Origin of the sequence: Streptomyces sp. NPDC047853 (genome assembly GCF_043204535.1) — a bacterium.
Lineage (GTDB): Bacteria > Actinomycetota > Actinomycetes > Streptomycetales > Streptomycetaceae > Streptomyces.
The window spans coordinates 298684-413421 of record NZ_JBIDCI010000002.1; the positions used below are offsets into that span (position 1 = coordinate 298684).

Consider the following 114738-nt stretch of genomic DNA (forward strand, 5'->3'; position numbering starts at 1 on the left):
GACGCCGGCACGCACGGCTGGCGCCAGGTCGCCGTGGAGATCTACGGCGGCCCGCTGATGAACTCCTGGCTGGACCGGGACCTGGGGCTGGCCGGCCGGCTGACCCTGCGCGACGGCTCCACGCGCCTGGTGAACGTGGACCGCCCGCTGCTGCGCGTCCCGCAGCTCGCCATCCACATGGACCGCAACGTGACGGCGGAGGGCCTCAAGCTCGACAAGCAGCGCCACCTCCAACCCGTCTGGGGCCTCGGCGACAGCGTCCGCGACGGCGACCTGATCGCCTTCCTGGAGGAGGAGGCGGGACTGGACCGCGGGCAGGTCACCGGCTGGGACCTGATGACCCACTCCGTGGAGCCCCCGGCGTACCTGGGGCGCGACCGGGACCTGGTGGCCGGCCCCCGCATGGACAACCTCCTCTCCGTGCACGCCGGAGTGGCGGCCCTGGCCTCGGTCGCGTCCGCCGGCACCGACCTGCCGTACATCCCCGTCCTCGCCGCCTTCGACCACGAGGAGACCGGCTCCCAGTCGGACACGGGGGCGGACGGCCCGCTGCTCGGCAGCGTGCTGGAGCGCTCGGTGTTCGCGCGCGGCGGCTCGTACGAGGACCGGGCCCGCGCCTTCGCCGGCACGGTCTGCCTCTCCTCCGACACCGGCCACGCCGTCCACCCCAACTACGCCGAGCGGCACGACCCGACGCACCACCCGCGCGTCAACGGCGGCCCCATCCTCAAGGTGAACGTCAACAACCGCTACGCCACCGACGGTTCGGGCCGCGCGGTGTTCGCCGCGGCCTGCGAGAAGGCGGACGTCCCCTTCCAGACCTTCGTCTCCAACAACTCCATGCCGTGCGGCACGACCATCGGCCCGATCACCGCGGCCCGGCACGGCATCAGCACCGTCGACATCGGCGCGGCCATCCTCTCGATGCACAGCGCCCGGGAGTTGTGCGGCGCCGACGACCCGTACCTGCTGGCGAACGCGCTGGTGGCCTTCCTGCGGCCGTAGTCCCGCCACCCGGCCGCGGCGTGGAACGACACGCCGCGGCATGGGGGTTGACAGCCGGGGTACCCGAACGGAACCGGATCGACCGGAAACCCGGAGCCGACCGGATCTACAGGGAGGCAATACTCATGGGCCTCGGCGGGTGCATCATCCTCATCGCCGTGGGAGCCATCCTCACGTTCGCGACCGACTGGGACATGCAGGGCGTCAACCTCGACCTGGTCGGTGTGATCTTCATGATCGTCGGCCTGATCGGTGTCGCGACGTTCAGCAGCATCGCCCGACGCCGCCGCGTCATGATGCCGCCCACGACCCCGGTCGTCGAGGAAAGGCCCCACATGCGCGACGGCTACAACAACGGCTACGGCGCCTGACACGGGCGTACCGGGCGTACCGGGTCGTCCCGGCCGACCGGCCGAGCGGGTGACGGGCGGAGGCGGGTGGTCGGACCGGTGGAGCCCCTCGGGGCCCCCGCCCCGCCCGCGGCACTCGGCCTGTCGGCCTACCGGCGGCGTTCGGCGACGCCCCGCGGGGAAGCGATCACGGCATGAGATTCCTCGTGTACGACCGGCTCCTCGGCTTCGGTGACGACTACTGGATCGAGGACGACAACGGCAACAAGGTGTACCTCGTCGACGGCAAGGCGATGCGTCTGCGGGACACCTGGGAGCTGAAGGACACCCAGGGGCGGGTGCTCGTCGACATCCACCAGAAGATGTTCGCCCTGCGCGACACGATGGTGATCGAACGGGGCGACGAGCCGCTGGCCCGGATCAAGCGCAAGCGGCTGTCCCTGCTGCGCAACCACTACCGGGTCTCCCTCGCCGACGGCACCGAGCTGGACGTCAGCGGCAGGATCCTCGACCGGGAGTTCGCCATCGAGTACGACGGCGAACTGCTGGCCGTCGTCTCCCGGCGGTGGCTGACCCTGCGCGACACCTACGGCGTGGACGTCGTACGGGACGACGCGGACCCGGCCCTGCTGATCGCGCTGACGGTGTGCGTCATCCACCTCGCGGAGAAGGAACGCGAGAAGGACGACGGGGCGGACCGGACGGACGGGGCGGACGGCTGACTGGGCGGACGGCGGACGGCGGACGGGGGCCGACGACCGACGGGCGGCGCGGCCGACCGTCACGGGTGCGACGGATGCGACGGACCCGTGGACGCGTGCGCCGGTCCCGTCACCGGCGCGGCGCCGGCAGCCCCAGCATCCGGTCCTTCAGGGCCGGGAACTGCTCCCGGGTCCGTGCCACCTTCGCCGGGTCGAACTCCACCGTGAGGACCTCCTCGTCCGCTCCGGCCCGCGCCAGCACCTCGCCCCAGGGGTCGACCACGATCGAGTGACCGGCCTGCGGAACTCCGGCATGCGTCCCGGCCGTTCCGCAGGCGAGGACGAACGCCTGGTTCTCCACCGCCCGTGCCTGCGCCAGGAGCGTCCAGTGGGACCGGCGGCGCTCCGGCCAGCCCGCCGGGACCACCAGGGTCTCCGCCCCGGCGTCGACGAGACCGCGGAACAGCTCGGGGAAACGGAGGTCGTAGCAGGTCGCCACACCGAGGGTCGTCTCCGGCAGACGGACCGTCACCAGCTCGTCGCCCGCTCCCATCAGCACGGCCTCGCCCTTGTCGAAGCCGAACCGGTGGATCTTGCGGTAGGCGGCGGCCAGGTCGCCGGAGGGGGAGAGGACGAGAGAGGTGTTGTAGAGGTGCCCGTCAGGGCCGCGCTCGGGCACGGAGCCCGCGTGCAGCCACACGCCCGCGTCACTCGCCGCCTTCGCCATCGCCTCGTACGTCGGCCCCTGGAGCGGCTCGGCCTCCGCGTCGAACGCCTCGAAGGCGAAGGCACCCGTGGTCCACAGCTCCGGCAGGACCACGAGATCGGCGCCCGCCTGCTCCCGCACCAGCGCCGCCGTCCGCCGACGGCGCGCTTCCACCGATTCGTCCTCGTTCACGGCGATTTGGATCAAAGAGGCGCGCACACTACCACCGTCCTGGCATTCGAGCCGTCCACTCGGGCCTACGATCGTCACACGAAAGCACTGCCGGGGTGCCGCACAGCAGCGTAACTTAGCGATCCAAGACGCCCGCCGACCGCAGCCACCTCCCACTGGCACCGCCGCCGCAAACCGCCCGTGTACCGACCGCCGAGGGGTCCCGTTCCGTGAGTCTGCATCCCACCCTCCAGCCCTACGCCGACGCCTGGACTCACTCCATCGAGGCAATATCCGAGCTGGTCCAGCCCCTCGTGGAGGCAGAGTGGAACCGCCGCACCCCCTGCCCGGGGTGGTCGGTGCGCGACATCGTCTCGCACGTCCTCGGCCTGGACTCGGAGATGCTGGGCGACCCGCGGCCCATCCACACGCTCCCGCGCGACCTCTTCCACGTCACCAACGACCACCAGCGCTACATGGAGATGCAGGTCGACGTCCGCCGCCACCACACGGCGCCGGAGATGACGTCCGAGCTGGAGTACATGGTCATCCGGCGCAACCGCCAGCTGCGGAACGAGTCGCGGGACCCCGGCACGAAGGTGCGCGGACCGCTCGGCACCGAGCTGACCCTGGAGGAGGCGATGCGCCGGCACGCCTTCGACGTGTGGGCGCACGAACAGGACCTGCGCACGGCCCTCGGCCGTCCCGGCAACCTCGACTCCCCCGGCGCGCACGTCGCCCGTGACGTGCTGCTCGCCGAGCTGCCGGCCGTCGTCGCCGAGCGCGCGGACGCGCCCCGCAGTTCCGCCGTCGTCTTCGACGTGCACGGCCCGGTGGAGTTCCTGCGTACGATCCGCGTCGACATCCAGGGCCGCGGCAGCCTGGAGACGGCCCCGGCCCTGGGGCCCGCCGCCACCCTCACCCTCGACTGGGAGACCTACGTCCGTCTGGCGTGCGGTCGCGTGACCCCGGAGGGGGCGGCGGACCGCATCAAGACGGAGGGCGACCCGGACCTGGCGGCGGCCATCCTGCGGAACTTCGTGGTGACGCAGTAGCACGGAGCGGACGCCCGGCCCGGGGGCAGCGGCCCCCGGCCCGCCGCCCGCCGTCAGGTGCCTACACCGGCACGTGCACCGTCTCCACCCGGCTCGCGACCAGGCGCTCCCGCTCCCTGCGCGCCGCCCGCCTCCGCAGCCGCATGATCTGCGTGACACCGAGCGCCTGGAGCACGAAGACCGAGGAGAACGCGACCCGGTAGTCGTCCCCGGTGGCGTCCAGCAGCACGCCGATCGCGAACAACGTGGTCATCGACGCCACGAAGCCGCCCATGTTCGTGATCCCGGACGCCGTCCCCTGCCGCTCCGGCGGGTTGGCCGGTCGCGCGAAGTCGAAGCCGATCATCGACGCCGGGCCGCACGCCCCGAGGACCGCGCACAACACGACGAGCAGCCACATCGGCGCCCGGTCGGCCGGGTAGGCGAGCGTCGCCGCCCACAGGAGGGCCGTCGCGCCCACCGTGCCGAGCGCCAGCGGCAGCCGCGCCGCGTGGTGCCGGGCGATGATCTGGCCGTAGACCAGGCCGACCGCCATGTTGGACAGCACCACGAGGGTGAGCAGCTCGCCCGCCGTGCCCCGGGACAGCCCCTGCGCCTCGACCAGGAACGGCATCCCCCACAGCAGCAGGAACACCATCGCCGGGAACTGGGTGGTGAAGTGCACCCACAGGCCGAGCCGCGTGCCCGGCTCCCGCCAGGAGGTGGCGATCTGCCGCCGCACGTACGCGGCGCCCTGGTGCGGCAGCGGCTGCGGCTCGTGCCCCTCCGGGTGGTCCTTGAGGAAGAGCAGCAGCAGGACGAACACGACCACGCCCGCCAGCGCGCTGCCCGCGAACGCCGCCGTCCACCCGATGCCGTGCAGCAGCCGGGCGAGGACGAGGGTGGAGACCAGGTTGCCCGCCATGCCGACCAGCCCGGCGAGCTGGGCGACCATCGGCCCGCGCCGGACCGGGAACCAGCGCGTGCCCAGCCGCAGCACACTGATGAACGTCATCGCGTCCCCGCAGCCGAGCAGCGCCCGGGAGGCGAGCGCCATGCCGTACGACGGCGAGAAGGCGAAGCCGAGCTGCCCCACCGTGAACAGCACCACGCCGATGCCCAGCACCTTCTTCGTGCCGAGCCGGTCGACGAGCAGGCCGACGGGTATCTGCATCCCGGCGTAGACCAGCAGCTGGAGGATGGAGAAGGTGGACAGGGCCGAGGCGTTGACGTGGAAGCGGTCGGCGGCGTCGAGGCCGGCCACGCCCAGGGAGGTGCGGAAGATGACGGCGACGAAGTAGACGGAGACGCCGACGCCCCACACGGCGATCGCGTGCCGGCCGCCCGGAGGATCGCCCGGCAGCGCCGACGAGCCGCTCATCGGACCTCACCCCGGGCCAGGTGCGAGAACCAGCCCACGTGCCGGTGGACCACGCCGACGGCCGCCTCCGCGTCCCCGGAGCGCAGCGCCTCCAGGATCTCCTCGTGCTCGGAGAGGGTCTTGGCGATCCGGTCGGGATGGGAGTGCATCACGGCGACGCCCATGCGCAGCTGACGGTCCCGGAGCTGGTCGTAGAGGCGGTTGAGGATCTCGTTGCCGCCGCTGCGGACGATCTCCGCGTGGAAGCAGCGGTCCGAGACGGCGGCGGCGGTGAAGTCACCGGCGGCGGCCTCCTCCCGCTGCCGGGCGAGCAGGCCCTCCAGCCGCTCCACGAGACCGGGCGGCGCGGGCACCGCCTTCCTCGCCGCGTGCTCCTCGACCAGCAGCCGGGTCTCCACCACGTCCGCGATCTCCTGCGCGGAGACCGGCAGCACCATGGCGCCCTTCTTCGGGTAGAGCCGCAGCAGCCCCTCGACCTCCAGCCGGAGCAGCGCCTCGCGCACCGGCGTGCGGGAGACGCCCACCGCTTCGGCGAGCTCTCCCTCGGTGAGCAGGGTCCCGCCCTCGTAGCGGCGCTCCAGGACACCTTGCTTGACATGGGTGTAGACGCGGTCCGCCGCGGGGGGCCGCTTCACTGCCGTGGTCATGCCGACAGGATAGATACAACAGGGACACAAGAGGGGGAGGGTCCACGATGCGGACGCGCGACCACCCGTGCGGGGGCACCCGGCCCTCTCTCCCTGCCGCCGTGCAACCATCCGTGCTATTCACGAGTCGCACAGACGCGACCGAAGCCGGAACGACCACAACTCGGGCGCGTCTCAGGGGATTTCAGACAATCGGGGTAATTGACTTGATAAACGACATGAAGCGCGCCCGCCTCCGCAGAGCCACCGCCGTCGCCGTGACCGGCGGTGCCGTGCTCGCGGCCGGAGTCCTGTCCGTCGCGCCCGCACAGGCGGCCCCCACGCACCCCGGGGACTACCGGGCGGTCGGCAAGGGCCTCGTCGCGCGGCACCTCACGGCCAACGCCAAGGCCGCACCCGCCGTGCCCTCGATCGTGGCCAAGGGCGGCTACGCGATGAACAACGCGAACGGGGCGTCGCTCTACACCAAGGCCGCGGACACCAAGCGCTCCACCGGCTCCACGACGAAGATCATGACCGCCAAGGTCGTGCTCTCGCAGCCCAAGCTGAACCTGGACGCCAAGGTCACGGTCCAGATGGCGTACAGCGACTACATCGTGTCGAAGAACGCCTCCTCGGCCCGCCTGATCGTCGGCGACAAGGTGACCGTCCGCCAGCTGCTGTACGGGCTGATGCTGCCGTCCGGCTGCGACGCCGCGTACGCGCTGGCCGACAAGTTCGGCACCGGCAGCACCCGGGCCGCCCGGGTGAAGTCGTTCATCGGCAAGATGAACTCCACCGCCAAGAGCCTCGGCCTGAAGAACACCCACTTCGACTCGTTCGACGGCATCGGCAACGGCAAGAACTACTCCACGCCGCGCGACCTGACGAAACTCGCGAGCAGCGCGATGAAGAGCTCCACCTTCCGCACGATCGTGAAGACCAAGAAGTACACGGCGAAGACGGTCACCAAGTCGGGCGGCACCCGCACGATGGCGCCCTGGACCAACACCAACACGCTGCTGGGCAGTTACAGCGGCGCGATCGGTGTGAAGACCGGGTCCGGCCCGGAGGCCAAGTACTGCCTGGTCTTCGCCGCCACCCGGAAGGGCAAGACCGTGATCGGCACGGTGCTGACCTCCTCGTCGTCCGCGCAGCGCGCCACGGACGCCACGAAGCTCATGAACTACGGCTTCGCCAAGCTGGGCTGACCCCCGCCACCCCTCGCACCGGAAACGGGCCCGCCGCTGTCGCGGCGGGCCCGTTCGCGGTCGTGTCTACGCCCAGGTGAGCAGGCGCTTGGGCTGCTCCAGGACCGCCGCCACGTCGGCGAGGACCTTGGAGCCCAGCTCGCCGTCGACCAGGCGGTGGTCGAAGCTCAGCGCCAGGGTCGTCACCTGACGCGGCTTCACCTTGCCCTTGTGCACCCACGGCTGGAGCTTGATCGCGCCGACCGCGAGGATCGCGGACTCGCCGGGGTTGAGGATCGGCGTGCCGGTGTCGACGCCGAAGACGCCGACGTTGGTGATGGTCACCGTGCCGCCCTGCATGGCGGCCGGGGAGGTCTTGCCCTCCCTCGCCGTCGACACCAGCTCGCCCAGGGCGCCCGCCAGCTGCGGCAGCGTCTTGGCGTGGGCGTCCTTGATGTTCGGCACGATCAGGCCGCGCGGGGTCGCGGCGGCGATGCCCAGGTTCACGTAGTGCTTGACCACGATCTCCTGCGCCGCCTCGTCCCAGGACGCGTTGACGTCCGGATTGCGCTTGATCGCGACCAGCAGTGCCTTGGCGATCAGCAGGAGCGGGTTCACCCGCAGGCCCGCGAACTCCTTGTCCTGCTTCAGCTCCTCGACCAGCTTCATCGTGCGCGTCACGTCGACCGTCACGAACTCGGTCACGTGCGGCGCGGTGAAGGCCGAACCGACCATCGCCGCCGCCGTCGCCTTGCGGACGCCCTTGACCGGGACGCGGGTCTCGCGCGCCGTGTCGTACGACGCCGCCGCCGGGGCCGGTGCGGGAGCCGCGGGGGCGGTGGCGGCGGGGGCCACCGGGGCCGCCTCGGGTGCGGGGGCCGGTGCCACCGCCGCGTGCACGTCCTCGCGGGTGATGACGCCGTCCGGGCCGGTCGGGGTGACCGTGGCCAGGTCGACGCCGAGGTCCTTGGCGAGCTTGCGCACCGGGGGCTTGGCGAGCGGACGGTCCCGGGTGACCGGGGCGGCCGGCCCGTGCCCGTTCATCTCCGTCTGGATCGCGGCGGACGCCGGTGACGCCGCCGGGGCCTGGGCGCCCTTGCGGGGGCGGCGGCGGGTCGCGGAGGTGGACACCCCGTACCCGACCAGGACGGGCTGGCGGCCCTCCGGCTTCTTCTCCTCGGCCGGCGCATCGGCCGGGGCGGCGGCCGGGGCCGGCGCGGCCGCGGTGTCCTCGACGGGGGCCTGCGCCGGCTCCCCGGCGTCCGCCGCGTCGCCGACGGCCACCGCGATGATCGAGGTGCCCACGTCCACCGTGGTGCCCTCGGGGAAGTGCAGCGCGCGGACCACGCCGTCGTAGGGGATGGGCAGCTCGACGGCGGCCTTCGCCGTCTCGACCTCGCACACCACCTGGCCGTCGGTGACCGTGTCACCGGGCTGGACGTACCACTTGAGGATCTCCGCCTCGGTGAGCCCCTCGCCCACGTCGGGCATCTTGAACTCGCGTACGGACCCTGCAGTCATCGTCGTCACGACCCTCTCCTCAGTACGCCAGCGAGCGGTCGACGGCATCCAGCACCCGGTCCAGGTCGGGCAGGTAGTCCTCCTCGATGCGCGCCGGCGGGTACGGCGCGTGGTACCCGCCGACCCTCAGCACCGGGGCCTCCAGGTGGTAGAAGCAGCGCTCCGTGATCCGGGCCGCGATCTCCGCGCCAGAGCCCAGGAACACCGGCGCCTCGTGCACCACGACCAGGCGGCGGGTCTTCTCCACCGACGCCTGGATCGCGTCGAAGTCGACCGGCGAGATGGACCGCAGGTCCACCACCTCCAGCGAACGCCCCTCCTCGGCCGCGGCGTCCGCGGCCTCCTGGCAGAGCTTCACCATCGGGCCGTACGCGGCCAGCGTGAGGTCGGTGCCCTCGCGCACCACGCGCGCGGCGTGCAGCGGGCCGGGGATGGCCTCGGGGTCGACCTCGGCCTTGTCCCAGTAGCGCCGCTTGGGCTCGAAGTAGATCACCGGGTCGTCGCTCTGGATGGCCTGCTGCATCATCCAGTACGCGTCCGCCGCATTCGACGGGGAGACCACCTTGAGGCCCGCCACGTGCGCGAACAGCGCCTCGGGGGACTCCGAGTGGTGCTCGACCGCGCCGATGCCGCCGCCGTAGGGGATGCGGATGACGACCGGCATCTTGACCTTGCCCAGCGAGCGGGCGTGCATCTTCGCCAGCTGGGTGACGATCTGGTCGTAGGCCGGGAAGACGAAGCCGTCGAACTGGATCTCCACCACCGGGCGGTACCCGCGCAGGGCCAGGCCGATGGCGGTGCCGACGATGCCGGACTCGGCCAGCGGGGTGTCGATGACCCGGTCCTCGCCGAAGTCCTTCTGGAGGCCGTCGGTGACCCGGAAGACGCCGCCGAGCTTGCCGACGTCCTCGCCCATGATCAGGACCTTGGGGTCCGACTCCAGCGCGCGGCGCAGCGACTCGTTGATCGCCTTGGCCAGCGCCATCTTTTCCGTCGCCATGTCAGACCCCCTCGGCCTCTGCGAACGACGCCTGGTAGGCGGCGAACTGGGCTCGCTCCTCGTCGACGAGCGCGTGCCCGTCCGCGTACACGTTCTCGAAGATGGCGAACCGGTCCGGGTCCGGCATGGCACGGACCACTTCGCGCACTCGCTTGCCCAACGCCTCGCTCTCCGCCTCCAGTTCCCCGAAGAATCCCTCGTCCGTGTGGTGTGCGGCCTCCAGGAAGCGGCGCAGGCGCAGGATCGGGTCCTTCGCCTCCCAGGCGGCCCGCTCGTCGTCGTGCCGGTAGCGGGAGGGGTCGTCGGAGGTGGTGTGGGCGCCCATGCGGTACGTGTACGCCTCGATCAGCGCCGGGCCCTCGCCGCGCCGCGCCCGCTCCAGGGCCCAGCGGGTGACCGCGAGGACGGCCAGCGCGTCGTTGCCGTCGACGCGGACGCCGGGGAAACCGAAGCCCTGGGCGCGCTGGTAGAGCGGCACCCGGGTCTGCTTCTCGTTGGACTCGGAGATGGCCCACTGGTTGTTCTGGCAGAAGAACACCACGGGTGCGTTGTAGACGGCGGCGAAGTTGAACGCCTCGCTCACGTCGCCCTGGCTGGAGGCGCCGTCGCCGAAGTAGGCGATCACGGCGGAGTCCGCGCCGTCCTTGGTGATGCCCATCGCGTAGCCCGTGGCGTGCAGCGCCTGTGAGCCGATGACGATGGTGTAGAGGTGGAAGTTGTTGCTGTTGGGGTCCCAGCCGCCGTTGTTCACGCCGCGGAACATCCCGAGGAGGTTGGTCGGGTCCACACCGCGGCACCAGGCGACGCCGTGCTCGCGGTAGGTCGGGAAGACGTAGTCGTCCTCCCGGGTGGCCCGGCCGGAGCCGATCTGGGCGGCCTCCTGCCCGAGCAGCGAGGCCCACAGACCCAGCTCGCCCTGACGCTGCAGGGCGGTGGCCTCGGCGTCGAAGCGCCGGGTGAGCACCATGTCGCGGTACAGACCGCGCAGCTCGTCCGGGGTGATGTCGGCGACGTACTGGGCGTACTCCGCGTAGGCGGCCGTCTCGACCCGTTCGCCCTCGGGCGTCAGCAGCTGCACCAGCTCCGTCGCGGGGCCCTTGGTGGCAGCGGTGCGGGTGGTGCGCTTGGCGCCGGTGGTGCCGGCCTTCGCGGCTGCTGCGCCGGCCTTGGTGCCGGTGGTACCGGTCGCCTTGCTTCCGGCGCTGCGTCGCGGCTTGCGCGCGGCAGTGCTCTCGGTCACGTGTGCTCCTCCGTCGGTCCGGCCCCCGGGTTCGCCGGAAGCCAGTGCGGCTCACCTGCGGCCCGGCGGACGCACGAGGGTGGGTGCGGCCCGGTCGGGAACAGGCGTGACAGGTGCCCCGGCGAGCGCCCTGCGAACTGCACGTTACCCAGTGCTCCACATTTCTGTGAAACCCCTCCTGACCTGCGTTTTTACTCGGATTTCCAAGTAAATCGGCGAAGTGCGGGAGTTCTCCTGGTCACAGCCTCGCAGGGGGCCGGAACAACGGCACGTTATCCCGGCCACCCCGGGCACGGGAAGAGTCGGTGTGTGACACTGACCGCGTGCGCGAAGACGGAAAAATCCGGGTATTCCTCCTCGACGACCACGAGGTCGTGCGCCGGGGGGTGCACGACCTGCTCGCGGGCGAGGCCGACATCGAGGTGGTCGGCGAGGCCGGTACGGCGGCCGACGCGCTGGCCCGGGTCCCGGCCACCCGTCCGGACGTGGCCGTCCTGGACGTCCGGCTGCCCGACGGCAGCGGCGTGGAGGTGTGCCGCGAGATCCGCTCCCGGGACGAGTCCGTCCGGTGCCTCATGCTGACCTCGTTCGCCGACGACGAGGCCCTCTTCGACGCGATCATGGCGGGTGCCTCCGGCTACGTCCTGAAGGACATCCGGGGCGCCGAGCTGCTGGCCGCCGTACGGGAGGTGGCCGCGGGCAAGTCCCTGCTCGACCCCGCGGCCACGGCGCGCGTGCTGGAGCGGCTCCGCGACGGCGGCACGCGGGCCGACGACCGGCTCGCCCGCCTCACCGAACAGGAGCGGCGCATCCTGGAGCTGATCGGGGAGGGACTGACCAACCGCGCGATCGGCGAGCGGCTGCACCTGGCCGAGAAGACGGTCAAGAACTACGTGTCCAGCCTGCTGGCCAAACTCGGGATGCAGCGGCGTTCCCAGGCGGCCGCCTTCGTGGCCCGGCTGCAGGCCGAGAACCGCTGAGGCGCGCGGACCGCCGCACCACGCCGCCGGCACCCCCGCCCGGGAGGTCCGGGACCTGCGTCCCCCCGTGCCGGGGCGGGCGCCCCCTGTCCCCGTCCCCCCGTCGCTCCCGCACAGTGGGGCCATGCCCCCCGACGCACAGCTCGCCGACGCACAGCTCACCGTCGGCCCGCTCGGCCGCACCGGACGCCGCCGAGCGGGCACGGTCCGGGCCGGAGCCGCCGCACCCGGGCGACGTCCCGCGAAACGCCACGCGCGCGTGGAGCCCGTCTCCGGGCCGCACGCGCGCGTGGGGTGGGTACCGCGTCAGCTCTTCGTCACTCGCCCGCCGGGTCACCGCCGCCCGGCTCGCCGGTCGCTCCGCCGTCGGTGCCGCCGGTCGGGTCCCCGGTGGGGTCGCCCGTCGGGTCGCCGGTCGGGTCGGTGGTCGGGTCGTCCGTCGGCGTCGTCGGGTCCGTCGTCGGGTCGCCCGTGGGGTCACCGGTCGGGTCCTGCGTGACGCTCTGCGACGGCGTGTACGACGGCGTGTACGAGGGCGTGTAGCCCCCGTCGCCCGTGCCGCCCCCGCCGTTGCCCTGCTCGGTGCCCGGGTCGGTGGTCTCCTGCGTCTCCTCGTCGCTGGGTGACGAGGAGGCCGACTCCTTGCCGGTGCTCTGCGAGGTGGTCGCCGAGGGGCTCTTGTCCGTCTCGCCGCCGCCCTTGCCGCCGTCGTCGTTGTTGAGGGCCAGCGCGACGCCCGCGGCGATGGCGATCACCGCGAGGACGGCCAGTATCCACAGCTTGCCGCGGCCGCTGCCCTTGTTGCCGCGTCCCTCGAAGCCGCCGTCGTCGCCCCCGCCGTAGCCGTTCGGCAGGATCGGCTGGGGGATCTGCTGGGTGCCGGAGGCGCCGTGGTCGGGGTGCGGCAGCACCGAGGTGCCCGCGAGACCGGCCGCCGCGATGTGCCGGCCGTCGTGCGCGGTGACCGGGCCGGTGTTCCAGGTGCCGGTGTGGCCGCCCTGCTCGTACAGCATCTGCAGCCCGTACTGGACCAGGCCGCGCATCTCCTCGGCGGTCTGGAAGCGGTCGTCGGGCTCCTTGGCCAGCGAGCGCATCACCAGGCCGTCCAGCTCCGGCGGAGTGGCGTCGGAGACCTCGGACGGGGGCGTCGGGATGTCCTGGACGTGCTGGTAGACCACCGAGAGCGGGGTCTCGCCGGTGAACGGCGGACGCAGCGCGAGGAGTTCGTAGAGCAGGCAGCCCGTCGCGTACAGGTCGGAGCGGTGGTCGACGGCCTTGCCGAGGGCCTGCTCCGGGGAGAGGTACTGCGGGGTGCCCATGACCATGCCGGTCTGCGTCATCGTCGTGGACGCGCCGTGCAGGGCGCGGGCGATGCCGAAGTCCATCACCTTCACCGCGCCGTTGTGCGTGATGATCACGTTGGCCGGCTTGATGTCGCGGTGGACGATGCCGTGCTGGTGCGAGTAGGCGAGCGCCTCCAGGACACCGGAGACGATGATCAGGGCCTGCTCGGGGCCGGGCGCCTCGGCGTTGAGGAGGAGGTCGCGGATGGTGCGCCCCTCGACGATCTCCATCACGATGTACGGCACGGACTGACCGCCGACGAAGTCCTCGCCGGAGTCGTACACGGCCACGATGGCGTGGTGGTTGAGTCCGGCCACCGACTGGGCCTCACGCGTGAAGCGCGCCTTGGAGACCGGGTCCTCGGCGAGGTCGGCGCGCAGCAGTTTGACGGCCACGGTGCGTCCGAGGCGGACGTCCTCGGCGGCGAACACCTCGGCCATGCCGCCCCGCCCGAGCCTGCGGGTCAGCCGGTACCGGCCGTCGCCGACCAGGCCGCCGTTGCCCCAGGTCTCCGGCGCGTCAGCCATACCGCCGCCATTCGCCTCGGGTTCGGACGGGCCCTGGGCGCGCTGCTGCTGTGCCATCAGTCCTCGCCGTCGTTTCTGCCCGCGGTGCGCGCGGTGTTGTTACGGTCTCCGTCGGCCACGCTACAGCCTCCGCGGTGGCCTCCGGTCCGAGATGGGCGCCGGGACCGGCATCGAGACGGACCGGTCATGAAACCCTGGTTCCGTACTGTCGTGCAAATTCCGTGTACCGGCAGTACGCCGGCTGTAACGCTTCCGCGACGCTTCTTTCGCGTACGGTCACGGAACGGGCACCGCGCTTGACGTGTCAGTGCCCTGGGGCAGACTTGGCCGGGAATAGCACTTTCGATCACGAGCGTGCGTGCCGCGGCCGACGGCGCCGACGCCTATGGGGGACGCAGACAATGAGCCAGGACGCCGGACAGGGCCGGTACGCGGGGCGGGCGCTAGCCGGCGGCCGCTACCAGCTGCGCGACTTGCTCGGCGAGGGCGGCATGGCCTCGGTGCACCTGGCGTACGACTCGGTCCTGGACCGTCAGGTCGCGATCAAGACACTCCACACCGAGCTGGGCCGGGAGCAGGCCTTCCGGGAGCGCTTCCGCCGCGAGGCCCAGGCAGTGGCCAAGCTCACGCACACCAACATCGTCTCCGTCTTCGACACCGGCGAGGACGACCTGGGCGGTCTGACGACGCCGTACATCGTCATGGAGTACGTCGAGGGCCGCCCGCTCGGCTCGGTGCTCGACGAGGACGTCCGGCAGCAGGGCGCGATGCCCGCCGACAAGGCGCTGAAGATCACCGCCGACGTGCTGGCGGCGCTGGAGATCAGCCACGAGATGGGCCTGGTCCACCGCGACATCAAGCCGGGCAACGTGATGATGACCAAGCGCGGCGTGGTCAAGGTGATGGACTTCGGCATCGCCCGCGCCATGCAGTCCGGCGTCACCTCGATGACGCAGACCGGCATGGTCGTCGGCACCCCGCAGTACCTCTCGCCGGAACAGGCCCTCGGCCGCGGCGTGGACGCCCGCTCCGACCTGTACTCGGTCGGCATCATGCTCTTCCAACTGGTCACCGGCCGCCTGCCGTTCGACGCCGACTCGCCGCTGGCCATCGCCTACGCGCACGTGCAGGAGGAGCCGGTCGCTCCTTCGTCGGTCAACCGCGCCCTGCCGCCGGCCGTGGACGCGCTGGTGTCCCGCGCACTGAAGAAGAACCCCAACGAGCGCTTCCCCAGCGCCGTGGCCATGCGGGACGAGTGCCTGCGCGTCGCGGCCTCCTTCCAGGCGGCCCCGCCGAGCATCGTGCCGGGCTCGCCCGCGTCGAGCGGCGCGGGCGTCGGCTCCGCGGTGTTCCCGCCGGTCGACCAGAGCGGACCGGTACCCACGGGTCCCGTCCAGACGCCGTACCAGCCGACGCCGGCCCCGGGCCCGTACGGCACCCCGGCGCCCGCCGCGCACGCGCCCGCGTACGGCTACCCCCAGCAGAGCGGCTACCAGACGCCGGCCGCCTCGCCGTACGCGCCGCAGCAGCACCAGGGCGCGTCCACGCCGCCGCCGTACAACCTCACGCCCTCCGCCCCGGCCTCCGGCTCCCCGGGCGGCGGCAAGAGCAACAAGATGGTGGTCATCGGCTCGATCGCGGTCGCCGTCCTGGTGGTCGGCGGTCTGATCGGCGCGCTGACGATGAACGGCGGCGGCGGGGACGACCCCAAGGGCGGTGACACCACCGCCAGCGCCTCCGCGTCGGACACGCAGGCGGCGGGCTACCGCGGGCCGGACAAGACGAAGACGATCGAGAAGGACGAGTGCACCGAGCCCCAGGAGTCGTACAACGACCCCGAGAAGATCCAGGTGCCCGACTTCACCTTCAAGTACATCGGTTCGGTCAAGGAGTGCTTCCAGGCCGCCGGCTGGACGATGGAGGTCGTCGAGGTCGACGAGAACACCTACGGTGAGGGCTCGATCCGGGACCAGTTCCCGACGCCCGGCACGGACGTCGACGAGGACGACATGCCGAAGATCCAGCTCAAGGTCTCGACGGGCAACCCGCCGTCGGCCTGATCCCCCTCAGCGACAGGACGAAGGGCCCGGCGGCAGGTGCCGCCGGGCCCTTCGTCACATCGGTGGGTGGGCTTCCTACAGGTAGGGACCGCCGGAGCGGCCGCCCGGGTGGGGCGGCTCCTCGCCGTCCTGGCCGACGCCCGGCGGCAGTGCGCGGCGCATCTGCTCGAGCTGGGCGCGCGCGGCCATCTGCTGGGCGAACAGGGTGGTCTGGATGCCGTGGAACAGGCCCTCCAGCCAGCCGACCAGCTGCGCCTGGGCGATCCGCAGTTCGGCGTCGGTGGGGGTCGTGTCCTCCGTGAAGGGCAGGGAGAGCCGCTCCAGCTCCTCGACCAGCTCCGGCGCCAGACCGTCCTCCAGCTCCTTCACCGAGCTGGCGTGGATCTCCTTGAGCCGGGCCCGGCTCGCCTCGTCCAGGGGCGCGACGCGTACCTCTTCCAGCAACTGCTTGATCATGCTGCCGATCCGCATGACCTTCGCAGGCTGCTCCACCTGCTCGGTCACCGGGATCTCGCGGGGTTCGTCGTCCCCGCCGCCGCTGCTGAGCGCCATACCGTCCTGGCCGACGACCAGGATCTGGGGGTTCTCCGGCGACCTGTCGTTCCTCGGCATCTCCATGGCGCCATTGTCGCGCACGCGTCCGCCTCGGACGGGCGGTGCCCCCGGGGAAGCGCGGCCCGACACGATCGGCGGCACCCGATATGCCAGTATGACGGCGGGGTGTGAGGCTTGTTCCGTCGATTTCCGCCACTGGTTCTCACCGGGAGGGGGTCACGGACGTGACTCCATGGCTGCGCACCCTGCGAACGACGGGGCTGGTGGGGGTTGTGGGGGTGGGCGCGCTGCTGTCGCCGTTCGGCACAGGGGTGACCTACGGGTCGGAGGTGACGTACGGGTCGGAGGTGGCGTACGGCACGGGGGTGGCGTACGGGTCGGGTCTTGCGGCGGTGGGGACTGCCGGGGTGGTGAAGACGACGGGGGTGGTGACCAGCGCGGTCACAGAGAGGCCCGAACCGGCGGACAGGGCCGCCGTGGGCCCTTCTCCCTCCGTGTCCGCTCCCGCTTCGGGGGCGGGGTCCGGGGGGGACGGTTCCGGCGGGCAGGGGGGGCACGAGCATCCCAGCAACCATGACGGCCCCGGGCGACCCGGGGACCACGACGGACGGGGCGGCTCCGGGGACGACGACGGCCGGGACGCCCCGGGGGCGCGTCCCGGCTCCCCCTCCGCGGAGGAGCCCGGCTCGTCCGGTCGGCCGCCGTCCGGCCCGGCGGGGAGTGCGGCGCGCGGCTCCGGGTCGCCCTCCCCCTCCTCCTCGGCGTCCGGTACCCCGACGGCCGGCCCGGACCCCTCCCGCGCCGGGAGCCGGCCGGGCGAGGGGCGCCGGCGTCCCGGGCGGCCCGCCGACCGGGAGCCCGAGCACGGACGGGTGGACGAGGTGTCCGACCACACCGTGGACGGCGACGGCCTGGACGCCTCCGGGGATCCGGCCGGCGCCCTGCCGCCCGGGAAGGCCACCGCGGTGCCGTCCGCCTCTCCGTCCCGGGGCCGGACCGGCACCGACCAGGCCACCGAGCCCGCGCTGCGGGTCCTGCCTCTGGGCAGCGGCCTGGTCCTCGTCGGCCTCGGCCTGGCCCTGGGGCTCGTCGGGCTGCGCCTGCGCCGCGGATAGACGGCGTCACCGCCGACGCCGCCCCCGGAACCGGCCGCGACGGTGACGCCACCCGGCGCGGGGGCACCGGGCCCGCGTCCCTCGGCGCGGCCCGCCACCGTCGGGACGTGGGCCCCTTTGCACGGGCGCGTGGACCCGCCCCCCTCGGGCAGGAGCCTCCCGGCGCGCGGGCCCCGCCCCACCGTCGCGTGACCCACGTCCCCTCGCCTCACCGGAGCGTGACCCCCGCCCTCTCGGACCGGGGACCGCGCCGGCCCGGCCAGGGCGGGGAGCGAGCCCGCCGCTACGACGAGGTGACCAGCAGCACCTTCCCGATGTGTCCGCTCTCCTCCACGATCCGGTGGGCGGCGGCGGCCTCGCTCATCGGGAGTTCGCGGTCGACGACCGGGCTGACGTGCCCCCCGTCCAGCAGCGGCCAGACATGCTCGCGCACGGCCGCCACGATCGCCGTCTTCTCCTCCAGCGGCCGGGCGCGCAGCGAGGTCGCGCTGACGGCGGCGCGCTTGGCGAGGAGGGTGCCGATGTCCAGCTCGCCCTTCCGGCCGCCCTGCATGCCGATGATCGCGAGCCGGCCGTTGACGGCGAGGGCCCGCACGTTGCGGTCCAGGTACTTGGCGCCCATGTTGTCGAGGATGACGTCGGCGCCCGCGCCGCCCGTGGCCTCCTTCACCTCGGCGACGAAGTCCTGCTCCCGGTAGTTGATCAGGATGTCGGCGCCCAGTTCGGCGCAGCGCTCCAGCTTCTCCGCGGTGCCCGCCGTCACGGCGACCCTGGCGCCGACGGCCTTGGCGAGCTGGATGGCCATGGTGCCGATGCCGCTGGAGCCGCCGTGCACGAGCAGCGTCTCGCCGGGGCGGAGGTGGGAGACCATGAAGACGTTCGACCAGACGGTGCAGACCACCTCGGGCAGGGCCGCGGCCCGCTTGAGGTCGATGCCCTTGGGGACCGGCAGGAGCTGGCCGGCCGGGACGGCGACCTTCTCGGCGTAGCCGCCGCCCGCGAGCAGCGCGCACACCTCGTCGCCGACGGACCAGTCGGACACCCCGGTCCCGACGGCCGCGACCCGCCCGGAGCACTCCAGGCCGGGGTGGGGGGAGGCGCCGGGCGGGGGATCGTAGAAGCCCTGGCGCTGCATGATGTCGGCGCGGTTGACGGCGCTGGCCGTCACCTCGACCAGGACCTCGCCCACGCCGGGCACCGGGTCGGGGGCCTCGGCCCACACCAGCGCCTCGGGGCCTCCGGGTTCGGAAATCGTGATCGCATGCATGGGGGCGACGCTACTCCTGTGCCCCCGGGCGGAGGCGTTCACCTCGGTCCACAGGCGCAAGGTCCTCGGACTTTCGGACCGTCCGTGGGGAAATCCTGTGCGCGACCGATGAGTTTGCGCGATGGTAAAGGTCTCCCCATGGACAACCCAAGAAAGTACTGCCAAGGGCACGTGGCCAGGAGCACACCGCCGCGACCGCCCGACCGAGAAGGCGGAAGGACCCCCCAGCATGAGCACGCAGACGTCCGGACTAGCGATCGAGACCGCGGGGCTGGTGAAGACGTTCGGTGAGACCCGCGCCGTGGACGGGGTGGACCTGGCGGTGCCCGCCGGCACGGTCTACGGCGTACTCGGACCGAACGGCGCGGGCAAGACCACCACGGTGAAGATGCTCGCCACCCTGCTGCGGCCGGACAGCGGCCAGGCCCACGTCTTCGGCCGCGACGTCGTCCGCGAGGCCGACGAGGTACGCAGCCGGGTGAGCCTCACCGGGCAGTACGCCTCCGTGGACGAGGACCTCACCGGCACCGAGAACCTGACCCTGCTGGGCCGGCTCCTCGGTCACGGCAAGAAGGCGTCGCTGGAGCGGAGCGAGCAGCTGCTGGCGGCGTTCGGACTGACGGACGCCGCGGCGAAGCAGGTCAAGCACTACTCCGGTGGCATGCGGCGGCGTATCGACATCGCCGCCTCCATCCTCAACACCCCGGATCTGCTCTTTCTCGACGAGCCGACGACCGGCCTCGACCCGCGCAGCCGCAACCAGGTGTGGGACATCGTGCGCGCGGTCGTCGCCCAGGGCACGACCGTGCTGCTGACCACGCAGTATCTCGACGAGGCCGACCAGCTGGCGTCCCGGATCGCCGTCATCGACAAGGGCCGGGTGATCGCCGAGGGCACCAAGGGCGAGCTGAAGGCGTCCGTCGGCGCCGGCTCCGTCCACCTGCGGCTGCGGAACGCGGAACAGCGGCCCGAGGCCGAGCGGCTGCTGCGCGACCTCCTGACCGCCGAGATCCAGCTGGAGCCGGATCCGGTGGCGCTGACCGCCCGCCTGGCGACGGCGGCGAGCGACGCCGCCGCCGACCTGGCCGCCAAGGCGCTCGGCGAGCTGGTCCGGCAGGGCATCACCGTGGACAACTTCTCCCTGGGACAGCCCAGCCTCGACGAGGTCTTCCTGGCGCTGACCGGGCGCGACACCGGCCAGAACACCGGCAACGGCACCGACGACACCACCGGCACCGGCCCTGACACGAAGGACGAGGTGGCGGCATGAGCACGGCCACGAGCACCGAGACCAAGGAACTCTCCACGGTCAGCACCGAGTCGCTGGCGGCCCTGCTGGTCGCCAAGGAGCGGCCGCCACGGCCCAGCGCGCTCTCCACGTCCGTGACGTTCGGCTGGCGCGCGATGCTCAAGATCAAGCACGTGCCGGAGCAGCTCTTCGACGTCACCGCGTTCCCGATCATGAACCTGCTGATGTTCACGTACCTCTTCGGCGGTGCGCTGGCGGGTTCGCCCAGCGAGTACATCCAGTTCGTGCTGCCGGGCATCCTCGTGATGTCGGTCGTGATGATCACGATGTACACCGGGGTCTCGGTGAACATCGACATCGAGAAGGGCGTCTTCGACCGCTTCCGCTCGCTGCCCATCTGGCGGCCCTCGGCGATGGTCGGCTATCTGCTCGGTGACATGCTGCGCTACACCATCGCGTCGGTCGTCATGCTCGCCATGGGCCTGCTGCTCGGCTACCGGCCGGACGGCGGGTTCCTGGGGGTGGTCGCCGGGATCGCGCTGCTGCTGGTGTTCTCGTTCGCCTTCTCGTGGATCTGGACGATGTTCGGGCTCATGATGCGCTCCGAGAAGTCGGTGATGAGCGTCAGCATGATGGTGATCTTCCCGCTCACCTTCCTGTCCAACGTCTTCGTCGACCCGAAGACCATGCCGGGCTGGCTGCAGGCGTTCGTCAACAACAGCCCGATCACCCACCTGGCGTCCGCGGTGCGGGGCCTGATGGCCGGTGAGTGGCCCGGCGCCGAGATCGCCTGGACGCTGGGCTGGGCGGGTGTGCTCCTGCTGGTCTTCGGTCCCGTCACGATGCGGCTCTACAACCGCAAGTAGTCCCTCGCGTACGCGCCCGCTGCCCCGTCAGTCGCGGGGCAGCGGGCGGGCGTCGGGCGCCACATGGGTGGCCGGCGTCGCCCGCACGATCGTGATCAGACGGTCGGCCAACTCCAGTCCGCCGACGGCCGGGTCGTCGTAGCCCAGCACCCGGTGTCCGCGCACGACGCTCACCACCAGGTCGTCCGTCTCGCGCGGGCTCCGGCCCACCTCGGCCTTTATGACCGGCCGCTCGACCAGGTCGAGTCCGCTGCCCTGGCTGATGAGGTCCTCCATGACCATGCCGGCGGCCGGGCTGAGCACGGAGAGCCCGAGCAGGCGGCCCGCGGCGCTGGCGCTGGTGATCACGGCGTCGGCGCCGGACTGCTTCAGCAGCGGCGCGTTCTCCTCCTCGCGGACCGCGACGACGATCTTCGCGCCCCGGTTGAGCTGCCGGGCCGTCAGCGTCACCAGTACGGCCGTGTCGTCCCGCTGGGTGGCGATGATGATCTGCTTCGCCCGGTACACCTCGGCGCGGTTCAGCACGTCACTGCGGGTCGCGTCCCCTATCACCCCCGCGTAGCCGTGGGCCGTCGCGGCCTCGATGGCCTTGCCGCTCGGGTCGACCACCACGACCTGCTCCTTGCGCAGACCGGTCGCGCAGACGGTCTGGATCGCCGACCGCCCCTTGGTGCCGAAACCGACGACGACGGTGTGATCGCGCAAGGTGGACCTCCAGCGGTTCAGGCGCCACTCCTCCCGAGTGCGCTCGGTGAGGGCTTCCAGGGTGGTGCCGACCAGAATGATCAGGAACATCACACGCAGCGGCGTGATGACGAAGATGTTGGTCAGCCGGGCCGCGTCACTGACGGGCGTGATGTCGCCGTACCCGGTCGTGGAGAGGGTGACGGTGGCGTAGTAGAAGGCGTCGAGGAGATCGACGGAGCCGTCGGAGTTGTCGTTGTAGCCGTCCGCGTCGGCGTAGACGATGAACGCCGTCGCCAGGAGGACCACGAGGGCCAGGGACAGCCTCTTGCCGACCTGGCGGATGGGGTGCTCCACCAGCTTTCGCGGGAGTTTCACCCGATGGGTCACGAGATGCTCGTCCGCCTGGCGGGCGATCGCGTCCTGGCCCGGAAGTTTCACGTGAAACACACTCCGATTCCGCCGGTGGTCCAGGGCAGGTCGAGCAACTCGGTCTCCTGCCCCGGCCGCGCACCGCCCGGAGGTACGACGGCCAAGGCGTCGGCGGCGGCGATGCCGCGCAGCATGGCCGGTCCGTTGTAGCGCAGCGGCACGGCGCCGTCGCCCCGCAGGACGACGGGGACGAGCCGGGTGTCGTGGGGATGCCCGTGCACCGCGTCCCGCAGGGGCAGCGCGTACGGCTCCGGTGCCGGGCGGGCGGCGAGGGTGCGCAGCAGCGGCTCGGCGAGGGTGAGCAGCCCGGAGATCGCGGCGAGGGGGTTGCCGGGGAGGCCGACGAGGTGCTGCTGCTCCTTGGTCCGGGCCAGCAGCATCGGGTGGCCGGGGCGCACCTTGACGCCGTCCACGAGCAGTTCGGCACCGATCCGGCCCAGGACCGGGTGGACGTGGTCGACGGGGCCCGCCGCGGTGCCGCCGGTCGTGACGATCAGGTCGGCGTCGGAGGCCGTGACGGTGCGGTACAGGTCCTCGGCGTCGTCGCCGATCCGGCGGACCGTGCGGACCTCGGCACCCAGGGCGCGCAGCCAGGGGGGCAGCATCGGTCCGAGCGCGTCCCGGATGAGGCCGTCGTGCGGCAGTCCCCCGGTGAGCAGCTCGTCACCGAGGACCAGGACGTCGACGCGGGGACGGGGGACCGCGGTGAGCGTGTCGTAGCCGGCGGCCGCCGCGAGACCGAGCACCGCCGGGGTCACCAGGGTGCCGACGGGCAGGAGCTGGTCGCCGCTGCGGCACTCCTGACCCCGTGGGCGGATGTCCTGGCCCTGGGCGACGTCGCGGGTGGCCCCCAGCCGGTCCCTGCCGTCGGTGCGGCCGTGTTCGGTGCGCAGGACGGCGGTGGTGTCCTGCGGGACGCGGGCGCCGGTGGCGATGCGGACGGCCTCGCCGTCGGTGAGGCGCGCGGGCTCCGCGTGCCCGGCCAGCACGCCCTCGCCGCGTACCGTCCAGGGGCCCGGTCCGGCGACGGCCCAGCCGTCCATCGCCGAGGTGTCGAAGGAGGGCAGGTCGGTGAGGGCTGCCAGGGGCGCGGCCAGGGTCAGCCCGAGGGCCGCGTCCAGGGGCGCGGAGACCGGGGCCCGGTGGGCGGCGCGCACGGCGGCGCGGGCGGCGCGTTCGGCGGCTGCGCGGGCTTCGGGCCAGGGTGTCGCGCCGTGGTCGGGGACCGGCGGTGAGTGCGGGGTGCCGTGCTGCGGGGTGCCGTGGTGCGCGGCGGGTGTGGGCGCCGCGGGGTCGGGGGCGCCGTGCGAGGGGCCGGGGGCGCCGTGCGGAGGGCCGGGCTTCTCCTTCACGAGGGCGAGCGCCTCCTCCACGTCGAGGTCTTCCGCTTCCTCGTCCGCCCGCGTGCCGGGGGAGGCCATCAGGCGTCCGGCCGGGTGTCGGGGGTGGCGTCGGCCGCCACGTCGGGGCGTCCCGCGGCGGGGGCGGACGCGGAGGCGGCCTCCTCGGCCCAGCGCTCGGCGAGGGCCGTCGCCCTGCGGACGGCCTCGGCGACGGCCTCGGGGCTCCCTCCGGCCCGCCCGGCCGCGTAACCGACCAGGAAGGTGGTCAGCGGGGCCGCGGGCCTGGCCACACCGTGGGCGGCGTCCCGGGCGAGGTCGAGCAGGAGGCCGGTGTCGACGTCGAGATCGATGCCCAACTCGTCCTTGGCTGCGGAGATCCATTCATCCAACACGTGACCATGCTCCCTGATGCGTGCCCTTGCGGTGGCGATGTCGTCCCAGGTGTCGCAGTCGAAGGACGCGACGGCGTCCGGAACGCGGATGAGGCGGAGGGCGCCGGTCAGACGACGCAGCGGCAGCCCGGCGAGATCCGCCCCGCCCGCGGTGAGCGCGGCCAGTTCGCGGCGCAGCGCCTGCGCACGGTAGGCGGCGACGAGGGGCTGGTCGCGGCCGTCGGCGTCGGTGAGCAGCACACCGTCGGCGTCGCCCGCGGTGAGCGCCGACAGCAGGTGCCCGACGGTGGACCCGGCGAGGAAGGGCAGGTCGGCGGAGAGCACCAGGACGTGCTCCGCCGAGGTGTGGCGCAGACCCGCGGCCAGGGCGGCGAGCGGTCCGCCACCGGGCGGCTCCTCGCGGGCCCAGGTCACCGGGCGGGCGGTGGGCCGTATTCCGGCGACGACGACGGTGGTCCGCGCTCCGGCGCAGGCGGCGAGCACGCGGTCGAGCAGCGCGCGTCCGCCCACGCGCAGGCCCGGCTTGTCCGCGCCGCCGAGCCGGCGGGCGGCCCCTCCGGCGAGCACGACGGCGTCGTACCCGGCGGACGCCGGGCCCGGCGCGGGTGCGGTGCCGGCGCCGGGTTCACCGGTGGGCTCGTACGCGGTCACCCCCTGAGTATGCGGCCCTGTCCGATCACAGGGAACGCGGGGGAGCCCGCACGATCAGAGAGTGCGCGTCGGCACCGCTGTCACAGGGTGCGCAGCAGCACCGCCGGCTGTTCCACGCAGTCCGCTACGTACCGCAGGAAACCGCCCGCCGTGCCACCGTCGCACACCCGGTGATCGAAGGTCAGGGACAGCTGGACGACCTGACGCACCGCCAACTCCCCCTCGTACACCCATGGCTTGGGGACGATGCGACCGACGCCGAGCATCGCCGCCTCGGGGTGGTTGAGGATCGGTGTGGACCCGTCGACGCCGAACACGCCGTAGTTGTTCAACGTGAAGGTGCCACCGGTCACCTCACCGGGCGTCAGCCGGCCCGCCCGGGCCGACTCGGTCAGCCGGGCGAACTCCGCGGTGAGCGCCTCGGCGTCCCGCGCGTGGGCGTCCCGGACGACCGGCACGACCAGCCCCCGGTCCGTCTGGGCGGCGAAACCGAGGTGGACCTGGTCGAGTTGGACGATCTCCCGGGCCTCCGTGTCGACCGTGGAGTTCAGCTCGGGGAAGCGGGCCAGCGCGGCCGTGCAGATCCTGGCGAGCAGGGCGACGAGGGAGATCCTCGGCCCGCCGCCGGCGTTCATCGCGGTGCGCGCCCGCATCAGCTCGGTCGCGTCGGCGTCCACCCAGCAGGTCGCGTCCGGGATCTCACGCCGGCTGCGGGAGAGCTTGTCGGCGACGGCGCCGCGGACGCCCTTGAGGGGGGTGCGGATCCCGCCGGACCGCGCCGCCGAGGAGGCGGAGGACGCGCCGGACACACCGGCGGCCGGGGTCCGTACCGCACCTGCCGTGAGCGCCCCGTCCGCCGGGACCGCCGTACGGCTCCCCTGCGCGGCGGCGGCGCGCAGCGCGTACTCCACGTCCGCGCGCAGGATCAGCCCGTCGGGGCCGGAGCCGGTCAGCTCGCGCAGGTCCAGGTCGTGCTGCCGGGCCAGCCTGCGCACCAGCGGCGAGATGACGGGGACCGGGCCCTCCGGCGCGGGATCCGCCCCGCGGTCCCGGCCGTTCATCCGTGCACCCGCCGCGAGGGTCGCCGGCCGGTCCGGCCGGACCCGGCGCCGACGGGCGGGCGCCTCGGAGGTGCCGTATCCGACGAGGACGTTGCCCGAGCCCTCGCTCCTGGGCTCCCCGGTCCCCGGCTCCCCGGTCCTCGGTCCCCCGGGGCCCGCGGAACCTCCTCGCGCCGGCTCCGCCGCCTCACCGCCGCCGTCCGCGTCAGGCGCCGGGCGGGCGGCGGCGCTCTCGCCCACCGCCACCGTCAGCAGCGGTGCCCCGACGGGCAGCTCCGCGCCCTCCTCGCCGAAGCGGGCGGTGACCACGCCGCCGTAGGGGCAGGGCACCTCGACCATCGCCTTGGCCGTCTCGACCTCGACGACCGGCTGGTCGACGGCGACGACTTCGCCGACCTCCACCAGCCAGCGCACGATCTCCGCCTCGGTGAGCCCCTCACCGAGGTCGGGGAGCTTGAACTCCAGCACCTGTGCCATCAGCTTTCGGCCTCCCACTGCAGGCGCCCCACGGCGTCCAGGATCCGGTCCACACCGGGCAGGTGGTGACGCTCCAGCATCGGCGGCGGATACGGGATGTCGAACCCGGCCACACGCAGCACCGGCGCCTCCAGGTGGTGGAAGCAGCGCTCCGTGACCCGGGCCGCGATCTCCCCGCCCGGGCCCCCGAAGGCACCCGACTCGTGGACGACGACCGCGCGTCCCGTCCGCCGCACCGAAGCGCACACCGTCTCGTCGTCGAACGGCACCAGGGAGCGCAGATCGACGACTTCGAGGTCCCAGCCCTCGGCCCGGGCCGCCTCGGCCGCCTCCATGCAGGCGACCAGCGACGGTCCGTACGTGATGAGTGTGGCGCTCCGACCGGGGCGCCGCACCACCGCGCGGCCCACCGGCTCAACGGATGCCGGCTCCTCCGGGTTCCAGGCGGCCTTCGACCAGTACAGGCGCTTGGGTTCGAGGAAGACCACCGGGTCGTCGGAGGCGATGGACGCGCGCAGCAGCCCGTAGGCGTCGACGACGGTCGCCGGCGTCACGACATGGAGCCCCGGAGTCGCCATGTAGTACGCCTCGGACGAGTCGCTGTGGTGCTCGACGCCGCCGATGCCGCCGCCGTAGGGGACGCGGATGGTCAGCGGCAGGGGCATCTTCCCGCGGGTGCGGTTGCGCATCTTGGTGACATGGCTGACGACCTGCTCGAACGCCGGGTAGGCGAAGGCGTCGAACTGCATCTCCACGACCGGGCGCAGCCCGTACATCGCCATGCCGACCGCCGTGCCGAGGATGCCGGCCTCGGCGAGCGGGGTGTCCGTGCAGCGGTCCTCGCCGAACTCCGCGGCCAGTCCGTCGGTGACCCGGAAGACACCACCGAGGGCGCCCACGTCCTCGCCCAGGACGTGCACGCCCGGATCGGCGGCCATGGCGTCGCGCAGCGCGCGCGTGAGGGCCTGCGCCATGGTGGCCGGCCTGGCGGCGACCGTGGTCATCGGTGTCCCCCTTCGGACGCCCCGGACTCGGCCTCCGCCGCCAGCTCGGCGCGCAACAGGTCGCGCTGCTCGCGCAGCTGCGGGGTGGGCTCGGCGTAGACGTGGGCGAACAGGTCCATCGGGTCCAGCCGCGGGTCCTGGTTCATGCGGGCGCGCAGGTCGGCGGCCATGGTCTCGGCGGCCTCGCGGGCGGCCCCGATGCCGTCCTCGTCGAGCAGGCCGCGCTCGGTCAGCTCCCGCTGGAGCAGCTCGATCGGGTCGTGCCGACGCCAGGCCTCGACCTCGGCTTCCCCCCGGTAACGCGTCGCGTCGTCGGCGTTGGTGTGCGCCTCGACGCGGTACGTCACCGCCTCCACCAGGGTCGGGCCGCCGCCCTCACGCGCGTGGCGTACGGCGTCGGTGAGCACCTCGTGCACGGCGGCCGCGTCGTTGCCGTCGACCAGGCGGCCGGGCATCCCGTAGCCGACGGCCTTGTGGGCCAGCGACGGGGCCGCGGTCTGCTTGGCGAGCGGGACGGAGATCGCGAAGCCGTTGTTCTGCACGAGGAAGACGACCGGGGCCTGCCAGACGGCGGCGAAGTTCAGCGCCTCGTGGAAGTCGCCCTCGCTGGTGCCGCCGTCGCCGACCATGGCCAGCGCGACCACGTCGTCGCCCTTGAGGCGGGCGGCGTGGGCCAGACCCACGGCGTGCGGCAGCTGGGTGGCGAGCGGCGTGGACAGCGGGGCGACCCGGTGCTCGTAGGGGTCGTAGCCGGTGTGCCAGTCACCGCGCAGCAGGGTGAGCGCCTCGACGGGGTCGACGCCGCGGGAGACGACGGCGAGCGTGTCGCGGTAGCTGGGGAAGAGCCAGTCCCGCTCGTCGAGGGCCAGCGCGGCGGCGACCTCGCAGGCCTCCTGGCCGGTGCTGGACGGGTAGACGGCCAGTCGGCCCTGTTTGGTCAGTGCCGTCGCCTGCGCGTTGTACCGCCGGCCGCTGACCAGCCGGGCGTACAGCGTGCGCAGCAGCTCGGGGTCGGCCTGTCCGGCGGCCTTGGTGCCGAGGACGCGGTACGGCTCCGCGTCGGGCAGCAGCGGCGCGGGGTCGGTACGGGGCTGCCAGGCGGGCGGCGGTGTGGGCCGGTAAGCGCCCCGCTGCTCCATGACCGTCATGACGGCACCTCCTCGTGGGAGCGGCTTCGGGCTCGCCACGGGTGTGACGGGCCTCACCTACCGATTGTTCGGTCGCCGGCACATTTTGGCTACAGGCGGCCCCAGGCTGTGGACAAACGGTTCTCCACAACCTGAGATGGACGCAGGACGTCCATGGCGGGAAGGCGGGGACACGTGGCATCTGAACAAATGGCCGATCGCCCGCGGGACGCCGAGGACCCGGACGGCGCCGGGGCCCCGCCGCCCGCCCGTCCGCTGGACGCCATCGACCAGGACATCCTGCGCATGCTCCAGGCGGACGGGCGCGCCTCGATACGCTCGGTCGCCGAGCGGGTGCACGTCTCGCGCGCCAACGCCTACGCCCGCATCAACCGGCTCGTCGAGGACGGTGTCATCCGCGGTTTCGGCGCCCGCGTCGACCACGAGCGGGCGGGGCACGGCACCTCGGCCTACATCACCCTGAAGATCGTCCAGAACTCCTGGCGCACCGTCCGCGCCCAGCTGCGGCAGCTCCCCGGGGCCTCCCACATCGCCCTGGTGGGTGGTGATTTCGACGTCCTACTCCTGGTGCACACGCCCGACAACCGGGCCCTGCGCGAGCTGGTGCTCACCCGGCTCCAAGCCATCCCGGAGGTGCTCAGCACCCGCACCCTGCTGGTCTTCGAGACCGAGGACCTGGAACCGCAGAGCTGACCGCCGGGCCGGGAAGGCCGCCGGCGACCGGACCACGGCACGCCAGAACGCGGCACGCCGGACCACGGCACGCCGGACCACGGCACGCCGGAACGCCTCACCGGACCGCCGCCCGCCCGGCTCAGGAAGCCTTGCGCAGGCCCCCGAAGACCAGGCGCGCCACCGCGTCGACCACCTCGCGTTCCCGTGCGCCGCCCCGGCCGCCGGGGCCCTCGGGGCGGTACCACTCCACGATCGAGTTGATCATGCCGAAGACCAGACGGGTCGCGAGCCGCACCTCCACGTCCGCGCGCACGTCCCCCTCGGCCGCCGCCGCCTTCAGCAGGTCGGCGACCCGGTGGTCGAACTCGCGCCGCCGCTCCAGCGCCCACCGCTCGGTGTCCGTGTTGCCGCGCACCCGCAGCAGCAGGGTCACGTAGGGCAGCTCGGCCATGAGCACCTCGACCATGCGGCGCACGACGTACTCCAGCCGCTCGGCGGCGGACCCCACGCACGCGTGCTCCTCGCCGAGGATGGCGAAGAGCTCGTCCAGGGCCCGGCTCACGGCCCGGCGCAGCAGCTCCTCCTTGCCCGTGACGTGGTGGTAGATCGACGACTTGGAGATGCCGGCCGCCTTGGACAGGTGCTCCATGGAGGTGCCGTCGTAGCCGCGCTCGATGAAGACCTGCACGGCCACGGACAGGAGGGTCTCGGGCGTGTACGTGTCGCGCTTGGCGGTGGTCATGAGGGGGTGTCCTCCCCTGCGTCGGCCAGATGCGCCTGGCGGTTGAGCGCGCGGGACGGGGCGTAGCGCCCGGTGGGCTCGCGCAGGTGCAGCTCGCCGAGCAGGTCGTGCACCCACCACGGGCCGAGCCGGCGGCCCCACTCGACCGGCCCCAGCGGATAGTTCACCCCGAGGCGCATGGCCGTGTCGACGTCCTCGGCGGAGGCGACGCCCCGGGCGACCGCGTCGTGCGCCAGGTCGACGATCCGGGCCACCGCGCGGGCCACGATCATGCCGGGGACGTCACCGATGACGCTGACCTGCTTGCCGAGCGCCTGGAAGAGGCCGGTGGCCTCGGCCAGGGTGCGGGGCGAGGCGGTGCCGGAGGGGGCCAGGGCGATGCGCGTGGCCCGCCGGTAGTCGAGGGCGAGGTCGAAGTGGACGACGTCGCCCAGCTCGGTGGAGGTCTGCCCTCCGGTGAGGTGCAGCCGTCCGCCGCCGGGGAGCGTGAGCGCCCCGGCCCCGGCGAGCGGCGCGAACGGCCGGTCGTCGCCGGTCTCCTCGCGGACCTCGATGCCCGCCTCGCGGATCAGCTCGACCAGGTCGGCGGCGGGCCCCAGATCGCCCTCGGCGGTCACGTACGCGGGCCGGTCGGCGGGCTCGGCGGTGTGCGGCGCGGGCCGCCCGGCCCCGTCCCGGTAGTCGTACCAGCCCTGCCCGCTCTTGCGGCCGAGCCGGCCCGACTCGACCAGGCGGCGCTGGGCCAGCGAGGGCGTGAACCGCACGTCCTGGAAGAACGCCTCCCACACGGAACGCGTGACGGACTCGTTGACGTCCTGCCCGATGAGGTCGGTCAGCTCGAAGGCGCCCATCCTGAAGCCGCCCGACTCCCGCAGCACCGCGTCGACGGTGGCGGGGTCGGCGGCCCGCTCCTCGTACACCGCGAGGGTCTCCGCGTAGAAGGGCCGGGCGATGCGGTTGACGACGAAGCCCGGGGTGTCGGCGCAGGCGACCGGGGTCTTGCCCCAGGCGCGGGCCGTCTCGTACGCGCGCGTGGCCGACACCGCGTCGGTCGCGAAGCCGGAGACCACCTCGACCAGCGGCAGCAGCGGCGCCGGGTTGAAGAAGTGCAGGCCGACGAAGCGGCCCGGGACGCGGAGCGCGCCGCCGATGGCGGTGACGGACAGGGAGGAGGTGTTGGTGGCGAGCAGGCAGTCCTCGCCGACGACCTCCTCCAGGGCGCGGAACAGTTCCTGCTTGACGTCCAGCCGCTCCAGGACCGCCTCGACGACCAGCGCGCAGTCGGCGAGGTCGGCGAGCCGCTCGGCGGGCTCCAGCCGGGCGCGGGCCGCGTCCCGCTCGGCGCCCGTGAGCCGCTCCTTCTCGACGAGCCGGTCGAGCCGGGCGCCGATCGCGTCGGCCGCTTCCCGGGCCCGCCCGGCGACGGCGTCGTACAGCCGTACGGGGTGGCCCGCGACCAGCGCCACCTGGGCGATGCCCTGGCCCATGGTGCCGGTGCCGACGACGGCCACGGGGCTGCTGAGGTCGAGTGCTGTCATGTGCGCGATCCTCCCGCACGGGGTTTTCCACAGATGCGGCGGTCCCCCTTGTCCCGACCGATCGTTCGGTTACTCTAGCCGTGTCCGCCTGTTTCTGCCCAGGTTTCCCCCAGGTCACGACTCGACGGAGAGCTCGTGAGACGAGGAGTTGGTCCCGCATGGCCGCCGAACTCACCGCGCACCAGCTGATCGACCGGCACCGGCCGACCCTGGACCAGGCGCTGGAGACGATCCGCACGCGCGCGTACTGGTCCCCCCACCCCGAGCACCCCAAGGCCTACGGGGAGAACGGCAGCCTGGACATGGCCGCGGGCAAGGCCGCCTTCGACGCCCTGCTCGGCACCCGCCTCGACCTCGACCAGCCCGGCACCGACGACTGGGTGGGCGGCGAGGTCTCCCCGTACGGGATCGAGCTGGGCGTGACGTACCCGCACGCGGACGTCGACGTGCTGCTGCCCGCCATGCGGGCCGGGCAGAAGGCGTGGCGGGACGCCGGCGCGGAGCTGCGCGCGATGGTCTGCCTGGAGATCCTCAAGCGGATCGCCGACCGGACGATGGAGTTCGCGCAGGCCGTCATGCACACCTCGGGGCAGGCCTTCATGATGGCCTTCCAGGCGGGCGGCCCGCATGCGCAGGACCGCGGCCTGGAGGCGGTGGCGTACGCGTACGTGGAGCAGGTCCGCACCCCCGACACCGCGGAGTGGACGAAGCCGCAGGGCAAGCGCGACCCGCTGGCGCTGACCAAGCAGTTCACGCCGGTGCCGCGCGGCATCGGCCTGGTCATCGGCTGCAACACCTTCCCCACGTGGAACGGCTATCCGGGCCTGTTCGCCTCCCTCGCCACCGGTAACGCGGTGCTGGTCAAGCCCCACCCGCGCGCGGTGCTGCCGCTCGCGCTGACCGTGCAGGCCGCCCGCGCGGTCCTCGCCGAGGCCGGTTTCGACCCGAACCTGGTCGCGCTGGCCGGCGAGCGTCCCGGCGAGGGCATCGCCAAGACCCTGGCGACCCGCCCCGAGATCCGGATCATCGACTACACCGGCTCCACCTCCTTCGGCGACTGGCTGGAGGCCAACGCCCGCCAGGCCCAGGTCTTCACGGAGAAGGCCGGGGTCAACGCGGTGGTCCTGGAGTCGACCGACGACTACCAGGGCATGCTGTCCAACCTGGCCTTCTCCCTGTCCCTGTACAGCGGCCAGATGTGCACCACCCCGCAGAACCTGCTCATCCCCCGCGACGGCATCCGCACCGACCAGGGCGCGAAGTCCTACGACGAGGTGACCGCCGACCTCGCGCGGGCGGTCGACGGACTCCTCGGCGACGACACCCGCGCGGGCGCCCTGCTCGGCGCGATCGTCAACCCGGACGTCAAGGCCCGCCTGGAGGCCGCCGCCGGCCTCGGCGAGGTCGCCCTGGCCTCCCGCGAGGTGACCCACCCGGAGTTCCCGGATGCGACCGTGCGCACCCCGGTGATCGTCAAGCTGGACGGGGCCAAGCCGGAGGACGAGGCCGCCTACACCAGCGAGTGCTTCGGCCCCGTCTCCTTCGCCGTCGCCGTCGACTCCGCCGGCCACGCCGTGGAGCTGCTGCGGCACAGCATCCGGGAGAAGGGCGCGATGACGGTGGGCGCGTACACGACCGACCCGGAGGTCGAGGAGGCGGTGCGCGAGGTCTGCCTGGAGGAGGCGGCCCAGCTCTCCCTCAACCTCACCGGCGGGGTGTACGTCAACCAGACGGCGGCCTTCTCCGACTTCCACGGCTCGGGCGGCAACCCGGCGGCCAACGCGGCCCTGTGCGACGGCGCGTTCGTCGCGAACCGCTTCCGGGTGGTCGAGGTGCGCCGGGAGGCCTAGGCCCCGCCCCGGGACCGCCTCTCAGGAGGCCCGGACCGCGCCCCCGGTCGCGCTCCAGTGGTACAGCGTCATGGCCACGCTGGTCGCGAGGTTGTAGCTGGAGACCTGGGGGCGCATCGGCAGCGCCACCAGGTGGTCGGCACGCGAGCGCAGCTCGGGCGAGAGCCCGCTGCGCTCGGAGCCGAACGCCAGCAGCGCGTCGTCCGGCAGCTCCAGCCCGCGGATGTCCTCGCCCTCCGGGTCCAGCGCGAACACCGGGCCCGGCGGCAGCCGAGCGACCTCCAGCCGCTCCACCGCGGTCGCGAAGTGCAGCCCCGCCCCGCCGCGCACCACCGTGGGATGCCACGGGTCGAGCGTGCCGGTGGTGACGACACCGGTCGCCCCGAAGCCGGCGGCCAGCCGGATCACCGCCCCCGCGTTGCCGAGGTTGCGGGGCTGGTCGAGGACGACGACGGGCGCGGCACGGGGCAGGTGCCCCAGCGCCCGCAGATGGGCCTCCCGCGCGGGCCGTACGGCCAGGGCGGCCACCGCGGTGGGGTGCGGGCGCGGGACGAGGGAGGCGTAGGTCTCCCGCGGCACCTCGGCCAGCAGAGCGTCCAGGGCCTCCCGTACGTCCGGAGCCAGCTCGTCGGCGAGGGCCAGGGCGCCCGCGCGGTCGCCGGTGACGGCCACCGGGACCTCGGCGCCGAAACGCAGCGCGTGCTTGAGGGCGTGGAAGCCGTCCAGCAGCACGCACGCACCGGCGTGCCGGCGCCAGGCGCCCGGCAGGTCGGAGTCGGTCATGCCCCGAAGCCTACGTGCGCCTGCCCGGCGTCCCTCTTGTCCCCGGCCGCGGCCTGCGCGCCGTCCCCGGTGTCCGGTCCGCCCGACCCGTCCCGGGGGCCGGGCACCGCCGCCGCGCCCTCGACACCGCCTCCGTGCCCGGCCCGTGCCCGGTCCGCCGGCCGGCCCGTCAGCCGGTCCCGCACCCGCACCACCAGGGCCCCCGCACGGCGCAGGAACGAGGTCGGCAGGAAGACCGCGTCGGCGGCGATCATCGCCAGCGAGAAGAACGGCAGCCCCAGCGCCACGGCGATCACCGCGTGCTCCGTCATCATGGCGGCCAGCAGCACGTTCTTGACCCGCCGGTTGAACAGTGTGAACGGGAAGGCGACCTGCACGGCGACCGTGCCGTAGGTGATGAGCATGACCATCGTGCCGTTGGCGGTCAGCGCGTCGGAGAGCGCGGGCCACGGCGAGAAGTAGTCCAGGTGCAGCGGGTAGTAGGCAGCGGTACCGTCCTGCCAGCGCGAACCCTGGATCTTGTACCAGCCCGCGGTCGCGTAGATCAGGCAGGCCTCGGCCATGATCACCACCAGCGCGCCGTTGTGCACGATGTTGGTGATCACGTCCAGCAGCTGACGCGGTTCGCCGCTCCCGCCGAGGCGCCCCACGGCCCACCACAGGCCCTGCGCGACCCAGACCGCCCACAGCAGCGCCGGGACGAACCAGTCGCCGTCCAGTCCGCCCGCCAGCGTCACCGTGAGCAGCACGAACCCGAACACGCACCACAGCGCCGGACCGGCCCGGTCGACGACACGCTCTCCGCGCGCGCGGGCCTCGTCCTCCCGCCGCACCCGGCGCGCGTCCAGCGACCACACCTGGGCGCAGCGCGTGAGGACCAGGTAGATGCTCATCAGGTGCAGGACGTTGTCGCCGCCGTCCCCCATGAAGACGCTGCGGTTCTGCAGCGAGAGCACGCCGACCATGAAGAGGACGGACATGGTCCGGGTACGCCACCCCAGCAGGAGCAGCACACTGCTCAGCACGGCCAGCGCGTAGACGATCTCGAACCAGGCCCGCCCGTCGGACCACATCAGCGCCGTGAAGGCGCCGTTGTCGGCGATCAGCTGCTCGGCGAGGTCGTGGGTCCAGGGGCTGCCGGGCCCGTACAGCTCGTCGCGGTGCGGAAGCTCGCGCAGCAGGAAGAGCAGCCAGGTGGCGCTGAACCCGATGCGGATCACGGCGGTCTGGTAGGGACCGAGGGCGGCGCCGGTGACGCGGGCGATACCGCGGGAGACCGAGAGGGTGAGGCCGTTCACGCGGCTTCCCCTTCCTTCTCACGGGTGGACGCCGGCCACCAGGGCAGCTCGCGGTACGTCGCCCGGTCGGAGACCTTCTCGCCGCTCCAGGAGGGCGGCTTCACGTTCGTGGTCCGGGAACGGTACTGGACGCGCTCGACGACACCGCCCGGTTCGGCGGCCTCGGCGCGGTCCAGGCGCAGCACCGCGATGCGCCGCAGATAGGTCTCGGACAGCGTGCCCCGCAGGCCCACCGGGCGGTTGTCGGAGTCGTGGCTCGCGACGAAGAAGTCCCAGGCCCGGCGGAGTTCGTTCTGCTGGGTGTGGCTCGGCAGCGGGTTGCCGTCGATGGCCCGGCCGTCCTCGGCGGACAGGTCGTACCAGCCGGTCGTGCGCAGGGAGCCGTCCGCCTCGCTCACCTCGGCGCGGACCTGGACGGAGACGTTCTGCTGGAGCGGGTTGGGCGCGAAGAGCTTCCAGTTCTGTTCGAACTCCGGGAAGATCCACTCGTCGACCGCGGCACCGTGCTGCTTGGTGAGCGTGTTCGACGGGGCCACGTGCAGGAAGACCAGGCCTATGTGCGCGCAGACGGCGGCCGCGACGACCGCGAGGGCCACCACGGCCCCGACCTGGTAGCGCGGGGAGAGCGCGGCGACACCGGTACGGGGCTCCACGGCCTCCCCGAGAGGCCCGGCCCCGACCCCGACCTCGCCCTCGCCCCCGGTCTCGGACCGGGCGGGCTCGCGCGACTGTGGTGCGACGAGGGCGACGTCGACCATGTGACGCTCCGGCGCCACCTGGTGGACCTGGGCCACCTCCGGCCGGGCGGGATCGCGTGGCTGTCCGGGCTCGTCCGACGTCTCCGGCGTCTCCGGCCGTATGGGTTGGCCGGACCCGTCCGAGCCCTCCGGTCCGGGTGGACCCGATCCCTCGCGCTCCGGGGGCCCCGAGCGCTCCCGCTCGGCCCGGCCCTCCCGCTCGTCACGCCCCTGCCGGGCGTCCGAGCCTGTGTCGTACGCGTCCATCCCGCCCCGTTCCGGTCCCGATCCGTCGTTCCGCTCCCGTCCAGCCCCACCGGGCACGCGGGCGCCCCTCGTGCGGCTGCTCGGCAGCGTTCGAACGGGAACGGTACTCAGGACCGTCCGCCCGCACAGCCCCCGGCGGACCGACGGCGCCGTGGCCGTCACCACATCCACCGTCCGGAACCGGCGTGCGCCGACGCGCCCGCGGTGACGCGGGGACGGACCGGACGGACCGCCGCACGGTCCTAGAGGACGTGCCCCGGCTCGCCCTTGCCGTCCACCACGGGCCGGCCGGCCGCGGCCCACACCTGCATGCCGCCGTCGACGTTCACCGCGTCGACGCCCTGCTGGGTCAGGTACATGGTGACCTGGGCCGAACGTCCGCCGGACCGGCAGATCACGTGGACCCGCCCGTCCTGCGGCGCGGCCTCGGTCAGCTCACCGTACCGGGCCACGAACTCGCTGAGGGGAATGTGCAGCGCCCCGGCGGCGTGACCCGCCTGCCACTCGTCGTCCTCGCGGACGTCCAGCAGGAAGTCGCCGTCCTTGAGGTCCGTGACCTCGACCGTGGGCACACCAGCTCCGAAACTCATGCCCCAGACGCTACCGGAGCCACCGCCCCGGCTCAGTCCTGCCCGCGCGCCGCCGCCAGCTCCGACTCCCGCTCCCGCACCTGGGTCGCCAACTGCTCGGCGATCTCCTCCAGCAGACGGTCGGGATCGTCCGGGGCCAGCCGGAGCATGGCGCCGATCGCGCTCTCCTCCAGCTCCTTCGCGAGCAGCGTGAGCATCTCCTTGCGCCGGTCGAGCCATTCGAGACGGGCGTACAGCTCCTCGCCTCGGCTCGGGCGCCGCTCGGGCACCGGACCGGCGGCCCACTCCTCGGCCAGCTCCCGCAGCTGGGCCTCGTCTCCGCGGGCGTAGGCGGCGTTGACCCGGGTGATGAACTCCTCACGCCGGACCCGCTCGTCCTCCTCCTGCGCCAGGTCGGGGTGGGCCTTGCGGGCCAGCTCGCGGTAGAGCCTGCGGGCCTCCTCGCCGGGCCGCACCCGCTGCGGCGGCCGTACCGCCTGGTCGGTGAGCATCGCCGCGGCCTCGGGGAACAGCCCGTCCCCGTCCATCCAGCCGTTCAGCAGCTCCTCGACCCCGGGGATCGGCAGCAGCGCGGCCCGTGCCTCGTCGGCCCGGCGCCGGTCCTCGGCGTCGCCGGTGCGCGCGGCCCGGGCCTCCAGGATCTGCGCCTCCAGCTCCTCGAGCCGGGCGTACACCGGGCCGAGCCGCTGTTCGTGCAGCCGCGAGAAGTTCTCGACCTCCACACGGAAGGTCTCCAGCGCGATCTCGTACTCGATGAGTGCCTGCTCGGCGGCCCGTACGGCCTGTTCCAGCCGTTCCTCGGGACGCGGCGCACCCCCCTGCTCGGGCTCAGCTTCCGGCGTCGTCACCCGTCCAGCCTAGGCCACGATCCGCCCGCCCCCTCTTGTCCGCGCGGCGGACCGTCGACACCCCGGGGCCGTCCTCACACCCCCCGCTCCGCCGCGACCCGGCCCGCCCGCACCGCGGCGACCAGCTCGGCGTGATCGGCCTCGGTGCGGTCGGCGTAGGCGACGGCGAAGGCGGCGACCGCCTCGTCCAGTTCGTCGTTCTTCCCGCAGTAGCCGGCGATGAGCCACGGGTCGGCGCTGTGCGCGTGGGCGCGGGCCAGCAGGGCCCCGGTCATCCGCCCGTAGTCGTCCATCTGGTCGGCGGCCAGCGCCGTGGCGTCCACGCTGCCCTTGCGGTTGCGGAACTGGCGCACCTGGTACGGCAGCCCGTCGGCCGAGGTCCAACCGAGCAGATTGTCGCTGACCACCTGCATACGCTTCTGCCCCATGACCACCCGGCGCCCCTCGTGCGCCACCTCGGGGACCTCGAAGCCCGCGGTCGCCAGGTGCGGCAGCAGCGCGGAGGGCCGGGCCTCCTTGACCTGGAGCACGAGCGGCTCGCCGCGATGGTCCAGGAGCAGCACGACGTAGGACCGCGTGCCCACGCTGCCGGTCCCCACCACCCGGAAGGCGACGTCCTGCACCGCGTAGCGGGCCAGCAGCGGAAGCCGGTCCTCCGACAGGGTCGTCAGATACTGTTCCAGGGAGGCCGCGACCGCCGCCGCCTCCTGGTCCGTGACCCGGCGCAGCACCGGCGGAGCGTCCACGAAGCGCCGCCCGCCGTCCTCGGTGGGCTCGGTCGACCTGGCGGCGAAGCGCCCGCTGGTGTTGGCCCGCGCCTTCTCCGAGACCCGCTCCAGGGTGCCGAGCAGGTCGTGGGCGTCGGTGTGGGAGACCAGTTCCTCGTCCGCGATCGCGTTCCAGGCGTCCAGCGCCGGGAGCTTGGCCAGCAGCCGCATGGTGCGCCGGTAGGCGCCGGCCGTGTCGTGGGCGGCCTTGCGGCAGGTGTCCTCGTCGGCGCCGGCCTCCCGGCCCGCGAGGACGACGGAGGCGGCGAGCCGCTTGAGGTCCCACTCCCAGGGGCCGAAGACGGTCTCGTCGAAGTCGTTCAGGTCGATGACCAGGTCACCGCGGGCGTCACCGTAGAGACCGAAGTTGGCTGCGTGCGCGTCGCCGCAGATCTGGGCGCAGATCCCGGTCGTCGGCGTGCGCGCCAGGTCGTACGCCATCAGCCCGGCCGACCCGCGCAGGAAGGCGAACGGCGTGGCCGTCATCCGTCCCGCCCGCAGCGGGATCAGCCCGGGTATCCGGCCGCGGTTGGACTCCTCGACCGCGCTCACCGCGTCCGGCCGGGAACCGTCCAGGTCGAGGGCGGCGTGCGCGGAGCGCGGGACGCGCGTGCGCAGCGCCTTGCCCTCGGCCTTCGGCGAGCCACCGCGGGGCCACTCCGCGAACCCCGGCACGACCGGCAACCGCCCGCCCCCTTCCGCGCCCGCGGGCACCCCCGCGTCCGTACGCGCCCCCGGCTTCGCATCCGTCATCCCGGCCGCCTCCCCGTTCCCCTCGCACACGACCCGAGCCGCGCTCGGGCCTCGCTCGCCCACACCGGCCCGCCGTCGTCCACCGGCGTCACCGCGCCCCGACCGTACCCCCGGTCCATCCGCCCGTACACGGCCCCGCGCGACCACCCCACAACATTCCCGCACGAGCCCTTCCGACGACCCGGGCGCGCCCGCTCCTGCACCACCCGCGCACGCCCCGCCGACACCCACGCGCGGTTCCGTCCCACCACCCCGCAACACTCCCGGCACGAGCCCCTGACCACCCGCGTGAACTCCAGCGCACACGCCCTCCCATCACCCCTCCGAACGCCCGCGCACCACCCCGCGCACCACCCCTCCGGCGCCCTCCTCCGAACGCCCGCGCACACCCCTCCCCCCACCCTCCACCACCCGCGCATAACGCCAGGCAAAGGGTGGAACAGAGGGTGCCCGTGCCCTCACCGTCGCGCCTACGGTTGCCAGCGATCACCCCGGGGCGCGCCCTCCGCAGAACAGCAGCCTGCCCCGCACCGGAGGGCGCGCTCCCGTCCCCGACGTCCCGGATGCCGTACGCCCCGTCCGCCTCCCCCAGGGACCACCCCCACCGAGGAGACCGAGGAACCGCCATGACCTCCGACACGCCCGCCACCCCCGCCGGCCCCGCCCCGGACACCGCCGGCCCCGCCCCCGACGCCGACCGCGGCGTCAGCCGCAAGACGCTCCTGCGGGCCGCCGTCGCCGCCGGCGCCGCCGTCCCGCTGCTCGCCACCGGCTCCCTCGCGCTCGCCCGGGACGCCGCCCGCTCCTCCACCGGCCGGACGCTGCCGCCGACCCCCTACTGCGACGACGGCGACGACCCCACGCCGGACCAGATGGAGGGCCCCTACTTCAAACCGAACTCCCCGCTCCGCACCGACCTGGTGACTCCCGGCACCGCCGGCACCCGACTGGCCGTCAGCGGCTACGTGTTCGGCCGGAACTGCGTCCCCCTGCCCGGCGTCCTCGTCGACTTCTGGCAGGCCGACAACGCCGGCGCCTACGACATGGCCGGATACGCCTTCCGCGGCCACCAGTTCACCGACGCGGCGGGCCGGTTCACCCTCCGGACGATCGTCCCCGGCCTCTACCCGGGCCGCACCCGGCACCTCCACGTCAAGGCGCAGGCCCCCGGTGAACCCGTTCTGACCACCCAGCTGTACTTCCCCGGCGAGCCCCGCAACGGCACGGACGCCCTCTTCGACCCGGCCCTGCTGATGAACGTCCGCAGTGTCGGCGGCGGCAGGGAGGCCACGTTCGACTTCGTGCTGGACGTGGACGGCGCCCCCGGCCCGGACCCCACCGACCCGCCGACCGACCCGCCGGGCGGCACCTGGGCGGCCGGCCGCCCGTACGCCGCCGGCGACCGCGTCACCCACGGCGGCCGCTCCTACCGCTGCCTCCAGGCGCACACCTCGATGGCGGGATGGGAACCGCCCCACGTGCCCGCCCTGTGGCGCCCGGAGAGCTGAGACCTTCCTCACAGCACCACGGCGCACCGGACGAGGACGCACGGGACGAAGACGCACCCGGAAGCGGACACGCGAAAGCCCCCCAGGTCCGAGACCTGGGGGGCTTTCGACTGGTGCGCGAGGGGGGAGTTGAACCCCCACGCCCTTGCGGGCACTGGAACCTGAATCCAGCGCGTCTGCCTATTCCGCCACCCGCGCATTGGGTGTGTCCTCGGGGCCTTTCCTTGCGGTCCGGCGCCTTCCGACACGAGAACATTAGCACGCTGGAAGGGGTGGATTCACATCCCTTTCCAGGCGGGAGGCACCGGGGGACCGGGGCGCCCGCCCTCCTTCGGGCACTCGTCCCGACTCCTGGCCGTTCACGTATCAACCTCGTACCGGTCCGGGCCGTCTCCCCGGGAGCCGGTAGGGGTCCGCGGTCAGGTGCGGGACACTGGTCTGCGGCCGCCCCTACGATCCTGGGCATGAGTACCCGCGGGAGCGCGTCCCGTGGGGCCCCGGGAGTTCGAAGGGGACCTTCGGCGGGAACTCCGAGAGGCGTCGACACCCGTCGACCGGGCCGACAGGGGGAACCAGCCGATCGACCGGCGCGTGGATACGATCAGTAAGCAGTACCAGGTGGACAGTGCGCGGGTGAGCGGTACACATCCGGGCAGGACACAGGGCGGCAGTACGCAAGGCAGCAGTGCGCACGGCAGTGGACAGGACGGCAGCGACGGAGGAGGTGCCCCATGGGAGTCCTGAAGAAGTTCGAGCAGCGTCTCGAAGGTCTGGTCAACGGCACCTTCGCGAAGGTCTTCAAGTCCGAGGTGCAGCCCGTGGAGATCGCGGGAGCGCTCCAGCGCGAATGCGACAACAACGCGACCATCTGGAACCGCGACCGCACCGTCGTACCCAATGACTTCATCGTGGAGCTGAGCACGCCCGACTTCGAGCGCCTCAGCCCCTACTCCGGCCAGCTGGGCGACGAGCTCGCCGGCATGGTCCGGGACTACGCGAAGCAGCAGCGCTACACCTTCATGGGACCGATCAAGGTCCACCTGGAGAAGGCCGACGACCTGGACACCGGTCTGTACCGGGTGCGCAGCCGTACGCTCGCCTCCTCCAGCAGCCACCAGGGCGGCGGCCAGGCACCCGCGGGTCCGGCCGCGCCTTCCGCTCCCTCCGGGCGGCCCGGCGCCCCGGGCGGTGGCTACGGATACCCGCAGCCCGCCGCCCCCGCGGGCGCCCCGCCCATGCCGAGCGCGCCGCCGCCCGGCGGCCGCCCCGGCGGATACGGCTACCCGCAGCCCGCGGGGGGCCAGCAGCCCCCGGCCGCGGCCGCGCCCGGCGGACGCACCCGCCACTGGATCGAGATCAACGGCACCCGCCATCAGATCTCCCGCGCGACCCTCGTGCTCGGACGCAGCACCGAGGCCGACGTGCGGATCGACGACCCCGGCGTCTCCCGCCGGCACTGCGAGATCCGGACCGGAACGCCCTCGACGATCCAGGATCTCGGGTCCACCAACGGCATCGTGGTGGACGGGCAGCACACCACCCGCGCTACGCTCCGCGACGGCTCGCGGATCGTCGTGGGCAGCACCACCGTTATCTACAGGCAAGCCGAAGGGTGATCCGGGGGCAATGTCAGAGCTGACCCTCACGGTCATGCGGCTGGGTTTTCTCGCCGTACTGTGGCTGTTCGTGATCGTGGCCGTGCAGGTCATCCGCAGCGACCTGTTCGGTACGCGGGTCACCCAGCGCGGGGCGCGGCGCGAAGCCGCCCGACCACAGCAGGCCACCGCGCGCCAGGGCCAGGCGCCTCCACCGCAGCGCCAGCAGCAGAGCGGCGGCCGGGGCCGCCGTGGCGCGCCCACCAAACTGGTCGTGACGGAGGGCACCCTCACCGGCACCACCGTTGCCCTCCAGGGCCAGACCATCACGCTCGGCCGGGCACACGACTCGACGATCGTGCTGGACGACGACTACGCCTCCAGCCGCCATGCCAGGATCTACCCGGACCAGAACGGTCAGTGGATCGTCGAGGACCTGGGCTCCACCAACGGCACGTACCTGGACCGGTCCCGGCTGACGACCCCCACGCCCGTTGCGCTGGGCGCGCCGATCCGCATCGGCAAGACCGTCATCGAGCTGCGGAAGTAGTGCTACACCAATGAATGAGCGCGAGCGGAGCGAGCACGCAGCGGCGGCCGGCACCCCGGGCCCCGGCGCGCTCCCGACCGGAGGGTGGGCAGTGTGGCTCGACACGACCGGCTGCAGTCGGAGCCGACGGGCGAGGTGCGCATGAGTCTGTCACTGCGCTTCGCCGCCGGATCGCACAAGGGCATGATCCGGGAGGGCAACGAGGACTCCGGTTACGCCGGTCCGCGCCTGCTCGCCATCGCCGACGGCATGGGCGGCCAGGCCGCCGGCGAGGTGGCCTCCTCGGAGGTGATCTCCACCATCGTCGCCCTCGACGACGACGTGCCCGGCTCGGACATCCTCACCTCCCTCGGCACCGCCGTGCAGCGCGCCAACGACCAGCTGCGGCAGATGGTCGAGGAGGACCCCGCCCTCGAAGGCATGGGCACCACCCTCACCGCCCTGCTCTGGACCGGCCAGCGCCTGGGCATGGTGCACGTCGGCGACTCCCGCGCCTACCTGCTGCGCGACGGCGTCCTCACACAGATCACGCAGGACCACACCTGGGTGCAGCGCCTGGTCGACGAGGGCCGGATCACCGAGGAGGAGGCGGGCACCCACCCGCAGCGCTCCCTGCTGATGCGCGCCCTCGGCAGCGGCGACCACGTCGAACCCGACCTGTCCATCCGCGAGGTGCGGGCCGGCGACCGCTACCTCATCTGCTCCGACGGACTCTCCGGCGTCGTCTCCCACCAGACGATGGAGGACACCCTCGCCAGCTACCAGGGCCCCCAGGAGACCGTGCAGGAGCTGATCCAGCTCGCGCTGCGCGGCGGCGGCCCCGACAACATCACCGTGATCGTCGCCGACGTGCTCGACCTCGACACCGGCGACACCCTCGCCGGGCAGCTCTCCGACACGCCCGTGGTCGTCGGCGCCGTCGCCGAGAACCAGGCCCAGTTCGGCGACAACGGCATCATGCAGACCCCGGCCGGCCGCGCCGCGGGCCTCGGCCGGCAGGGCGGCGGACAGCGCGGCGGGGGCGGCGAGTTCGGCCCGCCCGGCAGCGGCGACACCACCGGCTACCTCCCCGCCGGTGACTTCGACGACTACGGCCCCGACGACTTCGTCAAACCCCGCAAGAACCGCCGGTGGCTGAAGAGGTCCCTGTACACCGCCCTCGCCCTCGCCGTCATCGGCGGCGGCGTCTACGGCGGCTGGCGCTGGACGCAGACCCAGTACTACGTGGGCACCAAGGACGACCACCTCGCGCTGTACCGGGGCATCAGCCAGGACCTCGCCTGGGTGTCGCTCTCGAAGGTGCAGAAGGACCACCCCGAGATCGAACTCAAGTACCTGCCGCCCTACCAGCAGAAACTGGTCGAGGCCACCATCCCCGAGAGCGACCTGAACAACGCCCGGGCCAAGATCGAGGAACTCGCGGTGCAGGCCTCCGCCTGCAAGAAGCAGGCCGACCGGCGCACCGCGGAGACCGAGAAGAACGCGAAGACGGGCGAGGGCGAGGCCGGAGGCACCACGGGAACCACTCCCGCCTCCTTCACGTCCAAGGCCTCACCGACACCGAACGCGTCACCGAACACGTCGCAGTCGCCGAAGGCACCCGAATCGTCCGAGTCCCCGTCCACGACCGCACCCACTCCAGGCTCAGGACCGACCCTCTCGGAGGAAGAGCAGAAGGTCGTCTCGCTGTGCGGTAAGCAGTAGGCAAGCCGTGAGAGGCCCTGTCACACGATGAGCAGTACTACCAACTCGCCGACGCACCACACGTCCACGATCGGCGCCATCGGCGCGCCGAGCCGGCGCAACACCGAGCTGGCACTGCTCGTGTTCGCCGTCCTCATCCCGGTCTTCGCCTACGCCAACGTGGGGCTGGCCATCAACGACGAGGTGCCCGCCGGCCTGCTGAGCTACGGGCTCGGCCTCGGCCTGCTGGCCGGCGTCGGCCACCTCGTCGTGCGCAAGTTCGCCCCCTACGCGGACCCGCTGATGCTGCCGCTGGCCACCCTGCTGAACGGGCTGGGACTGGTCGCCATCTGGCGCCTGGACCAGTCCGAGCTGCTCCAGGACATCCAGCAGGCCGGCACCGCCGCGCCCCGCCAGCTGATGTACACCGCGATGGGCATCGCCCTGTTCGTCGCCGTGATGGTCTTCCTGAAGGACCACCGCGTCCTCCAGCGCTACACCTACATCTCCATGGTCGGCGCGCTGTTCCTGCTGCTGCTGCCGCTGGTGCCCGGCCTCGGAAAGAACATCTACGGCGCGAAGATCTGGATCCAGGTCGGCTCCTTCTCCATCCAGCCCGGCGAGTTCGCCAAGATCGTCCTGGCGATCTTCTTCGCCGGCTACCTGATGGTGAAGCGCGACGCGCTCGCCCTGGCCAGCCGCCGCTTCATGGGCCTCTACCTGCCGCGCGGCCGCGACCTCGGCCCCATCCTGGTCGTCTGGATGGTCTCGATCCTCATCCTGGTCTTCGAGACCGACCTCGGCACCTCACTGCTGTTCTTCGGCATGTTCGTGATCATGCTGTACGTGGCCACCGAGCGGACCAGCTGGATCGTCTTCGGTCTGCTGATGTCCGGGGTCGGCGCCGTCGGCGTCGCCAGCTTCGAGCCCCACATCCAGCAACGCGTCGACGCCTGGCTCGACCCGATGAAGGAGTACACGCTCTCCCGCGCGGGCGTCGGGGGCCACTCCGAGCAGGCCATGCAGGCCCTGTGGGCCTTCGGCTCCGGCGGCACCCTCGGCACCGGCTGGGGCCAGGGCCACTCCGAGCTGATCCGCTTCGCCGCCAACTCCGACTTCATCCTCGCCACCTTCGGCGAGGAACTCGGCCTGGCCGGTCTCATGGCGCTCCTGCTGCTCTACGCGTTGATCGTCGAGCGCGGCGTGCGCACCGCCCTCGCCGCCCGCGACCCCTTCGGCAAGCTCCTGGCCATCGGCCTGTCCGGCGCCTTCGCCCTCCAGGTCTTCGTCGTCGCCGGCGGTGTCATGGGCCTCATCCCGCTCACCGGTATGACCATGCCCTTCCTGGCGTACGGCGGCTCCTCCGTCATCGCGAACTGGGCCCTGATCGGCATCCTGCTGCGCATCAGCGACACCGCGCGCAGACCGGCACCCGCCGCTCCCGCCAACCCAGACGCCGAGATGACCCAGGTGGTCCGACCGTGAACAAGCCGCTGCGCCGCATCGCGATCTTCTGCGGCCTCCTGGTGCTCACCCTGCTCGTCCGCGACAACTGGCTCCAGTACGTCCAGGCGGACGAGCTCAAGGAGGACGAGCACAACCGCCGGGTCGCCATCGAGCGGTACGCCACCCCGCGCGGCGACATCATCGTCGACGGCAAGGCCATCACCGGACACGCCACCACCGAGGGCGACTTCAAGTACAAGCGCACCTACAAGGACGGCGCCATGTGGGCGCCCGTCACCGGTTACGTCTCCCAGGCCTACGGCGCGACCCAGCTCGAGGCCATCGACGACGGCATCCTCACCGGCAACGACGACCGGCTCTTCTTCCGCAACACCCTCGACATGATCACGGGCCGCAAGCGCGAGGGCGGCAACGTCGTGACCACCCTCGACGGCGCCGCGCAGAAGGCCGCCTACGACGGTCTGAAGAAGCAGGGCGCCAAGGGCGCCGTCGTCGCGCTCGAACCGTCCACCGGCAAGATCCTCTCCATGGCCTCGTACCCGTCGTACGACCCCACGGCGATCGCCGGCAGCAACGAGGCCGCGGGCGAGGCCTGGAACCGGCTCCAGAAGAAGAACAACCCGAACGACCCGATGCTCAACCGCGCGCTGCGCGAGGTCTACCCGCCCGGTTCCACCTTCAAGGTGCTCACCGCGGCCGCCGCCCTGGAGCACGGCAGGTACGACTCGGCGGACGAGAGGACCGACTCCCCGCTGCCCTGGACCATGCCGGGCACCACCACCGAACTGCCCAACGAGGGCGACCTCCCCTGCGAGAACGCCACCCTCCGCGAGGCCCTGCGCGTCTCCTGCAACACGGTCTTCGGCAAGATCGGCTCCGACCTCGGCAACGACGAGATGCTGGAGACGGCCAAGAAGTTCGGCTTCACCGAGGAGCAGTTCGTCCCGGTCCGCTCCAGCGCCTCGGTCTTCTCCGACGACATGAACCCGTCGCAGACCGCGCTCTCCTCCATCGGCCAGTACAACACCGCCGCCACGCCGCTTCAGATGGCCATGGTCACCTCGGCCATCGCCAACAACGGCAAGCTGATGAAGCCGTACATGGTCGACGAGCTCCAGGCCCCGAACCTCGACACCATCGAGAAGACGGAACCCGAGGAGATGAGTGAGCCGCTCTCCGCGGACAACGCCCAGATCCTCCAGTCCATGATGGAGACCGTCGTCGAGGACGGCACGGGAACCAACGCCAAGATCGACGGCGTCACCGTGGGTGGCAAGACCGGTACCGCGCAGCACGGTGTCGACAACAGCGAGAACCCCTACGCCTGGTTCATCTCGTACGCCAAGGGCGACGACGGCAGCGCGCCCGTCGCGGTGGCCGTGGTGATCGAGGACGAGAACGCCGTCCGCGACGACATCTCCGGAGGCGGCCTCGCGGCGCCGATCGCGAGGAACGTGATGGAGGCCGTTCTGGACAGCAGGAAGTGACCACGGGCTGAACAGGACGTGACTCCGGTCACGTCCCCTTCACATAGGCGCACGTTGCGATACCGGTCCTGTATCGGGTATCGAGCTTGGCCAGGTCACCCGGAACGAGCCGGGTACGGTAGGCCGGACGGCAGCCTCCGACCGTACAAGCATGCCGGTCGGGACCGACGGAGAGGGCTGGTAGGTAACCATGGAAGAGCCGCGTCGCCTCGGCGGCCGGTACGAGCTGGGCCCCGTGCTCGGTCGTGGTGGCATGGCGGAGGTTTACCACGCTCATGACACCCGGCTCGGACGCCAGGTGGCGGTGAAGACACTGCGCGCGGACCTCGCGCGCGACCCGTCCTTCCAGGCCCGCTTCCGCCGGGAGGCCCAGTCGGCCGCCTCGCTCAACCATCCCGCGATCGTGGCGGTCTACGACACGGGCGAGGACTACATCGACAACGTGTCCATCCCGTACATCGTGATGGAGTACGTCGACGGTTCCACGCTCCGTGAGCTGCTCCACTCCGGCCGCAAGCTGCTGCCCGAGCGGACGCTGGAGATGACGATCGGCATCCTCCAGGCCCTGGAGTACTCGCACCGGGCGGGCATCGTCCACCGCGACATCAAGCCGGCCAACGTCATGCTCACGCGCAACGGCCAGGTCAAGGTCATGGACTTCGGCATCGCCCGCGCCATGGGCGACTCCGGCATGACGATGACCCAGACCGCCGCGGTGATCGGCACCGCCCAGTACCTCTCCCCGGAGCAGGCCAAGGGCGAGCAGGTCGACGCCCGCTCCGACCTGTACTCCACGGGCTGCCTGCTCTACGAGCTGCTGACGGTGCGGCCGCCCTTCGTCGGCGACTCCCCGGTCGCCGTCGCCTACCAGCACGTACGCGAGGAACCGCAGGCGCCCAGCGTCTTCGACCCCGAGATCACGCCCGAGATGGACGCGATCGTGCTGAAGGCCCTGGTCAAGGACCCGGACTACCGCTACCAGTCGGCCGACGAGATGCGGGCCGACATCGAGGCGTGCCTCGACGGCCAGCCCGTCGCCGCCACCGCCGCGATGGGCGCCATGGCCGCGGGGGGCTACGGCGCCTACCCGGACGACCAGCCGACGACCGCCCTGCGCTCCGACGCGGGTGCGGGCGCCACGTCCATGCTGCCGCCCATGAACCCGGACGACGGCGGCTACGGCTACGACGAGCGCCCCGACCGGCGCCGCCAGCAGCCGCGCAAGTCGAACACCTCGACGATCTTCCTCGTGCTGGCCGGCGTCCTCGTCCTGGTCGGCGCGATCCTGATCGGCATGCAGGTCTTCGGCGACGACGGGGGGCCGAGCAACGACAGCGTCGCGGTGCCCGGCCTCGTCGGCCAGTCCCAGGCCGACGCCAAGCAGCTGCTCACCAACTCCGACCTCGAGCTCGGGACGGTCGAGCGGAAGCCCTGTGAAGAGCAGCCCAAGGGGAACGTCTGCTCGCAGAATCCCGAGCAGGGCACCGACGTCAAGAAGAAGTCCACCGTCGACCTGGTCGTCTCGACCGGTGCGCCGAAGGTCGCCGTGACCAACGTCATCGACAAGAACGTCGACGAGGCACGGCAGCAGCTCGAGGACAAGGGCTTCAAGGTCGAGACCAAGCAGACCGAGTCCTCGCAGGACGAGGGCACGGTCCTCAGCCAGGACCCGGACCCGGGCACCGAGCTGGAGAAGGGCTCCACGGTGACCCTGGAGGTCGCCAAGGCCGAGGAGAGGGCCACCGTGCCCGACGTGCTCGGCCGCAGCTGCGACGAGGCCAAGGCCCAGATGCAGAACAACGACCTCGAGGCCACCTGCACGGACCAGCCCACCAACGACCCGAACCAGGTCGACAAGGTGATCTCCACGACGCCGGCGGCGAACCAGACGGTCGACAAGGGTTCGAAGGTGACGATCGTCGTCGGCAAGGCCGTGCAGAAGACGAAGGTCCCCGAGGTCCGCACCAAGCCCCTCGCCGAGGCCCGGCAGATCCTCCAGCAGAGCGGCTTCACCAACGTCCAGGTCGCCCAGGGCGCTCCGGGCGAGGACAACGCGGTGGTCATCGCCATGGACCCGCAGCCCGGCACCGAGGTCGACGACCCGGCCGCCACCCAGATCACCCTCACCACCGTCGGGGGCAACGGAGGCGGCGGCAACGGCGGCGGTGACAACGGCGGCGGCGGCATCATCGGCGGCCTCCGCGGCAACGACGACTGACCCGCCGTACGGGCCGACGACGGAGCCCCGGCCCCTCACCCGAGGGGCCGGGGCTCCGTCGTGCGCGCCGGGCCGCTCGGCCGCCGGCGGAAACGGTCAGCGCAGCTCCGCCGGCGGCGTCCGCTCCTCGTCGACCTTCTCCGTGCGCACCAGCTCGCCCCACACCACGTACCGGTAGCGGCTCGTGTACACCGGCGTGCAGGTCGTCAGGGTGATGTAGTGCCCGGCCTTCTTCTTGCCGGACTCCTTCGGGACGGGGTCGAGGACCCGGACGTTGAACTTCGACGTCTCGGGGAGGACGGCGTACGTCTTGTAGACGTACCAGGTGTCCTTGGTCTCGAAGACGATCGCGTCGCCCTTCCCGATCTTGTCGATCCTGTGGAACTTCGCCCCGTGCCCGTCGCGGTGGGCCGCGAGCGAGAAGTTGCCCTTCTTGCCCGAGGTCGGCAGCGCCGACTCGACCGGATCGGTGTAGTAGCCGGCCACGCCGTCGTTGAGGATCTTCATCGACGTGCCCTTCTCGACCAGGATGTCACCGTTGCCCATCGCCGGGACGTGCAGGAAGCCGATGCCCGCCCTGGTGTCGAGCGCCCCGGGGCCGTGCGGCCCGACCCGGTCCTGGGCCCAGTCGTCACGGACCTTGTCGGCCTGCTCGTCCGCCGCGCGGTCGGCGATCACGTTCGTCCACCACAGGGAGTAGACGACGAACAGGCCGAGCACCAGGCCCGCGGTGATGAGGAGTTCGCCGAAGACGCTGACGACCTGGGCGACGATCCGCCCGGGGCCGCGGCGGCGTGCCGGGGACCGCGGTGGGCCGTCCTCGCCGGCGTGTTCCTCGTGCTGCGTGTCGGTGGTCGATGCCACTGGTCATCCGCCCTTAACTGACGAGCGCATCCGGCTTGCCCTTGCTGCGCGGCCGTTCCTCGACCATCTTGCCCCAGACGATCATCCGGTACTTGCTGGTGAACTCGGGCGTGCAGGTGGTGAGGGTGATGTAGCGGCCGGGCTCCTTGAAGCCGGACTGCTTCGGCACCGGGTCGAGGACGCTCACGTTGCTCGGCGAGGTCACCGGCAGGATCGACGCCATCTTGTAGACGAAGTACTCGTCCTGCGTCTCCACGACGATCGCATCGCCCGGGTCCAGCCTGTTGATGTACCGGAACGGCTCCCCGTGCGTGTTGCGGTGCCCCGCCAGCCCGAAGTTGCCCGTCTTCGCGTCGGGCATCGCCGTCTTCAGCGCGCCCTCGGCGTAGTGCCCGACCATGCCCCGGTCCAGCACCTTCTTGCTGTTGATGCCCTCCGCGATCGGCACCACGACGTCCAGCTTGGGGATGTGCAGCAGCGCGAAGCCCTGCCCCGGTTGGAAGGTCCCCGGATTGCGCCTGCCGTTCGCCCAGTCGTCCTGGAGGTTGCTCGCCGCCTTGTCCGCCTGCGCCTGCGCCCGCACGTTCGTCCACCACAACTGGTAGGTGACGAACAGCAGCATGAGCACGCCGGTCGTGATGAAGACCTCGCCTATCGCCCGGCTGGCGATCACCGCGGCGCCCGGCTTGCGCGCACGGGCCTGCCGACGCGCCTCCACGCGCGACAGAGGCGCTTTCGGCGCCGTGGACGACTCGGAGTGCACCGACGGCCCGCGGGAGGCGCCACGACGCCCGTGACGCCGTTTGGCCGCCTTCCTGCGGGCGGCGCGCCCCCCGTCGGCCGGACCGTCCGTGCCGGGGGCGGAGGCCCGCCGTTGCGGGGGCGGGTCGGGGACCCGCAGCGCCACCGTCTCGTCGTCGAGCGGCTGCCGGTGCGCCCCGCCGGAGGAGAAGTCCTCGTGCCGGCCGTCCCCGAACGCACCGGAATCCCCGTACGGCTGTCCGTACGGGGATCCCTGGTCACCGGCCGCGCCGGAGTCGCGCTCGGGGCGCAGCGCGGTCACGCCGTGGCCCTGCCCACCACCGGGGCGAGCCCCGCCGACCTCGCCACCGCGCCCTGGTCGCCGCACTCCGCCAGCCAGTTGGCCAGCATCCGGTGCCCGTGCTCGGTGAGCACCGACTCCGGATGGAACTGGACGCCCTCGACCGGCAGTTCCCGGTGCCGCAGCCCCATCACGATGCCGTCGTGCGTCCGCGCCGTCACCTCCAGCTCGGCCGGCACCGTGGCCGGCTCCGCCGCCAGCGAGTGGTACCGCGTCGCCGTGAAGGGCGAGGGCAGACCGGCGAAGACGCCCCGGCCCGCATGCTCGACCGGCGAGGTCTTGCCGTGCAGCAACTCGGGCGCCCGGTCCACCACACCCCCGTACGCCACCTGCATCGACTGCATGCCGAGGCAGACGCCGAAGACCGGCACCCCGGTCGCCGCGCAGTGCCGCACCATCTCCACGCAGACCCCCGCCTGCTCCGGCGTGCCCGGCCCGGGGGAGAGCAGCACGCCGTCGAAGCCGTCCTGCGCGTGCGCCGTCGACACCTCGTCGTTGCGCAGCACCTCGCACTCGGCGCCCAGCTGGTAGAGGTACTGGACCAGGTTGAAGACGAAGCTGTCGTAGTTGTCGACGACGAGGATGCGCGCGCTCACTGGTTGTCCACCGTCACATCGTTGAAGGGAAGCAGCGGTTCGGCCCACGGGAAGACGTACTGGAAGAGGACGTAGACCACGGCCACCGCCAGCACGAGTGAGAGCAGCGCCTTCACCCACGCGTTCCCCGGCAGATGCCGCCAGATCCAGCCGTACATGCCGTCCCTTCCGTCGCACCACGGCGCCAGACTCACGCCGTACCGCACCCAGACTAACGGCGTGGTGCCCTCCGGAACGGCGTCAATCCACAGGCTGGGCGTAGTGCAGGTCCGCCGTGCCGGAGTAGCCCGGCAGCGTCACCTTCCCGTCGTCCTCGACCTTCCAGCCGAGCCCGTAGACGTTGACGTACACCATGTAGTTCTGGATCGTCGGCGACGCCGCGAGCGCGTCCTTCAGGCGCTCCGGGTCACCGACCGCCTGGATCTTGTACGGCGGCGAGTAGACGCGGCCCTGGAGGATCAGGGTGTTGCCCACGCAGCGCACGGCGCTGGTGGAGATCAGCCGCTGGTCCATGACCTTGATGCCCTCGGCGCCGCCCTGCCACAGCGCGTTCACGACCGCCTGGAGGTCCTGCTGGTGGATGACCAGGTAGTCGGGCTGCGGCTCCGGGTAGCCGGGGAGTTTGGCGGTGGCGTCCGGCGGGGCGTCGTCGAGCGTGACCGATATCGCCTCGCCCTTCAGCTTGTGCGTGCCCGCCTTCTTCTCCAGCTCCGCGAGTTCGTCGTCCTCGGCCTTCGTGCTGCCGTCGTCCCGGTCGGCGAGCGCGTCGATGTCGTCGCGCAGGGCCGCGTTGGACTCCTCCAGGCCGCCGTTCTCCCGGCTGCGCTCATGGATGAGGTCGGACAACTTGAGCAAAGAGGCATCCGTACGGATATCGGTGCCTTTGGCGGTGTCGAAGCTGGTGAAGAAAATGAGCCCCGCGAGAGCGAAGACGGCCGCCGTGAGGATCCGCACGGGCCGGAAACGGCTCCGGCGGACAGGGCTGGATCCCGCCTGGGGGGAGTCGGCAGAATTGCTCAACGTACCCTTATCTCCTTCGGCGCCACGGAAGCACTACGCTAACGGACGCCCGGGGGAGCGCTCGAAGTCCCCGACCCCGTTCCCTGCGCGGCCACGCAGCGCATCGACAGGAGAGACCCTCGTGCCGAAGTCACGTATCCGCAAGAAGGCCGATTACACGCCGCCGCCCTCGAAGCAGGCGACCAGTATCAAGCTGACGAGCCGCGGCTGGGTCGCGCCCGTCATGCTGGCCATGTTCGTCCTCGGCCTCGCCTGGATCGTCCTCTTCTATGTGACCGACGGTTCCCTTCCCATCGACTCGCTGGGCAACTGGAACATCGTGGTGGGCTTCGGTTTCATCGCCGCCGGATTCGGTGTCTCCACGCAGTGGAAGTAGCCCGGCGGCGGTCCGGGATACCTCTGCCCAGGGCTATCCACGGAGTTATCCACAGGCACTGTCCACACGGTGGGGAAAAGAAAGACGATCTGTGGATAACCCACCGGGCGTTGACGCCGGTGTGACGGAAGTACCGGCAACCGAAAACATGTTCGCCCCCTGCCTGACCTGCGGAAACACGGGTCAGTGACAGGGGGCACACCTGTTCCCGCACGCTGTGCACAAGATCGGGCACCCGCTGTGGACAAACGGCGCTCAGGTGAGCTGCGCGGTCCTCAACAGGGTCAGTCCGACCAGCACCACGAGGACCAGCGCACAGCTGCCGTACTGGACGAGGGCCCGCCGCTCGCGTGGGGCGTGGAGCATGGCGTAGCCGATGACGGCACCGGCGACGAGGCCGCCGATGTGGGCCTGCCAGGCGATGTTGGCCCAGGTGAAGGTGAAGACCAGGTTGATCGCCAGGAGGATGACGACCGGGCGCATGTCGGCGTTGAGCCGGCGGACCAGCGCGGCGGTGGCGCCGAAGAGCCCGAAGACCGCGCCGGAGGCGCCGAGCGTGGCCGTGCTGGGTGAGGCGAGCAGGTAGGTGAGGACGCTGCCGGCCAGACCGGAGACCAGGTAGAGCGCGAGGTAGCGGGCTCTGCCGAGGGCCGCTTCCAGGGGGCCGCCGAGGAACCAGAGGCTGAGCATGTTGAAGCCGATGTGCCAGATCTCCTCGTGCGTGAACGCCGTGGTGACCAGGCGGTACCACTCGCCCTCGGCTACGCCCTCGGTGGGGACGAAGGGGGCCGGGGGCCAGCGCCCGATCAGCACCATGTCGCTCAGGAACGAGTCCGACAGGGCGTGGACGGCGAGGAACACCGCCGCGTTGATCCCGATGAGGATCTTGGTGAGCAGGTGCGGGTCGGCGGCGATGGTGCCCCCGGCCAGCGTGCGCGGCCGGGCGGCGGCCGGGGCGGGCCCGTGGCCTCCCGTGCGGCCGGCGGCGCAGTCGGGGCAGTGGAAGCCGACCGACGCGTTGACCATGCAGTCCGGGCAGATGGGGCGCTCGCAGCGGGTGCAGCGGATGCCGGTCTCACGGTCCGGGTGGCGGTAGCAGCCGGGCAGGCCCTGGGCATCGGGTGAGCTGGCTGCCGCGTGGTCCATGGCGTCCCCTCGGTCGTCCTGCGAGCGGTGTGCGCAATCGCACCGCCCCGCCCATCTTTACGGATGAGCGGGGCGTTTGGTTCCTGCCCGGTGTGCCGCGGTCAGCCCTCGCGGGTCTCGACGACGACCGACTCGATGACGACGTCGCTCAGCGGCCGGTCGGTGCGGGGGTTGGTCTGCACGGCGGCGATGGTGTCCACGGTCTTCCGGCCGGCGTCGGTGACCTCACCGAAAATCGTGTGCTTGCGGTTCAGCCAGGTCGTCGGGGAGACGGTGACGAAGAACTGCGAACCGTTGGTGCCGGGTCCGGCGTTGGCCATCGCCAGGAGGTAGGGCCTGTCGAAGGCGAGGTCGGGGTGGAACTCGTCCTCGAACTGGTAGCCGGGGCCACCGGTGCCGTTGCCCAGGGGGTCACCGCCCTGGATCATGAATCCGCTGATCACCCGGTGGAAGACCGTGCCGTCGTAGAGCCTGGCCGTGGTCTTCTCCCCGGTCTCGGGGTTGGTCCACTCACGCTCGCCCTGGGCGAGCTCGACGAAGTTCCTGACCGTCTTGGGGGCGTGGTTCGGCAGGAGCCGGACCTCGATGACGCCGTGGTTGGTCTTCAGGGTGGCGTAGAGCTGCTCGGCCACGGTGTGCCTTCCGTCGTCTTCTCGTGCCCACCGATCCTCGCACGGCCCAGGGCGCGTACGTCGACCGGCGGGCTGATCCTGCTCCGATTCGGCGACGCCGGTTGCGGATGCCCGCCCGGGGGACGAGAGGAGGTGCTACGACTACGACGAGTACCGCTGGGTCACGAGCACAGGGCGCCGATCCGTGGCATTGTCGTCGACAGGCTCCCGTTGCCCGGTATTCATCCGTTATCGAGGTTGATCGACTCTTGATCGCGACTTCGTCATCCTTTGCCCCGCAAAGCCCACAGATCCCACAGATCGCACAGGCATCGCCCGTGACCCGGATGCCCGCCCTCACATGCCTGGCAGTGCGTCCGCAGGCATGATCCGTAAAAGGGTGGAAAGTCGAATTACCGTACGCCACCGAGGAGGAGGAACCCGTGACCCGCATCGACAGCGTGCGCGCCGCGACCGGTTCGGCGAAGGACAGCGTGCTGCACGCCGCGGAAGTGGTGGCGCCCTACGCCGACACGGCCAAGGACAGGGCCGCGCACTACGCACAGGAGGCGCGCGGACGGCTGGCGCCCAAGGTGTCGCAGGCCGCATGCCAGGCTCGCCTCCAGTACGGCGCGCATGTGGCGCCGTACCTGGAACAGGCCCGTACGCATGTGCCGCCGAAGGTGGACGCGGCCGCCCAGGAGGCTGCCGTCCGCACGCGCCTGGCCGCCCGGCAGGCGGCCGACTACTCCAAGCCGAGGATCGAGCAGGCGGTCGCCGCCGCCGTGCCCGTCAGGGACGAGGCCGCCGCGCGGGGTGCCGCCGCGCTGGCCGCGCTGCGGGGCCAGGTCACGGCCAAGGAGATCCAGAAGCTGACGCGCAAGCATCAGCGACGGGCGAGGGCCGGGCGCATCGCCAAGGTCCTGGCCGTGGCGGGGGTCGTCGCGGGCGGCGCCTTCGCCGCCTGGAAGTGGTGGGACAAGCAGGCCAACCCGGACTGGCTGGTGGAGCCTCCGGAGGCGACCGAGGTTCCGGAGTCGGGGAGGCTGACGTCGGTGGACGGCACCGGTGAGGCGATCCTCGACCCCGAGGTCCAGGCCAAGCAGGCCCAGGACGAGGCGGCTGAGGGTGAGGAACCCCGCTGACCTACGCCGGGCCGGTGCGCGACGCCGTGGGGCGGGAGACCTGAGGGTCTCCCGCCCCACGGCGTCGTTTCACCTGTGGTCTTGTGTCACGCGCGGCGTTGTTTCACGTGAAACCGTCGCTCAGCGGCCGTAGCGGCGCTCGCGCAGGGAGTAGGAACGCAGGGCGCGCAGGAAGTCGATCTCACGGAAGTCCGGCCAGTAGGTCTCACAGAAGTGGACCTCGGCGTAGGCGGACTGCCAGAGCAGGAATCCGGAGAGGCGCTGTTCGCCGGACGTACGGATGATGAGGTCGGACTCGGATCGTGTCTTGGAGTACAGGTGCTTGGAGATGTGCTCCATGGTGAAGGTCTCGATGAACTCGTCGATGTCCCCGCCCTGGGAGCTGTGCTCGGTCAGGGCGGACCGTACGGCGTCGACGATCTCCCGACGGCCTCCGTAGCCCACGGCGACGTCGACCTTGGTGCCGCCCTTGCGGTCCTGGGTGGCGGCGGTGGCGGTCTTCAGGCGGCTCGCGGACTCCGCGGGCAGCAGGTCCAGCGCACCGACCGCTTCGACGGGCCAGGGGTTCCCCGGCGCGGCCAGCTGCTCGACGACTTCCGCGATGATGTCGATGAGCGGGTTCAGCTGGTCCTCGGGCCGGTGGAGGTTGTCGTCGGAGAGCATGAACAGGGTGACGTGCTCGATCTGCGCGGAGTCGCACCAGCGCAGGAAGTCCAGCACCTTGGCCCCGCCGGCCCGGTAACCCTCACGCGGATCGTCTATGCCCGACATTTTGGCCCAGCGGCGGTTTCCGTCGAGCATGATGCCGATGTGCTGGGGGCGTGGGCGTCCCTCCAACTCCCTGACCAGGCGCTTCATATAGAGCTTGTCGAGAGCGGCCCGTACCTTCGCCCGCATGGTTACCCCTTCCACCTCGTCGGCAGCGACCGGACGGCTCCGACGGCGATGAGCCACGTGGCACCGCCCCGCAGGGGTGTGGCGCTGGTGCCCTGTGGGGTGACGATATCAAGAGCAGACCGCACCTCCCCGGTGCCGAGGGGCGGCCATCCGTGGGCTCCCGCGCGGGGAGCCGCGGGGAGCGGTCGGTCGTTCATCCCGATCAACTGGCCTTCTTCATTGAGTCGTTGTACGGCGGACACGATGCGTGACGGGACGGTCGCGCCACCGGCTGCTCGGTGGCTGCGCCGCGACCGCGCCGGGGCGGCGGCGTGGCTGCCCCATGGCTGCGCCGTGGATGCGAAGAGCCCGTCCTGACTTGCGTTTCCGCAGGTCGGACGGGCTCTTGAGGTGTGGAGCCTAGGGGAGTCGAACCCCTGACATCTGCCATGCAAAGACAGCGCTCTACCAACTGAGCTAAGGCCCCGTAGGAGGCTTCCGGCCGGAGGAACCACATACCGGCAGGCGCCGCGGACAAGACTACCGGGTCGCCCCCCGTATCTCACAAATGATGGGGACTCCCGGGGAACAACCACGCTCCGTAAGATGCTCGGCGTGGTTCGCTGGAGCGAACTGCGGTTCTTGGGGAAGCGATGGGGAGACGCAATGGACGCCGCACAGCAGGAAGCCACCGCAAGAGCGCGGGAACTGCAGCGGAACTGGTACGGGGAGCCGCTGGGGGCGCTCTTCCGTAGGCTCATCGACGATCTTGGTCTCAACCAGGCCCGTCTCGCGGGGGTGCTGGGGCTGTCCGCGCCGATGCTGTCGCAGCTCATGAGCGGCCAGCGGGCGAAGATCGGCAATCCCGCGGTGGTCCAGCGGGTACAGCTGCTGCAGGAGCTGGCGGGTCAGGTCGCGGACGGCAGCGTGAGCGCGGCCGAGGCCACGGAGCGCATGGACGAGATCAAGAAGTCGCAGGGGGGCTCGGTGCTGAGCAACACCACGCACACGACGAACAGTTCGGGCGCGCCCGCGGTCAAGCGCGTGGTGCGCGAGATCCAGTCGCTGCTGCGTTCGGTGGCGGCGGCCGGGGACATCATCGACGCGGCGGACGCGCTCTCCCCCACCCACCCGGAGCTGGCGGAGTTCCTCCGGGTGTACGGCGCCGGCCGCACCTCGGACGCGGTGGCGCACTACCAGTCCCACCAGAACTGATCGCGGGCCCGGCTGCCGAGGGGGCGGTGGCCGGGCGCCGAAGTGGCGCCAGGGGAGGAGCGACGCACGGTCATGGGTGAGGTCTTCGCCGGACGGTACGAGCTGGTCGACCCGATCGGTCGTGGCGGGGTCGGTGCCGTCTGGCGTGCCTGGGACCATCGCCGCCGACGCTACGTGGCCGCCAAGGTGCTCCAGCAGCGGGACGCGCACGCCCTGCTGCGGTTCGTACGGGAGCAGGCCCTGCGCATCGATCACCCCCATGTGCTCGCACCCGCCAGCTGGGCCGCCGACGACGACCAGGTCCTGTTCACCATGGACCTGGTCACGGGGGGTTCGCTCGTCCACCTGATCGGGGACTACGGCCCCCTGCCCGCCGGGTTCGTGTGCACCCTGGTCGACCAGCTCCTGGCGGGCCTGGCGGCGGTCCACGCGGAGGGCGTCGTGCACCGGGACATCAAGCCCGCCAACCTGCTGCTGGAGGCCACCGGGACGGGCCGGCCCCGGTTGCGGCTCTCCGACTTCGGGATCGCGATGCGGTTGGGCGAGCCCCGGCTGACGGAGACGAACCTCGTGGTGGGGACGCCCGGTTATCTCGCGCCGGAGCAGCTGATGGGGGCGGAGCCGGACTTCCCCGCCGATCTGTTCGCCGTGGGCCTGGTCGCCCTGTACCTGCTGGAGGGGGCCAAGCCGGACGCCAAGGCGCTGGTGCAGTACTTCGCCGAGCACGGGACGCCACCCGCGCCGCAGGGCATCCCCGAGCCGCTGTGGCAGGTCGTCGCGACGCTGGTGCAGCCGGACCCGGAGGCGAGGTTCCGCACGGCGACCGGGGCGCGCAAGGCGCTGGCCTCCGCCTCGGAGCTGCTGCCGGAACCCGGGCCCGACGACGAGCTGATCGAGATCTTCGACCAAGTCGGGCCGCTGCCCTCGGGGTTCGGCCCCGCCGGGCCACTCGTACGGGCGTCCGGCGTGGACAGCACCCCGACGGACCCGCGACGGATCTCCGCCCCGGCCGGCACCCCGTCGTCCCCGGGCCGGCCACCGGCACCCCCGAACGGCACCCCACCCACCCTCGACCGGCCACCGGCACCCCCGAACGGCACCCCACCGCTCCCGGAGCACGCGCCGACGGGCTCAGCGTCGATGGGCTCGGCGCCGACGGGTACCGACGCCGCCTCGGGCCGCACTCCGCCCGACCCGGCGGAAATCCCCCTCGCCCCCGGTCTGTCACCACCCGTCCCGGGCGACGCGCCGTCGGCATCGTCCGGTGGGGCCGCGCGGCCCGCCGCCATGTCGGAGACCGGCAGTTTCCGCCTGCCACCCCCGCAGGCGACCCTCACCTCCCCGTCGTCACCCGCCCCCAGGCCCCAGCCTCAGCCCCACTCTCTCCCCCAGCCCCAGCCCCAGCCCCACCCTCTCGCTCATCCCCAGCCCCCAGCACCGTCGTCGGTCGGTCCCGACGGGCCGCGGTACGGGGCCGCCGCGTACCCGCCACCTCCCGCGTCGGCCACGACGCCGTCCTCGCCGCAGCGCGCCGACTCCCCGACCGCGTCGTACACCGCCCGGACCCCGCAGGCATCCCCACCCGCGCAGCACCGCGCGCGTCGTCGGAGGCGGCGCCGGCCCGGACCTCCGGCCAGGGTCGCGGTCCCGCTCCTGCTCCTCGCGCTGGTCTGCTACGCCGTGGGCTTCTGGGCGCTGAGCCGCCTGTGAGGACGGGCGTCCGCTAGGCCCTGCGCCGGGCCACCGCCGTCCACACGCCCAGGCCGACGAGCAGCAGACTGCCGGTACCGATCCCGCCGGCGGCGACCGCCTTCATGGCGAGGCCGTCGCCGTCCGCGGCCCCGCCTTCCGCGGGCCCGTTCTCCGGGGCTGCCACCCGGTCCTGGGCAGACACCTCGAAGACGCCCCCCGGCCGGGACTCCCCCGCGTACTGCGGCCCGGCCCGCCCCGCCCCGCTGAGCCGCACCCGCAGGGTCAGCCCGAAGGGGCCCTCGCCGAAGTCGTCGGCGACCTGCGCCGCGAGGTGCACCACGAGGTAGTACGCGCCGGCGAAGCGCATCCCGGCGACCTGCCCGTCGGGGGCGTACCGGTTGGCGTGGTCCACCGGAGGCAGCGGAGCGAGCCCGACGGTCGTCCGGCGCCCGGCGTACCCCTTGGCGGCGTCGTCGACCTCGCCGCGCACCGGGTTGTGCAGGGCCAGGTGCAGGGCGCCGGTGGCGTAGCCGGAGGTGTCGCCGGAGCCGTCGAGTTCGGCGGTCGCGTGCACGCGGCGGCCCCAGTCGACCGGCACCTCGTAGAAGAGGGTCTGTCCCGGTCGGATGTCGTCGCGCCACACTCCCTGACCGACCGGGGTGGCGTGGGCGAACCCCTGGCCGCCCGGACGGCGTTGCGGCTCACCGGCGAGGGGCTCGGGTGTGGCGGAGTCCCAGGGCGCGGGTGTGGTGGGCGCGTCGGCCCCCGCGGGGCGCGGTTCGGTGACGGCGGCCAGTTCCAGGTCCCAGGCCCGGGGCGGGGAGTCCTGGGGCCTGGTCCGCTCGACGGTGACGTAGTAGGTGCCGGACTCCTGGCAGCGGGTCGCGCCGGGGACGATCTCGCGTCTGCTCCAGGCCGTGACCGGGCGGGGACTGTGGGCGGCGCCGAAGGTGGCAGTGTCGGTGGAGCAGGAGTTGCCGTCGGCGTCCCACAGCCGGACGCGGATGCCGTCCACGGCGGTGACCTCCCCGGCGGAGCCGGGTACGGCGGTGACGGTTATGTAGGTGTCGGAGGAGGCGTCGAGTTCGACGCGGTAAGAGAGGACACCGTCTCTCGGCAGGGAGCTGCGGTACGTGGCGCCGGGCTCCAGCGCGGCGGCGTCCGCGGTGCCGTTCGCGCCCTCGATCCGCCGGGCGTCCCCGGCGAAGGCGTAGTCGGCGGGCTCATCGGCCGCGAGGGCCGGACCGCCGAGCAGTGCGGCGGTCGAGGCCAGTACGGCGGTCAGGGCGGCCGACCGCACCGGTCCCGGCACCCGACGCGTCGTCGGGGGCGCATGCCGCCGGGCCTGCCCCGACCCGGCACGGCGCCGCGCCGTACCCCACCGTCCCACCATCCGCCACCCCTCGCGCTCACCGGCGCCGCCGCCGTCCGGACCGGACCCTGGCCCATCCTGCCGCGCGACCCCCTGCCCCCGCGCCCCCGCACGGAATCCGGGCAACACAAAACCCCGACCGCAGGGCGGCCGGGGTCTGCTCAGAACCGGATGTCGGTCGTACTCACGAACCCGTGGGCACGGAGTCAGTCGCCTCCGTCCACAGATCCTGCTCGGCGCGATCCGCCTGGATCTGGCGGTACACGAGGAGCCCGCCGATGGCGGCCAGTGCGACCAGGAGAAGCTTCTTCACCGCGCGACCTCGTCTTTCCTTGACGTAGGGGACCTCTGGCGCCCGACTATACACACCGGCCGATACCGATCGGTGACCTGTGCCGACGGCCAACTTCCCACCCCCGCGGCCCGATACGGACGGACGAAACCGTTCCGATCGAAGGGTGATCACACCTCCACGGAGGGTGACCATTTGTCCCGCTCCCTCCCGCATGGAGACCTTTTCCGACCCCTTGCGGCCATCCGGGTGGTGTTCATCTGAACATCGCCGCGCCACGTGTGGAGGTCCACCACTTCGCGGTCCGCATACACATCATGAGGAAAGTACGCAAATCGCCCAACCCGAAAGTGAGGGGTTATGGCCCGGAACAAGGTCATGACGCTGTGGACCACCATCGTCACCGCCTTCCTCGCGCTGTGCACGGCGCTCGGACTCATCACGACGACCGCCTCGGCGGCCGTACCGCAGACCCGAACGCACAGCAACAGCGAGAGCGTCTCCCCCGAGGCGGCACCCGCGGCGGCGGCCCCCTGGTCCGGGTCACGTACCGGCTCCCTGCCCCCCACGATGAAACAGCGCATCCACGCCGAGGCCCACGGCAAGGCGCCCAGCTGCCGGCACCGCCCGCTCACCGACGCCGCCTCGGCCACCGGCCTCCTGTGCGACGACGACACGGCCGAGACCCCGGCCCAGCACACCGCGCCCCTCCAGCGCTGAGCGACCCCGCGCGCGCCCGGACCCCGGCGCGCCCCCGACACCGACGTCACGGCGATCTGCGTACAGCACCGCACGCGAGAAACGGCCCGGCCGCTCGACAGAGCAGCCGGGCCGCCGCCGTGTGCGGGGGCGGCCCCGGTCGTCGCCCCGGTGCGGCGGCGGCCCTGCTCGTCGTCCCCGGTGCGAGGGCGGCCGCGGCCGCCGTCCCGTGCGCCGGGGCCCCTTCCCGCCGGGGCGCACCCGGGGAGCCGTAGCCTGGAGCCGCACCAGGACCCAGCCCGACGACGAAGAGGTGGTGAGGGCCGGCGTGAGCAGGCACGTCGTCATCGTCACGGCCGTCCACGGCCCCTCGGCCCCCTTCCTCGCCGAGGCCCACGCGTCCCTGCGCGCGCAGGAGTTGCCCGCCGGATGGGACTGGCGCTGGGTCATCCAGGAGGACGGGCGGACGGACGACGTACGGCCCCACGTGCCCGACGACCCGCGCGTCGTCTTCCGGCAGGGACGGCCGGAACGCCAGGGCGGCCCCGGAGTCGCGCGCACCATCGCCCTGTCCCACGCGGACGGCGAGTACGTGAAGATCCTGGACGCCGACGACCAGCTCACCCCTGGCTCCCTGGCCCGGGACCTGACCGCTCTGGAGGCCGACCCGACCCTCGGGTGGGCCACCTCCCGGGCCCTGGACCTGCTGCCGGACGGCTCGACGGCCGGTTTCCCGGGCGACCCGGAGCACGGGCCGATCGAGCCCGGCGAGGTGCTCGACCACTGGAAGGCGAACGACTTCCGTTCCCAGGTCCACCCGGCGACACTCCTGGTACGGCGCGACCTGCTGCTCGCGCTCGGCGGCTGGATGGCCCTGCCCGCGTCCGAGGACACCGGTCTGCTGCTGGCGCTCAACTGCGTCAGCCGGGGCTGGTTCTCCGCCGAGGTGGGCCTCCTCTACCGCAAGTGGCAGGGGCAGGTCACCGGTCAGGCGTCCCACGTGGACCCCGCCGAGCGGGCTGCCCGGATGGCGGTCGTCGAGGCCAGGGCACTGGCGCTGGCCTCCTCCGGATGGAGCTTCCCGCCCGGAGCCGGCGGCCCGCGCGAGCGTCCCTGAACCGGGCGGAGCGGTGAGCGGGCCCGCGGTTCAGGGGAGCGTCTCGGCGTCCACCCGCGAGAAGATCAGGTCGCTCTCCCCGGTCACGGGGCCGCGCAGACGGACCGGCACACCGGGCGCACCGCTCAGGGCCGGGGGATAGCTCCCGGGCGCGTAGTCGTTGGCCATCCGGTACACGTGGAAGCCCGCGTCGCGCATCACCGCCAGCAGTTCCTCGACGGAGTCCCCGAGCCGCGCCATCCGCTCGGGCGTCACCTCGACGCCGATCTCCGCGTCGGGCCGCAGCGCGCCGAGCATCGGCGCCATCCCGCGGACGACGCTCCCCTCCGCGCCCTCGACGTCGATCTTGATCACCCGGGCGTGCGCGATCTCGGCCGGGTCGAGGAGTTCCGGCAGCGGCCGGGCCTCGATCTCGAAGGTCGACTCCGCCGGGCCGTCGTAGGGGACGATGCTGTTCGCGCCCATGTTGCGCGAGCTGGCGAGCACGAAGGTCAGCGTCCGACGGCTGTCCGACACGGCGGCGTTGACCGCGCGGATGTTCCGGCGGCCGTTGAGCCGGGCGTGCCGCACCAGCCGGTGGTGGACGTCGGGGGAGGCCTCGATCGCGACGACCCGGCCCTCGTCGCCGACGAGCCGGGCGGCCAGGACGCTGAACACCCCGATGTTGGCCCCCACGTCGACGAAGGTGTCCCCCGGCCGCAACCGGCGCCGCAGCCAGGCCGTCATGTGCGGCTCCCAGACGCCGAACAGGTACAGGTACCGCTGGATGAGGTCCTCAGTGTCCACGGTGAACAGGTCGCCGGAACGGACCCTGACGACCCGTCGGCGCGGGTGGTCGCGCAGCCGGGGGTTCAGCCAGCGGGCGGCGAGCGCCGCCTTGCCCCACCCTCCGGGCGCGCCGCGCACATAGCGGCTGCCGAGCGTCACCAGCGCCTCCGGCGCGCGCATCCCCGGTCCTCCCGCGCTCCTCAGTCCGTCCCCGTCACGGTGATCGCGGCGGCCGGGCACCCCTCGGCCGCCTCCCGCACCCGCGGCGCGTCGACATCGTGCTCACGGCCCGGTATCACGGCGCCCAACCCACCCACCTGGGTGAAGACGGTCGGTGCCCGGTGCACGCAGTCTCCGGAGCCATAGCACTGCTCGGGGTCGACGGAGATCCTCATACGTACTCCAGCGGCGGTCGGCTGCGGAACCTACAGGACGTGCCTGCCCGCGGACCGGCGCACTGAACCCGCCTCGCGCGCACCTGCGTTGAACCGGCCGGCCTCGCGCGCGTGACCGCGGCCGCCCGCGGGGCGTCGGTGCGGGAGGCGGTGCCCGGCGGTTCACGGTCGAGGCTCGGCGCGTGATCCGCCGCCCCGCCCGCACGGCAGCCGTCCACGGGGGACCGACCGCCGCCGCCCGCCACGGTCCCCGGCGCCCGCCGGCATGATCGGGCACCGGTCCCTCCCCTCGTGGGGACCGGTGCCGGACCATGCCGGCGGCGTGCTGCGCGGATTGGACCGGGACGGGGCCGGGCAGATGAAAGCCGACCGAAGCTGACCGAGAACATGCGGCCGCACCGGATGGCTCTCCGGGCGCTGGGCCGCTGACCTGTCCGGGCGCCGGGCGGCCGCCTCGCCACTGCGACGCGATCCTGCCAGTCGAGGCCGCCGAAGAGGAGGTGGTGGTGCCGCAACGATGACGTAACCGCAGGTCAGACATATAGAGTGAGTTTTCCGGTCCGGACGTCCAGGTGCGGAGGAAGTGAGGAGTGAACGCCGCGGGTTTCGACTCAGGGGCACGCACGGCCTTCGCCGAACGTCTCGCACTGCTGTACAAGGAGGCCGGCAACCCTCCCCTCAAACGCGTCTCCGAAGCAGTCGTCCGGCTCGAGCGGGTCGACGAACGCGGGCGCCCCGTACGGGTGTCCGCGCAGCGGATCAGCGACTGGCGGCGGGCCAGGAACGTACCGGCCCAGTTCCCCGCCCTCGCGGCGGTCCTGCACGTCCTCATACCCCAGGCACGGCGCGCACGGCCGGTACCGGTCTCCGCCGGCCTGTACGACCTGGCCCAGTGGCAGCGCCTGTGGGAGCGGGCGGTGGCCGACCCGACCGGCGAACGCCCGGCGCCGTCCGATCCGGACGAGGAGCACCCGGCGGCCGACGCCGGCCCCGCCCCGGGCGGGGTCTGCCCCTACCGCGGACTGGCCGCCTACCGGCAGGAGGACGCCGGCTGGTTCTTCGGGCGGGAGCGGAGCACGAACGCCCTCGTCACCCAGCTCCGCGCCACCGAGGCCACGGGCGGCCTGGTCATGCTCGTGGGTGCCTCGGGGGCGGGGAAGTCCTCGCTGCTGAACGCCGGACTGGTGCCCGCCGTGCGCGACGGCGCGCTGGACGGGGGGAGCGGCCCCCGCAGGCAGGTGCTCCAGCTCGTACCGGGAGGTGATCCGCTCGGTGAGCTGATCCGCCGGATACCCGGGCTCGCGTCCGTCGTGGCCGCGACGGAGGAGCCCTCGGCACAGGGCGCGGCAGTGGGCGGTCATGTGGCGCGGGCCCATGTGGCGCGGGCCCATGTGGCGCGGGCCCATGTGGCGCGAGGCCATGCGATGCGGGACCGCTCCACACCGGACCGCTCCACACCCGACCGCCCCAGACCAGATCACCCCACACCCGACCGCTCCACACCAGATCACCCGACACCGGACCGCCCCACACCGGACCGCTCCGCGCCCGACCGCTCCGCGCCGTACCGGCCGGCCGAGGCCCCCGCCGCACACGGGCCGCCCGGCACCCCGGAGTTCGCTCGTGCGGCGCGGGAGGCCGTCTCGGCATGGGCCGGCGACAGCACGACGTCGTCGTCCGCCCGCCCGGTCGTCATCGTGGACCAGTTCGAGGAGATCTTCACCCTCTGCGCCGAGGAATCGAACCGGCGCCTCTTCGTCCAGCTTCTCCAGGCCGCCTGCACCCCCGCAGGCCCCGACGACCCGGCACCCGTGCTCGTGGCCCTCGGAGTGCGCGCCGACTTCTACGAGCAGTGCCTGCGCTACCCCGAACTGGCCGACGCGCTCCAGCACCGGCACATGGTGCTCGGGCCGCTGACCACCACGGAGCTGCGCGAGGCGGTGACCGGCCCGGCCAAGGCCGTGGGCATGGAACTCGAACCCGGACTGGCGGAACTGATCGTCCGTGAGGTCAGCAGCGACAGCCCCCGCGGCGCCCACGACGCGGGCGTGCTGCCGCTGCTCTCCCACGCCCTGCTCGCCACCTGGCAGCGGCGCAAGGCGGGCCGGCTGACCCTGGCCGGCTACCGCGCGGCCGGCGGCATCCAGGGAGCGGTGGCGGCGACCGCCGAGCGGGCCTGGTCCGGCCTGGACCCGGCCGCACGCACGGCCGCGCGACTGCTCCTGCTGAGACTGGTCCGGGTGAGCGAGGACACCCAGGCCACCCGCAGGCGGGGCACGCGGCGCCGGCTCGCGCAGGAGTCCAGGGACCCCGGCAAGACCGAGGAGTCACTCGAAGCGCTGGTACGGGCCCGGCTGGTGACACTCGACGCGGACACCGTGGAGATCACCCACGAGGCGCTGCTGCACGCCTGGCCGCGGCTGCGCGACTGGATCGACGAGGGCCGGGCCGACAACCTGCTGCGCCAGCGGCTGGAGGAGGACGGCCGGGCCTGGGAGGAGTCGGAGCGGGACTCCTCCCTGCTCTACCGCGGCTCCCGGCTGGAGCAGGCCCGCGGCTGGGCGGAGTCGGCGGGCGACACCCTCCTCACCCGCAGCGCCGTGGAGTTCCTGGCCGCGGCGGTCAGGCTGCGCCGGCGCACCGTCCTGATCAGCCGCGCCGCGGTGGCGTCGCTGGTCGTCCTGGCGCTGCTCGCGGTCGGTTCCGCGGTGATCGCCTGGCAGCAGCGCAATGACGCGGTCTTCGGCCAGGTGGTCGCCGAGGCGGACCAGGTCCAGTACACGGACCCCTCGCTGTCGGCCCAGCTCGACCTGGCGGCGCACCGCCTGCGACCGGACGACGAGAACGTACGGAACCGGCTGATCTCGATCGTGAACGCGCCGCTGGCCACACCGCTCCTCGGCCACACCGGCGCCGTCTACCTCACCTCCTTCAGCCCCGACGGCCGGCTCCTGGCGACGGCCAGCTACGACCGGACCGTACGGCTGTGGGACGTGTCGGACGCCGCTCGCCCCGAACCGCTGGGCGCTCCCCTCACCGGCCACACCAGCTGGGTGAGCGCCGCGGTGTTCAGCCCGGACGGGCGCACCCTGGCCAGCGCCTCGGACGACGGCACCATCCGGCTGTGGGACGTGAGCGACCCCGCCCGCCCACGCCCGCTCGGCGCCCCCGTACCCGGCCGCGGCGGCACCGTCTACCTGCTCGCCTTCGGACCGGACGGGCACACCCTGGCCTCCGCCCACGACGACCGCACCGTCCGCCTGTGGAACGTGGCCGACCCGGGCCGCCCCGAGAAGCTCGGTACGCTGACCGGCCCCACCGCGGCGGTGCGCTCGGTGGCGTTCAGCCCCGACGGACGCACCCTGGCGGCCGGCGGCGACGACGACACCGTCCGGCTCTGGGACGTGGCCGACCCGCGCGCGGCCACACCGGTCGGCCGGCCCCTGACCGGCCACACCGACCTGGTGCACTCCGTCGCCTTCAGCCCCGACGGACGCACCCTGGCCAGCGGCAGCGCGGACGACACCGTCCGGCTCTGGAACGTGGCCGACCCCCGCGACGCCGCCCGGATCGGCTCCCCGCTGACCGGGCACACCGGGCCCGTCTGGTCGGTGGCCTTCAGCCCCGACGGCGACACGCTCGCCGCGAGCAGCGCGGACAGCACGGCGCGCCTGTGGAACGTCAGCGACCCGGCCCACCCCTCGCAGGTCGGCGTGCCCCTGTCGGGAAGCAGCGGCGAGATGTACGCCCTGAGCTTCAGTCCGGACGGCCGCACGCTCGCCACCGGCAGCGGCGACAGCAAGGTCCGGCTCTGGTCCATCCCGACGTCGGACGTGCCCGGCCGCACCGGGGCGTTCCGCCCGGACGGCCACGTGCTGGCCACGGCGGCCCGCGACGGTCGGGTCCGGCTGTGGAACGTGTCGGACCCCGGCCGGCCCAGGTCCCTGAGCGCCCCCTTCCGTCCCGCGGAGGGCGACGTGCGGTCGCTGGTGTTCTCCCCGGACGGCGGTACCCTCGCGGTGCTGACGGGCAGCCGCGCGATGCAGCTGTGGGACGTCTCCGACACCGCCCGGCCCACCGCGCACGGCCCACCCGTGAAACTGCGCACCCGCTACGCCGGTCCCGACACCCTGGCCTTCGCCCCGGACGGCGACACGCTGGCCACGGCCTACGACGACCGCACGATCCAGTTGTGGAACACGGCCGACCCGTCCCGCCCCCGCCCGCTCGGCAAGCCGCTCGCCGGCCACACGGGGTACGTCAACACCCTCGCCTTCAGCCCGGACGGGCGCACTCTCGCCAGCGGCGGCGCGGACGACACCGTCCGGTTCTGGGACGTCGGCGGCCCCGCGCCCGCCGCCCGCCCCGGCTCCCCGCGCACCGGCCACCTCGGTCCCGTCAACGTCCTGGCCTACAGTCCCGACGGCCGTACGCTGGCCAGCGGCAGCGACGACGGCACGGTCCGGCTCTGGAACACCACCGACCCCTCCGGCGCGCCCCGGCCCGACTCCACCCTCTCCGGCCACACCGACTCGGTGGTGTCACTGACGTTCAGCAAGGACGGCGACACCCTGGTCAGCGGCGCCAACGACAACACCGTCCGCCTCTGGGACGTCGGCACGCCCGCCGAGGCCGCCCCCATCGGGGAGTCGATGAGCCCCAACGCCCAGACGGGCACCTTCCTGTCCTTCAGCCCCCTGAGTCACATGCTCGGCATCTCCAGCGGCACGGACACCGTACGGCTGTGGAACCTGGACGTGGACGACGCCATCGACCGCATCTGCTCCTCCACCCGGGGCGTGCTCACCGAGGAGAAGTGGCACGAACACCTGCCCCGCCTCTCCTATGAGCAACCCTGCGACCGATGAAGCGGCCCCCGCCCCCACAGCGAGGCCCCCGATCCGAGGCCCCCGCCGGCCCACGCCCGCACATGCCGAAGGCCCCCAGCCGTATCGACTGGGGGCCTTCGTGCTGGTGGGGCTAACAGGATTTGAACCTGTGGCCTCATCCTTATCAGGGATGCGCTCTAACCAACTGAGCTATAGCCCCGCCGCGCTCTGCGGTGTATGTCCCGCGCGCTGACTCCTGAAGATTAGCGCACGAGGCGGGCAGTCCCAAAATCGGTTGGCGCGGGACCCGGGAGGGACGGTCACTCGTCCTCGGCGAGCGTCAGCTCCACCCCGCCGACGAAGCCGGCGGACAGGTTGTAGATGAACGCGCCCAGCGTGGCCAGAGCCGTGGCGAGGACGACGTCGATGACCGCGATGACCGTCGCGAACAGCAGCACGTTGGGCAGCGACAGGAAGGACTGCAGGTCGAAGCCGTTGGACTCGTTCGAGCCGGTCGCCTCGGAGATCGTGCCGCCGACGGTCGAGAAGACGCCCATGGCGTCCATCACCATCCACAGGACGGCGGACGCGACGATCGTGCAGATGCCGAGCGCGATGGAGAGCAGGAAGCTGACCTTCATCACCGACCACGGGTCCGCCTTCGAGACCCGCAGCCGCGCCTTGCGCACGCGGGGCGTGGTGCGGGCGCCGGTGCGGGGGCGGCGCACGGCTGCGGTCGCGTTGCCACCCTGCGTCTGGTAGGCCTGCGGCGGGTGGTACGGCCCGCCGGGCTGTTGGGGCTGCCGTTCTCCCGGCAGCGGCGAGGCCGCCGCTTGAGTCTGCTGGCCTCGGGTGTCCGTCACAGTTCCCCCCTGGGATCCATGCGTTGTGGACGGGCTCGCCGAGTGCGAATCGGTCGTGCCGTCGTCGATCTTGCGCAGCTGAGTGGTGTGCGGATCGGTCGCACGCGCGGCGGAGCCACGGCCGCCGCCGCCCGTTTCCGTACCCCTGGAGGTACCGGCCGACCCGGCGCCCGTGGCTCCGCTCACGATGACTCTCTCCTCGTGCTACTCGTCCGAGGGCGCCTCACCCTCGTCCGTGCCGGTGGTCGCGGCACCCTCGGCGGTCTCGTCGACGACCACATCGCCGTCGACCTCCTCCGCCTCGCGTCCCGCCTCGGCGTTGCGTGCGATGCCGACGACGGCATCGCGCTTGCCCAGATTGATCAGTTGGACGCCCATGGTGTCACGGCCCGTCTCCCTGACCCCGCTGACTCGCGTACGAATCACACCGCCCGAGAGGGTGATGGCGAGGATCTCGTCGTGCTCCTCGACCACCAGCGCACCCACGAGCGATCCGCGGTCCTCGACGATCTTGGCGGCCTTGATGCCGAGGCCGCCGCGGCCCTGGACGCGGTACTCGTCGACGGAGGTCCGCTTCGCGTAACCGCCGTCGGTGGCAGTGAACACGAACGTACCGGCTCGAACAACATTCATCGAGAGCAGCTCGTCCCCTTCGCGGAAACTCATGCCCTTGACGCCCGAGGTGGCACGGCCCATCGGACGCAGTGTGTCGTCCGAGGCGGTGAACCTGATCGACTGCGCCTTCCTGCTGATCAGCAGCAGATCGTCCTCGGCCGACACGAGTTCGGCTCCGATCAGTTCGTCGTCGGATCCGTCCTCCTGCTCGCGCAGGTTGATGGCGATCACGCCGCCGGAGCGCGGTGAGTCGTAGTCCTTCAGCGGTGTCTTCTTCACCAGGCCGGCCTTGGTGGCCAGGACCAGGTACGGAACCGCCTCGTAGTCGCGGATCGCGCGGATCTGGGCGATCGTCTCGTCCGGCTGGAAGGCCAGGAGGTTGGCCACGTGCTGGCCGCGCGCGTCCCGGCCGGCGTCGGGCAGCTCGTAGGCCTTCACCCGGTAGACGCGGCCCTTGTTGGTGAAGAACAGCAGCCAGTGGTGCGTGGTGGACACGAAGAAGTGGTTGACGATGTCGTCTTCCTTGAGCTTCGTGCCGCGCACCCCCTTGCCGCCGCGCTTCTGGGCGCGGTAGTCGTCGGTCTTGGTGCGCTTGATGTAGCCGCCCCGCGTGACCGTGACGACGATGTCCTCCTCGGCGATCAGGTCCTCGATGGACATGTCGCCCTCGTAGGGGATCAGCTTCGTCTTGCGGTCGTCGCCGTACTTCTCGACCAGCGCCGTCAGCTCCTCGCTGACGATGCCGCGCTGGCGGACGGGGGACGAGAGGATCTCGTTGTACTCGCGGATCTTGGCCTGGAGCTCGTCGTGCTCCTGGACGATCTTCTGCCGCTCCAGGGCCGCCAGCCGGCGGAGCTGCATCTCCAAGATCGCGTTGGCCTGGATCTCGTCGATCTCCAGGAGCTCCATCAGGCCGCCGCGCGCGATCTCGACGGTGTCGCTGCGCCGGATCAGCGCGATGACCTCGTCGATGGCGTCCAGGGCCTTGAGCAGGCCGCGCAGGATGTGCGCCCGCTCCTCGGCCTTGCGCAGCCGGAACTTGGTCCGCCGAACGATGACCTCGATCTGGTGGTTCACCCAGTGGCGGATGAACGCGTCCAGGGAGAGGGTGCGCGGCACCCCGTCCACCAGGGCCAGCATGTTGGCGCTGAAGTTGGACTGCAGGTCGGTGTGCTTGTACAGGTTGTTCAGGACGACCTTGGCGACCGCGTCCCGCTTCAGCACGATGACCAGGCGCTGACCGGTGCGCGAGGAGGTCTCGTCACGGACGTCGGCGATGCCGCCGACCTTGCCGTCCTTCACCAGGTCGGCGATCTTCTGCGCGAGGTTGTCCGGGTTGGTCTGGTACGGCAGCTCCGTGACCACCAGGCACTGGCGGTTCTGGATCTCCTCGACCTCGACGACCGCGCGCATGGTGATCGAGCCGCGCCCGGTGCGGTACGCCTCCTCGATGCCCTTGCGGCCCACCACCAGGGCGCCGGTCGGGAAGTCCGGGCCCTTGATGCGCTCGATGAGCGCGTCCAGCAGCTCCTCGTGCGAGGCCTCGTAGTTCTCCAGGTACCACTGGGCGCCGGCCGCGACCTCGCGCAGGTTGTGCGGCGGGATGTTGGTCGCCATGCCGACCGCGATACCGGCCGAGCCGTTGATCAGCAGGTTCGGGAAGCGGGCCGGCAGGACGGTCGGCTCCTGGGAGCGGCCGTCGTAGTTGTCCGTGAAGTCGACGGTCTCCTCGTCGATGTCGCGGACCATCTCCATCGACAGCGGCGCCATCTTGCACTCGGTGTAGCGCATGGCCGCCGCCGGGTCGTTGCCCGGCGAGCCGAAGTTGCCGTTGGAGTCGACGAGCGGCATGCGCATCGACCACGGCTGGGCGAGGCGCACCAGGGCGTCGTAGATGGAGCTGTCGCCGTGCGGGTGGTAGTTGCCCATGACGTCGCCGACGACGCGCGCGCACTTGTAGAAGCCGCGCTCGGGGCGGTAGCCGCCGTCGTACATGGCGTACAGCACGCGCCGGTGGACGGGCTTGAGGCCGTCGCGGACGTCGGGCAGCGCACGCGAGACGATGACGGACATCGCGTAGTCGAGGTAGGAGCGCTGCATCTCCGTCTCGAGCCCGACGGGCTCGACGCGCATGGCCAGGGCGTCACCCTCGGGCGGCGTCACAGGAGTGTTCTCGTCGGTCATTGCTGGTGAAGGTCCTTCCTGGTGCGGTCAGCTGAGACCGACTCAGATGTCGAGGAAGCGGACGTCCTTGGCGTTGCGCTGGATGAACGCGCGCCGGGCCTCGACGTCCTCGCCCATCAGTACCGAGAACAGGTCGTCGGCCTGCGCGGCGTCGTCGAGGGTGACCTGGCCGAGCACGCGGTGCTCCTGGTCCATGGTCGTGACGCGCAGCTCCTCGGCGTTCATCTCGCCGAGGCCCTTGAAGCGCTGCACGGAGTCCTCGCGGATGCGCTTGCCGGCGTTGCGTCCCAGCTCGATCAGGGCGTCGCGCTCGCGGTCGGAGTACGCGTACTCGAAGTCGTCCCGGCCCCACTTGATCTTGTAGAGCGGCGGGCGGGAGAGGTACACGTGCCCGGCCTCGACCAGCGGCCGCATGAAGCGGAACAGGAAGGTCAGCAGCAGGGTGCTGATGTGCTGGCCGTCGACGTCGGCGTCCGCCATCAAAATGATCTTGTGATAGCGGAGCTTCTCGATGTCGAAGTCCTCGTGCACACCCGTGCCGAACGCGGAGATCATCGCCTGGATCTCCTGGTTCTGCAGGATCCGGTCGATGCGCGCCTTCTCGACGTTGAGGATCTTGCCGCGGATCGGGAGGATCGCCTGGTACTGCGGGTTCCGGCCGGACTTGGCGGAGCCGCCGGCGGAGTCGCCCTCGACGATGAAGATCTCGCACTTGGTCGGGTCGTTCGACTGGCAGTCGGAGAGCTTGCCCGGCAGGGACGCCGTCTCCAGCAGGCCCTTACGACGCGTCAGATCACGGGCCTTGCGGGCCGCCACGCGCGCGGTGGCCGCCTGGATGCCCTTGCGGATGATGTCCGCGGCCTCGTTCGGGTTCCGGTCGAGCCAGTCGGTGAGGTGCTCGTAGACCACGCGCTGGACGAAGGTCTTGACCTCCGTGTTGCCCAGCTTGGTCTTGGTCTGGCCCTCGAACTGCGGCTCGCTCAGCTTCACCGAGATGATCGCGGTCAGACCCTCGCGGATGTCGTCACCCGTGAGGTTGTCGTCCTTCTCCCGCAGCAGCCGCTTGTCGCGCGCGTACTTGTTGATCAGCGAGGTGAGCGCCGCGCGGAAGCCCTCTTCGTGCGTACCGCCCTCGTGCGTGTGGATGATGTTGGCGAAGGAGTACACCCCCTCGGTGTAACCGCCGTTCCACTGCATGGCGACCTCGAGGGAGAGGCTCTTCTCCTTGTCCTCGGCCTCCAGGTCGATCACGGTGGGGTGCACCAGCTCTCCCTTGCGGGAGTTCAGGTACTTCACGAAGTCGACGATGCCGCCCTCGTAGTGGTACGAGACGCTCTTGACCTCGTGCTTCTCGTCCTCGCCCGCCTCGTCCGCGCCGGCGGTGGCCTTCGCCGACTCGCGCTCGTCGGTGAGGTTGATCTTCAGGCCCTTGTTGAGGAAGGCCATCTCCTGGAAGCGCCGGGAGAGCGTCTCGAAGGAGTAGTCGGTGGTCTCGAAGATGTCCCCGTCGGCCCAGAAGGTGACCGACGTGCCGGTCTCCTCGATGGCCTCGTGCCGGGCGAGCGGCGCCGTGGGGACGCCCAGCTTGTACTCCTGCGTCCAGCGGTAGCCGTCGGTCCTGACCTCCACGGCGACCCGCGTGGAAAGGGCGTTGACGACGGAGACACCCACGCCGTGCAGACCGCCGGAGACCGCGTAGCCGCCGCCGCCGAACTTGCCGCCCGCGTGCAGCACGGTCAGCACGACCTCGACGGCGGGCTTGCCCTCGGAGGGGACGATGCCCACCGGGATGCCGCGGCCGTTGTCGACGACCCGGACGCCGCCGTCGGCGAGGATCGTGACGTCGATGGTGTCCGCGTGGCCGGCCAGCGCCTCGTCGACGGAGTTGTCCACGACCTCCTGCACCAGGTGGTGCAGGCCCCGTTCACCGGTCGAGCCGATGTACATACCGGGTCGCTTGCGGACCGCGTCCAGACCCTCGAGGACGGTGATGGCACTGGCGTCGTACGAGGTGGGAGCCTCGCCGGTCGAGGTGCTCACCGCGTCGTTCACGCCGGTGTCGGTGGACGGATTGTTCTCGTTGGGGTTGCCGGAATCGGCCACGAAGCGCCCTTTCTGGCACAGCACGAGCCGGGCTCGTCGGCGGATTGCCGGAGCGGCTGCGGCATGTTGCGTTGGTAAGCCTTGATCAGCGTTGCTCAGCTACTCCCGGACGGTCCCCACGTTCGGGGCGGGATTGTCTTCCATTCTACCGGTAGCACTGACACTGATGGGGGTTTGCCGGTACCTGAGTCCGCATGTGCCGCCCTGAACCGTGCTCGTCCGACTCCCGATATAGGGAAGGGGGCCTCAAGAGGCTCACGACGGCACTCAGCGCTTCGAGACGTCAACCCTTGGCTACTTGGGAGTCAGAACCCGATTCGCAACCGTGTGCGGTTGTACGACGAAGAGGGCGCCAACGGTTCACACCGACCGCTGACGCCCATTTATGTGAGGTACATCACCCACCCCTGACGGGGTGCCAGATCACCCGTAGGTGTCGCCCGGACCCTTGCTGCCCGGCGCGCGCAACGGGCCGTAACGGCGGCCCGGGCCCCCGGGACCGCCGGGTCCCAGCACCTTGATCACCCGTACCGAACCATGGCCCAGATCCTCGTTGAGCCGCGCCACCAGCGTCGGCGCGAGCAGCCTCAGGTTCGTCGCCCAGGCCGTCGAGTCGCAGCGGACGACCAGCACCCGCTCGTCCTCGTCGTACCGCTCCGGCACGCAGTGCTTGGCCACGTCCTCACCGACGATCTGCGGCCAGCGCCCCATCACCCCGCCGACCGCCGCCGGCGTCTCCCAGCCGCGCTCGGTGATCAGCCGGTTGATCGCCGACCCCAGCGCCATCGGGTCGCGGCCGTCCGCGCGCGCACCGGAGCGCAGACCGCCGCGCCGGGCCTGCTGCTTCTGCTGCGCCGCGTCCCCCCGCGCGCGTGCCGCCTCACGGGCCGCCCTGAGCGCCACGCGCGCGAGGTCGACGCCGGACGGCTCCGGCTGACCGGCGCTGTCACCGGAGGACTTCCCGGGTCCCGCTCCGTCCGCGCTCATACGCGCTCCACCGTGCCCTCGGCCACCGCGTACCGCGCCCCCGCCAGCACGTCCGGTACGTCGTCGTCGACCGCGGCCGTCACCAGTACCTGCTCGCCGGGCGCCACCAGCTCCGCCAGCCGCTCGCGGCGCCGCGCGTCCAGCTCGGCGAAGACGTCGTCGAGCACCAGCACCGGCTCGTTGCCCTCGGCGCGCAGCAGGTCGAACGAGGCCAGCCGCAGCGACAGCGCGTACGACCAGGACTCGCCGTGCGAGGCGTATCCCTTGGCGGGCAGCTCACCGAGCTTGAGCAGCAGGTCGTCCCGGTGCGGGCCCACCAGGGTGACGCCCCGCTCGATCTCCTGCTTGCGGGCCTCGGCCAGAGCGGCCATCAGCTGCTCGAAGAGGTCCTCGCGCGTGTGCGCCTCACCGGGCGCGGACGGCTTGTACTCCAGGGTGACGGGTCCGCCGCCCGGGGCCAGCTGTTCGTACGCCTTGTCGGCCAGCGGCTGCACGGTGGCGATCAGGTCCAGGCGCTGCGCGAGCAGCTCGGCACCCGCGCGCGCGAGGTGCTGGTCCCAGACGTCGAGTGTGGACAGGTCCATCGTGCGCCCGCCGTGCCGGCGCGCGAGCGCGGCCGACTTCAGCAGGGTGTTGCGCTGCTTGAGCACCCGGTCGTAGTCGGAGCGCACTCCGGCCATCCGCGGCGAGCGGGCGGTGATCAGCTCGTCGAGGAAGCGGCGCCGCTCCCCGGGGTCGCCCTTCACCAGCGCGAGGTCCTCCGGGGCGAACAGCACGGTGCGCACGATGCCGAGCACGTCACGGGGCCTGACCTGCGTGGACCTGTTGACACGGGCGCGGTTGGCCCGGCCCGGGTTCAGCTCCAGCTCGATCAGCTGCTGCCGCTCGCCCTGGCGGACCTGGGCGCGGATCACCGCACGCTCGGTGCCCATGCGGATTAGGGGGGCGTCGGAGGAGACGCGGTGGCTGCCGAGGGTGGCGAGATAGCCGACCGCCTCGACGAGGTTCGTCTTCCCCTGCCCGTTGGGGCCGACGAAGGCGGTGACGCCCGGGTCCAGGGGCACCTCGACCCGGGCGTACGAACGGAAGTCGGCCAGCGACAGATGCGTGACGTGCATGGTGGTGCGCCGACCTCCCAACCCTCGGGTGCTGCTTACTTCTTCTCGACCGCGTGACCGCCGAACTGGTTGCGCAGCGCGGCGATCATCTTCATCTGCGGCGAGTCGTCCTGCCGGGACGCGAACCGGGCGAACAGCGACGCCGTGATCGCCGGCAGCGGCACCGCGTTGTCGATCGCGGCCTCCACCGTCCAGCGTCCCTCACCGGAGTCCTGTGCGTAACCGCGCAGGTCACCGAGGTGCTCGTCCTCGTCGAGCGCGTTGACGGCCAGGTCCAGCAGCCAGGAACGGATCACCGTGCCCTCCTGCCAGGAGCGGAAGACCTCGCGGACGTTCTCCACGGAGTCGACCTTCTCCAGCAGCTCCCAGCCCTCGGCGTAGGCCTGCATCATCGCGTACTCGATGCCGTTGTGGACCATCTTCGCGAAGTGGCCCGCGCCGACCTTGCCGGCGTGCACGGAGCCGAAGTCGCCCTCCGGCTTGAGGGCGTCGAAGACCGGCTGCACCTTGGCGACGTTCTCCGCGTCGCCGCCGTACATCAGGGCGTAGCCGTTCTCCAGGCCCCACACGCCGCCGGAGACGCCGCAGTCGACGAAGCCTATGCCCTTGGCGGCCAGCTCCTCGGCGTGCTTCTCGTCGTCCGTCCAGCGGGAGTTCCCGCCGTCGACGACGACGTCGCCGGGCTCGAGCAGCTCGCCGAGGCGGTCGACGGTGGCCTGGGTGGCCTCGCCGGCCGGGACCATGACCCAGACCACGCGGGGGGCCTCCAGCTTGCCCACGAGCTCTTCCAGGCTGTGGACGTCGGCGAGGTCCGGATTGCGGTCGTATCCGACGACGGTGTGGCCCGCGCGGCGGATCCGCTCGCGCATGTTGCCGCCCATCTTGCCGAGGCCGACGAGACCGAGCTCCATCAGTTGCTTTCCTTAGGTGTGCGAGGGGGCGGGACGGCACGTCCTGAACCACCGGATGCGTGCCGCGGCACTTTCGTACCCGCGCCGAGCCTAAACCCGGACGTCCGTGCACAGTTGTGGGCGTACGCGCTCAGACGCACGCCCTCATCTGCGGTTTCGTCCCCAGGCTGTGGACGGTCCGGGGCCGCCCCTCGAAGTGTCGGCCGCTCAGCCGCTCAGCCGCACCGGCATGATCAGGTACTTGTAGGCCTCGTCCGCCTCGGCGTCCAGGGCGGGCTTGCCGCTGAGCAGCGCCGGCTTCGTGGACGTCGTGAAGGACAGCTGGGCCACCGGGGAGTCGATCGCGCTCAGGCCGTCCAGCAGGAACGTCGGGTTGAAGGCGATCGAGATGTCGTCGCCCTCCAGCTGCGCGTCGACCCTCTCCACAGCCTGTGCGTCGTCGCTGGAACCGGCCTCCAGGATCAGCACGCCCTGCTCGAAACTGAGTCGCACGGGGGTGTTGCGCTCCGCCACCAGGGCCACGCGCTTGACGGCCTCCACGAAGGGGGCGGTCTCGATCACCGCGACGCTGTTGAACTCCGTCGGGAACAGCGTCTTGTACTTCGGGAGGTCACCCTCCAGCAGACGCGTCGTGGTCCGGCGGCCCGCACCCTCGAAGCCGATCAGACCCTCGCCCGCACCGGAACCGGCCAGCGCGAGGATCACCTGGTCGCCGCTGGTCAGCGCCTTGGCGGTGTCCTGGAGCGTCTTGGCGGGCACCAGGGCGACCGCGGAGACCTCCGGGTTCTCCGGCTTCCACAGGAACTCGCGGACCGCGAAGCGGTAGCGGTCGGTGGAGGCCAGGGTGACCGAGTCGCCCTCGATCTCGATGCGCACACCGGTGAGCACGGGCAGCGTGTCGTCGCGGCCCGCGGCGATGGCGACCTGCTGCACGGCCGCGGCGAACACCTCGCCGGGGACGGTGCCCGTGGCCTCCGGCATCTGCGGCAGCGCCGGGTACTCCTCGACCGGCAGGGTGTGGAGGGTGAACCGCGAGGAACCGCAGACCACCGTCGCCCGTACACCGTCTGTGGAAATCTCCACCGGCCGGTTGGGGAGCGCGCGGGAGATGTCCGCGAGCAGGCGGCCGGAGACGAGGACCGTGCCCTCCTCCTCGACCTCCGCCTCCACCGAGACCCGCGCGGAGACCTCGTAGTCGAAGCTGGACAGGCTCAGCTGCCCCTCCTCGGCCTTCAGCAGCAGGCCCGCGAGGACCGGCGCCGGCGGACGGGCCGGAAGGCTGCGGGCCGCCCAGGCCACCGCCTCCGCGAGTACGTCGCGTTCCACCCGGATCTTCACTGTTGCCGCCTCCTGCTGTTGCCGGCGCTGCTCGCCCTGCCTGGCTTTCGTCGTCTGAGTCGGTGTCGTCGGTCCCCCTCGGGGGCAGAACACCGGGGACCAGTCTGACGCACCCCACTGACAGTAGGTGCCGTTCGGGGTCAAGTCGTGCCGAGGGGCGGTCGGGCCCGAGAGGCCGAGTTGTGCACAGGTCCCGCTTCGAAACGGATTCCGCACTCTCTCTAGTCGGGAGTAGTAGTAGGGCCTGTGGATACCGTGGATAACCTCGTTTCCCCAGGTCAGCGCAGGAATTTTGTCCACTGCCCCTGTGGGCTGAGCCGGTGGACAACCGGGCGCTTCTGTGGAGAACGGAAAGTTCTGCACACTCCGTGCACAGGGAACGGCGACTTCTCCCCAGACCCGTCCCCAGGTTTGCGCGTCTTTCCCACAGCCCCCTCCGGCACCTCGGTGTGACGCCTTTCACTCGACCCGGTGAGGAGGCGCGTCACGTTGCCGAACAGTGGACAGGCATGTGGAGAAGCGGGTGATCACTGGGGACAACCCGCTCCAGCCTGTGGGTTGCCCGTGGACAACTTGATGCACAGCCTGTGGATCATTTTTTTGTCCACAGCCTGTGGAGATCGTTCGTCCACGAATCCACAGGAGGATGACCTGCCCTGATCGTCTCCCACCACCCTGGCCTGTGGACAGGCTTGGGACAACTTCCCGGTCCCCAAGGTGTGGACGGGAAAAAGTCACCGAATCTGTGGAGGACGGCCGTAACCCGGCGAGTATTCGAACAGCCCGGCTGCGGCGGGAGCGGGCGGGGTGCGCCGCGGACGGGCGGGAGGAGCGGCCCAGGGGGGCAGGAGGCCGACCGGGGGTGCGCGGCGACGGTCCCCGGGCGCCGCGCGAGGCGGGGAGCGGGCGGGAGGGACGGGACAGGGCGCGCCGGAGGGCCGCGGGTGCCGGGCACCAAGGAGGCGCCCCCGGGTCTCCCCGGAGGCGCCTCATGGAGTGGGTGCGGGAACGCGTCGGCCCGCGGCCGTCAGCCGTTCTTGATGCGGTTGGTCAGCTCGGTCACCTGGTTGTAGATCGAGCGCCGCTCGGCCATCAGATTGCGGATCTTGCGGTCGGCGTGCATCACCGTGGTGTGGTCCCGTCCTCCGAACAGCGCGCCGATCTTCGGCAGCGAGAGGTCCGTCAGCTCACGGCACAGGTACATGGCGATCTGCCGGGCCGTCACCAGCGCGCGCCCGCGCGAGGTGCCGCACAGGTCCTCGACGGTGAGGCCGAAGTAGTCGGCGGTCGCGCCCATGATCGCCGTCGACGTGATCTCGGGGGCCGAGTCCTCACCGCCCGGGATCAGGTCCTTGAGGACGATCTCCGTCAGGCCCAGGTCGACCGGCTGCCGGTTGAGCGAGGCGAACGCCGTCACCCGGATCAGCGCGCCCTCCAGCTCGCGGATGTTGCGCGAGATCCGGGAGGCGATGAACTCCAGCACCTCCGGCGGGGCGTTGAGCTGCTCCTGCACCGCCTTCTTGCGCAGGATCGCGATGCGCGTCTCCAGCTCGGGCGGCTGGACGTCGGTGGTCAAACCCCACTCGAAGCGGTTCCGCAACCGGTCCTCCAGCGTCACCAGCTGCCTGGGCGGCCGGTCGGAGGAGAGCACGATCTGCTTGTTGGCGTTGTGGAGCGTGTTGAAGGTGTGGAAGAACTCCTCCTGCGTCGACTCCTTGTCCGCCAGGAACTGGATGTCGTCGACGAGCAGGATGTCCATCTCGCGGTAGCGCTTGCGGAAGCTGTCGCCCTTGCCGTCGCGGATGGAGTTGATGAACTCGTTGGTGAACTCCTCGGAGCTCACGTAGCGCACGCGCGTGCCGGGGTAGAGGCTGCGGGCGTAGTGCCCGATGGCGTGCAGGAGGTGGGTCTTGCCGAGTCCCGACTCCCCGTAGATGAACAGCGGGTTGTACGCCTTGGCGGGTGCCTCCGCGACCGCGACGGCCGCCGCGTGGGCGAAGCGGTTGGAGGCGCCGATGACGAAGGTGTCGAACAGGTACTTCGGGTTCAGCCGCGCGGTCGGCTCGCCCGGTCCGGTCGCCGGCGCGGGCTGTGCCGCCAGCGGGCCCGGGGCGCCGGTGGTGGGGCCGGGCCCGACGGGGCCGCCACGGTGCACGTGCCCCGTGGCCGAGGGCGGCTCCGGCAGGTCGCGGCGGGGCCTGCGCTGCTCGTAGTCGCCGCGCTGCTGCTCGTAGTCGCTCCGGGGCTGGTCGTAGTCGCCCCGGTCGTACTCCTTGCGCGGCTGGTCGTAGTCGCCGCGGTCGTAGTCCTTGCGCGGCTGGTCGTACTCACCGCGCTGCGCGTCGTACGGCGGGCGCTCCGGTGACTGCGCCCGGTAGTCCTGGGAGTACGGATCCTGCGGGTACGGCTCCTGGCCGTAGCCGTCCTGCGGCGGTGACGCGTAGGGGTCGCGCTCGGGGAAGCCGAGGCGCTGCTGCTGCCAGCCGTAGTCGTCGGGCTGCGCCGGACGAGGCCACGAGCCGGGCTCGGGGCGCTGGTACTCCTGCGGATAGGCGGGGCGGGCGGTGGGGAGCTGGTCGGCGCGGTGGCGGCCGTAGCCCTCGTACTCGTCGCGGCCGCCCTGGCCCGGGCCGGGGGCCGGAAGCTCGGGCTCCTCGTAGCGGGGCTGGGGCCGGGCGGGCGGCGCCTGCGGCGCAGGCGCCGCGGGCTCGCCCACGGTGTCGTCGACGGTGATCGCGATACGGATGGGCCGGCCGCACTCGCGGCTCAGCGTCTCACTGACGACGGGGGCGAGACGCCCCTCCAGTACGCCCTTGGCGAACTCGTTCGGTACCGCGAGCAGGGCGGTGTCGGCGACCAGCGCGAGGGGCTGGCAGCGCCGGATCCAGTGCTCGTCCTTCGACTCGACGCCCTTCCCGCGGCCCTCCCCGAGGAGTTGCTCCAGTACGCGTGGCCACACTGCGGCAAGATCGGCAGGTACGTCAGCCACAGGGCACGCTCTCTCACGAGTCCCTCGAAGGTGTGATCCGGGGACGGGTCGGGATGAAACTCGGGTGGGGCAGGGATAAGGGAACGAATCGGAGTTCAGCCACGGTAGTCAGCGCGGCCGGTAGGGTTCAAGTTGTTGTCCCCAGCCTGTGGACAAGTGTCTCCCGGTCACCGCTGGTTTGACCGAATGGCGCAGTCGCACGTACCGTAACCAGGTCGAGTTGTCGATGGCTGCTGCCGCCTGCCTCCGATGGGCACAGGTCACGTCAGGTGATCGAAAAGCGGTGCACTCGGGCGTAACGCGAGCTACTCGTGGGCGCACGGTGACAGCCAGGACGGCACCCCGCCAACCCCGATTCTTTCTGGAGCCCCCGAGTGAGCAAGCGCACCTTCCAGCCGAACAACCGTCGTCGCGCCAAGACCCACGGCTTCCGGCTGCGTATGCGCACCCGTGCCGGCCGCGCGATTCTCGCGACCCGCCGCAGCAAGGGTCGCGCCCGTCTGTCCGCCTGATCCCGGTCAGGTCATGACATCGTGCTGCCCACCGAGAACCGGCTGAGGCGGCGCGAGGACTTCGCGACCGCGGTACGACGAGGCCGCCGGGCCGGCCGTCCGGCCCTCGTCGTCCACCACCGAAGCGGTGCCACGGACCCGCACGCGCCTGGGGAGAGCGCTCCCCCGACACGTGCGGGTTTCGTCGTGAGCAAAGCTGTCGGTGGCGCGGTGGTGCGCAACAAGGTGAAGCGCAGGCTTCGCCATCTGATGCGCGACCGGATCGACCTGTTCCCCCCCGGTAGCCTGGTAGTCGTACGAGCGCTGCCCGGTGCGGGTGACGCCGACCATGCACAGCTGGCCCGAGACCTGGACGCCGCCATCGAGCGGCTCACGGGAGGGGGCGCGCGATGAAGTACCCGCTACTGGCTCTGATCAAGCTGTACCAGTGGACGATCAGTCCGCTACTGGGGCCGGTCTGCAAGTACTACCCGTCGTGCTCCCACTACGGCTACACGGCCATCGACCGGCACGGTGCCATCAAGGGCACGGCGCTCACCGCCTGGCGGATCCTGCGATGCAATCCGTGGTCGCCGGGCGGTGTGGACCATGTCCCGCAGCGCAAGCGCCCGCGGTGGCACGAAGCGCTGCGCGGCGCGTGGCGTGCACGCAAGGGCGGGCCCTCCGCCGCCGAACCGGCCATCGAAGGACAGGCTTCTCCCGCGAGTCCGCCCGGTCCTACGAGCCCGGCCGCAGAGACCCAGTCCCATGCCCAAGGAGCATGATTAGTGGACACGATTGCCAGCCTCTTCAGCTTCATCACGACACCTGTCTCCTGGGTCATCGTCCAGTTCCACAGCGTGTACGGCGCCATCTTCGGCCCTGACACGGGATGGGCCTGGGGCCTGTCCATCGTGTCCCTGGTGATTCTCATCCGCATCTGCCTGATCCCGCTCTTCGTGAAGCAGATCAAGGCGACGCGCGGCATGCAGACGCTCCAGCCGGAGATGAAGAAGATCCAGGAGCGCTACAAGAACGACAAGCAGCGCCAGTCCGAAGAGATGATGAAGCTGTACAAGGAGACGGGTACCAACCCGCTCTCCTCGTGCCTTCCCATCCTGGCGCAGTCGCCGTTCTTCTTCGCCCTGTACCACGTGCTCAACAGCATCGCGTCGAACGACACCATCGGTGTGATCAACGATCGCCTGCTGGAGAGCGCCCAGAAGGCCCACATCTTCGGCGCGCCGCTGGCCGCGAAGTTCACCGACGGCTCCTCCAAGGTGGAAGCCCTCGGGTCCTCGCTGACGGACGTCCGTGTCGTCACCGCGATCATGATCGTGCTGATGTCGGCGTCGCAGTTCTTCACGCAGCGCCAGCTGATGACCAAGAACGTCGACACCACCGTGAAGACGCCGTTCATGCAGCAGCAGAAGATGCTGATGTACGTCTTCCCGGTCATGTTCGCCGTCTTCGGCATCAACTTCCCCGTCGGTGTCCTCGTCTACTGGCTGACCACCAACGTGTGGACCATGGGCCAGCAGATGTACGTCATCCGCAACAACCCGACGCCGGGCTCCAAGGCCCAGGCCGCCTACCTGGAGCGCCTGCACAAGAGCGTCACCCAGAACGGCAAGACGCGCGGGCGTGGTGAACGGGCGATCGTGAAGGCCATCGTCGCCAAGGGCCGGGACCGCAACGAGTTCGAGCGCAAGTTCATCAACGGTCTGAACAAGGCGGGCCTGGCGGCCCAAACCGACGGCACCGTGGTGAAGAGCGACACCGCCGTCGCCGCCCAGACCGAGGACGGCACGACCGTGGGCACCGTCGGCACGCCGAAGCGCCAGCAGCCCAAGCGGCAGAGCAAGTCCCAGCGCCAGTCCACGAAGGCGGCCGGCGAAGCCGAGCCCAAGACCTCGCTGACCAAGTCGGACGAGCCGCGGGACGGCAAACAGGACACCAACCCCGCCGGTGCCGCCAAGAAGCCGGCTCAGAAGTCCGGTGGCGGTGGCCGCAGCAAGGCCCAGTCCGGACAGCGCAAGGGCCCGCAGCGGCCCAAGTCCCCGTCGAAGAAGTAAGAAGGAGTCCATCCCGTGACGGAAGGCACCACCTCCGCCGCCGCCGAGGGCGCAGACACCCTGACGCGCCTCGAGCAGGAGGGCGAGATCGCTGCGGACTACCTGGAGGGTCTGCTCGACATCGCCGACCTCGACGGCGACATCGACATGGACGTCGAGGCCGACCGTGCGTCCGTCTCGATCATCAGCGACACGAACAGCCGTGACCTGCTGAAGCTCGTCGGCCGGGACGGCGAGGTGCTGGAGGCCCTGCAGGAGCTCACGCGCCTGGCCGTGCACCGGGAGACCGGCGACCGCAGCCGTCTGATGCTCGACATCGCCGGCCACCGGGCCACGAAGCGCGCCGAGCTGTCCGAGCTGGGAGCCAAGGCCGCGGCCGAGGTCAGGAGCAGCGGCGAGTCCGTGCGCATGAAGCCCATGACGCCCTTCGAGCGCAAGGTCGTGCACGACGCGGTCAAGGCCGCGGGGCTGCGCAGCGAGTCCGAGGGCGAGGAGCCGGAGCGCTTCGTCGTCGTGCTTCCCGCCTGATCGGTCCTCACGTTCTCCGGCCCCGTCTGTTGCGCAGGCGGGGCCGAATTTTGTCAGCCTGATAGTTCTGGTGGTTCTGGTAGCGGCGACTGGTGCGCCGGTGTCGTACGGAAGGACGGTCCCCGTGACGGAGGCAGCGGAGCTCCCCCCTGCGCCCGACAAGGCACACGACGTGTTCGGCGATCGCTACGCGGACGCGGTCCGCTACGCGGAGCTGCTCGCCGAAGCGGGGGTGAAGCGTGGCCTGATCGGGCCACGCGAGGTTCCCCGCCTGTGGGAGCGGCATCTGCTGAACTGCGCGGTGCTTTCCGAGGTCGTGCCCGAGGGCGTCACGGTGTGTGACGTCGGTTCGGGTGCGGGCCTGCCTGGCATTCCGCTGGCGCTCGTACGGGACGACCTGAAGATCACCCTTCTGGAGCCCCTGCTGCGGCGCACGAACTTCCTGACGGAGGTCGTGGAGCTGCTGGGCCTGGACCATGTCACCGTCGTGCGCGGCCGGGCCGAGGAGGTCATGGGCAAGTTGCAGCCGGTGCACGTGGTGACGGCCCGCGCTGTTGCTCCGCTCGACCGCCTCGCCACCTGGGGAATCCCGCTGCTGCGCCCGTACGGCGAGATGCTCGCCCTCAAGGGCGACACGGCCGAGGAGGAGCTGAAGGCCTCGGCTGCGGCGCTGACCAAGCTGGGTGCGGTGGAGACGTCCATCCTGCAGGTGGGAGAAGGCGTCGTGGACCCCATGTCCACCGTGGTGCGGGTCGAGGTCGGGGAGAGCCCCGGAGGCGTGCGGTTCGCCGCCAAGCGGGCCAAGGCGGCCCGGACGGGACGCGCACGGCGGCGGCGCGGCTGAGCGCCGGAGTCGCTCAGGCTGCGATCAAGAGCATAGAGGCGTTGGTACGCCTCGATGGCCGCCTCTACTCCACACAGCCTGCCCGACACTGCCATGCCGGAGTGTCGCGACTGTTCGGCCTCAGCCACTGTGCATCGTGTTTCACGTGAAACGTCGCTCACTGCTGCACGGCATCATCAGTCGCGGCCGCGCTGCGGCCGATCCCCGCGACCGAAAGCCTCTCGGGTCGCTCGGAGAGGGTACGGAGTTGTCCACAGAGGTGGATTTCTCCACAGAAGACCAGGCCTCACTGGTTCATGACCCCGAAGACATGGGAGGCTCTGTTCATTGCGAGCCTGAAGTCGAGGAGAGTGAATCCTTGCGGTCCGACGCCAATATCGCGGGACCGATGACCGATCCGGTCCCCGGTCCCCGTACCGAGTCGATGGGGGCGGATGTTTCACGTGAAACACCGCCTCCGATGGACGACACTCCGATCGGTCGCGCTGCCCAGCTGGCGGTGGAGGCTCTGGGGCGCGCCGGCGAGGGCCTGCCGCGCCCGGAGCAGACCAGGGTCATGGTGGTCGCCAACCAGAAGGGCGGTGTGGGCAAGACGACGACGACCGTCAACCTTGCCGCGTCGCTGGCCCTGCACGGCGCCAGAGTCCTGGTCGTCGACCTCGACCCGCAGGGAAACGCCTCCACTGCGCTGGGTATCGACCACCATGCGGACGTCCCCTCCATCTACGACGTCCTGGTCGAGAGCAGGCCCCTTTCGGAGGTGGTCCAACCGGTTCCCGACGTCGAAGGCCTCTTCTGTGCCCCCGCCACGATCGATCTCGCCGGTGCGGAGATCGAGCTGGTGTCCTTGGTGGCACGAGAGAGCCGTCTGCAGCGGGCGATCCAGGCGTACGAGCAGCCGCTGGACTACATCCTCATCGACTGCCCGCCCTCCCTGGGCCTGCTGACGGTCAACGCGCTCGTGGCGGGCCAGGAAGTCCTGATCCCGATCCAGTGCGAGTACTACGCACTGGAAGGGCTGGGGCAGCTGCTGCGCAACGTCGACCTCGTCCGGGGCCATCTCAATCCCACCCTGCATGTCTCGACGATCCTGCTCACCATGTACGACGGCCGGACGCGGCTCGCGTCCCAGGTGGCCGACGAGGTGCGCAGCCACTTCGGTGAAGAGGTGCTGAGGACGAGCATTCCCCGCTCCGTTCGTATCTCCGAGGCCCCGAGCTATGGACAGACGGTACTGACCTACGATCCAGGATCGAGTGGTGCCCTCTCCTATCTGGAGGCGGCACGCGAGATCGCGTTGAAGGGTGTGGGCGTCAGCTATGAAGCGACGCACGCCCACATCGGTGCACAGAACGACCCGAGCATGGTGGAGGGGATCCAGTGAGTGAGCGACGGAGGGGGTTGGGCCGTGGTCTGGGCGCACTGATCCCCAACGCTCCGACGGAGAAGTCGGTGGCATCGGCGGCCCTGGGGAATGCGGCTTCCGTATCCCCGTCGGTGCCCCTGCTGCCGAGCGACCGTGGGGTGGCTGCGGCAAAGGTGGCCACGCTGCCGCCGGTTTCACGTGAAACGGAGGAGCCGTCGGTATGGGGCGCAATGGAAGCCCCCGCCCCCCCTCCGGGGGCTCACTTCGCTGAGATCCCGCTGGACGCCATCACGCCGAACCCGCATCAACCCCGTGTGGTCTTCGACAGCGATGCACTGGCCGAGCTGGTCACTTCCATCAAGGAAGTCGGTCTTCTCCAGCCTGTCGTCGTTCGGCCGGTGGGTCCGGAGCGCTACGAGCTCATCATGGGTGAGCGCCGCTGGCGGGCCTGCCGTGAGGCAGGACTGGAGGCGATCCCGGCGATCGTGCGTGCCACGGAGGACGAGAAGCTCCTCCTGGATGCGCTCCTGGAGAACCTGCACCGGGCCCAGCTGAACCCGCTGGAAGAGGCCGCAGCCTACGATCAGCTGCTCAAGGACTTCAACTGCACCCATGATCAGCTGGCCGACCGCATCGGCCGCTCTCGCCCGCAGGTCTCCAACACACTGCGGTTGCTGAAGCTCTCGCCGAAGGTTCAGAACCGGGTGGCCGCCGGGGTACTGTCCGCCGGCCACGCGCGGGCGCTGCTCTCCGTCGAGGACTCGGAGGAGCAGGAGCGGCTGGCGCATCGCATCGTGGCCGAAGGGCTGTCGGTGCGGGCGGTCGAGGAGATCGTCACCCTGATGGGTTCCCGTCCGCAGAAGCCGCAACGGGCGAAGGGCCCGAGGGCCGGCTCCCTCGTGTCCCCGGCACTCTCCGACCTGGCGACACGGCTCTCGGACCGTTTCGAGACACGGGTGAAGGTCGACCTGGGGCAGAAGAAGGGCAAGATCACCGTCGAGTTCGCCTCCATGGAGGACCTGGAGCGGATTCTGGGGAGCCTCGCTCCTGGTGAGGGCCCCGTGCTGCAGAAGGGGCTGCTGGAGGGCGAAGCCGAGGATCTCGACTCCTGAGGCTCGGGTAGGGGAACCCTGCCCAGCACTGCCCAGCGGGGCTCCTGCCGACAGGGCGGACCGTGTCCGGTGCGTGTGTACCGGGAACACGGTCCGCCCTTTGCTTTGCGTCGGTGTCGGGGTCATCGCATCGTGGATACGATGCGATCGGGATGGCGCAATCACCTGGCGGTACCTCTGAGACGAAGGCAGGGGACATGCGAACGATGAGCCGCACCGGACTGGTGGGCGCGGGCTTGGGGCTGGCCGCAGTGGGTGGGTTCTTCGGCAGCCTGCTCAGGGAACGGAGCGCTCTGACAGCTGCCCGCGTTGCTGCGGGCGAAGGAAGCGAGGAACAGCCTTCATGGGGCGCCGGCTCGTACCGCTCACGCTGGACAACCTTCAGGATCTTCCCCAGCGCTGTCGCTCGTGTGTCTTCTGGGAACTGGACCCCGTCAGCGGCGAAGCCGCGGTAAAGACGGGCACGACGGCGCTGGAAAAGGAGTCCTGGATCTCCGCCGTCCTGCTGGACTGGGGATCATGCGGCCGAGTGGTCTACGTCGACGAGGTGCCGGTGGGCTACGTGCTCTACGCCCCTCCGGCGTACGTGCCGCGTTCGACGGCCTTTCCTACGAGTCCTGTCTCGCCCGACGCGGTGCAGCTGATCACGGCGTTCGTGATGCCGGGGTACCAGGGGCAGGGATTGGGTCGGGTCCTGGTGCAGACGGTGGCCAAGGATCTGCTGCGGCGGGGCTTCAAGGCGATCGAGGCGTTCGGAGACGCTCGCTGGAAGGAGCCCGCTTGCCTCCTGCCGGCCGATCATCTGCTGGCAGTGGGCTTCAAGACGGTTCGGCCCCATCCCGGCCATCCCCGGATGCGGCTGGATCTCCGGTCCACGCTGTCGTGGAAGGAAGACGTGGAGATGGCCTTGGACCGCCTCCTGGGGGCCGTACAGAAGGAACCGGTGCTGAGGCCGCTGTAACGGAGGAGCGGTGCCGAGAACGGGGCCGCACAGCGGAGGGGCCGACCCGTCTGGATCGGCCCCTCCGTGTTTCACGTGAAACGTCAGTCGGCGATGAAGTCCTCAAGATCGCGGACGATCGCGGCCTTCGGCTTCGCACCGACGATGGTCTTGGCGACCTCGCCACCCTGGTACACGTTCAGGGTCGGGATGGACATGACGCCGTACTTGGCGGCCGTACCCGGGTTCTCGTCGATGTTCAGCTTGACGATCTCGATCTTGTCGCCGTACTCGGCGGCGATCGCCTCGAGGGACGGCGCGATCTGGCGGCACGGACCGCACCAGGCGGCCCAGAAGTCCACCAGGACGGGCTTGTCGCTCTTGAGAACGTCCTGCTCGAAGGAATCGTCGGTCACTTGCTTCAGGGTGCCGGCCACGGCGGGCTCCTTAACTGGTTGGTGCGTGCGGGAAGAGAACGGAGGTCAGACGGCGGTCTTCTCGGGCTCGGCCTTGTCCTCGTCGCTGAGCGCGGCGAGGAAGCGCTCGGCGTCGAGGGCGGCGGAGCACCCGGTGCCGGCGGCGGTGATCGCTTGGCGGTAGGTGTGGTCGACCACGTCACCGGCGCCGAAGACACCGGTCAGGTTGGTACGGGTCGACGGGGCTTCGACCTTGAGGTAGCCCTCCGGGTCCAGTTCGAGCTGGCCCTTGAAGAGCTCGGTGCGCGGGTCATGGCCGATCGCGATGAACAGGCCGGTCACCGCCAGATCCGAGAGCTCGCCGGTCTTGACGTTGCGCAGCTTCAGGCTTGCCAGCTTCTGGTCGCCCTGGACCTCGGCCACCTCGCTGTCCCAGACAAACTTGATCTTGGGGTCGGCGAAGGCACGCTCCTGCATGGCCTTGGAGGCGCGCAGCGTGTCACGGCGGTGGACGATCGTCACCGACTTCGCGAAGCGGGAGAGGAACGTGGCTTCCTCCATCGCGGTGTCACCGCCACCGATGACGGCGATGTCCTGGTCCTTGAAGAAGAAGCCGTCACAGGTCGCGCACCAGGAGACGCCGCGACCGGACAGGGCGTCCTCGTTCGGCAGGCCCAGCTTGCGGTGCTGGGAGCCGGTGGTGACGATGACGGCCTTGGCCTGGTGCACCGTGCCCGCGGTGTCGGTGACGGTCTTGATCTCACCGGTCAGGTCGACGGCCACGACATCGTCGGGGATCAGCTCGGCGCCGAAGCGCTCCGCCTGCGCACGCATGTTGTCCATGAGCTCGGGGCCCATGATGCCGTCCTGGAAGCCCGGGAAGTTCTCCACCTCGGTGGTGTTCATCAGCGCACCGCCCGCAGTGACGGCGCCCTCGAACACCAGCGGCTTCAGCGACGCGCGTGCGGTGTAGAGCGCCGCCGTGTAGCCGGCGGGCCCGGAGCCGATGATGATCACGTTTCGGACGTCGCTCACGGCTTCATTCCTCGTCTCTGGACTGCGTCTTCAGGGCCGGGCGGAGCTTCTCTCGGAGCTCTCATCCCACCCAACGGATCCTACGGGGCGCGCATTCCCGCTGTGTCCGGGTACACGGAGCCGAGGGCCTTGGCATGGAGGAAGGAACCGCTGCCGGGGCTCGCCAGACGTTCAAGAACGCGCGTACGAATGGGTGAGAAGGACCTCGGCCTTGCTGACGGCAGGCTGATCCACACAGCTGGACTCAACGATGTAGGCGGTGACCCTGCTGTCGTTGGCGGCGTCGGGCAGCACCACGAGAAGGGCTTCCTTGCCCTTGTAGACGCCTTCCTTGGTGGCGAGTGCCGGGTCGTCGCGGCCGATGCCTTTCTGTACGCACTCGGGGACCGCCGGTTGCTTGAACACGCGGTTCTCGGTGCCGGTCTCGGATTCCATTCCGAAGCTGCGCGGCGTGCGCGGCCCACTCTGGGCGTCCGGCTCGTCCGCGATCAGGCCGGTGACCTCTGCCTTCAGCTTTCCCTCGGAGAAGGTGTCCGCGAGGGCGGTGCTGTCGGACGGGTTCTCCCCGGTCACCGAGGAGACGATCACGGAACCGAGCCCGATGGCGGCAGCGGCGGCCACCGCCCCGAGAAGGGCGATCCTGCGCCGTCCGCTGCTCCGGCGTTGCTTACGGCCGGGACCGGTGGCGGAGGGACGGGCGTGCCCGGCGGGTCGGCTTCCTGATGCCGATGTTTCACGTGAAACGCGCGCGCTGTCGTCGCCACGGTCGGCGTGCCCGGGCGACGGGGCGGAAGCCGCACTCTCCGGGAGGTCGGGCGCTGAGGCGCTCAGCAGTGCCTCGGCCGCGAGGGCGGCGTCGATACGGCCGGCCACGTCGTCGGGCATCCGTGACGGCCCTGGGAGCGTTCCGAGCAGCCCCTGGATCTCCTCCAGTGAGGCGTAGACGTCCGCGCAGAGATCGCAGGTCTCCAGGTGCCGTCGTAGATCCGTGGTCCGCGAGGGCGGGAGGAGGCCCTCGGCGAGGTCGGAGATCTCCGCGACGTCCGGGTGCCCGGCCATGTCTGTCGTCGACGACGTCACGCTCGTCCACCTCCGCCCTTCACTGCTGCCGCATCAGTCTGGTCCGTGTCCGGGGAGCCAGCACGGCCGGGTCCCGCTGCGGGTGGGACGGATGTCCCCTGCGTCCGGTTCCGTTCCGCGGTGGTCTTCCCGGTCTCGCCGCCGTCCGGACGCAGGTGGGTGAGCAGTGGCAGGAGCCTCGCCCGGCCACGGGCACACCGGCTCTTGATCGTGCCGGTCGGCACGTCGAGGATCCGGGCCGCCTCGGCGACGGGGTAGCCCTGCATGTCCACCAGGACGAGGGCCGCCCGTTGATCGGCCGGCAGAGTGCCCAGGGCTTCCAGGAGCTGGCGGTGCAGGTCGTTGCGCTCGGCGGGCGCCGCGGCCGACTCGTGCGGCTCCAGGAGCTGCTCCAGGCGCTCGGTGTCGTCGACGGGCGCAGTCTTCCGGGAAGCGGCCTTGCGGGCACGGTCCAGGCAGGCGTTCACCGTGATCCGGTGCAGCCAGGTGGTGACGGCGGCCTGCCCGCGGAAGGTGTGGGCGGCCCGGTAGGCGGAGACCAGGGCGTCCTGCACGGCATCGGCGGCCTCCTCGCGGTCTCCCAGAGTCCGCAGGGCCACCGCCCAGAGACGGTCACGGTGCCGGCGCACGAGCTCACCGAAGGCCTCGGGGTCACCTTCGACGTGGTGGGCCAGGAGATCCTGATCGCTGGTGTCGCCGTACACGGTGTCATCCGCCATCGGACCCCCTCCCTCGCGTCCGTGCTCAGCCCTTGAACGTCACATCAGTGATGGCCTGCTTGTACCCGGCGCCGCTGTAGCCGTCCGAGGGAGCATTGGGCACTGCGGTGATCCACAGCAGGACGTACTGGGACTTGAGCGGCTTCGATGCCTGGAGCGTGAGCGAGGTGCCCGTGGCCGTGGCGGTTCCGATCTCCTGCATTCCGTCGATCCCGGTCGAGGGTGACAGGGAGTCGGTGGCGTACAGGTGCACAGCCGTGTGATCACCCGCATAGCGGAGACTTATGGTCGCCGCCGAGACCTCCTGGGGGGAACCGAGGTCGTAGACGATGCCGACGCCGGGCTTGTACGGCGCGAGCGTCGGGCCTTCGTTGTAGCGCTTCGTGCGCCAGAAGGTGGAGCTGTCGCCGTCGTAGGTTTTGGCCACGTCACCCGGCGCCTGTGCCTGGCCCTCGGCGATGTACTCCTGGGCGCCTTGAACGCTGATCGGCTTGACCGGCTTGGTCTGGTCGTCGCTCTTGTCGTCCCCGTCCACCGTCTGCGTCTGGTTCTGGTCGTCGGCTTTGCCGCCCCGCTCCATGAGCGCGTCCGCGAGCTGCCAGCTGCCGAGACCGAGCGCGGCGATGAGTAGGGCGGAGACGCTCCACTTCAGTGCCCTGCCGGTACGGCTCTGCAGAGGGGGCGGAGGCGAGGGCACCGGCTGGGTCACACCGGGATGCGGTGCCTGACGGCCGTAGGCACCCTGCTGGTAGGCCGTGCGCTGATACGTGGGCGGAGCGGTGTACGTCGGCTCCGGCGGCCGGATGCGGGGCATCTCGCTGATCGCCTTCACCAGTTCCTCCGGCGTGGTGCACGGGGACTCGTGCCGGGAGGCGGTGGCACCGTCGTTGGCGAGCGCCCGCATGGCGAGCTCGGACAGGCCGCGGTGGACACCCGCGCGCACCTGGTCCGGCGGGATCAGGCCGATGTCCTTCGGCAGACCGGCCAGGCCGTGGGCGTCGCTCTCGTAGGGCCAGCGCTGGGTGAGCGTGGCGTACAGCAGGGCGCCGATGGCCTCGGTGTCGGTCCGCTGGGGGGCTTCGGAACTGATGCCGCGCAGGGCGGCGTTGACGGCGAGGCCGCGGATCCGCCATTGGCCCGTCGATGTCCGCAGCACCGCGGTCGGGCTCAGGCGCAGATGGGCGAGTCCCTCGCGGTGGGCGGCCGCCATGGCGGACGCGACCTGACTGACCATCTGGTAGGCGTCGTACACCTCCAGCGGTCCGGAGGCGAGGAGCGCGGTCAGTTCGGTGGCGTCGGGGAGCCATTCGTGCACGACGTAGACCAGGTCGTTGTCCTCGACGGCGTCGAGCACCTGGACGAAGCGGGGATCGCCGAGCAGGGCGGAGGATCGTGCCGCGGCCAGCACGGAGCGGGCGCGCACGTGGTCCGACGGAAGGATGTGGACGCCGACCGCGCGGCGGAGCTTCTCGTCGACGGCCCGCCAACTGCTGAAGCCGTCCAGACGGGTGACGCATTCCTCGAGGCGGTAGCGTCTGGCGAGCTTGTGCCCGCTGTGCAGTTCGAGAGGCGAGGGCTTGCCTGACTCCTCGCTCGTCGGACTCCCCTGTGCCTCGTCGCTGTCCGTGTCCCGCTCCCGGTTGTTGGCCACCCCGTCGGCCGTGGACTGGTCCGTCTCCGCGGTCAGCGGCTCGTCACCACTGTTGTCTGCCACGTCGACGGCAGCTGTGCTCCGTTCCGCCACCGTCGTTCCTGCCTCCCCATTCGATGCGCGCCGACCGACTCCGATGCGCGCAGTCCGACGCCGAACCCAATTGTGCCCACAGTCCGCCGCTATGCACGACACACGGCGGCGGACGATGGTTGTGCGCCTACCCCGGGCCTCAGCGTCCCAGGCGTCCGCGCACCATACCGACCAGCGAGTTGACTTCCTCGATGCGCATGCGGCGGGCGGCGACGAAGAAGACGCCGAACAGCAGCAACCCGCCGGCCAGCAGCGCGGCCAGTGAGCCCACGGCGCCCTGGCCGAGCGACCTGCTGATCGCGTAGCAGGCCGCGCCGCTGAGCAGGGCCGCCGGAACGGACGCGATGCACAGGCGGGCGTAGGTCCGCAGGACCCGAGCGCCGTCCAGGTCCCCGCCGAGCCGCTTGCGCAGCCTGCGCCAGGCGATGCCGACGCCGATCACGTAGGCGAGGCCGTAGGAGGCGGCCATACCGACGACGGCCCAGCGGGAGGGCAGCAGGAAGTAACACAGGGCCGAGGCCACGGCGTTGACCACCGCCACGATGACCGTGTTGTAGAAGGGCGTCCGGGTGTCCTCGTAGGCGTAGAAGGCGCGCAGGACGACGTACTGCACCGAGTAGGGGATGAGGCCGAGGCCGAAGGCCATCAGCATGTAGCCCATGTTGGTGGCCTCGCTGGTACCCGAGGAGCCGAACATGAGCGTGCACATCGGGATGCCGAGCGCGAGGAAACCGAAGGAGACGGGCACGATGGCGACGGCCGTGGTGCGCAGGCCCTGGGAGATGTCGTCCCGGACCGCACCGCCGTCGTCCTCCGAGGCCGAGCGGGAGATGCGGGGCAGCAGGGCGGCCATCAGGGAGACGGTGATGATGGCTTGCGGCAGGCCCCAGATCAGCTGCGCGTTGGCGTAGGCGGCGAAGCCGGTGCCGTCGACGGGCGAGGCCTTGCCCGCAGCGGTGGAGAGCTGAATGACGATCATGGCGCCCGCCTGGTTGGCGAGGACGAAGAGGACCGTCCACTTCGCCAGGGTGATGGCCTTGCCGAGACCGTGGCCCTTCCAGTCGAAGCGCGGCCGGACCCGGAACCCCGTCTCTCGCAGGTACGGGATCATGGCCAGGGCCTGTACGACGAGGCCCAGCAGCACCCCGATGCCGAGCAGCCGCTCCCCCTCCGGAGGGATGCTCGTGACCTTCATCCCCGAGCTTTCGGCGGTGCCGTAGACCCAGATGAACATCCCCAGGGTCACGATGATGACGATGTTGTTCAGGACCGGGGTCCACATCATCGCGCCGAACCTGCCGCGGGCGTTGAGGATCTGCCCCATCACCACGTGGAGCCCCATGAAGAAGATCGAGGGCAGGAAGTAGCGGACGAAGGTGATGCCCACCTCGTTCGCGGCCGGATCGCTGGCGACGGGGTTGGACAGGAGCCGGATCAGCAGCGGCGCGGCGAAGACCGTGATCACGGTGAGAGCACCGAGTGCCACCATGACGAGGGTCAGCAGGCGGTTGGCGAAGGCCTCGCCACCGTCGGCGTCGTCCTTCATGGCACGCACCAACTGCGGCACGAAGACCGAGTTGAGGCCGCCACCGACGGTGAGGATGTAGATCATGGTCGGCAGCTGGTAGGCGACCTGGAAGGTGTCACCCAGCAGGCCGACGCCCAGCGCGGAGACGATCAGCGCCGAGCGGATGAAACCGGTGAGTCGCGACACCATCGTGCCCGCGGCCATCACGGCGCTCGACTTCAGCAGGCCTCCCGCACGCCCGCCCTTCTTGGGCGCGGGCGCGGGGGTGGGCTCAGGTTCCTGAAGGGGGGCCTCGGCGGCTTCGGGCGTGGGAGCGACGGCGTACTGGCCCGGTGCCGGCGCCGCGTGCTGCCCGGGTGCCGGCGTGGGACCGCCGTAGTGGCCCTGTGCCGGAGCGGGATTGGCGTACGGGGCGGGGGCCGGGGCGTTTCCGTACGGGTCGGGTCCCTGAGGGCCGCCGTACTGGCCCTGCCCCGCTGTTCCGCCGTACTGCCCGGGTCCCGGTGTTCCGCCGTACTGCCCCGGTGCCGGAGCAGGCGCGGGTACGGACGCGTGGTCGTCGTAGGAGGGGTGGCCGCCTCCCTGCTGCTGGTCGCGGAAGAGGTGGGCGAAGGCATCCGGCTCGTGGCGCTGCTCACCGGCCTGGGTGACCAGGTCGTCGACGCCGACGAACTGGGTGGTCCGCGGATCGTCGCCGTAGGGCAGGTACTGCGTCGGGCCCTCCGGTTCCGGGGCCGGTGTCTGGGCCCAGACGCGCGGGTCGGGTGCGTAGGGCGACTGGGACGGCTGGGAGTACAGCGGCTGCTGCGGAGGGTACGCGCCCGGCGGGGGCGGCGGGTGCGCGGCGCGGTCGTAGAGCGCCTCGGAGACCGGGTCCTGGGCGGAGAGGTCCTGCGCCCGGTAGGGGTCCTGGTCGTAGGCGTCCTGGAGGTACATGTCCGCGGGCGGCTGCGGCGTCTGGCCGGGGTCGGGCGGCGGACCCTCGGAGTGACCCGAGCCGTCCACGGTCTGACCGCGGTCACCGTCGTACGGCGCGTTCATGGTTACCCCACCTCATCGTCCCGGGCCGACCGGCCACGACATCCTCAACGGTCCACTCTCTCACCCGTGCCGGACGGGTCGGCGCTTTCCGCTGCGGTGTCCGGTGTCGGGTCACTCGGCTGCTCCGGGTCGCCTGCCCGGGGGTGTGCCTCGGGCGCGTCCTTGAGACGCTCGTTGGAGCCCTCCCGGTTCTCCCGGCCGTCCTCGGGCTCCGTCGCCTCCTCGGGCCCCTCGGACTCGCCGTGGTCCTCGGCGCTCGCCGCGGCGTCCGGGCCCGGCGTGTCCTCCTCGCGGGCAGCGGCCCGCTTGCGCTGCGTGTACATGCGGAAGCCGGCGAGGACGAGCAACAGGACACCGCCGCCGATGACGAGCATCACGGTCGCCGTGATCTCGGTGACCTTCACGTCGAAGGTGACGGGCTCGCCGTACTTGCGGCCGTCCATCGTGTAGAGCTGGGCGATCACCGTCGCACGGCCGTTGGCGTTGGCCGACGTGGTGAACTTCACCGACTGGCTGTGGCCACCGGAGACCGAGATCGGCTGCTCCTCGTTGTCGGCGCCGCCGATCTCGAGCCGTGTCGGGTTCGTCGAGGTCAGCCGCAGGACCAGGGGCCCGACGTCCTGCACCAGGTTGTTCTGCACGGTCACGGGGATCGTGGCGCTGCGGCCGGAGAGCTTCGTCTCCGACTTGTCGATGAGCCTGACGCGGTCGGTCAGTCCGTCGAGGTACTCCTTGACCCCACCGCGGAACGACTCGGCCTCGGCGGCCCGGCCGCGCCAGGACGCGGACATCTCGCGGTTCAGGGCGCGCCCGAAGGGGGTCACCACTCGGGAGGGGTTGGACAGGACGACCTTGAAGTTGTCGAGGGTGTCCTGAGTGCGCGCGATCTGCACGAACGCCGACCGGGGCAGTTCCTTCTTGCGCAGCGCCGAGGGGTAGGAGGAGCTGCCCGGCACCGTCGTGGTGGCGCCCGGGTCCGGCTTGGCCGCGGCGGCCGCCGCCATGTCCTGGGACTCGGACCAGGTGCCGTCCTGCAGCGTCCGCAGCGCCTCGGCCATAGCGCGGGCCTGGCTGCCGGAGGGCGTGCGCTGCGGAGCGATGACGACGCTGCGTTGGTCGTCGGTCTGGAGGCCCAGCGCGAGGCTCTGGGCGAGGAAGCGCTGCACGGCGAGCGTGGAGTCGGACGCCTTCGTCAGATCGCCCTCGAACGCCTTGGACATGCGGGCGTCCGCGACGACGGCCGTCGTACCGCCGCCGATGGGACGGGCCGCGGACGGCGTGTACGGCAGGTCGTTGGTCTCCTGGAGGCTGTCACTGCGGGCGATCACCTTGTCGGCGCCCGCGGAGGTGGCGACCTTGACGATCGACCGGTCGACGGCGCCGTCCACGGGCCAGGCGAAGTCGGTGCTCGGCTTCACATGGAGGATTGGCCCGACCGTGTCCTCGATGACGTCCGTGGCGCTCTTCAGCTGGCTCAGCGACCCGGTGACGTTCGTGCCGTTGTGGGCCAGGGACGCCAGGTCGGGGTCGGCGAAGGGGAGGGCGACGACCTCCTTGTCGGCCACTGCGTCCTGCAGGTCGGCGAGCCACTGCTTGGCGACGTCCTGATGGGTTCCGGCGACGGTGTTCTCGCCGTCCCGGACGCGGTAGCTGCCGGTCATCGCGTCGACGGAGGCCAGCAGGTCCGGGTCGACCACCCAGGTGACGTCGAGATCCTTGCCCAGCGTCAGCATCTGGTTCAGCCGGCCGCCGGGGGAGATCTCCTTGGCCAGGTCGTCATTGAGGAGGACCGGGGTCTGTTCCTCGTTCGGCCCCGTCTCGGCGGCCATGTGCGTGGTGGAGATCAGCGGCCACAAGGCCGTCGTCTTCGTTTTGGTGCCGGCCTGGTCGGGCTGCCAGGGCAGGAAGGTCCGCTGGATTCCGAGGATCTGCTCCCACGGCTGTGCGGAGGTCTCGCCGGAGAGTGACACGGCGAACTCGTAGACACCGTCATCGCCCAGTTCGAGGTCGTCGACCGGCACGGAGATGTTGAAGTGCTCGGCGACACCAGGAGTGAGTCTGTCGAACTTCTCGGTGTACTTGTCGTCGATCTCCGGGGCGATGGCGCCCTGCAGATCGGTGCTCTCCTTGGCGATCGTGTCGACGGCCGAGCGGGTGTTGACCTCGGCCCCCAGACGCAGGCCGACGTGGGCGTCGGTGACGGTCTGCTTGCCGTTGTTGATCACGGTGCCCGACACGGTCACGGTGTCCCCGTCCGTGGGCGCCGAAGGGGTGAGCGAGTCGACCGCCACGGCCACGGAGCCCGCCTCGGCGTCGGCCGTGGCGGAGGACTGGCCCTCGGCGTGCGCCGGGCCGGCCGTCGGCAACTGGACCAGGCCGGTCAGCAGGGGCGCACCGGCGAGCAGCGCCGTGGTGCGCCTGAGCCACCGGCGGGCAGGTGAGGGACTGGTCCCCTGGAAGTCTGCCGCCTCGGCCACGCGCTCGCCCGTCCCTCGTCGTCGTCAGTGGTCGTCGGAATGTGCGTCCACGCATGGTAACGATGCGCGGCGAGGGGAAGTGCCGCGGTGTACGCCACAAGATCCGCCACCGACCGTGGCTGTCCCGTATGTGCGCCTATAGCGGGAGGGGTGGGTAAGGAGGGGTATTCGGGCGGGATCAATAGGGGCGCCGGTGTCCTCCCGGGCCACGTACCCTTTTCTGTTGTGCCGAACGCCAACGAAGTCACCCCCAGCGCCCTGAGCCAGGAGCAGCACCGAGCGGTGAGGGAACCGCTGCGGGTCGCCCCAGTCGCCGACGACCTCGCCCGCCGTTTCCAGGAGGCCGGGTTCTCCCTCGCCCTGGTCGGCGGCTCGGTCCGGGACGCGTTGCTCGGCCGGCTCGGCAACGACCTGGACTTCACGACCGATGCCCGCCCCCAGGACGTCCTGAAGATCCTGCGTCCGTGGGCGGACGCCGTCTGGGACGTCGGGATCGCCTTCGGGACGGTCGGGGCGCAGAAGGACGGCTACCAGATCGAGGTGACCACCTACCGTTCGGAGGCGTACGACCGCACCTCGCGCAAGCCGGAGGTGTCGTACGGCGACTCGATCGAGGAAGACCTGGTCCGGCGGGACTTCACCGTGAACGCCATGGCGGTGGCGTTGCCGGAGGCCCGGTTCATCGATCCGCACCATGGGCTCGACGACCTCGCGGCCCGGGTGTTGCGCACTCCGGGTACTCCCGAGGAGTCCTTCTCGGACGACCCGCTCCGCATGATGCGCGCCGCGCGCTTCGCCGCGCAGCTCGACTTCGAGGTGGCACCGGAGGTGGTGCAGGCCATGAAGGACATGGCCGAGCGTATCGACATCGTCTCGGCCGAGCGGGTCCGTGACGAACTGAACAAGCTCGTCCTCTCCGCGCACCCGCGCAAGGGGCTCTCCCTGCTGGTCGACACCGGGCTCGCCGAGCGCATCCTGCCCGAACTGCCGGCCTTGCGCCTGGAGCGGGACGAACACCACCGGCACAAGGACGTGTACGACCACACACTGATCGTCCTGGAGCAGGCGATGGCCCTGGAGAGCGAGGGGCCCGACCTGACCCTCCGCCTGGCTGCCCTGTTGCACGACATCGGCAAGCCCCGCACTCGGCGCTTCGAAGAGGACGGGCGGGTCTCGTTCCACCACCACGAAGTGGTCGGGGCCAAGATGACGAAGAAGCGCATGACCGCGCTCAAGTACTCCAACGACCTGGTCAAGGACGTCTCACGTCTGGTCGAGCTGCATCTGCGCTTTCACGGTTATGGCACAGGGGAGTGGACCGACTCCGCGGTCCGCCGGTATGTCCGGGACGCCGGTCCGCTGCTCGACCGGCTGCACAAGCTGACCCGTTCCGACTGCACGACCCGGAACAAGCGCAAGGCCTCGGCCCTCTCGCGTGCGTATGACGGGCTGGAGGAGCGGATCGCGCAGCTTCAGGAGCAGGAGGAGCTGGACGCGATCCGTCCCGACCTGGACGGCAACGAGATCATGGAGATCCTCGGAGTCCGTCCTGGGCCGTCTGTCGGCCAGGCCTACAAGCACCTGCTGGAGCTTCGTCTGGAGAACGGGCCGATGGAGCGCGAGGCCGCGGTCGCAGCGCTCAAGGAGTGGTGGGCCGAGCAGGAGGCGTGAACTGTCGTGGTCGTGTTTCACGTGAAACATGACCACGACGGCGAGCATGCGAAGGGGCGGTGTTTCACGTGAAACACCGCCCCTTCGGCTCCGGCGGTCCGGATCAGACGTCACCGAGGCAGAGCAGGAACTCTTCGCCGTCGCCCGTCTCCGCGTAGAAGCCCGTAGCTCCTTCGACCGGACGGCACGCGGACTCGGCGGTGATCTGGGAGTAGTGTCCCTTGATCTTCTTGAGGACCTTCGCCTCGGCGTCCGTGGCCGTGCAGTCCACGACCTCCATGCGGTCCGAGGAGGACGAGGCGGATTTCAGGCAGTCGCCCACGCCGGCCTGGTCGGCGTCGTCCCGGCTGGCGATGTAACCACCGACCGCCACGCACACCACGATGACGGCGATGACGATGTTCTTGATCGTCTTGAAGCTCGGCTTGCGACGGGCCGGCTGCGGCGGGACGGGGGCGAACGGTGCACCCTGCGGCGGGAAGCCGGGCTGGCCCGCCTGCTGGGGGAAGCCCGGCTGGCCCTGGGCGTAGGGGTTCTGTCCCTGCGGCTGCTGTGGGGCCTGCGGCTGGCCTTGCGCGAACGGATTGCCCTGGGACGGCGGAGTGGTCACTTGGGGGTCCCCCTGGTACATAGGTGCGTGTCGCGAACATGACGCGAATAAGACCCACGTAAGTTATCGGTCCGCACCGACATCTCCGTCGCCCAGCGAGGCTTCGTGGCACTGATGTGACACTTACTGGCGTTCGAACCAGCCCATAGCCGCCGCAACCGCCCCGTAGACCGCGGTCACTGTCACGATCAGCGTCACGGACCGGCCGTCCGGCGGCAGTATCAAAGCGGCCACGCCGGCGGCGCCGACGAAGGCGACGTTGAACAGCACGTCGTAGACGGAGAAGATCCGGCCACGGAATCCGTCCTCGACCGAGGACTGCACGACCGTGTCGGTCGCGATCTTCGCCCCCTGGGTCGTCAGGCCCAGGACGAACGCCGCGACGAGCAGCGGCGCGGTGGCGAACGGCAGGCCGAGCGCCGGCACCAGGACCGTGGCCGCTCCCGCGCACACGGCCATCCAGCGGCCCGGCCCCAGCCGTCCCGCCGCCCACGGAGTGATCACCGCGGCCGCGAAGAAGCCCGCGCCGGAGACGCCCAGCGCCAGTCCCAGCAGGGCGAGCCCCTCGTCCGTGGTCGAGGTCAGCGCGTACCGGCACAGCATGAGCAGCATGACCAGCAGGGCGCCGTAGCAGAACCGCATCAGGGTCATGCCCGCGAGCGACCAGGCCGCCTCCCGGCGAGCGGGCGCGGCGAGATGACGTACGCCGGCCACCAGGTCGCGCGCGGTACCGGCCAGGGCCGAGGCCAGGCGTGCGGGCACGCGCTCGGGGTCCGGCCCCAGCAGCTCCACGGCGATGCGCAGCGACGCCAGTGCCCCGCACAGGTACAGGGCGGACCCGAGCAGCACCACGGCGGCGTCGGAGTCCGCGACCACGAGGCGTACGACGAAGGCGAGGCCGCCGCCGGCCGTCGCGGCGAGAGTGCCGGCGGTCGGGGAGAGCGAGTTGGCGACGACCAGGCGCTCCGCGTCGACCACACGCGGCAGCGCCGCGGAAAGACCCGCCAGGACGAAGCGGTTGACGGCCGTGACACAGAGGGCGGAGACGTAGAAAAGCCAGTCGGGAACGGAGACGATCATCAACAGGGCCGTCATCGCCGCCAGCACGGCGCGCAGCAGATTGCCGTACAGGAAGACCTGGCGGCGGCGCCAGCGGTCCAGCAGGACGCCGGCGAAGGGGCCCACCAGGGAGTACGGCAGAAGCAGGACCGCCATCGCGGAGGCGATCGCGACGGCCGAGGTCTGTTTCTCCGGGGAGAAGACGACGTAGGTGGCGAGCGCGACCTGGTAGACACCGTCGGCGCCCTGGGAGAGCAGGCGCACGGCGAGCAGGCGCCGGAAGCCCTTCAGGCGCAGCAGGACGCGCAGGTCACGGACGACGGCCATGGTGCACAGCCTCACATACGGGAAAGGTCCCCGGGTCACGCGACCCGGGGACCTCCGACGGACTCAGTCCGCGCTGGTCAGCGCTCGACCTCTCCGGCGATGAACTTCTCGACGTTGGCACGGGCCTCGTCGTCGAAGTACTGGACCGGCGGGGACTTCATGAAGTAGCTCGACGCCGACAGGATCGGGCCGCCGATGCCGCGGTCCTTGGCGATCTTCGCGGCGCGCAGGGCGTCGATGATGACACCGGCCGAGTTCGGGGAGTCCCAGACCTCGAGCTTGTACTCCAGGTTCAGCGGGACGTCACCGAACGCACGGCCCTCCAGGCGGACGTAGGCCCACTTGCGGTCGTCCAGCCAGGCCACGTAGTCGGACGGGCCGATGTGGACGTTCTTCTCGCCGAGGTCCCGGTCGGGGATCTGGGAGGTGACGGCCTGCGTCTTGGAGATCTTCTTCGACTCGAGGCGGTCACGCTCGAGCATGTTCTTGAAGTCCATGTTGCCGCCGACGTTCAGCTGCATCGTGCGGTCCAGGACGACGCCCCGGTCCTCGAACAGCTTCGCCATGACGCGGTGCGTGATGGTGGCGCCGACCTGCGACTTGATGTCGTCACCGACGATCGGGACGCCGGCCTCGGTGAACTTGTCCGCCCACTCCTTGGTGCCGGCGATGAAGACCGGGAGGGCGTTGACGAAGGCGACCTTGGCGTCGATGGCGCACTGGGCGTAGTACTTCGCCGCGTCCTCGGAGCCGACGGGCAGGTAGCAGACCAGGACGTCGACCTGCTTGTCCTTGAGGACCTTGACGATGTCGGCCGGCTCCTCGGCGGACTCCTCGATGGTCTCGCGGTAGTACTTGCCGAGCCCGTCGAGGGTGTGGCCGCGCTGGACCTGGACGCCGCTGTTGGGCACGTCGCAGATCTTGATCGTGTTGTTCTCGGAGGCGCCGATGGCGTCCGCGAGGTCCAGGCCGACCTTCTTGGCGTCCACGTCGAAGGCGGCGACGAACTCGATGTCGCGGACGTGGTAGTCGCCGAACTGGACGTGCATCAGGCCCGGGACCTTGGCCGCCGGGTCGGCGTCCTTGTAGTACTCGACGCCCTGCACCAGCGATGCGGCGCAGTTGCCCACACCGACGATGGCTACGCGAACCGAACCCATTCCGGTTGCTCCCTGTGTGTACGAGTGAGGCCCTGACTGGGCGCTCACGTGGCGGTGTCGCCGGGCGTATCCGGCCGGGGGTTGTCCCCCGGCCGGGGCAGGCCGCCCGTCGCTCCAGATGTCGTGTCCTGTTGAGCGGTCCCCTCCGAAGCGGAACCCCGCAGGTCCCGCCCCGCCCGCTCGCTCTCGATGAGCTCGTTCAGCCAGCGCACCTCGCGCTCCACGGACTCCATTCCGTGGCGCTGGAGCTCAAGCGTGTAGTCGTCGAGTCGCTCCCGGGTGCGCGCCAGGGAGGCGCTCATCTTCTCCAGGCGCTCCTCCAGCCGGCTGCGCCGGCCCTCGAGCACGCGCATGCGGACATCGCGCGAGGTCTGTCCGAAGAACGCGAAGCGAGCGGCGAAGGTCTCGTCCTCGTACGCGTCCGGGCCGGTCTGGGAGAGGAGCTGCTCGAAGTGTTCCTTGCCGTCGGCCGTCAGCCGGTAGACGATCTTGGCGCGCCGTCCGGTGAGGGAGGCGGCGGTCTCGTCGACGTTGCCCGGCTCCTCGATCAACCAGCCGTTGGCGACCAGCGTCTTGAGGCAGGGGTAGAGCGTCCCGTAGCTGAACGCCCGGAACACTCCCAGCGACGTGTTGAGCCGTTTGCGCAGCTCATAGCCGTGCATCGGGGACTCGCGGAGCAGGCCGAGTACGGCGAACTCGAGGATGCCGGAACGTCGGCTCACGTCGCCTCCTCTCGCCCTTATGCCGCGCTGATGTATCGGCTCGATACATCAGCACGATAGAACGACCTTCCGCGCACGACAAGAGGCTCGGTGGTGAACGGGATCACATCAGGGATTCATGGTGAGCAAGTTGCCTGATTTGAGGTGAACTTCGAGTCTCGGGGGTTTTGACGGTGCGTAGTCTGTGCGCCATGCAAACCACCGGGAACCGAGTGACGCCCGGGGACGTCCTTGTCCCCGGTGCAGTACGGGTGAATGCGGAAGGGACCGCATCCGTACTTCGGGGGGACCGGAAACCAGCCGCCTTTACCAGGCGCGCGTAAGGTGCGCCTGCCCGAGGAGTAGTCGTTCGATGAGCGAGCACCGTCGCAAACCGCCGCAGCCGCAGGGAGGCGGACGTGCCGCGGCCCGACGCGGCCAGTCCGGCTCGTCCTCCGGCCGCCGTGCGGCACCGCGAGGCGCCACTGGGTCTCCGTCCGGCTCGTACGGTCCGGAGAGCGAGGAGCGTCCGTACGCCAGCCGTGCCGAGGCCCGGCGTGCGGCACAGCGCAATGGAGGCGGCCGCCGCAGAGCGGCCGAACCGGGCCGCGGGGGCCGGCGTGCCGCCGCCGTCGGCGCGGGTGCGGCGGCCGGCCGGCGTGCGGCCGCGTCCGGCAAGAAGCGGACGATCGACTACCCGCGCTTCGACCGGGACGGTTGGCGCCGCTGGGTGCCCTCCTGGAAGCTCGTCTCCGGTGTGTGCATCGGCTTCTTCGGCACCATGGTGGCCGCGGCCGGCATCGCCTACGCCATGGTGGGCGTCCCCGAGCCGGGCAAGGCCGCCATGGCGCAGAACAACGTCTACTACTGGGCCGACGGCAGCCAGATGGTCGCGACGGGGGGTGAGGTGAACCGCCAGAGTGTGGATCTCGCCCAGATCCCCATGGAGATGCGCAATGCGGTCATCTCCCAGGAGAACAAGACCTTCTACTCCGACAGCGGCATCGACCCCAAGGGCATCGCGCGCGCCGTGTTCAACATGGCCAAGGGCGGCGAGACGCAGGGTGGTTCCACGATCACCCAGCAGTACGTGAAGAACGCGATGCTGAACGACCAGTCGCAGACGATCTCCCGCAAGGTCAAGGAGATCTTCGTATCGATCAAGGTCGGCGCCGAGGAGCCCAAGGACAAGATCCTCGAGGGCTACCTGAACTCCGCCTACTACGGACGCGGTGCCTACGGCATCCAGGCGGCCTCCCGGGCCTACTTCAACGTGGACGCCGTCGACCTGAACCCGGGCCAGTGCGCGTTCCTGTCCGCGGTGCTCAAGGGAGCCACGTACTACGACCCGGCCGGCTCGCCCTCGATCGACCCGGTGAACGCGACCGCCAAGGCCAACAGCGACCGTGTCCAGCGCCAGATGCAGGACACGCTCGACAAGATGGTCGAGTACGGGCACCTGAGCCAGGAGAAGCGGGCCAAGTACACCAGCCTTCCCACGGTGCGGAATCCGCAGTCGAACACACAGCTGGGTGGCCAGATCGGCTACCTCGTCAGGCTCGCCAAGTCCTCCGTGATCAAGAACGCCGGTGTGACGGAGCAGCAGCTGGAGAAGGGCGGCTACTCGATCTACACGACCTTCGACAAGAGGAAGGTCGAGGAGCTCGAGAAGGCCGTCGAGAAGGTCTACAAGGAGAAGATCGACCCGAAGAAGCGCCCGGAGACGGATACCCACGTCCAGTTCGGCGGAGCCTCCGTGAACCCGGAGACCGGTGCCCTCGAGGCCATCTACGGTGGTGAGGACGCCACCAAGCACTTCACCAACAACGCCGACGTCACCGGCGCCCAGGTCGGTTCGACGTTCAAGCCGTTTGTTCTCGCGGCCGCGATGAAGTGGGGTGTGCGCGATCCCGAACTCGGTGACACTCAGGCCCAGGACGAGCGCACCGTCGTCTCCCCCAAGAGCCTCTACAGCGGCAAGAACAATCTCAAGATCAAGGACTACGACGGCTCGATCTGGCAGAACGAGAAGGGCGAGCAGTGGCGTCAGGAAAATGACGGCAAGCAAAGCGTGGGGGAAGCGCCGGACTACAAGATCGATCTGCGTGAGGCCATGCGGGAGTCGGTGAACTCCGCCTTCGTGCAGCTCGGCATGGATGTCGGCCTGGACAAGGTGAAGGAGGCAGCCGTCGACGCGGGCCTCCTGGAGAGCAGCCTGGCGGGTTCCGGCTACCCGTCCTTCTCCCTCGGAGTCTCGGACCCGAGCGCCATCCGCATGGCAGGCTCGTACGCCACCTTCGCGGAGAGCGGCAAGCAGCGTGAGCCCTTCTCCGTCACCAAGGTGTCGAACAAGGGCGGCACGGTCTACACGCACAAGGTGACGACCAAGCAGGCGTTCGAGGCGAAGGTCGCGGACAACGTCACGGACGTCCTGAAGACCGTTGTCGAGGACGGAACGGGTTCCAACGCCCAGCTGCCCGGCCGAGAGGTGGCCGGTAAGACCGGTACCACGGACGGCAACCAGTCCGCCTGGTTCGTCGGCTACACCCCGCAGCTGGCGACAGCGATCAGCATGTTCCGTTACCCGGACGACGAAACGATCAAGAACCGCTCCTTCATGGAGATGTACGGAACGGGCGGCGAGGAGAAGATCCACGGTGCTTCGTTCCCATCGGTGATCTGGCAGGACTACATGTCGGACGCGCTGAAGGGCGAGCCGAAGGAGAAGTTCCCGAAGCCCGAGCCCATCGGCGAGGTCATCAACGACACCCCGCCGCCGAGCCCGTCCCCCTCGCCCTCCGAGACGGAGGAGGAGGAGACGAGCCCGTCGCCGTCGCCGACGCCCAGTGAGTCGGAGACCACCCCCTCCCCCTCGCCGAGCGACACCTGTGGCGTCTTCGAGTGGAACTGCGAGGACGGCAACAACAACGGCAACGAGAACGGCGGCAACGAGAACGGTGGCTCGGAAGGCAGTCCGTCGCCCTCGCCGTCGCCCAGTGGGACAGGGGAAGAGGAAGACACCAGAGGAAATCAGAATGGAGGCGGTGGCTTCATCGCCGGCCAGGAGGGATAGCTGCCGGAACGTCCGGCATGGGTGTTTCACGTGAAACACCCGCAAGTTTCACGTGAAACAGGGGCCGCCGCATCCATCGGGGTGCGGCGGCCCCGGTGTATCCCCAGGTGCGTACGGCAGGATGTGCCCCATGCCCAGTGCAGAATCGACACCAGCGAGCGTGCACGAGCCGGAGCCCGTGCGGCCGACCAGGGAGGACGCGGTCGCCGCGGCGGGCAGCGAGCTGATCGGCGGCCCCGCCGGCCGGCGTGCCCTGCTGGGGACGTCCTGGTGGACGCCCGTCCGGGTGATCGCTCTCGTGGCGATCGGCATGTTCGCCCTCGGCCTGGTCCAGAAGGCGCCCTGCTACAACGGCGCCTGGTTCTTCGGTGCCAGCTCCCAGTACACGCACGCGTGCTACTCCGACATCCCGCATCTCTACCAGGGGCGCGGGTTCGTCGACGGCCTTGTGCCGTACTTCGACAAGCTTCCCGGCGACATGGAGTACCTCGAGTACCCCGTGCTGACCGGCGTGTTCATGGAGGTCGCGTCCTGGCTCACGCCGGGCAGCGGCAGCATCCAGGACCAGGAACAGTGGTACTGGATGGTCAACGCCGGGATGCTCATGGCGTGCGCGGCCGTCATCGCCGTCTGCGTGACCCGCACACACACCCGGCGTCCCTGGGACGGGCTGCTGGTCGCCCTCGCGCCCGCCCTCGCGCTGACCGCGACCATCAACTGGGACCTGCTGGCGGTCGCCCTGACGTCCGCCGCCCTCCTGATGTGGGCGCGAGGACGTCCGCTGGCCTTCGGCGTACTGCTGGGCCTGGCCACGGCCGCCAAGCTCTACCCGTTCCTGATCCTCGGTCCGCTGCTCGTGCTGTGCTGGCGCGCGGGCAAGTGGCGCGACTTCGGAAAGGCCCTGGGGGGAGCGGCCGTCGCCTGGGCAGTGGTCAATCTGCCGGTCATGCTCTTCGCCTTCGACGGCTGGTCGAAGTTCTACACGTTCAGCCAGGAACGGGGCGTCGACTTCGGTTCCTTCTGGCTGATCCTGGTCCACAACTCCGACAACCCGCCCAGCACCGAGACCGTCAACACACTCGCCACGCTCCTGATGCTGCTGTGCTGCGGGGCCATCGCTGCGCTCACTCTCACCGCCCCCCGACGTCCCCGGTTCGCCCAGCTCGCCTTCCTGATCGTCGCAGCGTTCATCCTCACCAACAAGGTCTACTCACCGCAGTACGTGCTCTGGCTGGTGCCGCTGGCCGCCCTGGCCCGCCCCAAGTGGCGTGACTTCCTGATCTGGCAGGCGTGCGAGGTGGCGTACTTCCTGGGCATCTGGATGTACCTCGCGTACACGACCAGCGGTGACGCCCACAAGGGCCTGCCCACGGACGGCTACCACTGGGCCATCGGCGTGCACCTGCTGGGGACGCTCTTCCTGTGCGTCATGGTCGTGCGCGACATCCTGATGCCGGACCGGGACCCCGTGCGGCGGTCGGGCGACGACGACCCCTCGGGTGGTGCGCTCGACGGGGCGGAGGACGTCTTCGTCCTCGGCCCCGCCGCTCGCCCGGCGCGGCACGCCGCCCACTGCGAGGCCTCACCGGTGCGGTGGGGGGCGCGGCAGCCGACCGGAGATGCGCTCTGAGCGAACGGACTCCACGGCGGTCCGCCACGGGCAGTCATGCCGAAAGGCCGTACACGGAACAGCGTGTACGGCCTTTCGGCTGCCGTGGGGTCCACGGCCGGCGTGCGGTCTCAGCGGTCGAGGATCCGGTCGAACTGCGTGGTGGTGTGCCGCAGATGGGCCACCAACTCGTCGCCGACCTTCGGTTCCGGCGCGTCCGACGGCACGAACAGGATGGACACCTGCATGTGCGGCGGTTCCGCGAACCACCGCTGCTTGCCGCCCCAGACGAACGGCGAGAGGTTGCGGTTCACCGTGGCGAGACCGGCCCGGGCGACGCCCTTGGCGCGCGGCATGACGCCGTGCAGCGCCTTCGGGGCCTCCAGACCCACGCCGTGCGACGTACCGCCCGCCACGACCACGAGGAAGCCGTCCGAGGCCGCCTTCTGCTGCCGGTAGCCGAAGCGCTCGCCCTTGGTGACCCGCGTGACGTCCAGGACCGCGCCGTGGTACTCGGTGGCGTCGTGGTCTCCCAGCCACAGCCGGGTGCCGATCCGGGCACGGAAGCGGGTCTGCGGGAACTGCTGCTGGAGCCGGGCGAGCTCGTCCGCCTTGAGGTGGCTGACGAACATCGTGTGCAGCGGCAGCCGGGCGGCGCGCAACCGGTCCATCCAGCCGATGACCTCCTCGACGGCGTCCGAGCCGTCGGTACGGTCGAGCGGCAGGTGGATGGCGAAGCCCTCCAGCCGGACGTTCTCTATGGCGGCGTGCAGCTGCGGCAGGTCCTGCTCGCTGATGCCGTGGCGCTTCATCGAGGACATCACCTCGATGACCACACGTGCGCCCACGAGGCCGTACACGCCGTCGATGGACGACACCGAGCGCACGACCCGGTCGGGCAGCGGTACGGGCTCCTCGCCGCGCCGGTACGGCGTCAGGACGAGCAGGTCACCACCGAAGAAGTCCTTGATCCGGGCGGCCTCGTACGTCGTGCCGACGGCCAGTACGTCGGAGCCCAGCCGCGTGGCCTCTTCCGCCAGCCGCTCGTGACCGAAGCCGTAGCCGTTGCCCTTGCAGACCGGGACCAGCCCGGGGAACTGCTCCTGCACGTGCTTGTGGTGCGCCCGCCAGCGCGCGGTGTCGACGTAGAGGGTGAGCGCCATGGCCGGACCTGGGACCTTTCTCGTGGCTGTCAGAGGTGCGGGATTGGGGTGAGGAGAGGGGTCAGCGGCGCGACATGTAGATGTCGAGCGCCTTGTGGAGCAGCTTGTTCAGCGGGAAGTCCCACTCGCCGAGGTACTCGGCCGCCTGCCCGCCCGTGCCCACCTTGAACTGGATCAGACCGAAGAGGTGGTCGCTCTCGTCCAGGGAGTCGGAGATGCCGCGCAGGTCGTAGACGGTGGCGCCGAGGGCGTAGGCGTCGCGGAGCATGGCCCACTGCATCGCGTTCGAGGGCCGGACCTCGCGGCCGATGTTGTCGGAGGCGCCGTAGGAGTACCAGACGTGCCCACCGACGACCAGCATCGTGGCGGCGGACAGGTTCACCCCGTTGTGCCGGGCGAAGTACAGCCGCATGCGGTTGGGGTCCTCGTTGTTGAGGGCCGCCCACATGCGCTGGAAGTAGGACAGCGGACGCGGCCGGAAGTGGTCGCGCACGGCGGTGATCTCGTAGAGCCGCTGCCACTCCTCGAGGTCGTGGTAGCCGCCCTGGACGACCTCGACGCCGGCCTTCTCGGCCTTCTTGATGTTGCGGCGCCACAGCTGGTTGAAGTTCTTGTGGACCTCCTCCAGGGAGCGGTTGGCCAGCGGCACCTGGAAGACGTAGCGGGGCTGCACGTCGCCGAAGCCGGCGCCGCCGTCCTCGCCCTGCTGCCAGCCCATGCGGCGCAGCTTGTCTGCCACCTCGAAGGCGCGCGGCTCGATGTGGTCGGCCTCTATGTCGCGCAGGCGCTTGACGTCGGGGTCCTGGATGCCCTTCTTGATGGACGTGGCGTCCCAGCGGCGGATGATCACCGGCGGGCCCATCTTCACCGAGAAGGCGCCCTGCTGCTTGAGGTGCGCCAGCATCGGCTCCATCCACTCCTGGAGGTTCGGCGCGAACCAGTTGATGACCGGGCCCTCGGGCAGGTAAGCGAGGTAGCGCTTGATCTTGGGGAGCTGGCGGTAGAGGACGAGGCCCGCACCGACCAGCTCACCGGTCCGGTCGTCGAACCAGCCGAGGTTCTCCGAGCGCCATTCCGCCTTCACGTCCGCCCATGCCGGGACCTGCATGTGACTTGCCGCCGGCAGGCTCTGGATGTAGGCCAGATGCTGCTCACGACTGATGGTCCTCAGGGTCAGGCTCATTCGGGGCGCTCCTCGGGCTGGTGTGTCCCCATGGGTACAGGGGCTCCGGCTCTCGCGCGAAGCCTACTGCGCCCTGTGAGCGCCCCGTCCGGCGTACGGGTGCAAGGGGCCACCGGAGGACCTTCCGAGAGTGCTCCGGCGGACGGGTGGTGCGCGGCTCAGCCGAAGAAGCCGCCGTGGTCGATGCCGAAGAACATGCCGAGCGCGGAGGCTCCGAGCGCCACCACCAGTCCGAAGCGCTCGCGGGTCGTCACCGAGATGAACTGGCCGTACCCGGCGGTCAGCACCCCCAGCAGTCCTGCCCAGGAGGTCAGGATGTGGAGCCCGCGGAAGCTCGCGGTGGCCAGGGCCAGCACGCCCAGCACCAGGGCCACGGCCAGCAGGGTGTCCTGGAGGGGGTGCGGCTTGCCGTCGGTGGCCAGCAAGCCGGTCCTCGGCTTCGCGGGTCGCATGATCTGTGCCATGGGGAACCTCCTGCCGAAGGCAGCGTGTCGTCGCCCGTCACATCCGCTGAGTACCGATTGTGTCCCCTCACCGCCGGATTTCAACCGCAAGCGGGTGGCCGGGTACTCTGTACCTTCTGCACTGGTGTCTGCTGCCTGCCTCGGCCGGGCCGCCTCTCCGGAGGAAGCTCGATTGTCAGTGGGTCCTGCTTTACTCGCGGATGCCGGTGTCAACGCATCGCAACCCTCCTGCCACGGAACGACCGTGGCCGCTGAGTCCAAAGGAGGTGGGTTCCACATGCGTCACTACGAGGTGATGGTCATCCTCGACCCCGATCTCGAGGAGCGTTCTGTCTCCCCGCTGATCGAGAACTTCCTCTCTGTCGTCCGTGACGGCGGCGGAAAGGTCGAGAAGGTCGACACCTGGGGCCGTCGTCGTCTCTCGTACGAGATCAAGAAGAAGCCTGAGGGCATCTACTCGGTCATCGACCTGCAGGCCGAGCCTGCGGTCGTCAAGGAGCTCGACCGCCAGATGAACCTGAACGAGTCGGTCCTCCGGACCAAGGTCCTCCGTCCCGAGATGCACTGAGCTTCCGCTCAGCCGATCCCGGGATTCGAGTAGCAGCACAAGCAGCCAGCAGCAAACCCGCCGAGAGGTTCCCCCATGGCAGGCGAGACCGTCATCACGGTCGTCGGCAATCTTGTCGATGACCCCGAGCTGCGCTTCACCCCGTCCGGTGCGGCCGTCGCGAAGTTCCGTGTCGCGTCGACCCCCCGCACCTTCGACCGCCAGACGAACGAGTGGAAGGACGGCGAGAGCCTCTTCCTCACCTGCTCGGTCTGGCGGCAGGCGGCGGAGAACGTCGCCGAGTCGCTCCAGCGAGGCATGCGCGTCATCGTGCAGGGCCGGCTGAAGCAGCGGTCCTACGAGGACCGTGAGGGCGTCAAGCGCACGGTCTACGAGCTGGACGTCGACGAGGTCGGCGCCAGCCTGCGCAGTGCCACGGCCAAGGTCACCAAGACCTCGGGTCAGGGGCGCGGCGGCCAGGGCGGTTACGGCGGCGGTGGCGGCCAGGGTGGCGGCGGCTGGGGCGGCGGCCCCGGCGGTGGCCAGCAGGGCGGCGGCGCTCCGGCCGACGACCCCTGGGCGACCGGCGCTCCCGCCGGTGGCCAGCAGGGCGGCGGCGGCCAGGGTGGCGGCGGCTGGGGCGGTGGCTCCGGCGGCGGTGGCGGCTACTCGGACGAGCCCCCCTTCTAGACGGGCTCTACCCACACTTCTTGATCACACAGGAGAAACATCATGGCTAAGCCGCCTGTGCGCAAGCCGAAGAAGAAGGTCTGCGCATTCTGCAAGGACAAGGTCACGTACGTGGACTACAAGGACACGAACATGCTGCGGAAGTTCATTTCCGACCGCGGCAAGATCCGTGCCCGCCGCGTGACCGGCAACTGCACCCAGCACCAGCGTGACGTCGCCACGGCCGTGAAGAACAGCCGTGAGATGGCGCTGCTGCCCTACACGTCCACCGCGCGATAAGGGAAGGGTGACCGACCAATGAAGATCATCCTCACCCACGAGGTCTCCGGCCTCGGTGCCGCGGGCGAAGTCGTCGACGTCAAGGATGGCTACGCTCGCAACTACCTGATCCCGCGGAAGTTCGCCATCCGCTGGACCAAGGGCGGC

Annotated in this window: 100 protein-coding genes and 3 tRNA genes (2 of these 103 cut by a window edge); 42 read left to right on the forward strand and 61 right to left on the reverse strand. The window is 71.0% G+C overall.

The genetic code is table 11. The features are described from left to right. The 3 genes from ACGF5T_RS05345 to ACGF5T_RS05355 all read left to right on the forward strand — a co-directional run. Positions 1 to 1005: the 3' portion of a M18 family aminopeptidase gene (locus ACGF5T_RS05345; RefSeq protein WP_361016046.1), read on the forward strand. The gene continues 294 nt to the left of window position 1, outside the view; only the last 1005 of its 1299 coding nucleotides appear in the window; its start codon lies beyond the left edge, outside the window; the stop codon is at positions 1003 to 1005. A gap of 125 nt (positions 1006 to 1130) precedes the next feature. Then, positions 1131 to 1376: a DUF6458 family protein gene (locus tag ACGF5T_RS05350; RefSeq protein ID WP_356602510.1), complete on the forward strand. Its 246-nt coding sequence runs from the start codon at positions 1131 to 1133 to the stop codon at positions 1374 to 1376. Positions 1377 to 1549: 173 nt separating this feature from the next. Further along, the gene (locus ACGF5T_RS05355; protein WP_356602512.1) at positions 1550 to 2077 is read left to right on the forward strand and encodes an LURP-one-related/scramblase family protein; all 528 of its coding nucleotides are present in this window, start codon (positions 1550 to 1552) and stop codon (positions 2075 to 2077) included. 109 nt (positions 2078 to 2186) lie between these two features. On the opposite strand, the gene ACGF5T_RS05360 is transcribed toward ACGF5T_RS05355, so the two are convergent. After that, complete coding sequence (locus tag ACGF5T_RS05360; protein ID WP_356602514.1) at positions 2187 to 2981, reverse strand: carbon-nitrogen family hydrolase; 795 nt, start codon at positions 2979 to 2981, stop codon at positions 2187 to 2189. Between the two features lie 182 nt (positions 2982 to 3163). Between ACGF5T_RS05360 and ACGF5T_RS05365 the strand changes: the two genes are divergently transcribed. Then, positions 3164 to 3988 (forward strand): maleylpyruvate isomerase family mycothiol-dependent enzyme, encoded by an 825-nt coding sequence (locus tag ACGF5T_RS05365; protein WP_356602516.1) that lies wholly within the window; start codon positions 3164 to 3166, stop codon positions 3986 to 3988. Between the two features lie 61 nt (positions 3989 to 4049). On the opposite strand, the gene ACGF5T_RS05370 is transcribed toward ACGF5T_RS05365, so the two are convergent. Further along, positions 4050 to 5348, reverse strand: coding sequence for an MFS transporter (locus ACGF5T_RS05370; RefSeq protein ID WP_366766505.1), 1299 nt, complete (start codon positions 5346 to 5348; stop codon positions 4050 to 4052). Continuing rightward, on the reverse strand, positions 5345 to 5995 hold the full coding sequence (locus ACGF5T_RS05375; RefSeq protein ID WP_366766506.1) for a GntR family transcriptional regulator: 651 nt from the start codon (positions 5993 to 5995) through the stop codon (positions 5345 to 5347). Before ACGF5T_RS05375 ends, ACGF5T_RS05370 begins: the two co-directional genes overlap by 4 nt. A 218-nt stretch (positions 5996 to 6213) precedes the next feature. On the opposite strand from ACGF5T_RS05375, the gene ACGF5T_RS05380 reads away from it, so the two are divergent. Next, entirely contained in the window at positions 6214 to 7185 is a 972-nt protein-coding gene (locus tag ACGF5T_RS05380; RefSeq protein WP_361016043.1) for a D-alanyl-D-alanine carboxypeptidase, read from the forward strand. A gap of 66 nt (positions 7186 to 7251) precedes the next feature. On the opposite strand, the gene ACGF5T_RS05385 is transcribed toward ACGF5T_RS05380, so the two are convergent. Genes ACGF5T_RS05385 through pdhA (ACGF5T_RS05395) form a run of 3 tightly spaced genes read right to left on the reverse strand, consistent with a single transcriptional unit; the run spans position 7252 to position 10925 of the window. After that, positions 7252 to 8694, reverse strand: a complete 1443-nt coding sequence (locus ACGF5T_RS05385) for a dihydrolipoamide acetyltransferase family protein (RefSeq protein WP_356602524.1) — start codon at positions 8692 to 8694, stop codon at positions 7252 to 7254. 10 nt (positions 8695 to 8704) lie between these two features. Continuing rightward, positions 8705 to 9670 (reverse strand): alpha-ketoacid dehydrogenase subunit beta, encoded by a 966-nt coding sequence (locus tag ACGF5T_RS05390; protein ID WP_356602995.1) that lies wholly within the window; start codon positions 9668 to 9670, stop codon positions 8705 to 8707. Between the two features lie 16 nt (positions 9671 to 9686). Then, the gene (pdhA, locus tag ACGF5T_RS05395) at positions 9687 to 10925 is read right to left on the reverse strand and encodes a pyruvate dehydrogenase (acetyl-transferring) E1 component subunit alpha (protein WP_356602526.1); all 1239 of its coding nucleotides are present in this window, start codon (positions 10923 to 10925) and stop codon (positions 9687 to 9689) included. 323 nt (positions 10926 to 11248) lie between these two features. Here pdhA (ACGF5T_RS05395) and ACGF5T_RS05400 point away from each other — a divergent pair, with 323 nt between their 5' ends. Beyond that, positions 11249 to 11905: a response regulator transcription factor gene (locus ACGF5T_RS05400; RefSeq protein ID WP_356602528.1), complete on the forward strand. Its 657-nt coding sequence runs from the start codon at positions 11249 to 11251 to the stop codon at positions 11903 to 11905. A 317-nt stretch (positions 11906 to 12222) separates the two neighbouring features. Here ACGF5T_RS05400 and ACGF5T_RS05405 read toward each other — a convergent pair whose 3' ends face one another. Next, the gene (locus ACGF5T_RS05405; protein ID WP_356602530.1) at positions 12223 to 13833 is read right to left on the reverse strand and encodes a protein kinase; all 1611 of its coding nucleotides are present in this window, start codon (positions 13831 to 13833) and stop codon (positions 12223 to 12225) included. Positions 13834 to 14177: 344 nt separating this feature from the next. Here ACGF5T_RS05405 and ACGF5T_RS05410 point away from each other — a divergent pair, with 344 nt between their 5' ends. After that, positions 14178 to 15836: a protein kinase gene (locus ACGF5T_RS05410; RefSeq protein ID WP_356602532.1), complete on the forward strand. Its 1659-nt coding sequence runs from the start codon at positions 14178 to 14180 to the stop codon at positions 15834 to 15836. Positions 15837 to 15911: 75 nt separating this feature from the next. Here the strand turns inward: ACGF5T_RS05410 and ACGF5T_RS05415 are convergent, their stop codons facing one another. Next, on the reverse strand, positions 15912 to 16454 hold the full coding sequence (locus ACGF5T_RS05415; protein WP_356602534.1) for a bacterial proteasome activator family protein: 543 nt from the start codon (positions 16452 to 16454) through the stop codon (positions 15912 to 15914). 253 nt (positions 16455 to 16707) lie between these two features. Continuing rightward, on the reverse strand, positions 16708 to 16836 hold the full coding sequence (locus tag ACGF5T_RS05420) for a hypothetical protein (RefSeq protein WP_366766508.1): 129 nt from the start codon (positions 16834 to 16836) through the stop codon (positions 16708 to 16710). A gap of 427 nt (positions 16837 to 17263) precedes the next feature. Between ACGF5T_RS05420 and ACGF5T_RS05425 the strand changes: the two genes are divergently transcribed. Further along, the gene (locus ACGF5T_RS05425; RefSeq protein ID WP_366766509.1) at positions 17264 to 17506 is read left to right on the forward strand and encodes a hypothetical protein; all 243 of its coding nucleotides are present in this window, start codon (positions 17264 to 17266) and stop codon (positions 17504 to 17506) included. A gap of 283 nt (positions 17507 to 17789) precedes the next feature. Here ACGF5T_RS05425 and ACGF5T_RS05430 read toward each other — a convergent pair whose 3' ends face one another. Next, on the reverse strand, positions 17790 to 18773 hold the full coding sequence (locus ACGF5T_RS05430; protein WP_356602538.1) for an NAD(P)H-quinone oxidoreductase: 984 nt from the start codon (positions 18771 to 18773) through the stop codon (positions 17790 to 17792). 229 nt (positions 18774 to 19002) lie between these two features. Here ACGF5T_RS05430 and ACGF5T_RS05435 point away from each other — a divergent pair, with 229 nt between their 5' ends. Together ACGF5T_RS05435 and ACGF5T_RS05440 are read left to right on the forward strand one after the other, a co-directional pair. Continuing rightward, the gene (locus tag ACGF5T_RS05435) at positions 19003 to 20043 is read left to right on the forward strand and encodes an ATP-binding cassette domain-containing protein (protein WP_361016035.1); all 1041 of its coding nucleotides are present in this window, start codon (positions 19003 to 19005) and stop codon (positions 20041 to 20043) included. Next, complete coding sequence (locus ACGF5T_RS05440; protein ID WP_356602542.1) at positions 20040 to 20888, forward strand: ABC transporter permease; 849 nt, start codon at positions 20040 to 20042, stop codon at positions 20886 to 20888. The genes ACGF5T_RS05435 and ACGF5T_RS05440 overlap by 4 nt, the downstream gene beginning before the upstream one ends. Before the next feature lie 27 nt (positions 20889 to 20915). Here ACGF5T_RS05440 and ACGF5T_RS05445 read toward each other — a convergent pair whose 3' ends face one another. From ACGF5T_RS05445 to pdhA (ACGF5T_RS05470), 6 genes are all read right to left on the reverse strand, one after another. Next, positions 20916 to 22013, reverse strand: a complete 1098-nt coding sequence (locus tag ACGF5T_RS05445) for a potassium channel family protein (protein WP_356602544.1) — start codon at positions 22011 to 22013, stop codon at positions 20916 to 20918. After that, entirely contained in the window at positions 22010 to 23425 is a 1416-nt protein-coding gene (locus ACGF5T_RS05450) for a molybdopterin molybdotransferase MoeA (protein WP_366766510.1), read from the reverse strand. Before ACGF5T_RS05450 ends, ACGF5T_RS05445 begins: the two co-directional genes overlap by 4 nt. Next, a complete protein-coding gene (locus ACGF5T_RS05455) occupies positions 23425 to 24390 on the reverse strand; it encodes an NTP transferase domain-containing protein (protein WP_366766511.1) in 966 nt (321 codons plus the stop codon). The genes ACGF5T_RS05450 and ACGF5T_RS05455 overlap by 1 nt, the downstream gene beginning before the upstream one ends. A gap of 80 nt (positions 24391 to 24470) precedes the next feature. Next, complete coding sequence (locus ACGF5T_RS05460) at positions 24471 to 25928, reverse strand: dihydrolipoamide acetyltransferase family protein (protein ID WP_366766512.1); 1458 nt, start codon at positions 25926 to 25928, stop codon at positions 24471 to 24473. Next, on the reverse strand, positions 25928 to 26932 hold the full coding sequence (locus tag ACGF5T_RS05465; RefSeq protein WP_366766513.1) for an alpha-ketoacid dehydrogenase subunit beta: 1005 nt from the start codon (positions 26930 to 26932) through the stop codon (positions 25928 to 25930). Before ACGF5T_RS05465 ends, ACGF5T_RS05460 begins: the two co-directional genes overlap by 1 nt. After that, positions 26929 to 28080, reverse strand: a complete 1152-nt coding sequence (pdhA, locus tag ACGF5T_RS05470; RefSeq protein WP_366766514.1) for a pyruvate dehydrogenase (acetyl-transferring) E1 component subunit alpha — start codon at positions 28078 to 28080, stop codon at positions 26929 to 26931. The genes ACGF5T_RS05465 and pdhA (ACGF5T_RS05470) overlap by 4 nt, the downstream gene beginning before the upstream one ends. Positions 28081 to 28269: 189 nt before the next feature. On the opposite strand from pdhA (ACGF5T_RS05470), the gene ACGF5T_RS05475 reads away from it, so the two are divergent. Then, the gene (locus tag ACGF5T_RS05475) at positions 28270 to 28773 is read left to right on the forward strand and encodes an Lrp/AsnC family transcriptional regulator (RefSeq protein ID WP_356602997.1); all 504 of its coding nucleotides are present in this window, start codon (positions 28270 to 28272) and stop codon (positions 28771 to 28773) included. 121 nt (positions 28774 to 28894) lie between these two features. On the opposite strand, the gene ACGF5T_RS05480 is transcribed toward ACGF5T_RS05475, so the two are convergent. Together ACGF5T_RS05480 and ACGF5T_RS05485 are read right to left on the reverse strand one after the other, a co-directional pair. Continuing rightward, complete coding sequence (locus ACGF5T_RS05480; RefSeq protein ID WP_356602556.1) at positions 28895 to 29497, reverse strand: TetR family transcriptional regulator; 603 nt, start codon at positions 29495 to 29497, stop codon at positions 28895 to 28897. Beyond that, on the reverse strand, positions 29494 to 31035 hold the full coding sequence (locus ACGF5T_RS05485) for a 3-hydroxyacyl-CoA dehydrogenase (protein WP_366766515.1): 1542 nt from the start codon (positions 31033 to 31035) through the stop codon (positions 29494 to 29496). The genes ACGF5T_RS05480 and ACGF5T_RS05485 overlap by 4 nt, the downstream gene beginning before the upstream one ends. Before the next feature lie 158 nt (positions 31036 to 31193). On the opposite strand from ACGF5T_RS05485, the gene paaN reads away from it, so the two are divergent. Then, on the forward strand, positions 31194 to 32885 hold the full coding sequence (gene paaN, locus ACGF5T_RS05490; protein ID WP_366766516.1) for a phenylacetic acid degradation protein PaaN: 1692 nt from the start codon (positions 31194 to 31196) through the stop codon (positions 32883 to 32885). 21 nt (positions 32886 to 32906) lie between these two features. Here the strand turns inward: paaN and ACGF5T_RS05495 are convergent, their stop codons facing one another. The 6 genes from ACGF5T_RS05495 to ACGF5T_RS05520 form a co-directional block, all read right to left on the reverse strand. Beyond that, positions 32907 to 33668: a TrmH family RNA methyltransferase gene (locus ACGF5T_RS05495; RefSeq protein ID WP_366766517.1), complete on the reverse strand. Its 762-nt coding sequence runs from the start codon at positions 33666 to 33668 to the stop codon at positions 32907 to 32909. Beyond that, on the reverse strand, positions 33665 to 34966 hold the full coding sequence (locus ACGF5T_RS05500) for an HTTM domain-containing protein (protein ID WP_366766518.1): 1302 nt from the start codon (positions 34964 to 34966) through the stop codon (positions 33665 to 33667). Before ACGF5T_RS05500 ends, ACGF5T_RS05495 begins: the two co-directional genes overlap by 4 nt. Next, a complete protein-coding gene (locus ACGF5T_RS05505; protein WP_392886969.1) occupies positions 34963 to 35724 on the reverse strand; it encodes a DUF5819 family protein in 762 nt (253 codons plus the stop codon). Before ACGF5T_RS05505 ends, ACGF5T_RS05500 begins: the two co-directional genes overlap by 4 nt. Positions 35725 to 36212: 488 nt before the next feature. Next, on the reverse strand, positions 36213 to 36542 hold the full coding sequence (locus ACGF5T_RS05510; protein WP_366766528.1) for a rhodanese-like domain-containing protein: 330 nt from the start codon (positions 36540 to 36542) through the stop codon (positions 36213 to 36215). Positions 36543 to 36592: 50 nt separating this feature from the next. Then, positions 36593 to 37408, reverse strand: coding sequence for a hypothetical protein (locus ACGF5T_RS05515; protein ID WP_361016014.1), 816 nt, complete (start codon positions 37406 to 37408; stop codon positions 36593 to 36595). Between the two features lie 74 nt (positions 37409 to 37482). Continuing rightward, positions 37483 to 38928, reverse strand: a complete 1446-nt coding sequence (locus tag ACGF5T_RS05520; RefSeq protein WP_366766520.1) for a DUF2252 domain-containing protein — start codon at positions 38926 to 38928, stop codon at positions 37483 to 37485. Positions 38929 to 39554: 626 nt separating this feature from the next. On the opposite strand from ACGF5T_RS05520, the gene ACGF5T_RS05525 reads away from it, so the two are divergent. Then, a complete protein-coding gene (locus ACGF5T_RS05525; protein WP_366766521.1) occupies positions 39555 to 40436 on the forward strand; it encodes a carbohydrate-binding protein in 882 nt (293 codons plus the stop codon). A 111-nt stretch (positions 40437 to 40547) separates the two neighbouring features. Here the strand turns inward: ACGF5T_RS05525 and ACGF5T_RS05530 are convergent. Further along, positions 40548 to 40634: transfer RNA gene (locus ACGF5T_RS05530), tRNA-Leu, on the reverse strand. A 533-nt stretch (positions 40635 to 41167) separates the two neighbouring features. On the opposite strand from ACGF5T_RS05530, the gene fhaA reads away from it, so the two are divergent. The 6 genes from fhaA (at position 41168) to pknB (ending at position 49436) form a co-directional block, all read left to right on the forward strand. After that, positions 41168 to 42052 (forward strand): antibiotic biosynthesis regulator FhaA, encoded by an 885-nt coding sequence (gene fhaA, locus ACGF5T_RS05535; protein ID WP_356602574.1) that lies wholly within the window; start codon positions 41168 to 41170, stop codon positions 42050 to 42052. Positions 42053 to 42062: 10 nt separating this feature from the next. Then, complete coding sequence (fhaB, locus tag ACGF5T_RS05540) at positions 42063 to 42581, forward strand: antibiotic biosynthesis regulator FhaB (RefSeq protein ID WP_053134047.1); 519 nt, start codon at positions 42063 to 42065, stop codon at positions 42579 to 42581. A 141-nt stretch (positions 42582 to 42722) separates the two neighbouring features. Beyond that, a complete protein-coding gene (locus ACGF5T_RS05545; protein ID WP_366769201.1) occupies positions 42723 to 44285 on the forward strand; it encodes a Stp1/IreP family PP2C-type Ser/Thr phosphatase in 1563 nt (520 codons plus the stop codon). Between the two features lie 27 nt (positions 44286 to 44312). After that, entirely contained in the window at positions 44313 to 45749 is a 1437-nt protein-coding gene (locus tag ACGF5T_RS05550; RefSeq protein ID WP_356602579.1) for an FtsW/RodA/SpoVE family cell cycle protein, read from the forward strand. Continuing rightward, entirely contained in the window at positions 45746 to 47218 is a 1473-nt protein-coding gene (locus ACGF5T_RS05555; protein WP_366769202.1) for a penicillin-binding protein 2, read from the forward strand. Before ACGF5T_RS05550 ends, ACGF5T_RS05555 begins: the two co-directional genes overlap by 4 nt. A gap of 190 nt (positions 47219 to 47408) precedes the next feature. Continuing rightward, positions 47409 to 49436, forward strand: a complete 2028-nt coding sequence (pknB, locus tag ACGF5T_RS05560) for a Stk1 family PASTA domain-containing Ser/Thr kinase (protein ID WP_366769203.1) — start codon at positions 47409 to 47411, stop codon at positions 49434 to 49436. A gap of 96 nt (positions 49437 to 49532) precedes the next feature. Here the strand turns inward: pknB and ACGF5T_RS05565 are convergent, their stop codons facing one another. The 5 genes from ACGF5T_RS05565 to ACGF5T_RS05585 are packed head-to-tail and all read right to left on the reverse strand — an operon-like array spanning position 49533 to position 53018. Then, positions 49533 to 50300, reverse strand: coding sequence for a class E sortase (locus ACGF5T_RS05565; RefSeq protein WP_356602585.1), 768 nt, complete (start codon positions 50298 to 50300; stop codon positions 49533 to 49535). A gap of 13 nt (positions 50301 to 50313) precedes the next feature. Continuing rightward, the gene (locus ACGF5T_RS05570) at positions 50314 to 51363 is read right to left on the reverse strand and encodes a class E sortase (protein WP_366769204.1); all 1050 of its coding nucleotides are present in this window, start codon (positions 51361 to 51363) and stop codon (positions 50314 to 50316) included. Next, positions 51360 to 51998 carry an aminodeoxychorismate/anthranilate synthase component II gene (locus ACGF5T_RS05575; protein WP_356602589.1) on the reverse strand — a complete coding sequence of 213 codons (639 nt, stop codon included), beginning with the start codon at positions 51996 to 51998 and terminating at the stop codon, positions 51360 to 51362. Before ACGF5T_RS05575 ends, ACGF5T_RS05570 begins: the two co-directional genes overlap by 4 nt. After that, on the reverse strand, positions 51995 to 52192 hold the full coding sequence (locus ACGF5T_RS05580; RefSeq protein ID WP_174532177.1) for a hypothetical protein: 198 nt from the start codon (positions 52190 to 52192) through the stop codon (positions 51995 to 51997). The genes ACGF5T_RS05575 and ACGF5T_RS05580 overlap by 4 nt, the downstream gene beginning before the upstream one ends. 46 nt (positions 52193 to 52238) lie before the next feature. Continuing rightward, positions 52239 to 53018, reverse strand: a complete 780-nt coding sequence (locus tag ACGF5T_RS05585; RefSeq protein WP_356602591.1) for a DUF881 domain-containing protein — start codon at positions 53016 to 53018, stop codon at positions 52239 to 52241. 121 nt (positions 53019 to 53139) lie between these two features. Between ACGF5T_RS05585 and crgA the strand changes: the two genes are divergently transcribed. Then, a complete protein-coding gene (crgA, locus tag ACGF5T_RS05590) occupies positions 53140 to 53394 on the forward strand; it encodes a cell division protein CrgA (RefSeq protein WP_115743070.1) in 255 nt (84 codons plus the stop codon). A gap of 255 nt (positions 53395 to 53649) precedes the next feature. On the opposite strand, the gene ACGF5T_RS05595 is transcribed toward crgA, so the two are convergent. Further along, a complete protein-coding gene (locus tag ACGF5T_RS05595; RefSeq protein WP_361015998.1) occupies positions 53650 to 54540 on the reverse strand; it encodes a rhomboid family intramembrane serine protease in 891 nt (296 codons plus the stop codon). A gap of 101 nt (positions 54541 to 54641) precedes the next feature. Further along, positions 54642 to 55172, reverse strand: a complete 531-nt coding sequence (locus tag ACGF5T_RS05600) for a peptidylprolyl isomerase (RefSeq protein ID WP_366769205.1) — start codon at positions 55170 to 55172, stop codon at positions 54642 to 54644. A gap of 422 nt (positions 55173 to 55594) precedes the next feature. Here ACGF5T_RS05600 and ACGF5T_RS05605 point away from each other — a divergent pair, with 422 nt between their 5' ends. Then, complete coding sequence (locus ACGF5T_RS05605) at positions 55595 to 56296, forward strand: DUF5324 family protein (protein WP_361015994.1); 702 nt, start codon at positions 55595 to 55597, stop codon at positions 56294 to 56296. Between the two features lie 120 nt (positions 56297 to 56416). Here ACGF5T_RS05605 and ACGF5T_RS05610 read toward each other — a convergent pair whose 3' ends face one another. Further along, entirely contained in the window at positions 56417 to 57193 is a 777-nt protein-coding gene (locus ACGF5T_RS05610) for an isoprenyl transferase (RefSeq protein WP_053134011.1), read from the reverse strand. A gap of 393 nt (positions 57194 to 57586) precedes the next feature. Then, positions 57587 to 57659: transfer RNA gene (locus tag ACGF5T_RS05615), tRNA-Ala, on the reverse strand. A gap of 179 nt (positions 57660 to 57838) precedes the next feature. Here ACGF5T_RS05615 and ACGF5T_RS05620 point away from each other — a divergent pair. Then, positions 57839 to 58387: a DNA-binding protein gene (locus ACGF5T_RS05620; RefSeq protein ID WP_356602599.1), complete on the forward strand. Its 549-nt coding sequence runs from the start codon at positions 57839 to 57841 to the stop codon at positions 58385 to 58387. 72 nt (positions 58388 to 58459) lie between these two features. Then, the gene (locus ACGF5T_RS05625; RefSeq protein WP_366769206.1) at positions 58460 to 60097 is read left to right on the forward strand and encodes a protein kinase; all 1638 of its coding nucleotides are present in this window, start codon (positions 58460 to 58462) and stop codon (positions 60095 to 60097) included. Between the two features lie 13 nt (positions 60098 to 60110). Here the strand turns inward: ACGF5T_RS05625 and ACGF5T_RS05630 are convergent, their stop codons facing one another. Together ACGF5T_RS05630 and ACGF5T_RS05635 are read right to left on the reverse strand one after the other, a co-directional pair. Beyond that, positions 60111 to 61472 carry a hypothetical protein gene (locus tag ACGF5T_RS05630; protein ID WP_366769207.1) on the reverse strand — a complete coding sequence of 454 codons (1362 nt, stop codon included), beginning with the start codon at positions 61470 to 61472 and terminating at the stop codon, positions 60111 to 60113. Positions 61473 to 61635: 163 nt separating this feature from the next. Continuing rightward, positions 61636 to 61764, reverse strand: a complete 129-nt coding sequence (locus ACGF5T_RS05635) for a DLW-39 family protein (RefSeq protein WP_003999697.1) — start codon at positions 61762 to 61764, stop codon at positions 61636 to 61638. Between the two features lie 339 nt (positions 61765 to 62103). On the opposite strand from ACGF5T_RS05635, the gene ACGF5T_RS05640 reads away from it, so the two are divergent. Next, positions 62104 to 62463, forward strand: a complete 360-nt coding sequence (locus ACGF5T_RS05640) for a DUF6344 domain-containing protein (RefSeq protein WP_366769077.1) — start codon at positions 62104 to 62106, stop codon at positions 62461 to 62463. A gap of 307 nt (positions 62464 to 62770) precedes the next feature. After that, complete coding sequence (locus ACGF5T_RS05645; RefSeq protein WP_366769078.1) at positions 62771 to 63559, forward strand: glycosyltransferase; 789 nt, start codon at positions 62771 to 62773, stop codon at positions 63557 to 63559. A 30-nt stretch (positions 63560 to 63589) separates the two neighbouring features. Here ACGF5T_RS05645 and ACGF5T_RS05650 read toward each other — a convergent pair whose 3' ends face one another. Further along, entirely contained in the window at positions 63590 to 64507 is a 918-nt protein-coding gene (locus ACGF5T_RS05650) for an FkbM family methyltransferase (protein ID WP_356602609.1), read from the reverse strand. A gap of 20 nt (positions 64508 to 64527) precedes the next feature. Further along, complete coding sequence (locus ACGF5T_RS05655) at positions 64528 to 64722, reverse strand: ferredoxin (protein ID WP_356602611.1); 195 nt, start codon at positions 64720 to 64722, stop codon at positions 64528 to 64530. Positions 64723 to 65312: 590 nt separating this feature from the next. Here ACGF5T_RS05655 and ACGF5T_RS05660 point away from each other — a divergent pair. Next, complete coding sequence (locus ACGF5T_RS05660; protein WP_366769080.1) at positions 65313 to 69590, forward strand: hypothetical protein; 4278 nt, start codon at positions 65313 to 65315, stop codon at positions 69588 to 69590. Positions 69591 to 69694: 104 nt separating this feature from the next. Here the strand turns inward: ACGF5T_RS05660 and ACGF5T_RS05665 are convergent. The 9 genes from ACGF5T_RS05665 to dnaA form a co-directional block, all read right to left on the reverse strand. Next, positions 69695 to 69771, reverse strand: a tRNA-Ile gene (locus ACGF5T_RS05665). A 100-nt stretch (positions 69772 to 69871) separates the two neighbouring features. Beyond that, a complete protein-coding gene (locus ACGF5T_RS05670) occupies positions 69872 to 70600 on the reverse strand; it encodes a DUF3566 domain-containing protein (protein ID WP_356602615.1) in 729 nt (242 codons plus the stop codon). Positions 70601 to 70618: 18 nt separating this feature from the next. Further along, positions 70619 to 73213, reverse strand: coding sequence for a DNA gyrase subunit A (gene gyrA, locus ACGF5T_RS05675; protein WP_361015980.1), 2595 nt, complete (start codon positions 73211 to 73213; stop codon positions 70619 to 70621). Positions 73214 to 73255: 42 nt separating this feature from the next. After that, positions 73256 to 75316 (reverse strand): DNA topoisomerase (ATP-hydrolyzing) subunit B, encoded by a 2061-nt coding sequence (gene gyrB / locus ACGF5T_RS05680; RefSeq protein ID WP_356602619.1) that lies wholly within the window; start codon positions 75314 to 75316, stop codon positions 73256 to 73258. Between the two features lie 423 nt (positions 75317 to 75739). Further along, complete coding sequence (locus ACGF5T_RS05685; protein ID WP_361015978.1) at positions 75740 to 76303, reverse strand: DUF721 domain-containing protein; 564 nt, start codon at positions 76301 to 76303, stop codon at positions 75740 to 75742. Continuing rightward, positions 76300 to 77421, reverse strand: coding sequence for a DNA replication/repair protein RecF (gene recF / locus ACGF5T_RS05690; protein ID WP_366769081.1), 1122 nt, complete (start codon positions 77419 to 77421; stop codon positions 76300 to 76302). The genes ACGF5T_RS05685 and recF overlap by 4 nt, the downstream gene beginning before the upstream one ends. A 35-nt stretch (positions 77422 to 77456) precedes the next feature. Continuing rightward, entirely contained in the window at positions 77457 to 78332 is an 876-nt protein-coding gene (gene gnd, locus ACGF5T_RS05695; RefSeq protein ID WP_063482514.1) for a phosphogluconate dehydrogenase (NAD(+)-dependent, decarboxylating), read from the reverse strand. A 207-nt stretch (positions 78333 to 78539) separates the two neighbouring features. After that, on the reverse strand, positions 78540 to 79670 hold the full coding sequence (gene dnaN, locus ACGF5T_RS05700) for a DNA polymerase III subunit beta (RefSeq protein WP_356602625.1): 1131 nt from the start codon (positions 79668 to 79670) through the stop codon (positions 78540 to 78542). Positions 79671 to 80697: 1027 nt separating this feature from the next. Continuing rightward, positions 80698 to 82659, reverse strand: coding sequence for a chromosomal replication initiator protein DnaA (gene dnaA / locus ACGF5T_RS05705; RefSeq protein WP_366769082.1), 1962 nt, complete (start codon positions 82657 to 82659; stop codon positions 80698 to 80700). 374 nt (positions 82660 to 83033) lie between these two features. Between dnaA and rpmH the strand changes: the two genes are divergently transcribed. From rpmH to ACGF5T_RS05750, 9 genes are all read left to right on the forward strand, one after another. Beyond that, positions 83034 to 83171 carry a 50S ribosomal protein L34 gene (gene rpmH, locus ACGF5T_RS05710; protein WP_003975051.1) on the forward strand — a complete coding sequence of 46 codons (138 nt, stop codon included), beginning with the start codon at positions 83034 to 83036 and terminating at the stop codon, positions 83169 to 83171. Positions 83172 to 83192: 21 nt separating this feature from the next. Continuing rightward, positions 83193 to 83564 carry a ribonuclease P protein component gene (gene rnpA, locus ACGF5T_RS05715; protein ID WP_079030275.1) on the forward strand — a complete coding sequence of 124 codons (372 nt, stop codon included), beginning with the start codon at positions 83193 to 83195 and terminating at the stop codon, positions 83562 to 83564. Beyond that, positions 83561 to 83935 (forward strand): membrane protein insertion efficiency factor YidD, encoded by a 375-nt coding sequence (gene yidD / locus ACGF5T_RS05720; RefSeq protein ID WP_356602630.1) that lies wholly within the window; start codon positions 83561 to 83563, stop codon positions 83933 to 83935. Before rnpA ends, yidD begins: the two co-directional genes overlap by 4 nt. A gap of 3 nt (positions 83936 to 83938) precedes the next feature. Beyond that, complete coding sequence (gene yidC, locus ACGF5T_RS05725) at positions 83939 to 85225, forward strand: membrane protein insertase YidC (RefSeq protein ID WP_356602632.1); 1287 nt, start codon at positions 83939 to 83941, stop codon at positions 85223 to 85225. Positions 85226 to 85240: 15 nt separating this feature from the next. After that, positions 85241 to 85753, forward strand: a complete 513-nt coding sequence (locus ACGF5T_RS05730; protein ID WP_356602634.1) for a R3H domain-containing nucleic acid-binding protein — start codon at positions 85241 to 85243, stop codon at positions 85751 to 85753. 124 nt (positions 85754 to 85877) lie between these two features. Beyond that, positions 85878 to 86597, forward strand: a complete 720-nt coding sequence (gene rsmG, locus ACGF5T_RS05735) for a 16S rRNA (guanine(527)-N(7))-methyltransferase RsmG (protein WP_356602635.1) — start codon at positions 85878 to 85880, stop codon at positions 86595 to 86597. Positions 86598 to 86907: 310 nt separating this feature from the next. Beyond that, complete coding sequence (locus tag ACGF5T_RS05740; protein WP_162492156.1) at positions 86908 to 87981, forward strand: ParA family protein; 1074 nt, start codon at positions 86908 to 86910, stop codon at positions 87979 to 87981. Further along, positions 87978 to 89075: a ParB/RepB/Spo0J family partition protein gene (locus ACGF5T_RS05745; protein ID WP_366769122.1), complete on the forward strand. Its 1098-nt coding sequence runs from the start codon at positions 87978 to 87980 to the stop codon at positions 89073 to 89075. The genes ACGF5T_RS05740 and ACGF5T_RS05745 overlap by 4 nt, the downstream gene beginning before the upstream one ends. A 343-nt stretch (positions 89076 to 89418) precedes the next feature. Further along, a complete protein-coding gene (locus ACGF5T_RS05750) occupies positions 89419 to 90036 on the forward strand; it encodes a GNAT family N-acetyltransferase (protein WP_361015970.1) in 618 nt (205 codons plus the stop codon). Between the two features lie 83 nt (positions 90037 to 90119). Here the strand turns inward: ACGF5T_RS05750 and trxA are convergent, their stop codons facing one another. From trxA to ACGF5T_RS05785, 7 genes are all read right to left on the reverse strand, one after another. After that, positions 90120 to 90452 (reverse strand): thioredoxin, encoded by a 333-nt coding sequence (gene trxA / locus ACGF5T_RS05755; RefSeq protein WP_063482508.1) that lies wholly within the window; start codon positions 90450 to 90452, stop codon positions 90120 to 90122. 45 nt (positions 90453 to 90497) lie between these two features. Further along, positions 90498 to 91466 (reverse strand): thioredoxin-disulfide reductase, encoded by a 969-nt coding sequence (trxB, locus tag ACGF5T_RS05760; protein ID WP_356602640.1) that lies wholly within the window; start codon positions 91464 to 91466, stop codon positions 90498 to 90500. A 171-nt stretch (positions 91467 to 91637) separates the two neighbouring features. Further along, positions 91638 to 92525: a hypothetical protein gene (locus ACGF5T_RS05765; protein ID WP_361016083.1), complete on the reverse strand. Its 888-nt coding sequence runs from the start codon at positions 92523 to 92525 to the stop codon at positions 91638 to 91640. A gap of 17 nt (positions 92526 to 92542) precedes the next feature. Then, positions 92543 to 93265 (reverse strand): RNA polymerase sigma factor SigM, encoded by a 723-nt coding sequence (sigM, locus tag ACGF5T_RS05770; protein ID WP_366769123.1) that lies wholly within the window; start codon positions 93263 to 93265, stop codon positions 92543 to 92545. 25 nt (positions 93266 to 93290) lie between these two features. Further along, on the reverse strand, positions 93291 to 95009 hold the full coding sequence (locus ACGF5T_RS05775; RefSeq protein ID WP_356602644.1) for a protein kinase family protein: 1719 nt from the start codon (positions 95007 to 95009) through the stop codon (positions 93291 to 93293). A gap of 139 nt (positions 95010 to 95148) precedes the next feature. Next, a complete protein-coding gene (murJ, locus tag ACGF5T_RS05780; protein WP_361015965.1) occupies positions 95149 to 97578 on the reverse strand; it encodes a murein biosynthesis integral membrane protein MurJ in 2430 nt (809 codons plus the stop codon). A gap of 44 nt (positions 97579 to 97622) precedes the next feature. Beyond that, complete coding sequence (locus tag ACGF5T_RS05785) at positions 97623 to 100055, reverse strand: DUF6049 family protein (protein WP_366769124.1); 2433 nt, start codon at positions 100053 to 100055, stop codon at positions 97623 to 97625. Between the two features lie 225 nt (positions 100056 to 100280). Between ACGF5T_RS05785 and ACGF5T_RS05790 the strand changes: the two genes are divergently transcribed. Continuing rightward, complete coding sequence (locus tag ACGF5T_RS05790) at positions 100281 to 101726, forward strand: CCA tRNA nucleotidyltransferase (protein ID WP_366769125.1); 1446 nt, start codon at positions 100281 to 100283, stop codon at positions 101724 to 101726. A gap of 103 nt (positions 101727 to 101829) precedes the next feature. Here ACGF5T_RS05790 and ACGF5T_RS05795 read toward each other — a convergent pair whose 3' ends face one another. From ACGF5T_RS05795 to ACGF5T_RS05810, 4 genes are all read right to left on the reverse strand, one after another. Next, positions 101830 to 102336, reverse strand: a complete 507-nt coding sequence (locus ACGF5T_RS05795) for a hypothetical protein (protein ID WP_356602651.1) — start codon at positions 102334 to 102336, stop codon at positions 101830 to 101832. Positions 102337 to 102459: 123 nt separating this feature from the next. After that, complete coding sequence (locus ACGF5T_RS05800; protein WP_366769126.1) at positions 102460 to 103722, reverse strand: MFS transporter; 1263 nt, start codon at positions 103720 to 103722, stop codon at positions 102460 to 102462. 77 nt (positions 103723 to 103799) lie between these two features. Then, positions 103800 to 104882 (reverse strand): inositol-3-phosphate synthase, encoded by a 1083-nt coding sequence (locus ACGF5T_RS05805; protein WP_361015958.1) that lies wholly within the window; start codon positions 104880 to 104882, stop codon positions 103800 to 103802. Between the two features lie 44 nt (positions 104883 to 104926). Next, positions 104927 to 105604, reverse strand: a complete 678-nt coding sequence (locus ACGF5T_RS05810) for a PadR family transcriptional regulator (protein WP_366769127.1) — start codon at positions 105602 to 105604, stop codon at positions 104927 to 104929. A 352-nt stretch (positions 105605 to 105956) separates the two neighbouring features. Here ACGF5T_RS05810 and ACGF5T_RS05815 point away from each other — a divergent pair, with 352 nt between their 5' ends. Further along, positions 105957 to 108656: a transglycosylase domain-containing protein gene (locus tag ACGF5T_RS05815; protein ID WP_356602659.1), complete on the forward strand. Its 2700-nt coding sequence runs from the start codon at positions 105957 to 105959 to the stop codon at positions 108654 to 108656. 121 nt (positions 108657 to 108777) lie between these two features. Continuing rightward, on the forward strand, positions 108778 to 110286 hold the full coding sequence (locus ACGF5T_RS05820) for a glycosyltransferase 87 family protein (RefSeq protein ID WP_366769128.1): 1509 nt from the start codon (positions 108778 to 108780) through the stop codon (positions 110284 to 110286). A gap of 110 nt (positions 110287 to 110396) precedes the next feature. On the opposite strand, the gene ACGF5T_RS05825 is transcribed toward ACGF5T_RS05820, so the two are convergent. From ACGF5T_RS05825 to ACGF5T_RS05835, 3 genes are all read right to left on the reverse strand, one after another. Then, the gene (locus tag ACGF5T_RS05825) at positions 110397 to 111428 is read right to left on the reverse strand and encodes an alanine racemase (RefSeq protein WP_053133891.1); all 1032 of its coding nucleotides are present in this window, start codon (positions 111426 to 111428) and stop codon (positions 110397 to 110399) included. A 61-nt stretch (positions 111429 to 111489) separates the two neighbouring features. After that, the gene (femX, locus tag ACGF5T_RS05830) at positions 111490 to 112611 is read right to left on the reverse strand and encodes a peptidoglycan bridge formation glycyltransferase FemX (RefSeq protein ID WP_064728796.1); all 1122 of its coding nucleotides are present in this window, start codon (positions 112609 to 112611) and stop codon (positions 111490 to 111492) included. Positions 112612 to 112769: 158 nt separating this feature from the next. Then, positions 112770 to 113075 carry a hypothetical protein gene (locus ACGF5T_RS05835; protein WP_356602664.1) on the reverse strand — a complete coding sequence of 102 codons (306 nt, stop codon included), beginning with the start codon at positions 113073 to 113075 and terminating at the stop codon, positions 112770 to 112772. 277 nt (positions 113076 to 113352) lie between these two features. Here ACGF5T_RS05835 and rpsF point away from each other — a divergent pair, with 277 nt between their 5' ends. The 4 genes from rpsF to rplI all read left to right on the forward strand — a co-directional run. Next, a complete protein-coding gene (gene rpsF, locus ACGF5T_RS05840; protein ID WP_003975025.1) occupies positions 113353 to 113643 on the forward strand; it encodes a 30S ribosomal protein S6 in 291 nt (96 codons plus the stop codon). Positions 113644 to 113718: 75 nt separating this feature from the next. After that, positions 113719 to 114312 (forward strand): single-stranded DNA-binding protein, encoded by a 594-nt coding sequence (locus ACGF5T_RS05845; protein ID WP_159324925.1) that lies wholly within the window; start codon positions 113719 to 113721, stop codon positions 114310 to 114312. 42 nt (positions 114313 to 114354) lie between these two features. Further along, on the forward strand, positions 114355 to 114591 hold the full coding sequence (gene rpsR / locus ACGF5T_RS05850; RefSeq protein WP_003949403.1) for a 30S ribosomal protein S18: 237 nt from the start codon (positions 114355 to 114357) through the stop codon (positions 114589 to 114591). An 18-nt stretch (positions 114592 to 114609) separates the two neighbouring features. Then, positions 114610 to 114738 carry the start of a 50S ribosomal protein L9 gene (gene rplI / locus ACGF5T_RS05855; protein ID WP_356602668.1) on the forward strand. 318 nt of this gene lie beyond the right edge of the window, so only the first 129 of its 447 coding nucleotides appear in the window; its start codon is at positions 114610 to 114612; its stop codon lies off the right edge, out of view.

Excerpts from the sequence above, each read along its gene's own strand:
- ACGF5T_RS05350 (WP_356602510.1), top strand. The coding sequence starts at position 1,131 with ATGGGCCTCGGCGGGTGCATCATCCTCATCGCCGTGGGAGCCATCCTC.
- ACGF5T_RS05355 (WP_356602512.1), top strand. The coding sequence starts at position 1,550 with ATGAGATTCCTCGTGTACGACCGGCTCCTCGGCTTCGGTGACGACTAC.
- ACGF5T_RS05370 (WP_366766505.1), bottom strand. The coding sequence starts at position 5,348 with ATGAGCGGCTCGTCGGCGCTGCCGGGCGATCCTCCGGGCGGCCGGCAC.
- ACGF5T_RS05375 (WP_366766506.1), bottom strand. The coding sequence starts at position 5,995 with ATGACCACGGCAGTGAAGCGGCCCCCCGCGGCGGACCGCGTCTACACC.
- ACGF5T_RS05380 (WP_361016043.1), top strand. The coding sequence starts at position 6,214 with ATGAAGCGCGCCCGCCTCCGCAGAGCCACCGCCGTCGCCGTGACCGGC.
- ACGF5T_RS05390 (WP_356602995.1), bottom strand. The coding sequence starts at position 9,670 with ATGGCGCTGGCCAAGGCGATCAACGAGTCGCTGCGCCGCGCGCTGGAG.
- ACGF5T_RS05405 (WP_356602530.1), bottom strand. The coding sequence starts at position 13,833 with ATGGCACAGCAGCAGCGCGCCCAGGGCCCGTCCGAACCCGAGGCGAAT.
- ACGF5T_RS05410 (WP_356602532.1), top strand. The coding sequence starts at position 14,178 with ATGAGCCAGGACGCCGGACAGGGCCGGTACGCGGGGCGGGCGCTAGCC.
- ACGF5T_RS05415 (WP_356602534.1), bottom strand. The coding sequence starts at position 16,454 with ATGGAGATGCCGAGGAACGACAGGTCGCCGGAGAACCCCCAGATCCTG.
- ACGF5T_RS05430 (WP_356602538.1), bottom strand. The coding sequence starts at position 18,773 with ATGCATGCGATCACGATTTCCGAACCCGGAGGCCCCGAGGCGCTGGTG.
- ACGF5T_RS05435 (WP_361016035.1), top strand. The coding sequence starts at position 19,003 with ATGAGCACGCAGACGTCCGGACTAGCGATCGAGACCGCGGGGCTGGTG.
- ACGF5T_RS05440 (WP_356602542.1), top strand. The coding sequence starts at position 20,040 with ATGAGCACGGCCACGAGCACCGAGACCAAGGAACTCTCCACGGTCAGC.
- ACGF5T_RS05450 (WP_366766510.1), bottom strand. The coding sequence starts at position 23,425 with ATGGCCTCCCCCGGCACGCGGGCGGACGAGGAAGCGGAAGACCTCGAC.
- ACGF5T_RS05460 (WP_366766512.1), bottom strand. The coding sequence starts at position 25,928 with ATGGCACAGGTGCTGGAGTTCAAGCTCCCCGACCTCGGTGAGGGGCTC.
- ACGF5T_RS05465 (WP_366766513.1), bottom strand. The coding sequence starts at position 26,932 with ATGACCACGGTCGCCGCCAGGCCGGCCACCATGGCGCAGGCCCTCACG.
- pdhA (WP_366766514.1), bottom strand. The coding sequence starts at position 28,080 with ATGACGGTCATGGAGCAGCGGGGCGCTTACCGGCCCACACCGCCGCCC.
- ACGF5T_RS05475 (WP_356602997.1), top strand. The coding sequence starts at position 28,270 with ATGGCCGATCGCCCGCGGGACGCCGAGGACCCGGACGGCGCCGGGGCC.
- ACGF5T_RS05480 (WP_356602556.1), bottom strand. The coding sequence starts at position 29,497 with ATGACCACCGCCAAGCGCGACACGTACACGCCCGAGACCCTCCTGTCC.
- ACGF5T_RS05485 (WP_366766515.1), bottom strand. The coding sequence starts at position 31,035 with ATGACAGCACTCGACCTCAGCAGCCCCGTGGCCGTCGTCGGCACCGGC.
- paaN (WP_366766516.1), top strand. The coding sequence starts at position 31,194 with ATGGCCGCCGAACTCACCGCGCACCAGCTGATCGACCGGCACCGGCCG.
- ACGF5T_RS05495 (WP_366766517.1), bottom strand. The coding sequence starts at position 33,668 with ATGACCGACTCCGACCTGCCGGGCGCCTGGCGCCGGCACGCCGGTGCG.
- ACGF5T_RS05505 (WP_392886969.1), bottom strand. The coding sequence starts at position 35,724 with ATGGTCGACGTCGCCCTCGTCGCACCACAGTCGCGCGAGCCCGCCCGG.
- ACGF5T_RS05520 (WP_366766520.1), bottom strand. The coding sequence starts at position 38,928 with ATGACGGATGCGAAGCCGGGGGCGCGTACGGACGCGGGGGTGCCCGCG.
- ACGF5T_RS05525 (WP_366766521.1), top strand. The coding sequence starts at position 39,555 with ATGACCTCCGACACGCCCGCCACCCCCGCCGGCCCCGCCCCGGACACC.
- fhaA (WP_356602574.1), top strand. The coding sequence starts at position 41,168 with ATGGGAGTCCTGAAGAAGTTCGAGCAGCGTCTCGAAGGTCTGGTCAAC.
- fhaB (WP_053134047.1), top strand. The coding sequence starts at position 42,063 with ATGTCAGAGCTGACCCTCACGGTCATGCGGCTGGGTTTTCTCGCCGTA.
- ACGF5T_RS05545 (WP_366769201.1), top strand. The coding sequence starts at position 42,723 with ATGAGTCTGTCACTGCGCTTCGCCGCCGGATCGCACAAGGGCATGATC.
- ACGF5T_RS05550 (WP_356602579.1), top strand. The coding sequence starts at position 44,313 with ATGAGCAGTACTACCAACTCGCCGACGCACCACACGTCCACGATCGGC.
- pknB (WP_366769203.1), top strand. The coding sequence starts at position 47,409 with ATGGAAGAGCCGCGTCGCCTCGGCGGCCGGTACGAGCTGGGCCCCGTG.
- ACGF5T_RS05595 (WP_361015998.1), bottom strand. The coding sequence starts at position 54,540 with ATGGACCACGCGGCAGCCAGCTCACCCGATGCCCAGGGCCTGCCCGGC.
- ACGF5T_RS05610 (WP_053134011.1), bottom strand. The coding sequence starts at position 57,193 with ATGCGGGCGAAGGTACGGGCCGCTCTCGACAAGCTCTATATGAAGCGC.
- ACGF5T_RS05620 (WP_356602599.1), top strand. The coding sequence starts at position 57,839 with ATGGACGCCGCACAGCAGGAAGCCACCGCAAGAGCGCGGGAACTGCAG.
- ACGF5T_RS05625 (WP_366769206.1), top strand. The coding sequence starts at position 58,460 with ATGGGTGAGGTCTTCGCCGGACGGTACGAGCTGGTCGACCCGATCGGT.
- ACGF5T_RS05630 (WP_366769207.1), bottom strand. The coding sequence starts at position 61,472 with ATGGTGGGACGGTGGGGTACGGCGCGGCGCCGTGCCGGGTCGGGGCAG.
- ACGF5T_RS05640 (WP_366769077.1), top strand. The coding sequence starts at position 62,104 with ATGGCCCGGAACAAGGTCATGACGCTGTGGACCACCATCGTCACCGCC.
- ACGF5T_RS05650 (WP_356602609.1), bottom strand. The coding sequence starts at position 64,507 with ATGCGCGCGCCGGAGGCGCTGGTGACGCTCGGCAGCCGCTATGTGCGC.
- ACGF5T_RS05655 (WP_356602611.1), bottom strand. The coding sequence starts at position 64,722 with ATGAGGATCTCCGTCGACCCCGAGCAGTGCTATGGCTCCGGAGACTGC.
- gyrA (WP_361015980.1), bottom strand. The coding sequence starts at position 73,213 with ATGACCGACGAGAACACTCCTGTGACGCCGCCCGAGGGTGACGCCCTG.
- ACGF5T_RS05685 (WP_361015978.1), bottom strand. The coding sequence starts at position 76,303 with ATGAGCGCGGACGGAGCGGGACCCGGGAAGTCCTCCGGTGACAGCGCC.
- recF (WP_366769081.1), bottom strand. The coding sequence starts at position 77,421 with ATGCACGTCACGCATCTGTCGCTGGCCGACTTCCGTTCGTACGCCCGG.
- gnd (WP_063482514.1), bottom strand. The coding sequence starts at position 78,332 with ATGGAGCTCGGTCTCGTCGGCCTCGGCAAGATGGGCGGCAACATGCGC.
- yidD (WP_356602630.1), top strand. The coding sequence starts at position 83,561 with ATGAAGTACCCGCTACTGGCTCTGATCAAGCTGTACCAGTGGACGATC.
- ACGF5T_RS05740 (WP_162492156.1), top strand. The coding sequence starts at position 86,908 with ATGGGAGGCTCTGTTCATTGCGAGCCTGAAGTCGAGGAGAGTGAATCC.
- ACGF5T_RS05750 (WP_361015970.1), top strand. The coding sequence starts at position 89,419 with ATGGGGCGCCGGCTCGTACCGCTCACGCTGGACAACCTTCAGGATCTT.
- ACGF5T_RS05765 (WP_361016083.1), bottom strand. The coding sequence starts at position 92,525 with ATGGCCGGGCACCCGGACGTCGCGGAGATCTCCGACCTCGCCGAGGGC.
- sigM (WP_366769123.1), bottom strand. The coding sequence starts at position 93,265 with ATGGCGGATGACACCGTGTACGGCGACACCAGCGATCAGGATCTCCTG.
- murJ (WP_361015965.1), bottom strand. The coding sequence starts at position 97,578 with ATGAACGCGCCGTACGACGGTGACCGCGGTCAGACCGTGGACGGCTCG.
- ACGF5T_RS05800 (WP_366769126.1), bottom strand. The coding sequence starts at position 103,722 with ATGGCCGTCGTCCGTGACCTGCGCGTCCTGCTGCGCCTGAAGGGCTTC.
- ACGF5T_RS05805 (WP_361015958.1), bottom strand. The coding sequence starts at position 104,882 with ATGGGTTCGGTTCGCGTAGCCATCGTCGGTGTGGGCAACTGCGCCGCA.
- ACGF5T_RS05815 (WP_356602659.1), top strand. The coding sequence starts at position 105,957 with ATGAGCGAGCACCGTCGCAAACCGCCGCAGCCGCAGGGAGGCGGACGT.
- ACGF5T_RS05820 (WP_366769128.1), top strand. The coding sequence starts at position 108,778 with ATGTGCCCCATGCCCAGTGCAGAATCGACACCAGCGAGCGTGCACGAG.
- ACGF5T_RS05825 (WP_053133891.1), bottom strand. The coding sequence starts at position 111,428 with ATGGCGCTCACCCTCTACGTCGACACCGCGCGCTGGCGGGCGCACCAC.
- femX (WP_064728796.1), bottom strand. The coding sequence starts at position 112,611 with ATGAGCCTGACCCTGAGGACCATCAGTCGTGAGCAGCATCTGGCCTAC.
- ACGF5T_RS05835 (WP_356602664.1), bottom strand. The coding sequence starts at position 113,075 with ATGGCACAGATCATGCGACCCGCGAAGCCGAGGACCGGCTTGCTGGCC.
- rpsF (WP_003975025.1), top strand. The coding sequence starts at position 113,353 with ATGCGTCACTACGAGGTGATGGTCATCCTCGACCCCGATCTCGAGGAG.
- ACGF5T_RS05845 (WP_159324925.1), top strand. The coding sequence starts at position 113,719 with ATGGCAGGCGAGACCGTCATCACGGTCGTCGGCAATCTTGTCGATGAC.
- rpsR (WP_003949403.1), top strand. The coding sequence starts at position 114,355 with ATGGCTAAGCCGCCTGTGCGCAAGCCGAAGAAGAAGGTCTGCGCATTC.